Genomic DNA, 115343 nt, shown 5'->3' on the forward strand with positions numbered 1-115343 from the left:
AAGAATTGCTTTGTGTGTTATTGATAGCTCCAAGCACGATTGTTACGTGGTTAGAACGTTTTCTTATTCTGTGTGCACGACCTTGTGGAGCTGGACGAAGTCTTTTCAACATCATTCCACCATCTACTCTGATCTCCTTAACAAATAATCCAGCTTCTTCTAAATTACCTTCACTATTTTTTTGCTCCCAGTTATTGATTGCAGATAATAATAGTTTTTCTAATTTTCTTGAAGCCTCTTTAGAACTAAATCTTAAGATGTTAAGTGCTCTTTCTACCTTCTGACCTCTTACCAAGTCCGCTACTAAGCGCATTTTTCTAGGTGAAGTAGGGCAGTTATTCAATTTTGCGAAAGCAATAGACTTATTAGCCTCTTTTCTCGCATCTGCTGTTTCTCTTTTACGAACTCCCATTGCTTCTTATTTTTTACCTTTATTTTTTGCTCCAGCATGACCTCTAAAAGATCTAGTTGGTGAAAATTCTCCTAATTTGTGACCTACCATGTTTTCTGTTACGTAAACTGGTACAAATTGACGACCGTTATGAACTGCGATAGTTTGTCCAACGAAATCTGGAGTAATCATAGAAGCTCTAGACCAAGTCTTTACTACACTATTTTTACCACTTTCTACGTTTTCCTGAACTTTCTTGTCTAACTTATAATGAACGAAAGGTCCTTTTTTTAATGAACGTGCCATATCTTATTATTTCTTTCTACGTTCTACGATATACTTGTTACTCGGGTTTTTCTTAGAACGAGTTCTATAACCTTTTGCTGGTATTCCATTTCTTGAACGTGGATGTCCACCAGAAGAACGTCCTTCTCCACCACCCATTGGGTGATCAACAGGGTTCATTGCAACAGGTCTTGTTCTAGGTCTTCTTCCTAACCATCTTGTTCTACCAGCTTTTCCTGATACAACTAATTGGTGGTCTGAATTAGAAACAGCTCCAATTGTAGCCGAACAAGTTAACAAGATCAATCTTGTTTCACCAGATGGCATTTTAATTGTAGCATATTTTCCATCTCTTGCCATTAATTGAGCAAATGTACCAGCTGAACGAGCAATTACCGCTCCTTGACCTGGACGTAACTCAATACAAGAGATTACAGTTCCTAAAGGAATTCTGCTTAAAGGCAATGTATTACCAATTTCAGGTTGAGATTCTGGACCAGAAACTAATTTCTGACCAACTTTCAATCCATTTTGAGCAATTACATAAGTTTTCTCTCCATCAGCATAAGCTAATAAAGCGATAAATGCAGTACGATTTGGATCGTATTCGATTGATTTCACAGTAGCCGGAATTCCGTCTTTAGTTCTTTTGAAATCAATAATACGATATCTCTGCTTGTGACCACCACCCGTATAACGCATGGTCATCTTTCCTTGACTATTTCTACCTCCAGAGTTTTTTATCGGCGCTATCAAAGAGCGTTCCGGCTTATCAGTTGTAATGGCGTCATAACCATTCACAACTCTAAATCGCTGACCTGGGGTAATAGGTTTTAATTTTCTTACTGACATTTTTCTATCTTAGATATTGTTGTAAAAATCAATTGTTTCTCCTTCTTGTACTTGAACAATCGCTTTCTTAATTGCATTTGTCTTTCCACTGATCAAACCACTTTTAGTGTATTTTGTAGTTCTATCCGGCCTTACGTTCATCGTGTTAACTGAAACGATAGTTACTCCATAAGCAGCTTCAATAGCTTTCTTAATTTGAACTTTGTTTGCTTTTTTGTCAACAACGAATCCGAAGCGGTTTAAAACTTCACTTTCTTTGGTTACTTTTTCTGTTACTATAGGTCTAATTATGATGCTCATATTCCTATTATTTACTTAAATTTTCTTCAATTAACTCCAAAGAACCTTCTAAAAGCACTAAATTATTAGTGTTTAAAATAGCGTAAGTGCTTAATTCTGAGCTAGTTACGACATTTGAAGCCTTTAAATTGCGTGACGACAAATATACATTTTTATTTGACTCACCCAACACAAATAGAGATTTTTTATTATCTAACCCTAAAGCTTTCAAAACGTTAATGAAATTTTTAGTGTTTGGAGTTTCAAAATTAAAGTCCTCAAGAACGATAATATTTGACTCTTTTGCTTTGATTGAGAAAGCTGATTTTCTCGCCAATCTTTTCAAGCTTTTATTCAATTTAAATGAATAACTTCTTGGTCTTGGTCCAAAAATTGTTCCACCACCCTTAAACAATGGATTTTTGATACTTCCCGCACGAGCAGTACCTGTTCCTTTTTGTTTTTTAATCTTACGTGTACTTCCTGTCACCTCAGCTCTTTCTTTAGCCTTATGAGTCCCTTGTCTTTGATTAGCAAGATATTGCTTTACATCAAGGTATACAGCGTGATTGTTTGGTTCAATTGCGAATACTGAATCAGAAAGTTGAACTTTTCTTCCAGTATCTTTTCCGTTGAAATCTAATACTTTTACTTCCATTACTTCTGAATGATTACATAAGAGTTTTTATGTCCAGGAACACATCCTTTAATAACAAGTAGGTTCTTTTCAGCAACTACTTTTAAAACTCTAAGGTTTTGAACTTTTACATTGTCTCCTCCCATTCTTCCAGCCATACGCATTCCTTTGAATACTCTAGATGGATATGAAGAAGCTCCCACAGAACCTGGCGCTCTTAAACGGTTGTGTTGACCGTGAGTTGCTTGTCCAACACCACCAAATCCGTGACGTTTAACAACCCCTTGAAAACCTTTACCTTTAGACACACCTTGTACATCTACAAATTCTCCTTCAGCAAAAATAGAAACATCAATAAGATCTCCTAATTTTTGTTCAGTTGCAAAATCTTGAAATTCAACGACTTTTTTCTTAGCAACAGTTCCAGCTTTTTTAAAGTGACCTAAAGCCGCTTTAGTGGAATGTTTCTCGTTTTTGTCATCGAAACCAAGTTGCAACGCTTCGTACCCGTCAACACCTTTGGTTCTGACTTGGGTAACAACACACGGCCCAGCTTCGATTACTGTACAAGGAATGTTTTTCCCATTTTCGTCGAAAATACTAGTCATGCCGATTTTTTTACCAATTAACCCAGACATAAATATTAATTATTAATTACTAAAATTCCCTTCAATTTGAAAATAACAGAAATTTCCAAACAGGGAGTGCAAAAGTAGATATTAAAATTGAATATACCAAACAGTTACAAAAATTAAATCGCTCATTATCAAAATCCAAGCTCAAAAGAAACCACCTCGAGCTCTTTTATATTTCGATAAAAATAATTGGAATCAAAATTAACTACAGATTTGTATTACAAAAAAATCTTCTCAATAAAACCCAAAATCAGCGCCACACAGCTCTAAATAAGGCTTTTCTAACAAAACAACATTAAATTATTGTTTTCATTTAATTAAAAAACTAAACACAACAAAATTTAAAACAACAAAAAAAGCGAAACATTTCTGTCTCGCTTTTTTTTTATAAAAATATAATAAAATTATACTTTAATCTCTACTTCAACCCCACTTGGCAATTCAAGTTTCATTAAAGCATCAATAGTTTTAGATGAAGATGAATAAATATCAATCAATCTCTTGTATGACATTACTTCAAATTGTTCTCTCGCTTTTTTGTTAACGTGCGGAGAACGCAATACAGTGAAAAGTTTTTTGTGAGTTGGTAACGGAATTGGACCTGTTACAACTGCTCCAGTAGTTTTTACTGTTTTTACAATCTTTTCAGCAGACTTATCTACCAACATGTGATCGTAAGATTTTAGTTTTATTCTGATTTTTTGACTCATTTTCTTAAGAATTAAGCGTTACCTTTTGCTTTTTTAATTACAGCTTCTGAAATATTAGAAGGTGTTTCTGCATAGTGAGAAAACTCCATTGTTGAAGTAGCTCTACCTGAAGATAATGTTCTTAATGTTGTTACATATCCAAACATTTCTGATAAAGGCACATCAGCTTTAATAGTTTTAGCACCGTTTCTGTCACCCATATCATTAACCTGACCTCTACGACGGTTGATATCACCTACGATATCCCCCATGTTTTCTTCAGGAGTAATAACTTCCATTTTCATGATAGGCTCAAGAATAATTGCTCCAGCAGCTTTTGCTACTTCTCTATAACCCATTCTTGCAGCTAATTCAAAAGAAAGAGCATCAGAATCGACAGGGTGGAAAGATCCGTCTGTCAAAGTTACTTTCAAACTATCCACTTGATAACCAGCCAAAGGACCAGTTTTCATAGCTTCACGGAAACCTTTTTCTACAGATGGAATATATTCTTTAGGAACGTTACCACCTTTTACTGCATTAATAAACTGTAATCCTACAGGAACTTTACCATCAACTTCGTCAGCTGGCTCAAGTGTAAATACGATATCACCGAATTTACCACGACCTCCTGATTGTTTCTTATAAGTCTCTCTGTGCGTAGCAGTTCTTGTAAACGCTTCTTTATATTCAACTTGAGGCTCACCTTGGTTCACTTCAACTTTAAATTCACGTTTCATACGATCTACTAAGATATCTAAGTGAAGCTCACCCATACCTGAGATAATCGTTTGCCCTGAAGCCTCATCTGTTCTAACAGTAAATGTTGGATCTTCCTCAGCTAATTTAGCTAGAGCCATACCCATTTTATCAACGTCAGCTTTAGTTTTAGGTTCAATTGCAATACCAATTACCGGTGCAGGGAATTTCATAGACTCAAGAATAATTGGGTGTTTTTCATCACACAATGTATCTCCAGTTTTGATATCTTTAAATCCAACAGCAGCCCCAATATCTCCAGCCTCAATAAATTCGATTGGATTTTGCTTGTTAGCATGCATTTGGTAGATACGAGAAATTCTTTCTTTATTTCCTGAACGTGTGTTCAAAACATAAGAACCTGCATCTAAACGACCAGAGTAAGCACGGAAGAAAGCTAAACGACCTACGAATGGGTCAGTAGCAATTTTAAATGCTAAAGCAGCGAACGGCTCTTTTACATCTGGCTTACGTAAGATTTTAGTTTGATCTTCTTCTAACAATTCAGCATCATCAGGATGAATTCCTTCGATACCTTCCTTATCCATTGGAGAAGGTAAATATTTACAAACCGCATCTAACATGAATTGAACTCCTTTGTTTTTGAAAGAAGAACCAGCAATCATTGGAATGATAGCCATATCCATAGTAGCAGCTCTTAAAGCATTGTTGATTTCTTCTTCTGTAATAGAGTTTTCATCTTCCATGAATTTCTCTAATAAGTTTTCATCGTAATCAGCAACTGCTTCAATAAGAATAGATCTGTATTCTTTAACCTCTGCAACCATATCAGCAGGAATTTCAACAATATCAAAAGTTGCCCCTTGAGTTGCATCATGCCAAATGATAGCCTGGTTTTTTACTAAATCTACAACACCTTTGAAATCATTTTCTTCACCAATTGGCAAAGTGATCGCAACAGCATTTGATTTTAACATATCACGAACTTGTTGACAAACTGCCAAAAAGTTAGATCCTTGACGGTCCATTTTGTTTACGAATCCCATACGTGGAACTCTGTACTGATCTGCAAGTCTCCAGTTAGTTTCTGATTGAGGCTCAACACCATCAACAGCACTAAACAAGAAAACTAAACCATCAAGTACACGTAAAGAACGGTTTACCTCTACAGTAAAGTCAACGTGTCCAGGAGTATCAATGATATTAAAGTGGTATGGCAATGATTCAGGCAAAAGCTTACCTTGCTCAGTTGGAAAATTCCACTCACAAGTTGTTGCAGCTGAAGTAATTGTAATACCTCTTTCTTGCTCTTGAGCCATCCAGTCCATTGTTGCAGCACCATCGTGTACTTCACCAATTTTGTGTGACTTTCCAGTATAAAAAAGGATACGCTCAGTTGTTGTTGTTTTACCAGCATCAATGTGAGCAGCAATTCCGATATTTCTTGTATATTTTAAATCTCTAGCCATTTCTTACGAATTAAAATCTAAAGTGAGAGAAAGCTTTATTAGCTTCTGCCATCTTGTGAGTATCCATTCTTTTCTTAACCGCAGCACCTTCTTCTTTAGCAGCAGCTAAACATTCTGATGCTAAACGTTGTGCCATAGATTTTTCATTTCTTCTTCTAGAATAAAGTATTAACCACTTCATTGCCATAGAAATTTTTCTGTCTGGTCTAATTTGCATTGGGATTTGAAATGTAGCTCCACCAACTCTACGGCTACGTACTTCTACGTGAGGCATAACGTTTGTTAAAGCATCTTTCCAAATTTCTAATGAAGATTTTTCTGAATCTTGCTTTTTAGACTCAATGATGTCAATAGCATCATAAAATACTTTGAAAGCTGTAGATTTCTTACCATCCCACATTAAGTTGTTTACAAAACGTGTTACCAATTGGTCGTTAAACCTTGGATCTGGTAAAAGTGGTCTTTTCTTTGCCGCTCTTTTTCTCATGTCTTTTTTTTAATAAAAAGTTATAGGTCATCCGTTAAATGTTATGTGTCATCCACTTTAGCTTACGCCTAATTTCAAACCCTTAACTCCTAACCTCCAACTTTAACGTTTTAAATTACTTTTTTGCTTCTTTTGGGCGTTTAGCACCGTACTTAGATCTTCTTTGCGTTCTTCCTGCAACTCCTGACGTGTCAAGCGCTCCACGAACGATATGATATCTAACACCTGGTAAATCTTTTACCCTTCCACCTCGCACTAATACTATCGAGTGCTCTTGTAGATTGTGTCCTTCTCCAGGGATGTAAGCATTCACTTCATTACCATTTGTCAAACGTACACGCGCAACTTTACGCATTGCAGAGTTTGGTTTTTTTGGTGTAGTAGTGTAAACACGCGTACAAACCCCTCTTCTTTGAGGACAAGAATCTAAAGCAACCGATTTACTCTTCTTAGTGATCTGAGTTCTTCCTGTTCTTACTAATTGTTGAATTGTTGGCATAATTAATACTAAAAATTTATTATGTATATTAAATTCCCGCTTTTTACGGGGTTGCAAATGTATAAAATATTTTTCACTATACAAACGTTAATTCATTAATTTTCAATAACATTATTTAAGCTTATGAATTTAGAAACAAACAATAGATATTTGCAATACTTTTAATAAATGAAAAAATTGCTTTCAAAACCCTTTTTACAACTACTCTTTTTTTGCGCAAGCATTTCCTGCTATGCACAAAACTTCCGTTTAATAATAAACGGATCAAACCAAACTCAAACTCAAACAATTGATTCTCTAGACTATACAACAAATCACACAAATATAAAATCGTTATTTAACGAAATAAAAAACACTTCTGAAAAATTATCAAAAAAAGGATACATTAACAATCAAATACTAGAAACCAACAAGACAAACGACAGCACTTATACAACAATAATCAACCTAAATAAGAAAACAAAAAACATTCATATATATATAGGTAGAAATAAACCTCTTTTTGACACTTCAGAAACAAACAAAGACACTTTAATTATTCCATATGAAGAGTTAGAAAACTTTCTAAATCAAAAAATAATTGATGCAGAAAAAAGAGGTTTCGCATTAAGTAAAGCAAAACTTGAAAATATTCAAACAAAGAATTCAACAATTTATGCCGATTTAACTTTTAAATCCGAAAAAAAACGCACCGTAAATTCAATTATTCTTAACCGAGAAAACGGTAATAAAAAAAGCTATTTCCCAAAAGGTCACTTAAAACAGCTCAATAAAAAATACCTTAATAAAACTTTTAACCAAGAAACAGTAAAAGAACTTTACAACGATATTAACAGCTACGAATTCGTCACTCAGACCAAATATCCCCAAATATTATTCACTAGCGATTCCACCAAAATTTATACTTATATCGAAAAAAGAAAAGCAAACACTTTTGACGGATACATTGGATTTTCGAACGATGAAAACAAAAAATTAACTCTAAATGGATACCTTGATATAGCACTATTAAACACTCTTCATGCCGGAGAACAATTTTCACTGTACTGGAAAAGCGACGGAAACCAACAAAAAACCTTCAACACAAAAATAGAAATCCCTTATATTTTTCAATCTTCATTGGGATTAAAAGCACAATTAAACATCTTCAAACAAGATAGCACTTTTCAAAATACTAAAACCTCTATAGATCTAGGCTATTTTATAAATTACAATACAAAAATATACCTTGGCCATCAATCAACAGAATCAAGCGACATTCAAAACACAAACAATTCTACCATTAGTGACTATAAAAACTCCTATTTCACTTCAACTTTTGAATACAAAAAAGGAGACATCGAAAACAATCTTTTCCCAAGGAAAGCTTTTATAAATTTCATAGTGGGATATGGAAAACGAAATACAAATGGCGATCCGGAAACAGTAGCTTCAAGCCCTCAGCTTTATATAAATTCAAATCTTTCTTACAATTTCAAAATAAATAAAAGGAACTATCTCTTCATAAATCCGCAAATTTTTTATTTAAACAGTAAAAATTACATCACAAACGAATTATTTAGATTTGGCGGAATAAACTCAATAAGGGGTTTTTCAGAAAATAGTCTTCAGGCAAATTTCACATCGATGCTTCTTACAGAATACAGATATGTTGTTTCAGATAATTTATACATAAATTCAATTATCGACTATGCGATATATCAAGACTTAACAAGAACTTTAAATCCTAAAAAAATTAACAATTTAACAGGAATTGGAATTGGAGCAACAATACAAACATCAAGCGGTTTATTGCGAATAAATCTCACAAACGGAAGGGAAAACATTAAGGAAATACAATTATTTAACACTATGGTAAGTATATGTTATAATGTTAAATTTTGACCCAACTCAAAAAAACTTTAAACTATCATTAGGAAAGTTAACAAATTATTAAGAGTTTTGCATCACTAATTCAAAATATTTAAAAATGAAACTAAAGTTCAATGGATTCTTAGTACTACTATTAGTGCTAATGGCGCAGTTAAGTTTTGCGCAAGAAAGAACCGTTTCAGGTACAGTTTCCGATAATGCAGGAATGCCTTTGCCAGGCGTGAGCGTATTAGTAAAAGGAACTAAGTCTGGGACACAAACTGATTTTGACGGAAAGTTCTCTATCAAAGCATCAACAAGCCAGGTACTGGTATTTAGCTACATTGGGATGAAAACCCAAGAAATAGCCGCAAGCTCATCAGTAGTGAATGTAAAACTAGGTGATGCAGCACAAGAACTTGAAGGCGTAGTTGTAACAACTGCCTTGGGTGTAAAAAGAGAGAAAAAATCTTTAGGTTATTCTTCTCAATTAGTAACTGCTGAGCAGGTTAACAGCTCACCAACAAACAACTTCCTTAACAATTTATCTGGAAAAGTTGCTGGTTTAGAAATTAAAGCAAACTCTAACTTTGGAGGATCTACAAACATTGTACTGAGAGGTGTTAAAAGTATCACTGGTAACAACCAAGCATTAATTGTAATTGATGGGGTTGCAGTAAGTAATGCTAACTTAAATGACCAAGATTCACAAAACGGAAGACAAGGATTTGACTTTGGTAACGCCGCATCTGATATCGATCCTAACAACATTGAATCTATCAACGTATTGAAAGGTGCAGCTGCGACAGCACTTTATGGTAGCCAGGCTTCAAACGGAGCGATTATGATTACTACTAAAAAAGGGAAAAAGAATTCTGCTCTAGGAGTTTCTGTTAGCTCAACTGTATCTGTTGGTTCAATTGACAAAACTACTATGCCAACTTACCAAACTAAATATGGTGAAGGATATGGAGGAGAAGACAGTAGCTATCCTGCTGACGTTTTTGGTAATCCAAACGGACTTGTAGCTTCTACTGGAGATGATGCTTCTTACGGAAATAAATTTGACCCAAGTATCATGGTATACCAATGGAATGCATTCGTATTAGGAAATCCTAACTACGGAAAAGCCACTCCTTGGGTAGCAGCTAAAAACAATCCTACTTCATTTTTCCAAAAATCAACTACTTACACAAACAACGTAAATTTAAGTGGTGGTGATGAAAAAGGAGCTTACAATTTAGGTTTTACCAACAGTAACAACACTGGTGTATTACCAAACAGTTTACTAAACAAAAACAGTTTAAATGGTAACTTCTCAAGAGATTTATCAGACAAATTAACTTCGACTGCATTTTTTACTTTTACTAATCAAAATACTACAGGTAGAAATAATACAGGATATGGAGACAACTTTATTGGTGGTTTCAGACAATGGTGGGCAGTTAACAACGACATCAAAGAATTAGAACAAGAATACAACAGAACACACCAAAACGTTACTTGGAACATGACTGATCCAACAAATGGTAACTTAGCTCCTGCTTTCTGGAACAACCCATACTTTGACAGATATCAAAACTATGAGCAAGATTCAAGAACAAGATTCTTAGCTGGAACAAGTTTATCATACGACATCAACAAAGACTTTACAGTTTTAGGACGTGCAACTATTGATTACTCTAACGACCAACAAGAACTTAGAAAAGCAGTAGGAAGCCACGCTGAAACTTTTGGAATCAGTGGTGCAAATGATGGATCAGGTTATTCTCTTTACAAAAGAGACTTCATGCAACAAACTTATGACTTCATAGCGACTTACAATTTCCACATCACAGAAGACATTGGAGCAAAAGCTTTAGCAGGATACACTTTCCTAAGATCTGATGCTTACTCAATCCAAGCTTCTACAACTGGAGGATTAGCTAAAGAAGGCTTATACAGCTTAGACAACTCTAACGTATTTTTACCTGCAAAAGAATCTCAAATTACATATGAGAAATCAGGTTTATACGGACAATTATCTTTAGATTATAAAAAATTCCTTTTCGTAGAGGGATCATACAGATTAGATAAGAGTACAGCATTACCGCAAGAAAACAACAACTATAGCTATTACTCAATTGGATCAAGTTTAATCTTCTCTGAATTAGTTCAAGCTGATTGGTTATCTTTAGGAAAAGTTAGAATCAACTACGCTCAAGTAGGTAACGACCCTGCTGCTGGAAGATTAGGTGCTAAAACTAACAACTACGGATTAGAAGGAAATCCATTATTTGGAAACAGTAACACATACTTAGATTTTGCTAACCTAAAACCAGAAATCCAAAAAGCTTGGGAAGCAGGTCTAGAGATGGGAATGTTTAAAAATAGATTAAATTTTGATTTGTCTTTATACAAAACCAACACTGAAAATCAAATTTTCAATGTACCACAATCTACATCAACAGGTGTAAATTATGCTACTGTAAATGCGGGAGAAATTGAAAACAAAGGTATTGAGGTTGCATTATCTGGAAAACCAGTTAAAACTCAAAACTTCACATGGGACATTGGAGTAAACTGGTCAACTAACAAAAACACTGTAGTTTCATTAAACCAAGGAAGAGATAATTTATTACTTGCTACTTTCCAAGGTGGAGCTTCATTAAACGCAACAGTTGGTGAATCATACGGAACATTAAGAGGTACAGATTACACTTATGACGCAAATGGAAACAGAGTAATTGACGCTAATGGTTTCTATGTACTTAATAAAAACCAAGTTGTTGGTAACACTCAAGCAAAATGGATTGGCGGTATCTCAAACAGAGTAACTTACAAAAACCTTTCTTTCAACTTCTTAATTGACATGAAAAAAGGAGGAGATATCTTCTCTTTAGATCAAGCTTACGGAAGAGAAACTGGTATCTATGATTTAGGAGTAAATGATCTTGGAAACTCAGTTAGAAACCCATTAACAAGTGGTAATGATAGCGGAGGAGTAATCTTGCCTGGAGTTCACGCGGACGGAACAGCAAATACTACAAGAATTGACGCTTCAACATCTGGAGGAACTGCTTTCAGTTCTGACACAAACCCAACAAAAGCTTACGTATACGATGGTTCATTTGTTAAACTAAGAGAAGTTGGATTAACTTACAGCTTACCATCAAAAATTTTAGACAAAATGAACATTAAAGGTATGTCATTTAGTGTAATCGGAAACAATCTTTGGATCATTGACAAAAACCTTCCATACGCTGACCCTGAAGCAGGATCATCAGCAGGAAATATTCAAGGGTTCCAATCAGGAGTTATGCCAGCTACTAAAGTATACTCATTTAATGTAAAACTTAACTTCTAAACAAAATGAAAAAGATATTTTTATCAATAGTAACACTAACATTTTTAACTCTGACGAGTTGTGTTAGTGACAACGAGAACTTTAACGATGACATCAAAAAATCATACGATGTATCTGCAGAGTCATTATTATCAGATGCACAAAAAGAACTAACAGATCAATTAACAACTCCAAGTGTTAACAACAATCCGTTACGTTATTATGTACAATATTGGGCCGCTACATTATATACTGCTGAGTCAAGATATAATTTAACAACAAGAACAATTCCTGATACGCACTGGACAAACTTGTATCAAAATGTTTTAGGCAACTTACAAACATCTGAACAGGTTTTATTAAAGCAAACTAAACCTGGTGCTGTAGCAGAAGCTGATTGGCAAAAACAACAGCAAAATAAAGTTGCGATTCTTGAAATCTTAAGAGTTTACACTTACCAAATTTTAGTTGATACTTTTGGAGATGTTCCTTATTCAGAATCATTACAAAATCCAAAAATCATTTTACCTAAATACGATAACGATAGTGAAATTTACCCACTATTAATCGCTCGTCTTGATGCTGCCATTGCTAAATTAGATACATCAGCAAAAAGCTTTGACACAGGTGATTTAATTTATAAAGGTGATGTTGCAAACTGGAAATTATTTGCAAACTCTGTTAAACTTAAATTAGGAACTAACCTTTCTGATATTAACCCAACATTAGCTAAAACTACAGTTGAGTCAGCATATACTGCTGGTTTATTAGTAAAAAACATCAACAATGCATTGTTAAAATATGCTTCTTTTGCACCAAACTACAATCCGGTTTTTGACAACCTTGTAGCTAGCCAAAGAAATGACAACGTTCCTGCTAGTCCTTTAGTAAACAAAATGAACGCAACATCAGATCCAAGAAGAGCTATTTTCTTTACGCCAATGGCAGACGGAACATACAAAGGAGGAGTTCCTGGTGGACGTAATTCACTTCCATACGAAACAACATATTCTCATGTTGGTGATGTTATCAAAAAACCAGATGCTCCTGGAGTTTTATTAGAAGCATTTGAAGTTAACTTTTATTTAGCTGAGGCTGCTGCAAGAGGATATTCTGTAGGTGGTACTCCAGAAAGCTACTACAAAGAAGCAATTACATTATCTTGTGAATATTGGGGAGTATCTTCAACTGACATTGCTACTTATTTAGCTAATCCAGAAGTTGCTTATGCAACTGCTGCTACAACTCCAATCACTGGTGTACCTGGAACTGGAACTGGAACATGGCAAGAAAAAATTGGATACCAAGAATGGATCGCTTTATACAACAGAAGTTTCCAATCATGGACAGCTTTCAGAAGATTAGATTTCCCTGTATTAATCTCTCACCCAAGTTCTATTTCGGCTGCAAACAAACAAGTACCGGTAAGATGGACATATCCTACTGCTGAACAAACTGTAAACGGCACAAACTGGACAGCTGCTTCTGCTGCAATTGGAGGAGATAAATTAACGACAAAAATTTTCTGGGACACAAAACAACCACCACTATAGTCCTAACATAATTTAACATAAAACCATCCTTAATAAGGGTGGTTTTTTTTTGCAAAAGTTATAAAAAAAAGAAAAACAACACTAATTTTCCAAAATTTAACATTCCGTCGAATAGCAATGTTTTTCATTATTATCATATTTAAAGTTAAAAATTACGAATTTACAATTTATACATCTTTTTTAACTATAAAAAAACAATATCTTATAGTAAAATCATAATTTAACTAAAAAAAAAGCTTTTTATATTAGGTAGATTAACAAATTATTAAGATTTTTGTCAAACTAATTCAAAATAATTAAAAATGAAACTAAAGTTCAATGGATTCTTAGTACTTCTTTTGGTACTAGTGGCGCAATTAACTTTTGCGCAAGAAAGAGTTGTTTCAGGAATTGTTTCTGATAATACGGGAATGCCTATACCAGGTGTTAGTGTATTAATTAAGGGAACAAAGACAGGAACACAAACAGATTTTGATGGAAAATACTCTATTAAAGCTTCTCCAAGCCAAATTTTGGTCTTTACTTACATTGGAATGAAAGCAAAAGAAGAGCCAGCAACGTCTACAACTATTAACCCTAAACTATCAGGAGACGCACTAGAACTTGAAGGAGTTGTTGTAGTTGCCTTTGGTACTCAGAAAAAATCTGAGATTACTGGAGCAGTTACAAAAATTGATGCAAAAGCATTAGAAAACACTCAGGCTTCAAATGCAATTCAATCTTTAACTGGTAAAGTTGCCGGTGTACAAATTCAAGCAAACTCAGGACAACCAGGTGATGCACCTCAAGTACGTTTTAGAGGTATTGGATCATTATCATCTTCTAATGCACCTTTATACGTTGTTGATGGTATACCTTACAATGGTGACATCAATGCTATTGCAACACAAGATATTGAGTCTATTTCATTTTTGAAAGATGCATCTTCAAATGCACTATACGGTAGTAGAGGAGCAAACGGTGTAATAATCGTTACTACTAAAAAAGGTAAAAAAGGACAACTAAAAGTAACTTACGAAACAAAAATCGGGGTTAACTCAAGAGCGGTTCCTGAATATGATATGATTACAGATCCAGGAGAATACTACAAAACTGTTTACAATAGAATCAGAAATGGTTTAATATATGATGGTGAAACTCCCGCGGCTGCAGGTACTGTAGCATCTCAAACTTTGATTAGCGGAGCAGAATACTCTTTAGGATATAACAACTATAATGTTGCTGACAATCAAGTAATAAATCCAGCAACAGGACAATTAAATCCAAATGCAAAATTATTATACCATGATGATTGGTCTAAAGCATTATTTAGAGATGCTACAAGAACAGAACATTTCTTAAGCTTATCAAGTAGCACTGACAACCTTAGCTCTTATTTATCTGTTGGGTACCTAAAAGATAATGGCTATACAGTTAATTCAGACTTTAAACGTGCTACAGTTAGAGCAAATGTTGATTACAATGTAAACAGCAAAATAAAAGTTGGAGCCAACTTAAACTATGCGAATTCAGATCAAAATGCTCCAATCTCTCAAGTTGGATCTGGAACTTACAGTAACTTATTTAGCTGGGCTAGAAACATAGCTCCTATCTACACTATCTACCAACGAGATGCAGCTGGTAATTACATACTTAATAAAGATGGAAGCAAATCTTACGACTTTAATCAATCTGGAAATCGCCCTTATGGATCTACTTTAAATCCATATGCGACCACTTTATTGAACACAAATTTAAATCAAGAAAATAAATTTGGAGCTAGAGGATATATATCTATTGATTTCTTAAAAAACTTCAATTTCAGATACAACCTTGGATATGACTTAATGTCTGGATATTATCTAAACGCTACAACTGGAGAAGGTGGTGATGACGGTGGAGAAATAGGTGGTAGAATTGGTACTGCTTCAGAAGATGACTACACGATCACCAACCAACAATTATTATCTTGGAAAAAATCATTCGGAAACCACACTTTGGATATCCTTGTTGGTCATGAATCATCTGATTTTACATCAAAAATGTTAGCAGGACAAAAAAGTAAAGTTATGATACCGGGTTTACCAGTATTAAGTAATGCAGCTAAATATGCCTATGTTGATGGTTATAACGACTTATACAAAGTTGAAGGATATTTCTCAAGAATAAATTATAACTACAAAGATAAATACTTTGTAAATGGTAGTTTCAGAAGAGATGGATCATCAGTATTTGCACCTGAAAACAGATGGGGTAATTTCTACGGTTTTGGAGCAGCATGGTCTGTAATGAAAGAATCTTTCTTCCCTAAATCTAAAGTGATTACAGATCTTAGAATTAAAGGAAGCTATGGAGAACAAGGGAATGATAACATTTTCTACCCATCAAGTGCACAAATTCAGCACCGTAGCTACTTTGGTTCTTCAAGAAACTATTATGCATACGAAAATCAATACGATATTGTACCAGATGCTGAAGGGAACGCAACAGTTCTTCAGGTATTCACTGGAAACAGAGATATCAAATGGGAAGTTTCTAAAAACCTGAACGTTGGATTCGAAATCGAATTATTCAATAGAGTAAATCTTGAAGCAGAATATTTCGAAAGAAAAGTAAGTGATTTAATTTATAACAAACCACTTGCTCCTTCAACAGGAACAAACTTTGTTAGTGAAAATATTGGAGACATGGTTAACAGAGGGGTTGAGATCAACCTTGGTGTGGACATCATTAAAACTGAAGATGTTGATTTTAATATCTGGGCGAACGGAACTCATTACAAAAATGAAGTAACGTCATTACCAAGTCCTTTTACATCTGGAAATTTCCGCTTTCAAGTTGGAGCTCCTGCATATGCATACTACTTAAGAGAATTTGCTGGTGTTGACAAAACTAATGGAGATGCATTATGGTATATGGATCAAAAAGATGCTTCTGGACAAGTTACTAAAACAACAACCAATGTTTATGGAAATGCAACACAATACTTAAGCGATAAAGATGCGAATCCAACTGTATATGGAGGATTTGGAACAGTAGTACGTTACAAAAATTTCACATTACAAGGAAGTTTCGCTTATCAATTTGGAGGATATATGTATGATGGAGTTTACCAAGGAGCAATGTATTCTGGAGGTGACAATATTGGACAGAACTACCATAAAGACTCAGAAAAAGCATGGAGTGTAGACAATCCAAATTCTAATATCCCAAGAATTGACCACATTTCAATTTATCAAACTGCTGCTTCTGATTATTTCTTAATAAAATCAGATTATTTAAGCTTACAAGATGTTTCTTTATCTTACGATTTCAAAAACAGTAAACTTACAGATCTTGGAATTACATCTACTAAATTTAGCCTAATGGGGACAAACTTAGCATTATGGTCAGAAAGAAAAGGTATGGATCCAAGATTAAACAATTTAGGTTCTAGATCAAATAATGGTCAGTCTTTGAATGTATATGGAGTAATGAAAACTATCTCATTTGGTTTAACAGTAAATTTTTAAGAACATGAAAAAATTATTAATATTATCAATGTCTCTGTTGGTACTCACTGGTTGCTCAAAAGATTTTCTTGACACCAAACCAGAATCAACAATAACTGACGAACAACTTGCAACATCTGCCGATGCAAATCAAGCAATTATCGCTGGAGTATATTCAGCCTTAAGATCTTTCGGTCTATCTAACTCAGCTAGTCACGAAGATTACGGTCATAAATCTATTCTTGTTGCGACAGACATGATGTCTAACGATATGTTGATGACTAAGTCAAGTTGGTACGCATCTTTCTATAATTACTTAGGAAGAGTACAAACCAACTCAAGAGCAAAATTAGCCTGGAGTATTTATTACCCACAAATTAAAACTGTAAACACAGTAATTAATATTATCCCAGCTAAGACTGACAATGCAAAACTAAATGCACAACGAGGACAAGCTTTAGCTTTAAGAGGCTATTTTTACTTTATGTTAGCACGTATGTATGGCCCTACTTATGTTGGTAATGAAGCCAAACTATCTGTTCCTCTTTACACTGAAGTAGTTTATGTTGGTAAAGCAAGATCTACTGTTGCTCAAGTTTATACTCAAATTCAAGCTGATTTGGAAGAATCTGTTGAATTACTTGAAGGTTTTCAGCGTAAAAACAAAGATGGATTAGACCAATCTATAGCACAAGCATTTTTAGCTGATGTTTACCTAGAAATGGGGAAATATCCACAAGCTGCTGATTTAGCTCATAAAGCGAGACAAAACTACACTTTACTTAGTAAAGATGATTGGAACAATGGATTCTACGATATGACTACTGGTAATGAAACAATGTGGGGAGCAACAATCACTGAGGCACAGAGTAGTTTCGTAGCAAGTTTCTTCGGTCATTTCGACAATACAAATGGTCAAGGATACGCTGGAGGTCTACAGGTATACAAAAACATAGATAAAAATCTTTACGAAAGTATTTCGGATACTGATTATAGAAAAGCTGCATTTGTATCACCTACTACTGGAAATGCAACTTATCCTTCGTTACCAGCATATGCTAATACAAAATTCAGAGATAAAACTACTACTGCAGGAGATTATATCTATATGAGATCTGCCGCTTTATATTATATTGAAGCTGAAGCTTTAGCAAGATCAGGAAATGAAGGATCTGCAAAACAAGTTTTATATGACATAACAGTTACAAGAGATCCTGCATATGTTTTATCTACAAAAACAGGAGCTGCTTTAATCAATGAAATCATTCTTCAAAAAAGAATTGAATTATGGGGAGAAGGTTATGCTTGGTTTGACATGAAACGTTTACATGTTGGTCTTACCAGAGATTATCCTGGAACAAATCACCCTGCTTTCGGAAAATTAAACATCCCTGCAACAGATAATAGATTTATCTTCCAGGTTCCTCAAGCGGAAGTTGATGCAAATCCACTAATTGTACAAAGCCCACTATAATTAAATAGCGCTTAAATTACATATTAAACCACTCTGTTCATTCAGAGTGGTTTTTTTTTATATAAACATTATACCTATATTTGTCCCATGGAAAAAGAACATCAAATATTTGGAATTAGAGCCATTATAGAAGCAATTCAAGCAGGAAAAGAAGTTGATAAAGTATTTATACAAAAAGAAATTTCTGGAGAATTAATGAAAGACTTAATGAAAGTGATGAAACGCGCTAACATTAATTTCTCTTACGTACCTGTAGAAAAACTAAATAGACTAACTCCAAACAATCACCAGGGAGCCGTTGCGACAATCTCCCCTATTGGTTTTATAGAATTAGAACATTTAGTTGAATCAACTATTGAATCAGGCTCAAAACCATTATTTTTAATATTAGACCAAATCTCTGATGCCAGAAATTTTGGAGCCATAATCAGAACAGCTGAATGTACCGGAGTAAACGGAATCATTGTTCAAAAAGCCGGCTCAGCACCTGTAAATGGTGATACTGTAAAAACATCAGCCGGAGCAGTTTTTAATGTACCTATTTGTAAAGTTGAACATATTAAAGATGCTATATTTTATCTTCAGGGTTCAGGAATAAAAACCGTTGCTGCAACCGAAAAAACAGATCAAAACATTTACGATATAGCTTTAAACGAGCCCGTAGCAATTATCATGGGATCTGAGGACAGAGGAATAAACCCATCTGTACTTAAAATTGTTGATGAAAAAGCAAAATTACCAATGTTTGGAACAATAGGATCTCTAAACGTTTCGGTAGCTTGTGGAGCATTTCTATACGAAGCCGTTCGTCAAAGAAGTTAAAAGTATTGAGAATTAAGACGTCACATAAACAAACAATGAATGTCTTCAAAATTTACTCATAACATATCACTTAAAAAAAATACTCTTATACTTGTAATTTCTCTAATTACAAGTATAAGCTATGCTCAAACAACTACCTACAATCAGTTTTGGAATGAATTTCAATTCAACCACACCATAAATGAAAAATGGTCAACTGAATTAAACCTTGGAGCCGCTTATAGCAGCACCGAATCTTCTTCTAATATTTTTCAACAAAACATTCAGAGATCAGCCAGAATTTGGGGACATTATTATCTTTCTCCACGCTGGAAACTCTCTTCTTTTATAGCATATAATTTTAACAAAGACGTTCCGGAAATAGGACAATTTAAATCTCCCGAAGTTAGATTCGCTCTTCAGGGGATTTATTATTTTCACAAAACCGGCTATACATTAAGTACCAGAATGAGAATGGAACTTAGACATATGCGAAACGAAGAAGGTACTTATGACAATGTTCTGAGATATCGTCAACAAGTAAAATATCTAAAACCAATCAATAGTAAAATTCTTCGTGAAGGTGTAGTTTATGCAATAGCATCAGATGAACTATTCTTTAAATCGGGAACAAAAGTAACAGGCCTCAGCTTCTTTGACCGAAACAGACTTAATATTGGAGCGGGCTATTTATTCACAGATGATATACAAGTAGAACTAACATATGCTAACGAATATCTTCCCAGAGACGAGGGGAATCAAATCGTTAATGCGGCATCATTAACGATTAGTTTCAATAATTTTTTTGAAAATCTAAAGAAAAAGTTATCACACAAACATGAAGAAGTAAATGAAGACTAATATTACTATTCTTCTTTCTTTAAAAAACAACCCAACTGTTTCATGATTGCATCTTTATGCAGTTTAAAAGTATAATCGCGAACAAACTCTGTTCCTTCCATTCTAATCTCCGCTACAGTTGCTTCAAATTTAGAAAACGACTCAATATCTTTATCATCTATTAAATACAAAACCTGCATAATGGAATCATTATGTCTGTATTGCGTATCATAATGTGCAAGTTTATAAACCTTATTATCTGCAAGATGTATCACTAAATCATCTTTGATTTTTTTCCCGACCTTTTTCGGTGGAAATGGTGTTGGCTGTAAAGAAACAAAATAGTGTTCCTTATCAGTAACGATATTAATTTTTAAAGATTTTGATTTTGTGGTATAGAAAACAGCGGGATCAAAATAATAAACCATTGTACCATCCGCCTGCACTCTATTCTTTACATCGCATTGCGCAATTATTTTTGAACTGATTAATACTAAGAAAACCAAAACTGTGAAGCTTATTTTTTTCATAACAGGTCAGATAAATGAGAATATTTATAACAAAAATAATCAATATAAATCAAACCAAATGTCTTCACTAGATTTTATCACCTGATTCTGTTTTGGTTACAATATAATTAATCGAAACATCTGAATTAAAATAAGTAGACAAGTACTCCTCCTCTTCTGGAATTTCGGTATTAACAAAATTCCCATTCTCGTCAAAGTGTTTCATAAAAGCATCATCTTCTGGATTAAAATCAGGCTTTTGCCAATCATAAACAATAGGTTTTGCATATTCAGGCGTTTTATAAAATAAAGACATTGCAAATCCAGTAATAAAACCTGCCAAATGTCCTTCCCAAGAAATCGTTTTATCTACGTCTGGAAAAACGTACCAAATCATTCCCCCATAAAGTAAAGTTACTGCAAACGAAAGTGCAACTAAACGATAATATCGAGTTTGAATTCCTTTGAAAAATATAAAACTTACCAAAACATAAATTAATCCGCTTGCGCCGATATGGAAATTTTCACGTCCGATAATCCAGGTTATTAATCCGGAAAACAAAATGCCATAAACGATAACACTAAAAGATTGTTTGGGATAAAAAAACTGAAGTGCTGCCAACAAAACCAAAAGTGGAATTGAATTATTATATAAATGACTTAAGTTTTCGTGAATAAAAGGACTAAACAAAACACCCTGTAAACCTGCAAAATCACGAGGGTAAATTCCGTTTTGATAAAAATCAAAATCAAACCGAATTTGAACCCAATAAACAATCCACAAAAAAAGGACAAAAAAAACAGGAAGACCTATAACAGCAGTCGTAAACTTAAAGTGGTTGTCGTTCATGATTATTAAATATATAGTATTGCCAATATCAAAAAACTATCCAAATACAATATACTGATAATTTGTCAGCTACAGCCTCCTCATCCTTTGTTATGATTTGTAACCCTTTTATACTATAAAATTAAAATTGAAAATAGTAATTTTACAAAATGGAAGCACCTTTAGCCGAGCGTATTCGCCCACAGCAATTAGAAGATTACATCAGTCAAAGTCATTTGGTTGGTCCAAATGGTTCGTTAACACAACAGATTTCAAAAGGAATTATTCCGTCATTGATCTTTTGGGGACCTCCGGGAACTGGAAAAACAACTTTGGCTCAAATTATTGCGCAGGAATCCAAACGTCCTTTTTATATATTGAGTGCAATTAATTCAGGAGTTAAAGATATACGTGATGTAATTGAAAAAGCGAAACAAAGCGGCGGATTATTTACAGCCAAAAATCCTATTTTATTTATTGATGAGATTCATCGTTTTAGCAAATCACAGCAAGATTCACTTTTGGCAGCTGTAGAAAAAGGCTGGATAACACTTATTGGCGCAACGACCGAAAACCCAAGTTTTGAAGTCATTCCTGCATTATTGTCACGTTGTCAAGTCTACATACTAAATGCCTTTACAAAAGCCGATTTAGAATCTCTATTGCATCGCGCAATGAAAACGGACACTTATCTCGCTTCTAAAAATATTACGCTAAAAGAAACTGAAGCATTACTCCGACTTTCTGGCGGAGATGGCCGAAAATTGCTGAACATTTTTGAACTTGTTATAAATGCTTCCGCTGGTGATGAAATTATCATTACCAATGATCGTGTTTTTGAATTAGTACAGCAAAATACTGTTTTGTATGACAAAAGTGGCGAACAACATTATGATATCGTTTCGGCATTTATTAAATCAATTCGCGGAAGCGATCCTAACGGAGCAGTATATTGGCTTGCCAGAATGATTGAAGGCGGAGAAGATGTGAAATTTATTGCCCGAAGAATGCTAATTCTCTCAAGCGAGGATATTGGAAATGCAAATCCTACCGCTTTTATTATGGCAAACAATACATTTCAAGCTGTGACAACTATTGGATATCCTGAAAGCCGAATTATATTAAGTCAATGTGCTATTTATTTAGCTACTTCGCCAAAAAGTAATGCGTCTTATATGGCGATTGGAAATGCGCAACAACTCGTTAAACAAACTGGTGATTTACCCGTACCAATTCATTTAAGAAATGCCCCAACCAAACTTATGAAAGAATTAGGTTATGGTGATGATTATAAATATTCGCACGATTATGCCAATAATTTTGCCGAACAAGAATTTTTGCCTGACGCCATAAAAAAAACGGTTCTTTACAATCCGGGAAACAATTCTAGAGAGAATAGCAACCGCGAATTTTTAAAGAACCGTTGGAAAGATAAATATGGTTATTAAAACCGTATTTTATATTTAGAATTTAACGACAATTTTTTCTGAAACTAATTTATCATTTTGATAAGATTCAAAATACCATTGTCCGTCTTCTTTCAAAATTAATGAACCTTGTACATTATCTTTTATTGCAATAAACACATTCGATTGTGAAGTTTTAAGCAACTTCATAACTACTTTTGGCGTTTTGTCAATCAACTGATAACCTGATTCAGTTGGTTGTGCATACAATAAATTAGGATCTTTAAGATCTGGCGCAGGAGTAGCAGCAACTACTGCTGTTGCAGTAACCACAGACGCAGCAGCAGGACTTACAGGCACAGCTTTTGTCGTTGGAGCAACTGATTTACCACTATATTTATAGTGTAAACCGTTTATAGATACAAATGCTAAATCTAAACATTCTCTATAAGCAACTTCATAATCTTTCTCTTTACTTTTACCAACTTCTGAAGTGTAAATCACTTTTCCATAACAATCTTTAAATTCAACATAAAGCTTTGTTATTAAAAATCCATTATCTCTTTTTACATCAACATACAAAAGATCACAACGATCTCCATATCCAGCCGGAAGTTCTTCATTAACATAAAAAGCCTGAAAACCAGCTTTACTTAAATTTGATTTTGTCATTGTAGACATTCTATATTGATTTTCAGTTTTAAGAAACTCATATTTTAACGGTACAATAACCGCTTTATAATCATTAACAGATTGCGAAAATCCAATAAACGAGGCTAGAAGTGCAATTAACAAAAATTTTATTTTCATAATTATAAATATTTTTTAAGTTCTAATAAATGGTTAATTTGTTTGATATTTTCAGGAGCTTCAATATTTTTTTCATTAAAGAAGATCGCATCCAGACCGGCATTCAATGCACCATTAACATCTGCATCGAGACAATCTCCAATCATAATACTACTTTCTTTTGAGGCTTGAGCCAAATTGACAGCATAATCAAAGATAATACTATTTGGTTTTTTAACACCTGCTAATTCAGAATTTGTTATTGTATTAAAATAACCTCCAAGTGCAGCATTATTTATCTTTTTATCCTGAACGGCAGCAAAACCATTAGTGATAATATGTAGTTTGTATTTTGGTTTTAGGTAATCCAAAACTTCGATTGCTCCGTCAAAAAGATAATTATTATCAGTTAAAAATTCGATATAATCATTTGCAATCTGATTAATATCTTCATCTGAAATTTCATAATTCAAAGCATCAAACGAAAGCTTTAATCTATTGTAACGCAACTCGACGTGCGTAATTTCATCGTTTTGATATAATTTCCAGCAAGCTTGGTTTATAGGAGCATATTTGGCAATAAAATCCTCGATTTTAATATCGGGAAATCTGTTCTTAAAAATACGATCAAAAGCCATTTCTGAGTTTTTATCAAAATCCCAAAGTGTGTGATCTAAATCGAAAAAAATGTCGGTAATAGTGGTATTCATAACTTATAAAATTCCTTCATCTACAAAACTATAATAATTTGTTTCAGTAATAATCAAATGATCTAAAACTTTAACATCTAAACTCTCTCCTGCAATCTTTATTTTCTTTGTAATTTCTATATCAGCATTACTCGGTTGCAGATTGCCTGATGGATGATTATGACACAAAATCAAGCCTGTAGCTTTTGTTTCAAGCGCATAATGAAAAACCAAACGTGTATCAACAATAGTTCCCGTAATCCCTCCTTTACTTAATTGTACTTTAGAAATTACTTTATTAGAATTATTCAGAAAAAGCACCCAAAATTCTTCGTGTGGTAATTCGCCAATAATGGGTTGCATAATTTCGAAAACTGATTTGCTTGATGTAATTTTCTTTATAAATTCAGCTGCATCTTCAGATCTTCGGCGGCGGCCTAATTCTAAAGCAGCAATAATAGTAATAGCCTTTGCCTCTCCTATTCCTTTAAAATTCATCAATTGAGATAGAGATAATTTTCCTAAAGAATTTAAACTATCTACGCTGGCTAAAATTCTTTTACTTAAATCAACTGCAGATTCGTTACGACTTCCTGATCCAATTAAAATAGCAATTAATTCAGCATCGCTTAAAGCATCAATCCCTTTTAGCATTAGTTTTTCTCGCGGGCGATCGTCTTCTGACCAATCTGAAATTGGAAAATAACCTTCTTTCATAGTAGTCAGTAATTATATAGATTTACGCATACAAACACTATTTTTTAAACCTATATAAGGTTCGTAATTCTCTACAATTTCAAATCCCAATTTTTGATATAAACCAATAGCTTCAATTTGTTTATAAAGCGTTTCTAAAATCATAGTTTTAAAACCCTGCTTCTTCGCCTCTATTTCTAATTCTTTAATAACTTTCTGAGCCAATCCCAAACCTCTTGCTTCAGGCAAAACAAACATTCGTTTTAGCTCAACTGTATTCTCATTATACTTTTTGAAGCAACCACTCGCAACGAGTTTTCCTTCTAAATAAATAAGAACAACATTATCATTAAATTCAATCAAATTATTGCCCCAATAATCCTTCTTTAATTCCGGATAACGTTCCCATAAAAAAGTATCAAATATTTTGATCAGCGTTACAAAATCCGGATTCTCACTTGTTGTCTTTACAACCTCTATTCTTGAATTCATTTTACTATAATCTTAAAAGGCGAATATATCTAAAAAATAAGAAAAATCACTCATAAAAGTAATTCCTATTTTCAAATTAACTAATTTTAGAATCAAATCATCAATCCAATCAACTTAATCACAAAAAGAATGAAATCTGTATCAACTTTGATAATCCTATTTTTACTCTTTTCTTGTAATCAGAAAGAAAAAAGTAATGCTTACGCTAAAAATGAAGTACAACAAACTAATACTTTTGCCGACAAATTATCGAATGCGGCACTCTCAATAATTGATCCTTCTGTGGATTATGATCCTGCTTATTTCTCGATCGAATATCCAAACGGAGATGTTCCTGCAAACAAAGGGGTTTGTACCGATGTTGTAATTCGGTCTTACCGAAAGTTAGGCATTGATTTGCAAAAAGAAGTTCACGAAGACATGATCGCACATTTTGCAGAATATCCCAATTTAGAAAAATGGGGAATGACTAAAACCGATACAAATATCGACCACAGAAGAGTACCAAACTTAGAAATCTTTTTTGAAAGAAACGGAGAAAAACTTGTTATAACAGAAGATCCAAAAGATTATAAAACCGGAGAAATTGTAACGTGGCTAATTAATAATAAATTACCTCATATTGGAATTGTGACGAATAAAAAGTCAAAAGACGGAAAACGAAATCTAATCGTACATAATGTTGGCAACGGACAAGTTCTGCAAGATTGTTTATTTGACTATAAAATAGTTGGGCACTACAGATATTGGAAATAAAAATATTGCAAATCAAATTCGTTTTTATCCGCGTTTTTACGAAGTAAATCTGTTTTATCCGTGTCAAAATTAGATGCTGATTTTACAGATTCGCTAAAGCGAAAACGCTGATAAAAACTGATTTTTCTAATTACTTTCTTAATTAAACGATTAAGTAATTTTATAGATTTCTTCTTAACTTAATGACATTGAGTTTCGGGACCAAATTCCAGCTTGAACAATATCTTTTAAAAAACAAATTCCAAAAAAAATGCCAATTACAAAACTACAATTGGCACATTATCTCATTATCAAATTGACTAATTATCTAATTAATCAACCCTTTTACTTCATCAAAATTTAAACCTCCGTAATTTCCTGAACTCATCAATAATAAAGCTGAATTTTCAAGATTTAAATTGAATAAATATTCTTTAAATTCTGCTGGATTGGTATAAATAATTAAATCTTCACGATTAAAAGAACTTGCAATTTGTTCGTAAGTCACTTCTTCTAATTGCTTAATTTTTACAGCGTCAGGCGAATAAAAAACAACCGCAACATCTGCATATTCCAAAGCACCTTCATATTCTTTAAGAAATTCAGCATTCAAACTACTGTAAGTATGCAATTCTAAACACGCAACCAAAGTTCTGTTTGGATATTGCTCTTTCACCGCTTTTGTCGTTGCAGCAACTTTACTTGGCGAATGTGCAAAATCTTTATAAGCAACTTTTCCTTTTCCTTCAGCAATTTTTTCTAAACGTTTCGATGCACCTTTAAAACTTGCAATTGCTTCGTAAAAATCAGCTTCGTCAACGCCCATGTTTTGGCAAATCCATTTTGCTCCGGCAAGATTATTTAAATTATGCGCACCAAAAACTTCGATTGGCATATCGCCCTCCGGAGTTTCCAATAAAGTTACGCCATCGCTAACTGTATATTTTGGAGTCGAATATGCTAATTTACGAATTGGATTTGTAGCCGCTTCTGCAACACGTTTTACCTCAGAATCGTCTTCGTTATAAACTAAGATTCCTCCATTTGTAATTTTAGCAATAAAAATCTCGAATTGCTCTACATAATTTTCATACGTTGGAAAAACATTAATATGATCCCACGCAATTCCAGAAATTAAAGCAATATTTGGTTGATACAAATGAAACTTTGGACGTCTGTCAATTGGAGAAGATAAGTATTCGTCACCTTCCAAAACCATAAAATCATTTTCCTCAGTAAGATGCACCATAGTATCAAAACCTTCTAATTGTGCTCCAACCATATAATCAACCTCGATATTATGATAATGCATTACGTGCAAAATCATCGAAGTAATTGTAGTTTTTCCGTGAGAACCACCAATTACTACACGCGTTTTATTCTTAGATTGTTCGTATAAAAATTCTGGATACGAATAAATTTTCAAACCTAATTCCTGCGCTTTAAGCAATTCCGGATTATCCGCTTTAGCGTGCATTCCAAGAATTATTGCATCAATATCAGCAGTGATTTTTTCAGGAAACCAACCTAATTCTGCAGGCAAAATTCCTTTTTTCTCTAATCTTGATTTTGATGGTTCAAAAATAGCATCATCGCTTCCTGTAACCTGATATCCTTTGTTATGCAATGCCAATGCCAAGTTGTGCATTGCGCTCCCGCCTATTGCGATGAAATGTGTTCTCATTTAAATTCCAATTTTTTATCCCGAAGCATCCGGACCAAATTCCAATTATTTCATGGAATTCAACCTTGAGATTTGATCTCTATGCTTCAACTTTTCTTTTTAATTCCTGTGCCTTTTTAGGGTCTTTTAATTTATTCAAATATAAATTATATAATTTTTGAAATGTGACTTTTGATTTACCAATTTCATTTGCTTTTATATAATTTTTTTCTGCCGATGTATATCTCTTAAAATATTCGTCAATTCTTCCTCTGGACAAGTAACCATCAACAGGCGAAAATTGCGCCAATTCATTCGAATATCCAATTGCTTTTGATTCGCTTCCTCCCAAAATTCCAGGCAATTGCAAGTATATTTCGATCAAAGCCCATCTCGCCTGAACGTGTTTTGGATTTAAAACAATTGCTTTTTCAAACGCCTGTTTCATGCCATCAACCATCGTAAAAGCTTTTAGTTTATTCACTTCCATCGCTCTCATCGCCAAACAACCGCCATATTTAAAGAAATAATCAGCTTCAGTAGGTTTCAATTCCTTGAGCTTTTTGAAATATTCAGCTCCTTTTACCCAAGATTTTTGATGCGCTTCAATTTCGCCCAAATAATCAAGTGTCTTTATATCCAAAGGTTTTGTTTTTAAAATTCCTTCAAAAATAACTTGCGCTTCGTCATATTTTTTAGCCTGAAACAACTTTTCGCCTTTTTCAAAATTCGATTGTGACCATCCTAAAATGGGCATTAATAAAAAAAGAAATAGTAGTTTTTTCATGTTTCAAAAATAAGGAAATATAAAATGTATCATTTGCTTTTAGAGATAAATTAGTAATTTGTACGAAATTTATTTTATCACGTTACCAACCTTTATTCCAAAATTGCACTCTATATACCAAAACTGACTTATGAAAAATATCTTATTTGTTTTCTTATTATTCACAACAGCCTTATTTGCACAACAAACAGATAAAAAATGGACAAAAGTTACCACTTACGAAAATGATGGCAAAATAAAATCAGCCAGCAAAATTGTGAATCAGATTTACAAAAAAGCTGTATCCAAAAAAGATGAAATTCAAATGATAAAATGTTTCTTTTATCAATCTAAATATCTTCAGGTAGTTGACGAAAATGCGAAAACTAAAATTTTAAATAATCTTAAAAAAGATATTAATAGAGTTTCGATTCCATCGAAAGCGATTTTGAATTTGGTGTATGCAAAATGTCTGGATAATTATTCTAGTTACGACTATGCAGTCGAGGCCGTTGATAGTGCCGTTGCTTTTGTAGATGAAGCTTCTGCAATAATAGATACAACTGCCGCAACAATAGATACTTCCAGAATTGACGGTATAGCAACCCCGAAATCGAATAATACAAACATTGATTTTTCATCTGAAAAGGAAGTCATAGCTCTTTTTGAAAAAACATTAGAAAACGAAGCAATTCTAAAAGCAACGGCTTTAACAAATTACAAAGCTATTTTTGAGTTTTTAACCATCGAAAAACTAAAAACAGAAAATCTATATGATTATCTTCTTAAAGAAAATATTCAGTTTTTTAGTCAAAAAATCGAACGATGGGAAATTGAAAATAGTGAAATTACTCCATATAAAAATGAATTTTTAGGCAATTCAGACCTTTTTATAAAACTAAATTTGAGTTCAATAAAAGACGAAAGTTTTAGAAAAGTACTCTCTTTATATCAAAAGCTGGAAATAAGTAATCCCTCTTTAGAAAATCAATTTAACCGTATTATATTCTGCAGCGAATTTTTGCCCGAACCTGATAATGATTTAACAAAGTATCTAAACGAATTTCAGCAACATTCTAACGATCCAATTCTTACTCAAAAAATTCTACTAAAAAAAGCTGAAATTCTAAAAGATCAAGCTTCAAGAGAATTACATCCCGATTATAATATCGAAGCAGTAAAACTATATGACGAAGTAATAAAAATTAATAGTCAAAGTAATTCTGCTCAATTTGCTTTACAACAAAAGCAATATGTTACCTCAAAATACGTAGAAGTTGAACTTCAAAAACATATTTATAACAATGAAAACACCAGAGCATTTATTAGTTATAATAATATAAATGATTTAAAAATATCTTTCTACAAAATAGATCAAAAAATATTCAAAGGTCTTCTGGATACAGTCGCAAAAGGCAAAAGAGATAGCTTAGCTGAGATAATTACAAAACACCAAATTAAAATCGTATCTAAAGATTATCTTCTACAAAACAAAAATGATTATTTTAGATACTCTACAGAAGTTCTTTTACCACAGTTAGAAACCGGAAATTATTTGGTTTATTTTGAAGGTGAATCTGATGAAAAAGGTAAAAATGGCACTACTTATGAAACTATTACAGTTTCGAATTTGAGTGCTCTGGCATCTCAGGAAAACGACGAAGAAAACTTTCAGGTTCTGGATCGAAAAACAGGAAAACCACTAGAAAACGTAACTATAAAATCATCTAATTATACGCTTAAAACAGATGCAAACGGATTAGCTTCTTATACAGGAGCCAGTAACTACAGTTATAATGAACAAATTGAATTTTCATTAGGAAATGATACTATTTTAGCGAGCAAAAGTTACATTCGATTCACTCAGAAATACACCGAAAAGGAAGATCAAACTTTAAACGGTAAAGCCGAGTTTTATTTAGATCGCGCTATTTATCGTCCTGGACAAACTGTTTATTATAAAGGAATCGCAATTCAAAAACAAAAAAACAAAACGAGCATTGTTGCCAACACTTCTTTTAAAATCATTGTAAAAGATGCCAATTATCAAAACATTAAAGAATTTGAAGTTACTACAAATGAATTTGGTTCGTTTTTTGGCGAATTTGTTTTACCCAAAAATAGCTTAACGGGTAACTACAACATGTTTGTATTAATGCCCGAAGATTATGCAAAAAAAGACATTACTTTAAGCAATAAACCAAATGAAGCCTTTTGGAAAAACGTAAAATTTGAAGGTTATTCCATTAATTTTAAAGTTGAAGAATACAAACGTCCAAAATTCAAGGTAGATTTTGATCCTAAAAAAGAAAGTTATCAGGTTAATCAATCTATTAAAGCAAATGGAATTGCAAAGGCATTTGCCGGAAGCAATATTTCTGATGCAAAAGTGACTTATAAAGTAGATAGATTTGTAAGTTATTTTAGAAATTATTACGGACAGGAACAGAATGAAACTATAGCAACAGGCGAAACGAAAACCGATGCATCTGGAAAATTTGTAATAGAGTTTGTTGCGCAACCTGCTAAAAATGCCGTAAAAGAAAAATTACCGGTTTTTAATTATAGAATAACTGCAGATGTTACTGATATCAATGGTGAAACTCATACATCAGAAACTATTGTAAAAGTAGGTTTTCATGATTTGATTATCAACGCGAGCATTCCAAATCATATCGAAACCAAAGACAAAAATGAAATTACACTTTCGAGCACTAATTTAAATGGAGAATTTCTTGCAGCAAAAGGCGAAATTAAATTGTATTTCGTAAGCCCTTTTGCAAATAAATTCAAAGAGCAAATTTGGTCAAAACCAGACTACGAAACCATTTCTACAGCTGATTTTGAAAGATTATTTCCTTATGAAATACGCGAAAGCAAAACAGAAAAAAAACCTGAAACTTTGTTGTTCTCTAAAAAAATAGACACTCAAAAAGACAAAAAAATAGCTCTTGATTTTATTTCAAATTACAAATCCGGGAACTATAAAATTGTGTTTTCTGCAAAAGACACTTTTAACAATCCAATAGAATCTATTTCGGAATTTGAAATCAAACAAAGCAAAGACAAATTCAATCCAAGTAAATTATTTACTGCAGAACAAATTAATAGTGATCCTAAAAAAGATGGCTTTATCGAAGTCAAACTTTCCTCAGTAATTCCAGAGCTTTACATCACTACAAGCGGAAATTATAACACTCAAACTTATTTTGAAAGTATTTCGCATTTACAAAATAATGAGGTAACAATCAAAATTCCGTTAAAAACGGGATTCGAAAAATCAGTACGTTTAGGCTTTCAAAGCGTTTTTGATAACGAAATTTTTGAGAGTGAAATCGACGTAAAATTAAAAACAGAAGAAGCTAAACTAGAATTAATCGTCGAAAGTTTTAGAAACAAAATCGAACCAGGAAGCACTGAAAAATGGTCATTTAAACTAAAATCACTAAATGCCAAGAATGAAGCCGAAGTATTAGCTTCTATGTATGACAGCTCTTTAGATCAATTTACAAAAAGAGATTGGAATCTTTTAAATATAAATAATTATGGATACAACAGTCCAAATTTCAAATCTGGTATTGGTTTTGAACAAGCGCATTCTATTTTAGAAAACCTGAATACATTAGAATTTACCCACAAATTCTACAAAGAAGAAACACAATTAAACTGGTTTGGATTTGACATAAACAATAGTCGATATGGTGATTCTCTTCTCTACTCTATAGCTGAAATAAAAGACAAAAAAGTAGGTAGTGAAACAATAAAAGGAGATCCGGATGCAGTTTTAGCAGATGACGAATCTGTTGCTTATGGAGTTGCTGCTATTACTCTTCCTGCTCCTAAAGTAGATCAGGTAAGATTTGTAAAACCTGCACATATGACGGCTGCAGATTCTTTAAACGACCCGGAATATTATTTTCAAACTAACAAAGTAAAATTTATTCCTGGAAAAAAAATCATTAGCGGTCTAACTTCGATGGTTGTAGATAAATCTACTTTATATGTAATTGATGGAGAAATATCATCTGAAGATAATTTCAAAAAAATAAATCCTGATGATCTTCTTGATATCGAATTTTTAACGGCTGAAAAAGCAAAAGTACTTTACGGAAGCAAAGGCGCAAATGGCGTAATTATCATCACAACCAAAAAATCTTTAGAAGAACTAACAAAAGTAAAAGCAAGAAAAAATCTTTCTGAAACCGCTTTCTTCTTACCGAATTTAAAAACTGATTCTACAGGAAAAGTAAGCTTCAATTTTACTTCTCCCGAAGCTTTAACTACTTGGAAACTTCGTTTATTGGCACATAATAAAGATGCTGTTTCGGGATATTTAGAGAAAAGTGTGGTAACTCAAAAAGAATTGATGGTTTTACCGAATTTCCCACGTTTCTTTAGAGAGAAAGATACGATTGTAATCTCTGCTAAAATTTCGAATATTACGGATAAAGCAAAAACCGGAATCGCCATTTTACAGTTTTTTGATGCTACAACAATGCAGCCTATTGACGCAAAAATGCTAAACGCAAAAAACGTCAGAAACTTTACTGTTGGCGCATTCGGAAATACTGTGGCAACTTGGACTATTTCGATTCCGGAAGGTTTGCAAGGTGTTCAATATAAAATTTTGGCAAAATCTGGTGATTTCTCAGATGGAGAAGAAAACATACTTCCTGTTCTAACAAACAATATGTTGATTACTGAAAGTATTCCGATTTGGGTTCGCGAGAATTCGACTAAAGAATATACGTTTGAGAATTTAAAAAACAATACTTCTACAACTTTAAAAAATCATCAGCTTACTTTAGAATACACCTCAAATCCGGCTTGGATTGCGATTCAGTCTTTACCTTATTTAATGGAATATGAACACGAATGTGCCGAACAGACTTTTGCTCGTTTTTATGCCAATGCTTTGGCTTCAGAAATCATTTCAAGTAATCCGAAGATTGCAACGGTTTTCGAAAATTGGAGAAAAAACGGAAAACTAAATTCAAAATTAGAAGAAAATGAAGAACTAAAATCAATCATTCTTGCCGAAACACCTTGGTTAAATGACGCTCAAAGCGAAGATGAGAAGAAAAAGAATCTCGCACTTTTATTCGATTTAGAAAAAATGAAAACTTCTCAGGAAACTACTTTCGATAAATTAAAACAGAAACAAAAACCATCGGGAGGGTTTTCATGGTTTGACGGAAGTGACGAAAGCGAATATATTACGAGACATATTTTGGCAGGTTTAGGTCATTTATCAAAATTGGATAAATCTGAAAATAACGCTACTAAAATAAATCAAATTGCCGAAAAAGGAGTTCCTTTTTTAGACAACAAATTTCTGGAATATTATAAAAATCAGTCTAAAAACTTAAAAAAATCAGAAAAACTAATTTGGATTAATCCGTATTCAGATTTGCATTATTTATACACCAGAAGTTTTTATTTAGACAAATATCCACTTTCAGATACTTTAAAAAAAGCGACAAAATTATATCTGGAAACTGCTAAAAAAGATTGGCTAAATTATTCGCTTTACGAAAAAGGATTAGCTGCTTTGACTTTAAATCGTTTTGGAGAAAAAGATATAGCCAAAAAAATCATAGAAAGTCTAAAAGAAACGGCTTCGAATAATGAAGATTGGGGAATGTATTGGATTGCCAACAAAGCGGGTTGGTATTGGTATCAGGCGCCTATTGAAACTCAGGCTTTATTGATTGAGGCTTTCGCCGAAGTAAATAACGACACCAAATCTGTTGATGCGATGAAAGTCTGGTTATTAAAAAACAAACAAACCAAAAACTGGCCAACAACAAAATCTACCACAGAAGCTGTCTATGCTTTATTGATACAAGGCAATGATTGGCTAAGCGTAAAAGATAATACGGTTATTAAAATTGGCGGCGAAAAGATCTTAACCAAAAAATTAGCCGAAAACGAAAAAGAAGCTGAAACAGGTTACATCAAACTGAACTGGAAAACGGATGAAGTTAAAAAAGAAATGGCTTCAATAAGCATTCAGAACAAATCGAAGGTTCCAGGATTTGGAGGTGTTTATTGGCAATACTTTGAAGATTTGGATAAAATCAAAAACAATTCTGGTGCTATTTTATCTGTTTCGAAAGAATTATATTTAAAGAAAAACTCGCTTAAAGGAGATCAATTAGAAAAAATTACAACCAAAAATCCATTGAAAACTGGCGATTTAGTTACCGTAAGATTAGTCATAAAATCGAAAGAAGACATGGAATTTGTTCATCTAAAAGACATGAGAGCTTCTTGTTTTGAACCTGTAAATGTACTTTCAGAATATAAATACAAAGATCGTTTAGGATATTATATGAGCACAAAAGATGCCGCAACACATTTCTTTTTTGATCGCATCGATAAAGGAACTTATGTTATCGAATATGATATTCGAGTAAATAACAACGGTGAATTCTCAAACGGAATTACAACTATTGAAAGTATGTATGCTCCGGAATTCTCCAGTCATACAAAGGGAATTCGAGTGAAAGTTAATTAAAAATTTCCGCCACGAATTCACGAATTTTATTTTCAAAGATTGTCAAAAAATAATTCGTGAATTCGTGGCGGAAAAAACAAAAAACCCGACAGATTAAAAATCTGTCGGGTTTACTTTTTAGAAAAAAATCAGATTATTTTATAATCGTCATTTCGTCAACAATATTTTTAGCTCCAGCGTATTTGTCAATAATCCAAAGTACGTAACGAATATCTACGTTAATTGTTCTTTGCAATTTTGGATCAAAAATAACATCTCCAGCCATAGCTTCGATGTTTCCGTCAAAAGCAATTCCAATTAATTCTCCTTTTCCGTTAAGAACCGGTGAACCTGAATTTCCTCCAGTAATATCATTATCTGTCAAGAAATTTACTGGCATATATCCTGCTTTATCAGCATATTGTCCAAAATCTTTTGCTTTGTTTAATTCCAACAAACGTTTTGGCAAATCAAATTCCTGATCTCCTGCTTTGTATTTTTTAACCATACTTTCCATAGTAGTATAGTTATTAATTTTAGCATCATTACGTGGATCTGCAGGCAAAGCGCGAACTTTTCCGTAAGTCAATCTCAATGTTGAGTTTGCATCAGGATATTGAATTGCATTCAATTTTGATTCTCTTAAACCTTCAACCAGTTTGCGGTAAGCGATTGCAAAACCATCATCAGCTTTTGCCTGATCGTCAGTTTTTGCACGGAATTTTGTCAATAAATCATTAGAAATAATATACAAAGGATCGTGTACAATTGCCAATGGTTTTGGATCAGCCATAAATGCCAATACTTTATCTTTAGAAGTAAAATAACTTATTTCTGTAGCTTTTGCAACGTCAGCAGTAAAGTCTCCTTTATTTTCTGCTTTCATTTTAGCAACTTGTGGAGCTAAACCATATTCAGCAGCTTTAGAAGCATATAAATTCAACTGGGCCGTTAAAACATCTTTTTCAAGAGGCGCATAAAATTCACCGTAAATGCTTTCGATCATTGCATTAATCTTAGGCAACATTTCTGCTTTTTTAGCATCATTCTCATTATAATAAGCAATCAATGCGTTTCCTAAATTTGCAGGTCCCGCTCCATAGCTTGAAGTACGTAAAAGTTGAGATAAATAATTATCATGAGTCGCTTTTACATTCGTTTCTCTGTAATAATCATTAATCGTAGGAATTACATTTTCGTATTTGTCTTTGTTAGCCGGTTTAGTTGCCCATTCATAGAACTTATCTTCTTGCTGACTTTTAGTCTCCGCAGTTCCAGCTTTTGTTAAAGCATCGATCATTCCCTGACGGTTTTTCCAGTAATTTGCTGTCGAAGCATATTTAGACGCATATTGCAAACGAACTGTTGCATCTTTGTCCATATACTTTTTCATTACATCCATTCCGGTTTTAGCACCTTCAACCCAAGCAGGATAAGCAAACTTAACGTTTTGCTCGATTCCACCAGCTGGCATCCAACGATTTGTTCTTCCAGGATATCCTAAGATCATTGCAAAATCATTCTCTTTTACACCTTTAATACTTATTGGTAAATAGTGTTTAGGTTGCAAAGGCACGTTGTCTTTAGAATAAGCTGCCGGATTTCCGTCTTTATCTGCATAAACTCTAAACATAGAGAAATCTCCAGTTTGACGAGGCCACTCCCAGTTATCAGTGTCTCCACCAAATTTACCAACACTTTCCGGTGGCGTTCCTACTAAACGAACGTCTGTGTAATCTTGGTAAACGAAATAATAATATTCATTTCCTTGAAAGAAAGGGCGAACAGAAACTGTGTATTTTCCACCTTCATTATTCTCTTTTTCGATCAAAGCAATTTCTTGCTGAATAACTTTGTTTCTTTCTGTTTCTGTCATTTGATCATTTACTTTTGATAAAATTCTTTTAGAAACATCGTCCATACGAACAAAGAAACGTACATATAAAGATTTTGGTTTCATTTCGGCACTTCTTTCTTTTGCCCAAAAACCATCTTTTAAATAATTTTGTTCAGCAGTCGAAAGTTCAGCAATTGCATTATATCCGCAGTGGTGATTTGTCAAAACCAATCCGTTTTTAGAAACGATTTCAGCAGTACATCCTCCATTAAATTGTACAACAGCATCTTTCAAACTATGATGATTAATACTGTAAATTTCTTCGGCTGTTAATTGCAAACCCATTTTTTCCATATCTCTATGGTTCAATCTCTCGATAAACATCAAGAACCACATTCCTTCGTCTGCTTTTACAGGAAAAGCCATTAGGCACATGGTCAAGAATAAAACTATTTTTTTCATGTTATTTTGTTTAAGTCCTGCGAATATAACTCATTTTCGCAACAAAAAATAACACATATCGCCAAAACCAAAAGATGCGACATGCTTTTTAAGACAATTTTACGAAATTCATAATTTCACAAAGACAAGAATATCTTCCTTCCCTTAGATTCTTCCTTTAGAAAACTCCTAAAATTCAAAACAAAAACAGTTAAAGTTTAATATTTTCTTATTTAAATTGTAAAAATTTACTTTCATTAATTAAATTTTAAAATAAATTATTTCTTACAAATTTAATTATATAAGTTTGTCTTAATTATTTAATCAAAATAAAATGAAAAAATTACTATTAGCTGTTGTACTATTAGTTGCAACAATTGCAAATGCCCAAAAAGGCTCAATTTTATTAGGCGGAAATGTTGGATTTGCATCAGAAAAAATCGGAGACGAGAAACACGAAGGATTTGAATTTTCTCCAAAAGTAGGATATCAGTTTACTGACCATTGGACTGCCGGAGTTGAAGGTTTAATCGCTAACTACAAAGAAACAGGTTCAGCAAGACAAGAAGCATACGCAATTGGAGCTTTTGCACGTTATTCAACACCTCTTTCTGACTTGTTCTCTTTCTATACAGATTTAGGAGTTGGTTATCAAGATAGAACATTAAATAATGCTAAAGGAATGTACGCAACCTTAACACCAGCATTGTTCATCAACATGAAAAAAGGTTTTGGTTTAAATTTCTCTATTGGAGGAGTAAGCTACGATAATCTTTCAGGAAAAGGAACTCCAAGAGAAGAACGTATTGGTTTCAATTTTGGAAAAAATTTCAATGTTGGAATCTCTAAAAATTTCGGACTTTAGCTGTTTGACTAATCATCTGAAATAATTTGTTTTTTTCGTTTAAAAGCAGAAAACCCGACAATTTAAGTTGTCGGGTTTTGATATTTAAAACATATCGTTTTAGTCGTTTAGCATTTTCCAAAGCTTATCTTTTAAGTCTGTCAAACCTTGTTGAGCAACAGAAGAAATAAACATATAAGGAACATCTTTGAAAGCAACATCAAGTTCTGTTTTCAATTCAGCTTTAAGCTCGTCATCCAGCATATCACATTTTGAGATTACCAAAAGACGTTCTTTATCTAACATTTCAGGATTGTATTTAGTTAACTCATTAACCAAAATATCATATTCACCTTTAATGTCTGGCGTATCAACCGGAACTAAAAATAGTAAAGTTGAGTTACGCTCGATATGACGTAAGAAATAATGACCTAAACCTTTACCTTCGGCAGCACCTTCAATAATTCCCGGAATATCTGCAATTACAAAAGATTGATAATCTCTGTAAGCAACAATTCCTAAGTTTGGTTTTAAGGTAGTAAAAGGGTAATCAGCAATTTTTGGTTTTGCAGAAGTTAATACAGATAGCAATGTTGATTTTCCAGCATTAGGAAAACCTACTAATCCAACATCAGCAAGAACTTTTAATTCCAAAATTACGTCCATCTCAACTCCCGGTAAACCTGGTTGTGCGTAACGTGGCGTTTGATTTGTAGAACTTCTAAAGTGCCAGTTTCCTAATCCGCCTTTTCCTCCTTTAGAAAGGATTCTTTTTTCACCATCTTCGGTAATTTCGAATAAAGTCTCTCCGGTTTCTTTGTCTTTTACAACAGTTCCTAAAGGCACTTCGATAAATTTATCTTCTCCGTCAGCACCAGTACTACGGTCTCCTCCTCCATCTCCACCGTGACCAGCTTTAATGTGACGGGCAAATTTCAAATGAAACAGTGTCCAAAGTCCTTTATTTCCAACTAAATACACGTGTCCTCCTCGACCACCATCACCTCCGTCAGGGCCTCCTTTTTCAATAAATTTCTCTCTATGTAAATGTGTAGATCCTTTTCCTCCCTTTCCGGAAGAAACATATATCTTAACATAATCTACAAAATTTCCTTCTGTCATTTTCTTTTTGTTTATGTATAGTTTCAGGTTTAACGTTTCAGGTTTCAAATTGGCGTAACACACTTAACTTGAAACCTGAAACAAAATAAAACTTGAAACAAATTCTCTCTACTCTTTTAGTGCTTTTACTAACACTTTGTCAATCTTTACGCCATCCATATCTAATACTTCAAGCACAAATTTTTGCCAGATTAACTTTTCGCCTTCTTTTGGAATATGCGAAAGCTCTGTCATAATCATTCCGCTTACGGTGTTTACTTCGTAATCATTTGTCAATTCGTCTAACTCAAAATAAGTTAGAAAATCATGCAAGGAATAATGTCCGTCAACCAACCATGAACCATCTTCACGTTCAATCAATTGGAATTCGTCTTTATAAAAATCAGATGCATCTCCAACTAAAGCTTCAAGGATATCATTCAAAGTAATTATACCTTGAAAAACACCATATTCATCTGAAACTAAAGCATAATGTACGCCTGTTTTTTTGAAATTTTCCAACGCTTTATAAGCCGTTGTTTGCTCCATTAAATAAGGAGCATCTATCATTATTGCATTCAAATCGAAATTATCACTTTCGATATTTGCGAATATATTTTTCAGGGTTACGATTCCAACAATGTCATCGTAATTATCTCTGTAAACCGGATAAACGGTGTGTAAATCCTGCAACACTAATTCCTTAATTTTGGCTTTGTCAGCAGTAAACGGTAACATGTCTACTGATTTACGGTGCGTCATTAATGAATTTACTTTTCTGTCACCAATATGAAAAACACGTTCCACGATGTCTTGTTCTATTTCCTGAACTTCTCCGCCTTCGGTTCCTTCTTTAATGATGGCTTTAATTTCTTCTTCGGTTACTTTACCGTCTGCTGTTGGTTTTATCTGCAAAACATTCAACAAAAAATCTGTTGAAGAAGTTAGCAACCAAATAAACGGCGCGGTAATAATCGAAACGATTTTCATTGGTAATGCTACCATTTTTGCAATCGATTCCGGATAATTTAAACCAATACGTTTTGGTAATAATTCACCTAAAACTAAAGAGAAAAATGTCAAAACTACTACAACAATTCCCACTGCAACTGAATGTGCATATGGTTTTAAAACGGCAAATCCGCTTACAAATGTTTCTACGTCTATTGTGATTTTATCACCACTATAAATACCGGTTAAAATTCCGATTAAGGTAATTCCGATTTGTACGGTAGATAAAAACTTGTTTGGTGAATTGGCTAAATCGAGCGCAATCTTCGCACTTTTATTTCCCTTTTTTGCGGCGGTTTCCAATCTGTTTTTTCTTGCCGAAATAAGTGCAATTTCGGACATAGAGAAAACGCCGTTTAATAGTATTAGAAAAAATATTATTAGTATTTCCAATTTGAGGTTTATTCGTTATTTAATGGTTCGTTAATGTAATTTACAGTTCTAGTATTTCATAGCCCAGATGGAAGTGAAAAGCCCGGAGCTAAAAAAACTAATTTTTCTTGCCAGAAAACAGCGACCGGAGGAAGCTCGTTTTAAGGTTAGAAAAATAGTTTTTTTAGCGAGGACTAGTAACGTACAGCTGGATTAGCTTCTACAAATTATCTATAACTGACGTTAAGCGTTGTGTAATTTCTTCGATAGTTCCGATACCGTTTACGGCGTGAAACTTATTTTGTTCTTTATAATATCCGATTAATGGAGCTGTTTTTTCATTGTATTCCTGATATCTCACACGAATTTTTTCTTCGTCCTGATCATCAACTCTTCCACTTGTTTTTCCTCTTTCTAATAAACGTGCTACCAGAATTTCATCGTCTGCTTCTAATGCAATTGTTGCTGTAACGCTTGATCCAATTGTTGGTAAAAACTTATCCAGAGCTTCTGCCTGATCTAATGTTCTTGGATAACCGTCAAATAAAAAACCGTTGGTATCAGGATGTTTGTTTACTTCGTCAATTAACATTGCAGTTGTAACTTCGCAAGGAACCAATTCTCCATTGTCCATAAAAACTCTTGCTTTTTTACCTAAATCTGTGTCATTTTTTAAATTAAAACGAAAAATATCTCCTGTTGAAAGGTGTGTTAATTTGTATTTTTCTTTCAAAAATTCAGCCTGAGTTCCTTTTCCTGCTCCTGGTTTTCCAAATAAAACAATGTTAATCATAATATGAGTGAGTGTTGTTACTTCTGTTGTTTATAAGAAGTTTTAAATGAATATATAGTTGTGTGTGTTTTTAATTATTCGGCCAATTTATAGACCTCAGCAAGATTTCTTCCTAAACCATCGTAGTCTAATCCATAGCCCACAATGAATTTATTTGGAATTCTGATTCCGATATAATCTATTTTAATGTCTTTTTTGTAAGCATCCGGTTTAAAGAACAAAGTCGCAATTTTAAAATGCTTTACGTTTTGTTGTTTAAAAAGGTGCTTTAATTCTTCGATCGTATTTCCGGTATCGATAATGTCTTCGATAAGAACAACACTTCTTCCGGATAAATCCTGATTGATACCAATTAATTCCTTTACAGAATTGGTAGTTTCAGTTCCTTCGTAAGATGACATTTTGATAAATGAAACCTCGCAAGGACTTTTATATTTCTTTAAAAAATCGGCAACAACCATAAATGCGCCGTTCAAAACTCCAATAAAAATTGGGGTATCATCTCCAAAATCATCTTCTACTTGTGCAACTAATTTGGTCAAAGCAAAATCAATTTCTTTAGCCGAAATAAATGGAACAAATTGTTTATCGTGAAGTTGTATCATTATTTTTATGTTTAAAATAATGCGCAAAGATACAGAATTACAACCAAACTGTAAGTATCAAAATATCGTGCGCACATATTTTTTTGAGATTGTTAAATATCATTAAATATTTACATTTTTTTTCCTTGAAATATTCAATATTTCACTAAATTGTTCTCCTTTAAACTTTTAACCCCAAACCATTATGAAAACCGTTTCAAATATATTATCTATATCCTTTTTAGCTGTATTAACAGCTTGCAATGGACAATCAAAAGAAGAGAAAGAAACGATCTCAAAACAGCCTTCGGTAGTTGTAAAAACTGCAATTGGCGATCTTACTTTGCCTGCGCCATACGCGACGGAATCAAAAACAAAAAACAGTAAAGTACTTGGCTGGCCGGAAGGCAAAACACCAAAAGCGCCGGAAGGATTTACAGTGACAAAATTTGCCGATGGTTTTGATAATCCGCGTTGGAGTTATATTGGACCTAATAATGATATTTTTGTTGTGGAAAGCGGAACAAGAACAAGTAAAAATCAAATTATAGTGCTTCGAGATACAGATAAAGACGGAAAATTTGAAACTCGTGAAGTTTTCTTAAAAGGATTAAACAGACCTTTTGGAATGCTAATTCTAAAAGACTTTTTTTATGTTGCCAATACCGATGGTTTATACCGTTATCCTTATAAAAATGCTCCGCTAAAGTTAGAAACCCAAGGAGTCAAAATTGTTGAACTTCCTGCCGGAGGATATAACAATCACTGGACGAGAAACATAATTTCAAATCCTGAAGAAACAAAGATTTATGTAGCTGTTGGTTCCGGAAGTAATGTTGGAGAAAACGGAATGGATAAAGAAGTACGCCGTGCAGCAATTTTAGAAATTAATCCTGATGGAACGGGCGAAAAAATTTATGCTGACGGACTTAGAAATCCAATGGGAATGGACTGGAATCCTGTTAACAAAGAATTATGGACAGCCGTTAATGAGCGTGATGAATTGGGCGACGATTTAGTTCCGGATTATATTACGAGTGTAAAATTGAATGGTTTTTATGGATGGCCATATTCATATTATGGAAGCAATCCAGATCCTAGATTAAAAGGCGAACGCAAAGATTTAGTGGCCAAAGCTATTGTTCCGGATGTTCCCGTTGGTTCTCACACTGCTTCTTTAGGATTGGCTTTTTATACTAAAGATGCTTTTCCGGCAAAGTACAAAAATGGCGCTTTCGTAGGACAACATGGTTCTTGGAATCGTTCTATAATATCAGGTTATAAAGTTCTTTTTGTTCCGTTTGCAAATGGAAAACCTTCTGGAAAACCTGAAGATTTTTTAACTGGTTTTGTAGCCAACGCTGATACGGCCGAAGTTTATGGACGTCCGGTTGCAGTAACCGTTATGAAAGACGGATCGCTTCTTGTAAACGATGATAGCGGAAACACAATTTGGAAGGTTACGGCGAATAAGTAAATTCCAGTTTATAGGAGAAATTTAAAAACGTAATCTTTTTTTACCGCAAAGTTCGCTAAGATTTATTTCTGTTATTTTTATAAAAAAGCAAAGTTCGCAAAGCTTTGTATCGAACCAGCTTTGCGAACTTTGTGTTTGCTAAAGCTAACATAAGAGATAAATCTTAGCGTCCTTTGCGGTAAATTTTTTCGCCTTCTATATTCCTTAAATAATTAAGCACAAAAATCGATCAAAACCCTTTTATGATTCTAAAAAAACATTGCTTTCTTATTCTTGTCGTAATTGTTTTTCAAAACACTTATGCACAAGAACAGAAAAGCAAACCTATAGATTCTCTTCAAACAGAAAAACTAGAAGAAGTTGTTATCAGTTCCCTTCATATTAATGATAGCTTACAGAATGCGCCCGCTTCGATAGGAATTTTATCTAAAAAAGAGCTGACGCAAAATAATGCCACAGATATTAGCACAGTCATTAATACGATTCCCGGAGTATTTATGCAATCTTCGAATATCACGACAACGCGAATTTCGATTCGTGGTATTGGCGCAAGAACTCCATATGGAACCAATAAAATCAGAGCTTTTTATGGAAGTATTCCGCTGACTTCTGGAAATAGCGAAACTGTTATCGATGATATTGACTTAGAAAACATTGGTCAAATCGAAGTTATAAAAGGTCCTCTTTCGAGTATTTATGGCGCAGGTTTGGGCGGTGCGATTTTGATTTCGCCTCAACTTTCAAAAAACAACGGACAAACTGCTGGAATAAGTACCGTTTTTGGTTCGTTTGGATTACTGAAAAATACTTTAAATTACAGTCTGACTGAAAAAAAATCAAGTTTAAATTTAAGTTATCATAAACTAAAAACCGATGGTTGGCGAGAAAATAGCGCCTATGATCGCGAAGGAATAACAATTGCAGGAGAATTATTTAAGAAGCAAAATAGCAAGCTTACTTATTTTTCGAATTATACTTATTTGAAAGCTTATATTCCGAGTTCTATTAGTAAACAAGTTTTTGATTCTAATCCAGAATTGGGCGCTCCAACTTGGGTTGCTTCAAAAGGATTTAAAGAATATAAATCGACTTTGGCAGGATTGGCTTATGATTTTAAAATCAATGATAATCTGAATAACTCAACTTCAATTTTTGTGAATTATAAAGACAGTAATGAGCCTCGCCCTTTTGATATTTTACGTCAATATACTTTTGGAACTGGTGCCAGAACGCAATTTTCGGGAAACTTTAGAATCAATAAAATCGAAAATCAGTTTATTGCCGGAATCGAATATTTTACAGATAATTATAGCGGAAATACTTTTGAGAATCTATACAAAACCAATAATGGTCAAGGAAGTTTACAAGGAAATCAATTGACAGAAACAGATCAGAAGAGACATTTTTATAATATCTTTTCTCAAATAAGAACTTTACTTTCTGAGAAATTTGAGTTTCAAGCGGGATTAAATTACAACGAAACTCATTTTGAACTCACAAACTTTCTTCCTCAAAAAACGGCAACAGAAAAATATAGTTATAACGGAATCCTTTCACCACAATTGTCTTTTCTTTATAAACCAAATCAGCAACAAACATTATATTTCTCCGCAAGCCGAGGATTTTCATTGCCCGCCACTGAAGAAACTCTCACAAGTACAGGCAATATAAATCCGAATATAAAACCTGAAAGTGGTTATAATTTTGAAGTTGGTGGAAAATTCTATTTCTTCAATAAAAATCTTTATACCGAATTTGCCGTTTATCGAATGGAAATTAAAGATTTATTGGTGGCAAAAAGAATTGGCGATGATCAATATGAAGGTATAAATGCCGGAAAAACTTTTCACGAAGGAATTGAAGTTTCGGCAAAACACAATTGGTTCATTAATCGTTTTTTTACTTTGAATTCTTTTATCGGAGCTTCTTTAGGCAAATATGAATTTAAGGATTTTGTCGATAACGGAAATGATTATTCCGGAAATAAACTAACCGGAGTTGCTGCGAATAAAATAAACGCCGGAATAACTTTAAATACCAATTTAGGCATTTATTTTTCTGCTGATTTTCAGTTTGTAGATAAAATTCCAATGAACGATGCCAATTCTGCTTATTCAGATTCTTATAATATCATCAATTTAAAAACAGGTTATCGTTTTGAAATCCTTCCTAATTTAAATACCAATTTAGCTTTTGGCATTAATAATCTTTTCGATGAAAAATATGCTTCGATGATTTTACCCAATGCTGTTGCAGTCGGAAATTCAAGTCCAAGATATTATTATCCGGGACTTCCTGTAAATTATTACGGAACTATTTCGCTAAATTACTTATTTTAGATGTCTACAAAACCTGATAAAATGTCTTCTGAATTACAAACAAAACTCAATTATCTAAAAGCTTATCGAGAAAACCGTCTTATGGTTGCGCAAGATGTTTTAGAAAATCCTTCTTTATTTAAAGAACTGGTTTCGATTTGTTTTTCTCCATTAAACAAAAACAATCATAAAGCGTGTTGGATTTTAGAATTTGTATCTTACGAAGAATTGATTTGGCTACAACCTCATCTTGATTTTTTTTGTTCGAATTTGAAGATTTTAAAAGATGAAAGTTCCATTCGACCAATTGCAAAAGTTGTTCAGCTTCTCGTAAAATCACATTATAAGAAAGACGAAAATAGCATTCAACTTTCCGAAACTAATCTTCAAGATTGTATAGAAGCTTCTTTTGACTGGCTTATAAATGATGTCAAAGTTGCAACAAAAGCTTATTCTATAAGAACTTTATATGTTTTAGGAAATCACTACGATTGGATTCATCCAGAATTGCAAATTATTTTAAATAAAGATTATGCAGATCATTCCGCCGCTTATAAAGCTGTCGCCAAAGAAGTTTTGAAGAAAATCGAAAAATGATTTTTAAAGTTTGCCACGAATTACACAAATTAGCTCGAATTTTTATCTGCAAATTTTCAACATCTCGCTTTGTGATCTTTACTGTTATTTATAACCTCAGCTAAAAACCTTTGCGAACTTTGCGAAAATCTTTGCGCCTTTGCGGTTAAATTTTTAGCCACAGATTTTAAAAAAATTACCCCAAAATTCCACTAATTATATTGTAGTCAAAATTGAAATTGGAAAAAATTCATGAAATTCATCAAATTTATGGCAAAAAAAAGATTAAAAAGTATCTTTGCAAAAACACAACTACAATGAATTATTTTTCTTCTGATTTTAAATTAGGAATATTAGGTGGCGGACAATTAGGAAAAATGCTTTTGTTTGACACTCGAAAATTTGATATACAAACTTATGTTTTAGATCCAAGCGACGAAGCTCCGAGTAAAATTGCCTGCAATAAATTCTTTCAAGGCGATTTGATGGATTATGAAACCGTTTACAATTTTGGAAAACAAGTCGATGTTTTGACTTTCGAAATCGAATTGGTTAATCTTGAAGCTTTGACACAATTAGAAAACGAAGGTTTGAAAATATATCCTTCTCCTAAAACCTTAAAAGGAATTCAGAATAAAGGAATCCAAAAACAATTTTACGCAAATAATAATATCCCGACCGCACCATTTGAAAGATTTGAGAATTTAGACAATCTAAAATCTACTGTCATATCGAGCGGAGTCGAGATGCCTTTCGTTTGGAAATGTACCGAATTTGGTTACGATGGAAACGGTGTAAAAGTAATTCGTCAGGTTTCTGATTTGGATACTTTACCAAATGTTGAATGTATTGCAGAAACAATGATTCCGTTCAAAAACGAATTGGCTGTTATTGTGGTAAGAAATCCGTCAGGCGAAATTAAAACATATCCGGTAGTAGAAATGGAGTTTCACCCAGAAGCAAATCAGGTAGAATATGTAATTTGTCCTGCCAGAATCGATTCGAAAGTTGCCGAAAAAGCCAGAGCAATTGCTTTGAATGTTTCGGAAAAATTTAATCACGTTGGTCTTTTGGCAGTTGAAATGTTCCAAACCAATGATGATGATATTCTGGTAAATGAAGTTGCTCCTCGCCCACACAATTCAGGACATTATTCTATCGAAGCAAGTTATACTTCGCAATTCGAAAATCATTTGCGTGCGATTCTAGATCTTCCGTTAGGAAATACAGATAGTAAAGTTGCCGGAATTATGGTAAATTTAGTTGGCGCCGAAGGTTTTTCCGGAGATGTAGTTTACGAAAACATCGAAACCATTTTAGGTTGGAATGGCGTTACACCACATATTTACGGTAAAAAACAAACAAGACCTTTCAGAAAAATGGGTCACGTTACAATCGTAAATGAAGATATGGCAGAAGCCAGAAAAATTGCAGAAGAAGTTAAGAATACTATTAGAGTAATTAGTGGTCAGTAATAATTTAAATGAAAAAACTATTAAAAAACTTTGGATTAACAATCATAATTTATCTCGTCGTACAATTAATAACTATATCTAAACATGGTATTAATTTAGCCTTAGGATTTCCATTTCGTGTATATGGAAAAGTTGATGCACAATGTTACGTTGAGACATATTCTCATCCAGAATTTTTAATTGTAAATTTTATAATAATTACAATTGTTGTACTTCTTATTTATTTCATAAGTAAATTAGTCAAAAACAGATTAAAAAAATATCCCGTAGACAGGAAAGCGTAATGTATTAAAATCAATTACAATTTTCAGTCCCGGTAAAACTTGAAACCTGAAACAAAACAAACAGTTTTAAACAAACAAAAAAACACATGAGCAAAGTAGCCATTATAATGGGAAGTATCTCTGACATGCCAGTCATGCAAGATGCCATCGACATATTAAAACAATTCAATATTGAAACTGAAGTAGACATTGTTTCGGCACACAGAACACCGGAAAAATTATTCGATTTCAGTAAAAATGCACATACTCGCGGAATTTCGGTAATTATTGCCGGAGCTGGAGGAGCTGCACATTTACCTGGAATGGTTGCTTCGATGTCGCCACTTCCTGTAATTGGAGTTCCTGTAAAATCAAGCAATTCTATTGATGGTTGGGATTCGGTTTTATCGATTCTTCAAATGCCAGGTGGAGTTCCTGTTGCAACTGTTGCCTTAAACGGAGCAAAAAATGCCGGAATTTTAGCTGCACAAATCATCGGAAGTCACGATAAAAAAGTACTTGACACCATTATTTCATACAAAGAAGAATTGAAAGCTGCGGTTAATAAAGCATCTGAAGGTTTGAAAAAATAAATCCTTATATAAAAAAGGCTTCCTAATTATGGAAGCCTTTTTTTATCCTTTTTATTTCTTTGAATTACGCTTCGTCTTCAATTTCTTCCAAGACAGATTCAAACTCGTATTCTGTTATATCTTCCTTATTTATCCAGTTCTCTGACGTAACTAAACTATAATTTATATCGTCTGTTGTTGTTAATTCCCAAACTATATCTTCAGCTTCAGGAAACGGAATATTTTGTGAGATTTGATTTTCGAACAATCTCTTAATTAGATTTCTATCAGATAAACCGTTATTCAATAATTTCAGTACATTTTCAGCCGTCAATTTTTGTGGTTCATTATCATTTGGAGTCATTGAAAAATGAACAATAGAAGCTTTTGCATTTGGGAATTTCCCATTATAAGCTTTAAAAAGCAATTGATTAATATGAAACAAAGTTCCTTGCATATCTATTTCTGGATATTCTTCACAAACTTTATCAATTAACATGTTGTGTGAAATTTGCTCGATTTGTCCGTCGGTTAATCTATCTGGGAACTTATATTTCAATACTATTTCCGCAGCTTCGTTTGGTTCGTAATCCGAAATCGCCATTTCTAATAATTCCGGCAAACTCGCTTTGTCTGCTGTTGCTCCATCAGGATAATTGAATTTTTCTAATAACTGAACAAAATCTTCATCAGACCAATATCCTTCTACTTCGTTAACCGTATCTATTCTCTTTATTGCAATTTGATAATTCATCGTTTTTCTGTTTTACAATTTCTGATTAGTATTTTATAACTCTAATCCTATTTTTTTCAATTTACGTTTTTAAAAATGCCTACAGAAATAAATAACATATCTATAACACAATTTAAGAGGATTTTATGCCGAGAATCGATTTGGTTTAGACGATTACATTTTTATAAATTGCTATCTTTGGAATTCAAAAATTTGACTTCAATTAATAAAAAATATTATATCATAATGAACGTTTTACTTTCAAAATTTATAAATAAACATAATACCGCGCCTTTTTCGCAAATTAAAATCGAAGATTATTTTCCGGCTTTTCAAGAAGGAATTACTTTGGCTAAAGCCGAAATTGATGCTATTGTAAACAATCCAGAAGCGCCAACTTTTGAAAATACCGTTGTTGCAATGGATTTTTCAGGTGATATTTTAGATCGTCTTTCAAGTGTTTTCTTCAATTTGAATTCAGCTGAAACAAGTGACGAAATGCAAAAAATCGCTCAGGAAGTTTCGCCTTTATTGTCTGAATTCGGAAATGACATTACTTTAAACGCTGCTTTATTTGCTAAAATAAAAACGGTTTACGATCAAAAAGAAACATTAAATCTAAATCCGGAACAAACTACACTTTTAGATAAAAAATACAAAAGCTTTTCCAGAAACGGAGCTAATTTACCGGAAGACAAAAAGGAAAAACTACGAGAAATCGACAAAGAATTATCTAAATTAAAATTACAATTTGAAGAGAATATTTTGGCTGAAACCAATGCATTCGAATTGCATTTAACTGATGACAAAGATTTAGCCGGATTACCGGAAGGAACTATTGAAGCAGCAAGATTATTAGCTAAAAATCAGGATAAAGAAGGTTGGATATTTACTTTAGACCATCCAAGTTATATTCCGTTTTTGACTTATGCAGATAATCGTGAATTGCGTAAAAAAATGGCAGTTGCTTTTGGAGCAAGATCGTTTCAGAATAACGAATTCGACAATCAGGAAAATGTTTTAAAAATTGCCAAATTACGTTTCGATAGAGCGAATTTATTAGGTTATAAAACTCATGCGAATTTTGTTTTGGAAGAAAGAATGGCCGAAAGTCCAGAGAAAGTTTTCTCTTTCCTGAATGATTTATTGGCTAAAGCAAAACCTGCAGCTCAAAAAGAATTTGCTGAATTGACGGCTTTCGCCAAAGAACTGGACGGAATCGAACAATTAGAAAAATGGGATGGTTCTTATTATTCTGAAAAATTAAAACAACAGCTTTTTAATTTAGACGATGAAAAACTAAAACCTTATTTTCAGTTAGAAAAAGTATTAAATGGTGCTTTTACAGTTGCCAAAAAATTATACGGATTAACGTTTACTGAAGTTTTTGACATCGATAAATACCATGAAGAAGTTACAACTTATGAAGTAACCGATGCTGATGGTAATTTAGTTTCGATTTTCTATGCGGATTTCTTCCCAAGAAAAGGAAAAAGAAACGGCGCTTGGATGACTTCTTTCAAACATCAATCTATAAAAGATGGCGTAAATGAAAGACCACATATTTCGAACGTTTGTAATTTTACAAAACCAACTGAAACAAAACCTTCATTATTGACTTTTAATGAAGTGACAACTTTATTCCACGAATTTGGTCACGGTTTACATGGAATGTTAGCCAACACAACTTATCCAAGTTTATCAGGAACTTCTGTTTTCTGGGATTTTGTAGAATTACCAAGTCAGATTATGGAAAACTGGTGTTACGAACCGGAAGCTTTGGCTTTGTTTGCAAATCACTATGAAACCGGAGAAATTATTCCGATTGAATATGTACAAAAAATCAAAGAAAGTGCAAGTTTTCAAGAAGGTTTGGCGACTTTACGTCAGTTGAGTTTTGGATTATTAGACATGGCTTGGCACGGACAAGATCCAACCAATATTACAGATTTAAAAACTTTCGAAACAGAACAATTTGCTAATACACAATTATATCCTGATGTAAAAGAAAATGCGATGAGTACTGCTTTTTCACACATTTTTCAAGGTGGATATTCTTCCGGATATTACAGCTATAAATGGGCTGAAGTATTAGACGCTGATGCTTTTGAATATTTCCAGGAAAAAGGAATTTTCAATCATGAAGTAGCAACAAAATTCAAAGACAATGTACTTTCTAAAGGAGGAACAGAACATCCGATGATTTTATACAAACGTTTTAGAGGTCAGGAACCAAAACCTGAAGCTTTATTAAAAAGAGCGGGGCTTCTTTAGACTTCTTAGAATTTTAGATTTCTTAGAATATTAGATAATTAGAACCGAAGTAGAAATGCTTCGGTTTTTTATTGATTTTACTTCGAAATAATTTTAGCTATCTTCGCATTTTTAAATCTTAATCTTACAAATACAAGCCGTGAAAAAATATTTTAAAATCTTCCTTTGCCTTGCAATTCTTGGATTAGTTTCCGTCATTTCTGTGAATTATTACGTGAAATCTTCAACCAAAAAACACATTTATTATTCGCTTAAGAAATTTCCAAAAAATGATGTAGGAATTATTTTTGGCGCAGGAATTAATGGTGATCAACCAAGTAAATATTTAAAGGACCGATTGGACGCCGGAATTCTATTATACAAAGCAAACCGAATCAATAAAATTCTTCTTTCTGGAGATAATGGTCGTGATGAATATGATGAATTAACGGTAATGAAAAATTACTGTTTCAATCATGGAGTTGATACAACTAAGATATTTATTGATTATGCCGGTTTTGATACTTATTCAACAATGTATCGTGCCAAACATATTTTCAAAATAAAAAAAGCAACTTTAATTTCTCAGGAATATCATTTAAACCGAGCAATTTATATTGGACGGAAATTGGGTATAAAATCAGTTGGATATTCTGCTAATTCGGGAGAATATCATGGCTATAAATATGTTACTTTTAGAGAATATGGTTCTATTTTTAAATCCTTTTTTGATGTTTTGAGAAATCGAGAACCTCGCTTTTTAGGAAATCCTATTGATATTAATGGTGTTTCCAATTATTCTAAAGAAGATAAACGATAAAAAAAACCTGCAAAAATATTTTTGCAGGCTTTTTTTTCTTTTCAAATAATTCTAAAGGCAAAAATCTTTATTCTATTCTCTTTATTCTATTCTCTTTATTCTATTTATTTACTCTTTCTCTAAAACTCTTTTTGCTAATTTTCCAACCGTCAATCCTTGAACTACAATTGAAAATAATACGACAATATAAGTAACTTCCAGCAAGAGGTTTTTATATTCTCCTTCAGGCATAGAAAGTACAAGTGCAATTGAAACTCCTCCGCGAATTCCGCCCCAAACCAATACCATTAAAGAACCTTTGTTATAAGCAGATTTTATACCGAAAATCTTAAATATATCGAAGAACTTCCAAGGTAAAACAATAGAAGCAATTCTGGAAAATAGCACGATAAAAATAGCCACAAAACCAGTTAGTAATTGTTTGTTTAAATCTGGTAATAATAGCAACTCAAAACCTATAAATAAGAATAAAATAGCATTTAGTATTTCATCTATAAGTTCCCAAAATTTTTCTAAATAATCTTTTGTTACTTCGCTCATTGCTACTTTTTTTCCGTAATTACCAATAATTAATCCTGCGACTACCATTGCCAACGGACTTGAAACATGCAAACTTTGAGCAATCAGAAATCCTCCCATTACGATAGAAAGCGTTATTAGAACAGAAACTTTATAGTCGTCGATTTTCTTCATAACTCTCGATGCCGTATAACCTAAAACAGCTCCCAATAAAAGCCCGCCGATTCCTTCTTTTGCAAACAACCAGGCGATAGAACCAAAACTCATATCAAATGTAGGATCGGTTGCCATTTTTAAAACAACAGCAAACATTACTACTGCTACTCCATCATTAAACAAAGATTCACCAACAATTTTGGTTTCGATTCTTTTAGGAACTTTTGCTTGTTTTAGAACTCCCAAAACCACGATTGGATCTGTTGGAGAAATTAATGTTCCGAAAACTAAACAAAATATATACGGGATTTTTATTCCTAAAAAAGGTGAAATATAATAAAGCAATACTGAAATAATTAAGGCTGACAATACTACACTAACTGTAGAATAAATCATAATAGGAACTTTTTGTTCTTTAAGATCAGACATATTTACGTGCAGTGCGCCTGCAAACAAAAGAAAATTCAACATTGCTCCCATTAAGATTTCGTTGAAGTCAAATTCTTTTATCAATTCAAAAAAATGCTTTGTAGTTGCCGGAAAATATGAATCTCCTAAAAGACGAATTCCTACTGAAACTAACATTGCAATAATCATTATTCCGATAGTTCCGGGAAGCTTTAAAAATCTTAAATTTAAATAGGCGAAGAAAGAGGCCAATACAATTAGTATTGAAAAGGTGTAGTATAATTCCATAAAAGTGATTTTTACAAAAATAAATTTCCATTATCTAATACAAAATTTCATTTCCTTAATTAACATAACTTTACAATTCTTACAATATCTTTAAAAGCAATAAAAAAAGGAAACCGATAAAATAAAAATCCGAAGTAAATTAATACTTCGGACTTTTTTATGAATTTACTTATTACAATAATCAATGCATGGTTGTATTTAGACTTTATTTATAAAAGACTACGTTATAGTTCTTATATACGTTCCAATACTCTTCCTGGTTGCACGATCCAGTCTCCGCTACTTGTTAATGTGACTGTTACTTCCTGATTTCTAAAATCACTTAATTCAATTTTTGCTGCTTTTTTGGAAATCTTTGTAAGATCAGCCAATTTATCACTTTGAAAAGAACCAGTAGAAATATAGAATGAAAATTTTGGAGTAATTACATGTTGCTCATTTGGATATGGAGACCAGGTAACTCCCAAAAATCCAACTTGAGTCTGAATACCAAAGCTTGCATTACTGTACCACTTTCCACCTTCATTCTTCTCCTGATCAAAAGAATTAGTCATTAAAGTTATACTATTATCAGAAGCTTGATGACCTTGTTCACTATTCAAAGATGGTCCTCGATAAGGAGGTATAGTAGCATATTGAGTTTCCCAAGTTTCTTTTACATTAGCATGTAAAATAATACTAGAATCAATTTGAGCTCCTAAACCTACTTCTTGATTTGATGCACCAGCTCCCAAAGAGTATTGAAGAGGAATATCGAACTTATTTATTGCTCCATAATCTGGAGACACATTTAGATAAGCAGATGAATGTGCATAAACGCCGCTATTAGGAAGTCCTTCTGGTTTCTGTAAAAAAGCCCAGAAATTTTGATTGTTACTACTTTCATTTTTTAAATAAATAGTATAATTAGTTCCTGAATTTGACATGATTTATAAATTTGGTTATTTATCCCTACTCATAAGCTTTTCGGATTCCGCTTTGCATTATTTACGAAATACTTAGAGTTTATTTTTTTTGCTTTTCAGCATTGATAAAATCTAAAAGTTGTTGTGTTTTTAATCTCTCTATTTCCTTAATACGTTTCGCACGTGAGTTATCTAAATTATTGGCTTTCTTACCTGTAGAAACTACTTGTGGTTTGGTAAATAGTAAATAATCTCCAAATAAATGACTTAAAAACAAAGGAGATTTTCCTGGTCTCTTTTTATCAAAGTTTTCAGCTTTATGACAAGAAAAACAATTTGCCAAATTCTTATTAGCAATACTATCTATATCTTTCTGAAAGGTCTGCGTATAAGTTTCCATCGTAATGTTTGCCAAATTAACTGAACCTCTGGCTAACGAATCAGGAAGCGCGCTTGAGAGTTTTTTTGTTACAATTGCTTTCTTTTGATTTTCAGAAGAAACTCCGTCAAAATCTAACCAGATAGAACCATTATAAAAGTAATTTCTAAAAACATCTTTCAAATTAGCTGCTACACATTTATTAATATCCTCGATATTATTAAAATTAGCAGGTTCTTTCTGGCTTGTTTTCATAAATAAACCAGTGTTTAAATCCTTTGGCACACCATATTCATAAAGAATAAAAGCTTTATTTTCAAGAAATGGTTTTTTCGTGATAGTATCCCATCTAATTCCATTTATGCCAGAAGTAGTTCCTTTTTCATAAAACAACATTTCGTTTACAGACGTTACCGAATTGTTTTTCTTATCATAAACAGGCGCCATATCTTTATGTTCGAAAGTTGCCCAGATAAATTCAGGATGATTTTTTACAACTCCAACTACATGCATACCTAATAATGCAACAGTTTTTTGAACATATTTCCCTTTGCTATTTTGAACAGCTGCCTTAGTTGTAAAATAATCTTGTTGTTGCGCTTTGGCAATTGCATCAATATTAATCCAGGAAGCTTTTAATTCTAAAGCACCAACCGGAAATGTCTCTAAATTAGAAACCGGTAATTTCCCGCTGTTGATTAAAGAAGCCATTGAAACAGCCTTGTCTTTTAGCAAATTATTAATATGAATAGAATAATAAACCGTATCTGCGACATTATTATATTTAGAATTAGAATGCAAAATACCGCTAAAACCAGCTTGCTTAATAGAACTCAAAACAAATTTAAGTCCCAATTCTGGCGCAACATTTTCCATTTGCGGGCTAACCAAATCCAGAGAATCTAAAAAGAATGGATTTCCGTTTGGCAATGGTTTTGTTACCCACAAAAACTTTTGCCACGACCATTGGTGAAAATCACAGTTTGTAGTCGTTTCACTATCAAACGGACTTCCGTCACCTTCTGCCGGAGCTGGAGTCTGTTCATGAGGAAACCAACTTTTTTCACAATTACATGGTTCAGATGATGTGCTTGCATACGAAGGAGCTGCACCATCTTTATATTCAGCATTATTTCTATTTAAAAGAAATAACCACAAACCAACTGCTATTACAATAACAAGCAGCAAACTAATAACGACGTATTTTTTTTTCATTTTTTCATAGGTTTAATAATTATTAGGAATCAGGATTCCCTTAACAAAAAAGACCGCCTAAAACAGGCGATCTTTTTAAATCAAAACTCGAATCGAGTCAGGAAGTTTTGTTATCCTGTTGAATTTGTTTTTGGGGAAACTTTATTTCTAAACTAATTCTTCTTTTAAGCTTTTCGCTGCTGTAACTGGTACGTTTTCAATATTATGTTCATAATATGAAAAACCTCCTGTTCCGTTCCATGCATTATCGATTGCTAAATGAGCATCAAATTTTGCTAAAAAAGCACCAATTTTCGGTGGAAGAGCAGAGTGAACATATTCTCCATGAAGACTAACCAATTGTGTAACCTTACCAATTCCAGCTCCATATATTTTTCCTGTTACCTGAACAACAATATGGCTATCAGGACCTGGTATAGCCTGAGTAATTACAACTGTACCTGTCACAGAATGTTGAGATGGTACTACTACTAAACTAAATTTTGCAATTGGAGCACCTGGTGTTCCCACATTTCCGATTGTTCCTTGTGCTAAATAAGCACCTAATAATAAATCTGACATAATTTCTTTGATTTAGGATTCCTACTCATAAGGCTTTTCGGTACCGCCTCGTTTTTTCTAGTGGGTTCTGCTCCACATAATTAATTAGTAATCAAATAGTTCAAGAACACCTTAACACACATTCTTGATCTATTTCTATTTCAAAACTACATCAAACAAGCAGGCGTTTTTCACAAAATGTTACAGAACCAAAATTATTGAGTACAAAACCGATAAAGAATGACATGGGAAAATCTAGTACGTAAAAACACCTGCTTTGGTAAATTCTAAAAAGAATAAATAAAGCATTCAACAATAAACTTTCATTTATTTTTGAAAGTTTAAAAACTTTTGTTTACATTTGATCCATGGAATTCAAAGAAGCAAAAAATAAGTTCGTACAAACTTGGGGAGCATTAGGTTCTCAATGGGGAATTAATAAAACCATGGCGCAAATCCATGCTTTATTAATGGTCTCGAACGAAGCTGTTTCTATGGAAGACATTATGGAGGAATTGCAAATTTCGCGCGGAAATGCCAGCATGAATCTAAGAGCTTTAATGGATTGGGGAATTGTCTATAAAGAATACAAAGCCGGAGAAAGAAGAGAGTTTTTTACTGCCGAAAAAGATTTAGACGAATTAGCTTCTAAAATTGCCAGAGAAAGAAGTAAAAGAGAAATTAAACCTGCTCTTAAAATATTAAAAGAAGTTTCGACTATTGAAGCAAAAGATTCCGCTGAAGAAAAACACTTCGTAGATCAAACAACTAAATTGTATGACTTTGTTTTAAAAGCAGATAATATGTTGGATAAAATGACCGAATTTAATGAAAACTGGTTGGGACGTTTGGTTCTGAAAATTATGAAGTAAAACATCAAACTAAAAAAATTTAATTAAAACTTTCATTTTTTTCTGAAAGTTTAAAATAATCAATAACTATGAAAACAACATTTAAAATTGTAGAAATTATAAATATAATGGCGCTTACATGCCTTCTCGCAGGTCCTTACGGTTTGGCGTTTACCGGAGTATTACAAGTTATAGCAGCAATATTCTTCTTTTTATTATTTCCAAAAAATAAATTGATATACGCTTACTTTGGGTTGGTAATTACTTTCTTTTTGATTTGGGACAGACCGCATTTTAGTTGGTTGTTCTTATTACCAATCTCTTTAATATTTTTCCTGACCTATATTATTTACAATCAAAAAGCAAGATTATGAACTTCTTAAAAGCTGAATGGAAAAACTTAGCACTTTTCAATTATGAAGTTGATGCTAAAATCTTAGAAAAATACATCCCAATTGGTACCGAAATAGATTTATGGAACAACAAATGTTATGTGAGTTTAGTTGGTTTCATGTTCAAAAACACAAAAGTTTTAGGTCTGAAAGTTCCTTTTCATGTAGATTTTGAAGAAGTCAATTTGAGATTCTATGTAAAACGTTTTGAAAACGGAGAATGGAAACGCGGTGTAGTTTTCATCAAAGAAATTGTTCCGAAAACCGCTATTACTTTTATTGCAAATACTTTATATCAGGAACATTATGAAACTCGAAAAATGACTCATAAAATCATTGAAAATGAAAATACAGACACTTTTATTTATCAATGGAAAACCAAAGAAAATTGGAATACAATTCAATTAGAAACTCAAAAAAATCCAATAGAAATTGCAATCGGTTCTGAAGCCGAATTTATAACGGAACATTATTTTGGATATACTAAAATTGATGAAGAAACCACTTTCGAATATGAAGTTCAACATCCGAGATGGGAACAATTTGAAGTTTTGAATTATAATGTTGATATCGACTTTAGGAAAACTTACGGACGAGATTTTGAATTTTTACAAACCAAAAATCCTATTTCTGTTTTCCTGGCAAAAGGATCTAAAATTAGTGTGAGAAACAAACGAAAACTGGAAGCTGTTTTTGCTCTAGAAGAAATTTACGATTAGAACTCCAAGTTATTATTAATCTAAAAAAAAGGAATTATGAAAACGCTCGAAAACCAAACTTTACTTTATGATGAAGATTGTCCGCTTTGTAGTTTGTACACAACAGGATTTGTAAAAAGTGGAATGCTGGATGAAAATGGAAGAAAATCTTATTGTGAATTATCTCAAGAAGAACAAACTTTTGTAGATTTAAAACGCGCACCAAACGAAATTGCTTTGGTAGATAATAAAACTAAAACCGTTATTTATGGAATTGACAGTTTAATAAAAATTATAGGGTTTTCTTTTCCATTAATTGAAAAAATTGCAACCATAAAACCCATTCATTTCATCTTGACAAAATTGTATTCTTTTGTTTCTTACAATCGAAAAGTGATTATTCCCGGAGGAAACATCAAAGAAAACAAACTGCAATGTACTCCGGATTACAATTATAAATATCGTTTCATTTTTATTGGTTTTGCATTAACGCTGACAAGTTTCGCTTTATTTGGATATTCTAATTTGGTTCCCAATTTGCCAAAATCAAATATTATAAGAGAATTCATTTTAGCATTTGGTCAAATTGTATTTCAAAGTTTATTTCTTTTTAAAATGGACAAAAAAACAATCATCAATTATGCCGGAAACTTAATGACTATTTCTTTAATGGGATCTTTAATTTTGACACCAATCTTAATTCTTAATCAATTTATTAATGTTCCCGAAATTCTTATTTTAGGTTGGTTCGGAATAACCGTTTTCATAATGTTTGCAGAGCATTTTAGAAGAGTTAAAATTCTAGAACTTCCCTTTTATTTATGTTTTACCTGGGTACTTTATAGAATCATTGCATTACTATTTATTTTAAATTTATAAAATGAAAAAACTAATCATCGCAGCCGGAACAGGTTTTTTAGGACAGGTTCTAATAAATCATTTCAAAGACAAATTTGAAGAAATTGTAATTCTGACCAGAGGAAAATCTCAAACAATTGACGGAATCAAATATGTAAACTGGAATGCTAAAACTTTTTCGGGTTGGGAAAATGAACTTGAAAACGCAACTGTTTTAATTAATCTCGCAGGAAAATCTGTTGATTGTCGTTATACAAAAGAAAACAAAAAAGCAATTTTATTATCTCGAATCGAAAGCACAAAGATTTTAAACAAAGCTGTTTTAAACTGTACAAATCCGCCTAAACATTGGCTGAATTCATCAACTTCTACTATTTATCGTTTTTCTTTAGACAAACAAATGGATGAAATCGATGGCGAAATCGGAAATGATTTTTCTATAAATGTTGCCTTGTCTTGGGAAAAAGCATTCTTTAAAACCGAAACTCCAAATACTTTGAAAACTGCTTTGAGAACTTCAATAGTTTTGGGTAAAAATGGCGGCGCTTTTATTCCGTTAAAGACTTTATCAAAAATTGGTTTCGGAGGAAAACAAAGAAAAGGAAATCAGTTTATAAGCTGGATTCACGAAGAAGATTTTGCCAATGCAATTGATTTAATCATTCAAAAAGAAATTATCGGTGTTGTTAATATCGTTTCTCCTGAACCAATTCGGAATGTTGACTTTATGAAAAAACTTCGAAAAGCGGTTGGTTTCCCTTTCGGAATTCCGATGAATGCTTTTCTTCTGGAAATTGGATCTTTCTTCATTCGAACAGAAACCGAATTAGTTTTAAAAAGTAGAAACGTGATTCCGAAACGACTTTTAGAAAATGGATTTAAATTTAAGTTTGGAGATATTGATAATGCATTTCAAAATTTATTAAGCAAATAACTTTGTCAAAGTACAATCTCATGATATTGTCATTTCGACGAAGGAGAAATCTTCGCAAGTAACTCCGCTTCAATAAGCCAATCTTTGTAGAGCTTCTTACGAAGATTTCTCCTTCGTCGAAATGACAAGATTTACTAAAACCAAACAAAAATCAATGACAACAATTCACCTTACAACAAAAATAAAAGCGCCGAAACAAATCGTTTTTGACGCATCAAGAAATATAGATATTCATCAGCAATCTGCAAGTCCTTCAAAAGAAAAGGCAATTGCAGGAATTACATCCGGATTAATAAATTTAAACGAAACGGTAACTTGGCGAGGTAAACATTTTGGGGTTTATCTCACTCACAAAAGCCGAATTACGACAATGAATCTCTATGATTATTTTGTAGATGAAATGGAAAAAGGAAAGTTTAAATCTTTCAAACATGAACATTTTTTTGAAGAAGAAAACGGAATTACAATAATGAAAGACAAATTGCATTATGAAACTCCGTTTGGAATATTTGGAGAACTTTTTGATATTTTATTTTTAGAAAAGCATCTTACTAATTTTCTTTTGGAACGAAATAAAGTTTTGAAAGAAGTATCAGTCGCTATTGCAATTTCCTGATTTGAGTTCTCTACTTAATAAACTCAATTGTGAATTTTGGATCCCAATAATAATAACCATATAACTCATGAGAATCGAATCTATCATTAAGAATATAAAGTGCAAAATATACAAAAACATCTTCTGTTCCTTCGTACCTTATTTTATTACCATAGTAGCCTGAATTCTCTTCTTTAAAAACTGGAGGTAGATAATTATTTGAATCTGTATTAGGATGTGCAGCTTTAATTTTGGAATAATACTGTCCAAATGGTGTAAAGATTATATCTCCACCCCCATGCTCAACTTTGTACATTAGCACTTTGGATTCCTCACAATTTTGTTGAATTGTGGTAGCCCTAAAACAAAAATCATCCGCTATTTTTGTTTTTAGACTTAAATCTGCTGTTCCCTGCACCGAAACAATTTCTCTTGGATTATAAACAATCAAATGATTGCTATTGTGATCTACTTTTTGAGCTTTATTAGGATCTGTATTTCGAGGATAATTTTTCTTAATATACTCAGCATTTATTACAAAAAGAACATCGATAGTTTCAGTAATAAATTTTAAATTTTCATTCATGATATATGTATTTTTATATATCAAAACTAGATTAAACATGGAAGTTTCTTAAAAGAAATGGCACAAAAAGCAAGTTTCATGTCATAACACAAAGAAAACAAGTCGTGAAAATTTTGGAGGAAATAAATAAGGTTTTGAAAGAAGTTTCAGAACCCCATCTACTTTAGTTATAATACTCAATCATTATCCTGATCGTCAAAAATTATAACTTCATCTAATGCATCCTGATCGTTTCTTCTATAAAACATTCTATACATTAAAAAGATAGAAAAAATATTAATTGTAAGATGTGCCATATAAATCCAGAAATTCATTGGAATCCAGATACTGTAAATCAATGTGGCAAAAATAGCGATAATAACCAACATGAATTTCTGATAGAATCGAACAAGTGATCCATTTATAAAGGCCAATGCCAGTATCACCAATGCCACTAATCGATTGAAAAGAGCAGCGAAAATAAAGGAAAATGCACATACAAAAATAGACATCAAACGATAAGATCCTATAATTAGTGGCCAGACAAAACCTAGAAAAATCATCCAACAAATAAAGAATACAATGAACTGTGTGTTCGTGAATTTGAATCCAAAAAAAGAAATTTGTTTTTCCATGTGGTTATTTATTTTCAAATATACTTTTAATTATTTTCAGAATAAAAGTTTTTTTGAAAAGTTAAACCGAACTTAAAACTGTTTCAAAAGAAAGAATTAGTGAGAAAATTTACCTATTTTTAGAACATTATATTAATCTTCTTAAAAAATTAAACTCATGACAATTAAGACCAAAATATTATCGATAGTATTCTTTGCCGTTTCTTTTATTGGATTTGCACAAAGTAATTGCAAGGATTTAAAAGGTTGCGAAAGAAAACTATGTGAATTAAATATCAAATTAACGGCAGCCAAAAAAGCTGGTAATCAAAACCAGATTAAAGGTGTTGAAGATGCAATTTCTCAAACCAAAAAGAACTGCACAACAAAAACTGTAAGCAATGATCTTGACAAAAAAGTAAAAGAAAAACAACAAAAAGTTAAGGAAAGAACTGATGATCTAAATAAAGCAATTAAAGATCAGGAAAGCACAGAAAAAATCAACAAGAAAAAGAAGAAATTAGCTGAAGCTAAAGCTGATTTAAATAAAGCTTTGGCAGAACAAAAAACAAAATAATATTTTTTCTCTCGCAGATTCGGCAGATTCGGCAGATTTCAAAATATTAATCTCAATTGCCTCCAGCTTTAGCTGGAGGTGATAAAGAGTTTTCAATATGGCTTTAGCCGAAAGGCAAAGTTTGGCTAAAGCCAATGATATTCTATTACATTTACCTCCAGCTGAAGCTGGAGTCTATTCACAAAAAATTAAATAGCCGATAAATTCTTCTTTTGAAAATAAAATTTCTTGATTTACGGTTTGCGTGAGGGATTGAGGCGGTATCCTTTTATGAAGCGGAGCGGAATAAAAGATATAGCCGAAAGCCCGACCCGGAGGGACACGCCCAAATTATTTAAAAACTTTTATCTCTTTTTATAAAAACACAATCATAAGCCACCAAAAAATTGGAACGCTTTCGACCCAAAATGAAGTATAATATTTAGAACGATTTGGATTTGCAAATGCTATAAAAAGCATCAAAGTGATGACCATTATTAGATTTATAAGTAAATCATGAAGATCAAATGTCAATATACCAACAACCCAAAACGGAACCATAAGTGAAAAACCTAAAATTTTTGTTCGCCTTACGCCAATAGTTTGAGGAACGGTTTGCAAATGCGGATCATCGTTTGCCAAATCAATAATTTCGAAAACTAAAATCAGGACAAAAACCAAAACAAAACGCTGAATACACTTTACAAAAAAATTGGTCGTAAATGAAACTTCGGCATTTATAAGTGGTAAAACCAACGTCGCTCCTACCCAACAAAGCGCTACTATATAAATTTTTACGCCTGCCCAATTTCGGGCATTTTTTTTATTTGGAAAAAATGGAAGTGTATAAAGTGCCGTTATAGCAAAAATTCCAACGGAGACAATTTGAGTAATTCGCTTTAAATGGAAAAAATAATAGGCAACCAAAAACAATGAAATCAGACTTAAAACAGCAATAATTTTCAGCTGAATTCCGATTGGTTTTTGCTGCACGCGAACTAAGGCATCATATTTAACAAAATTATACCCCACAATTGTTCCAAAAAAAACAAATAGTGCCATTGGCTCATCATACTGAATATGAAACACATGAAACGTGATTCGCACAAGAGCATAACACGACAAAGCCACATGAATACTGCTATTCAGATAAAAATCTAAGATGCGTTTTGATACTATCATACCTCAAATCTAATCAATTATTAACAAATCAACTCTTTAGTTGTAAATTTCATAAAAAATGAAGTTAAAAATGCTAATTAAATTATTAATAATACTTAATTTTGCGCGACAAAAAAACAACACTATTACAACTATATGAAAACAGATGCTTTTGCTTTAAGACACATTGGTCCAAGAGAAACAGATCTTCAACACATGTTACAGACCATTGGAGTTGAATCGATCGAACAACTTGTTTATGAAACCCTTCCGGACGACATTCGCTTAAAAGCACCGTTAAACTTAGATCCTGCAATGACAGAATATGAATTCGCAAATCATATTCAGGAATTAGGCAAGAAAAACAAAGTATTCAAATCTTATATTGGTTTGGGTTATCATCCAACTATCGTTCCTGCTCCAATTCAAAGAAATATCTTCGAAAATCCAGGATGGTATACAGCTTATACGCCTTATCAGGCAGAAATTGCTCAAGGTCGTCTTGAAGCAATTTTAAATTTCCAGACTACTGTAATCGAGTTAACAGGAATGGAAATTGCAAACGCTTCTTTACTTGATGAAGGAACTGCTGCTGCCGAAGCTATGGCTTTGTTATTTGACGTTCGTACTCGTGACCAAAAGAAAAACAATACAAATAAGTTCTTCGTTTCTGAAGAAATTTTACCTCAAACTTTATCAATATTACAAACACGTTCAACTCCTATTGGGATTGAATTAGTTGTTGGTAACCACGAAAACTTTGATTTTTCTAATGAGTTCTTCGGAGCCATTTTACAATATCCGGGAAAATATGGTCAGGTAAATGATTATAGTGCTTTTGTTGCTAAAGCAAAAGAAAACGAAATCAAAGTTGCCTTTGCTGCTGATATTTTATCACTTGCTGCTTTAACTTCTCCAGGAGAAATGGGAGCTGCAGTAGTTGTTGGAACTACACAACGTTTTGGTGTACCAATGGGTTATGGTGGTCCTCACGCTGCTTTTTTTGCAACTAAAGATGAATACAAAAGATCTATGCCAGGTCGTATTATTGGAGTTTCTATTGATGTAAATGGAAACCGCGCTTTACGTATGGCTTTAGGAACTCGTGAACAACACATAAAACGTGAAAAAGCAACTTCAAATATTTGTACTGCTCAGGTTTTACTAGCGGTTATGGCTGGAATGTATGCAGTTTACCACGGACCAAAAGGATTACAATATATTGCAAATAAAGTTCACGCATCAGCTGTTACTACTGCTGAAGCTTTAAATAAACTTGGAGTTTTCCAAACAAATACAGCTTACTTCGATACTATTTTGGTTAAAGCAGATGCTCAAAAAGTAAAAGCAATCGCTGAGAAAAACGAAGTAAACTTCTACTATGTTGATGCCGATACGATTTCTATTTCGTTTAACGAAACAACTTCAATTAACGACATCAACCAAATTATTGCGATTTTTGCTGAAGCTTTAGGAAAAGAAACTTTCACTGTTGCTGAATTAGCTACTGCAAGTCAATTACCTTCTTCATTAGAAAGAACATCTCCTTTCTTAACACATGATGTATTTAATAATCATCATTCAGAAAGTCAGATAATGCGCTACATCAAAAAATTAGAGCGTAAAGATTTATCATTGAATCACTCGATGATTTCGTTAGGTTCTTGTACAATGAAATTAAACGCAGCTTCAGAAATGTTGCCTTTATCAATGCCAAACTGGAACAGCATTCACCCATTTGCACCAGTAGAACAAGCTGAAGGTTACATCACAATGCTTAAAAAACTTGAAGAGCAATTAAATGTAATTACAGGATTTGCCGGAACAACATTACAGCCTAACTCTGGAGCTCAGGGAGAATATGCTGGTTTAATGGCGATTCGTGCTTACCACTTATCAAGAAACGAAGGTCACCGTAATGTATGTTTGATTCCTTCATCTGCTCACGGAACAAATCCTGCTTCTGCAGCTATGGCCGGAATGAAAATCATCGTTACAAAAACTACTCCGGAAGGAAATATTGACGTAGAAGATTTAAGAGAAAAAGCGATTGAACATAAAGATGATTTATCTTGTTTAATGGTAACTTATCCTTCGACTCACGGAGTTTTTGAATCTTCGATTATTGAAATTACTAAATTAATCCACGACAATGGCGGATTAGTATATATGGATGGTGCAAACATGAACGCACAAGTTGGATTAACAAATCCTGCTACAATTGGTGCTGACGTTTGCCACTTAAACTTACACAAAACATTTGCTATTCCTCACGGTGGCGGAGGACCTGGAGTTGGACCAATTTGTGTTAACGAAAAATTAGTTCCATTCTTGCCAACAAACCCAATCTTAAAAGTTGGTGGTGAACAAGCTATTACAGCTATTTCATCTGCACCTTACGGATCAGCTTTGGTATGTTTAATCTCTTACGGTTACATCACAATGATGGGTGCTGAAGGTTTAAAAAGTGCTACAGAACATGCTATTTTGAATGCTAACTATATGAAAGCGCGTTTCGAAGGACACTACCCAATTCTTTATACTGGAGAATGCGGAAGAGCTGCTCACGAAATGATTTTAGATTGTCGTTCGTTTAAAGAAAACGGAATTGAAGTTGGTGATATCGCAAAACGTTTAATGGATTACGGTTTCCACGCTCCTACGGTTTCTTTCCCTGTAGCTGGAACTTTAATGATCGAGCCAACTGAATCTGAAGATTTAGCAGAATTAGATCGTTTTTGTGATGCTCTTATTTCAATCAGAAAAGAAATTGAAGCTGCAACAGCCGATGATAAAAACAATGTATTGAAAAATGCACCGCACACATTGGCAATGTTAACAACTGATAATTGGACTTTCCCTTATACTAGAGAAAAAGCGGCTTACCCATTAGATTACATTGCTGAAAATAAATTCTGGCCATCTGTTCGTCGTGTAGATGATGCTTATGGTGATAGAAACTTAGTTTGTAGCTGTGCTCCTATTGAAGCTTACATGGAAAATTAATCTTAGATTATTTTATAAAAACAAACCCGATGACGATTCCGTTATCGGGTTTTATTTTTTTTATAACATTCTTAAAAATTTTCTGGTTTTCTGTAACATCGTGAAATATTTTGATGAAATATTTTTTTTCGTCACCATTAATCTCAAACGTTTGAAATCTCGATAAAACTAAAAATTCGTTAGAAAATTAACAATATATTCAAGAAATAATTATTATTTCATAATTATATGCATGCATAGTATTTTTTATGACAGTTATCATGAATTTATTTATACTTTAGCAATAAATTTACCGGATAATCGAGGAATAATGAAAATAAAAATTATAGGTATAGGAAGTTATATTCCTAATAAAGAAGTAAGCAATACTGACTTTGGCGATCATGTTTTTTTAAATGAAGACGGAACTCCCTTCGGTTACCCTAACGAAGTTGTAATAAAAAAATTTAAAGGTATTACCGGTATCGAAAATCGCCGTTATGCCGAAGACCAACATACCTCATCTGATTTAGCTTATTTTGCAGCTGAAAGAGCGCTTGAAAATGCAAAAATCGATCGTGAGACTTTAGATTATATCATTTTTGCGCACAATTTTGGTGATGTAAAATCAGGAACAAATCAGTCTGATATTTTGCCAAGTTTAGCAACACGCGTTAAAAACAAATTAGACATTAAAAATCCTAAGTGTGTTGCTTACGATATTCTTTTTGGATGTCCAGGCTGGATTGAAGGTGTTTTGCAAGCAAATGCATTCATTAAATCTGGAATGGCAAAACGTGTTTTGGTAATTGGTGCCGAAACTTTATCAAGAGTTGTTGATGATCATGATCGCGATTCTATGATTTATTCTGATGGTGCGGGTGCTTCAATTTTAGAAGCTTCTGAAGATGAAGCTGGTTTATTATCTTATGAAAGTGCCACTTTTGCAAATGATGAAGCTAACTTTTTATTCTTCGGAAAATCATATAATCCTGATTTAGATCCAGACATTAAATACATCAAAATGTATGGTCGCAAAATTTATGAATTTGCTTTAAGCCAAGTTCCTTGTGCGATGAAAAGCTGTTTAGATAAAAGCGGAATTGGAATTGACGAAGTGAAGAAAATCCTGATTCACCAAGCCAACGAAAAAATGGATGAAGCAATTATTGCTCGTTTCTACAAACTTTACGACAAAACTGCACCAGAAAATATTATGCCAATGAGTATTCATGATTTAGGAAACTCAAGCGTGGCAACTGTACCAACTCTTTATGATTTATTGATTCAGGGAAAACTGGAAAATCACGAAATAAACAAAGGCGATGTTGTAATTTTTGCTTCGGTTGGAGCAGGAATGAACGTTAATGCATTTGTATATCGATATTAAGATTAAGTAGCTATTTCCAGCTATTCATTACAAGTCCACGATTTAAAAATTGTGTTTTTATTAAACTTTAAAAAGAGCTTCTTTTAGTCGCTTTTTTAAAATTATAAAAACTACAATTTTTAAATCGTGGGCTTTTCATTTCTATCTGGGCTAAAAAACATAAAAAAAGCAGATAACTTTGTATATTTGCGACCTAATAATAAAATCAAGAACGAGAGATTGTTTCGTTCCTCGCAACGACTATGTACGAAAAAACGTTTCCGAATAAAAGATTCAAACTTACTTTAGAGTTTTTACAAAAACACGTTAAAACATCAGAAACCATTTTTGATTTTGGCGTTCCAAATCCATTCTCCAAAATAATGGAAGAAAACGGTTATACCGTAAAAAACACAAAAGGCGAAGATTTAGACAACGATCAAACTGCTTTGCAAACAGAAGAATATAGCGTTTTTACTGCATTTGAAATTTTCGAACATTTGCTAAATCCTTATACTATTCTAGAAAACGTAAAATGTGACAAATTGTTAATTTCAATTCCGTTACGTTTATGGTTTTCTCCGGCATATCGTTCTAAAACTGATATGTGGGACAGACATTATCATGAATTTGAAGACTGGCAATTAGACTGGCTTTTAGAAAAAACAGGTTGGAAAATAACTGATCGTCTACAATTTACACATCCTGTAAAAAAGTTTGGAATCAGACCATTACTAAGATATTTCACTCCAAGATATTATATCGTGGTAGCCGAAAAAATTCATAATTAATAATTTACAATTCATAATTATTTTATGAAATATTACATCGTCATTCCCGCGCATAACGAGCAAGACCTTATTGGTTTAACATTGCAATCTTTGGTTTCGCAAACTGTTTTGCCATCAAAAGTTGTCGTTGTAAATGACAATTCAACTGATAAAACAGAAGAAATTGTATTGGGATTTGCAAAAGAAAATCCGTTTATCTCTGTTGTAAACAAAACTTCTGATGCAATTCATATGCCTGGAAGTAAAGTAATTCAGGCTTTTCAGAAAGGTTATGAAACACTGGATTCAGATTACGATATTATTGTAAAAATAGATGGTGATTTAATTTTTCCTGCAAATTATTTTGAAACTATAATCAAACATTTTCAATCTGATCCAAAAATTGGAATGGCTGGAGGATTTTGTTATATCGAAAAAAATGGAGATTGGATTTTAGAAAACCTAACCGATAAAGATCATATTCGTGGTGCATTGAAAGCCTACAGAAAAGAAACTTATCAGCAAATTGGAGGTTTAAAACCTGCGATGGGCTGGGATACTGTAGACGAATTACTTTGTAAATATTATGATTGGAAAATAGTTACAGACGAATCTTTACATGTAAAACACCTAAAACCAACAGGTGCAAACTACAACAAAACAGCTCGTTATAAACAAGGCGAAGCTTTTTATACATTAGGATATGGTTTCTGGATTACATCAATTGCCTCTGCAAAGTTGGCGATGATGAAGAAAAAACCACTTCTATTTTTTGATTATATTAAAGGATTTTGGAAAGCTAAAAAAGCAAAAACTCCTTTGTTGGTTACCCCTGAACAGGCTAAATTTATTAGAAATTACCGTTTCCAAAAAATGAAACAAAAGTTAATTTGATTGGTAAAATGACCGAAAAACGGGAACTCATAACCCAAAACTCGTAAGTTCTTTTTACCTTAGCCAATATTTGTAAAACTATGATGCTAATTCGTTATTTATCTCAAATAGGAAGATATTTTTTAATGCTGAAGGAAATTTTCAATAAACAGACTAAATGGCCTGTTATGAAAAAATTGATTTTCAAAGAAATCGACGATCTAATAATCGACTCTCTTGGCATCGTTTGCTTTATCTCCTTTTTCATTGGAGGAGTTGTTGCCATTCAAACTGCACTAAACTTGACTAATCCCTTAATTCCAAAATATTTAATTGGTTTTGCTACACGTCAATCTGTAATCTTAGAGTTTGCGCCTACTTTTATTTCGGTAATTATGGCCGGAAAAATGGGATCTTACATTACTTCGAGTATCGGAACAATGCGTGTTACGGAACAAATTGATGCGCTGGAAGTTATGGGAGTTAATTCATTAAACTATCTTGTTTTTCCAAAAATAGTAGCTTTATTAATGTACCCATTTGTAATTGGAATCAGTATGTTTTTAGGGATATTTGGTGGATGGCTTGCTTGTGCTTACGGAGGATTCTCGACTAGTCAGGATTTTATTCAAGGTGCTCAAATGGAATTTATTCCGTTTCATATTACATATGCCTTCATTAAAACTTTAATTTTCGCAATGTTATTAGCTACAATTCCATCGTTTCACGGATATTACATGAAAGGTGGAGCACTTGAAGTTGGTAAAGCAAGTACAGTATCATTTGTTTGGACATCTGTTTGTATTATTCTTTTTAATTATATATTAACTCAATTATTATTAGGATAATGATCGAAGTAAAAAACATAGAAAAATCATTTGGCGACAGTAAAGTTTTAAAAGGTGTTTCGACGGTTTTTGAAACTGGAAAAACTAACTTGATTATTGGACAAAGTGGATCTGGAAAAACTGTTTTATTAAAAACGTTATTAGGAATTCATACACCGGATTCCGGAACAATTGAGTTTGACGGACGTGTTTATTCCGAATTAGAACCAGACGAAAAACGTGAATTAAGAACTGAAATTGGAATGGTTTTTCAAGGAAGTGCTTTATTTGATTCGATGACTGTTGAAGAAAATGTTGCTTTCCCTTTAAAAATGTTCACAAACGACAATAAAGCTAAAATTCAGGAACGTGTTGATTTTGTTTTAGAACGCGTTAATCTAATTGATGCACATAAAAAATTACCTTCTGAAATTTCCGGAGGTATGCAAAAACGTGTGGCGATTGCCCGCGCAATTGTAAATAATCCTAAGTATTTATTTTGTGATGAACCTAACTCTGGTTTAGATCCAAATACCTCAACTTTGATCGATAATTTGATTAAAGAAATTACCGAAGAATACAATATCACAACTGTAATCAATACTCACGATATGAACTCGGTAATGGAAATTGGTGAGAACATCGTATTCTTAAAAAAAGGAGTAAAAGCTTGGCAAGGAACTAAAGAAGAAATCTTTAGAACTGATAATAAAGACATCGTGAAATTTGTTTACTCTTCGAACTTATTCAAAAAAGTAAGAGAAGCTTATTTGAAAGGCTAAAACCTTTTTTTAATTCAAAATTCCAATTCTGGAAGAACTCAATAAAAAAATTCCAAATTCCAATAACTAATGCAGTTGGAATTTGGAATTTTTCTTTTATTGGAATTTAAATATTGTGTTTAATAATTCTTTGGCAACCCAAATCCTATTACAAGTCCTACTCCCGCGTAACTATACTTAGAAATGCTTCCAAAAAACTTAACACCAATACTAGGAGTTAATGCATTGAATATTAAATTAGATCTCCTCTTAGGATTAAACCATTTAAAGTTTGCTTCGAAAGGAACACCATAAAATCTTTTATATTGATAATAGCGATTATGCTCAAAATCTCTATTGGTGAACTTTAAATTATTAGAATTTACTCCAATAGAAACACTATAAGAATGACTTCTGGTTAACCATCTTCTTCCATACAAAATGGCATATTCATCATTATCTTCTACATTCGAAAAAGCAAAAACACTATCTTGTTTGACATATCCTGTTTCATGTGAATATCGCAAAGTAAAAAGATTTTTCTTATACTGATAATTTAATTCGCCTCCACCGGCAAAACCAAAATTTTGCATAACAGAAAAACCTCCAAAAACCTCCGCATAAATAATGGGACTCTTTTTCTGTATTATTATTACAACATCCTTGGTGGTTTCTTGTGCATAAATTGAATTCGAAAGCACTAAAACAAAAACAATCTTAAGTAGTTTTTTGATCATAATCAATTGAATATCTAGTTATAAAGAGGAAATAATTTTCAAAACACAACACAAATAATATACCAATAAAAAAATCCAAATTCCAATCTTAGTCAAAATTGGAATTTGGATTTTAAATATTGAGATTTCTACCAGATTTTAATTCGAGTTGATCAACTCAACCTCAGCATTTGGATTAAAAAGATATGTTCTTCCTGAACTAATCTCAATGCATTCAAAACGTTTGGTTCTCACCGCTAATTTCTTGAAGATTTTTCCGTTTTTAATTCTGAACACACTGCCGTAAGGAATTTCAAAAACATAGTTCTTATCACTATTTGCATCGTATTGTTTTAACGCTAAAGACAAAGTTGTATCTGTATCGCTACTTGCAGACGGATTCTTAAAATGCCTCGCTAATAACGGCAATAAACCACCCGGGAAAATCTCCGGACGAATAAAAGGAACCATCATTCTTTGAAAAGTAAGTTTCCACTCATTCCCATGCGGTTTTATATTTCGTCCAAACCTTTCAAATGCTACTAAATGTGAAATTTCATGAATTAGCGTAATCAAAAAACGATATTTATTTAAGCTTGCATTTACGGTGATTTCATGTTTACCGCTCGGTCCTCTTCTGTAATCTCCATGACGCGTTTGGCGTTCATTTACAATTTTCAGATGAACCTGATTGGCAACAATCAAATCAAATACAGGCTTTACAGCATGTTCCGGTATATATCTTGCAAGAGTTTCGTTCAAAATAGTTTTGAATTATGAATTATGAGTTATGAATTTTTAATTAAATTTTTCTTTGAGGTAATTATTATGCTTTTGATTATTTTTAATACCTCTGCGCATTGATTGTGCATGGATTCAAACTCTACTACAGAAACATAATTTGTAGCATTTAAAATCTCCAACCAATACATCGATTCATCGCATTCTTTTTGAGAAATTGACAATTTATGGATAAAATCAGCTTTACTTTGCGCGTTAACTGCTTCACGAACATTTGCACCAACTGAAGTAATAGAACGTAAAAATTGCTTACTCATTACAAATTCCTTCTTTTCAGAAACCAACCATTTATAAAAATTAACACCTCTTATTGCTAATTCAAAACTCTTGGTTTTCACCACACTTTCATTCATAACTCATAATTAATAATTTATAATTCTCTACGGATTCGTTGAAGAAACTTCTAAAACTTTTCCGTTAAAATATTTATTTCCGTTAAGAGTAAAATCATAAATATAAGTTGCCATTCCTTCGGCTGAAATTGGAGCTTGGTAACCTGGGAAAGCTTCGTTTAGCATTTCCGTCTGAACTGATCCAAGAGCTAGAACGTTGAATGAGATTCCTTGTTCTTTATATTCTTCGGCAAGTAATTCTGTTAAAGTAATTACGGCGCCTTTACTAGAACTGTAAGCTGCTAATCCTGCAAATTTAAGACTTCCTCTTACGCCGCCAATCGAACTAATCGTTACAACATGACTTCCTTTTTGAAGATATGGCAAGCAAATTCTGGTAAGATTCGCCACTGCAAAAACATTCACTTTATAAATATTTTCAAAATCTGCCTGAGTTGTTTCTGCAAAAGGCTTTAATAACAAAGCTCCTGCATTATGAACAACAGCATCTACTCTTTTCCATGTTGAAGAAAGAAAGTTATTGACTTCATCTAAAGCCGTTTCATCTGCTAAATCAACAGAAAGGCAAGTAACATTTTGATGTTCTAAAAGTGTTTGAGGTATTTTTCTTGAAATTGCCAAAACCTGATGTCCATCATTAGCAAATTTTAGCGCAAGCTCGTAACCAATTCCTCGACTGGTTCCGGTAACAATAATATTTTTCATAAAGCAAAAATAAGCAAATCCAATAAAAGGAACGGTTATTTATTCATCGTTATTTCTTCTGTTGGCGTTATAGCGATTTTAGTCACTGCCGGCAAAAACTCCTGAATAAAAGAAGTCATATGCACAATATCCATTACTTTAAATTCATCTGAAACATGGTGATAATAATCAAAATTCTCAAAATCAAAAGTACTTATTGATTGACACGGTTTTCCGAATTCTTTAAAAAATGAATAATTATCTGATCGGTAAAACAATTTATATTCAGCTTCTTTTGGTAGAAAACCAATCGTCTTTTTACCGGTATATTCGTTTATTTTATCAGCCATATTCGATTTATCAAAACCTGTAATATAAGCCAGATAATCTCGTTTCATTGGCACGCCAATCATTTCAATATTCAATTGTGTGTACAAATTAAAATCTTGCTTTTTCAATTTCTCCACTAAGCTTTTAGATCCAAGTAAACCTTTTTCTTCTCCGGCAAAAAACACAAACAAAATACTGCGTTTATTACTTTTGGTTTTACTAAAATATTTTGCCATTTCAGCAACGGCGGTAACTCCGGATGCATCATCATTCGCACCATTAAAAATTACGTCTGGCTGCTCTTTTAATTCTAAACCAATATGATCATAATGTGCACTCAGAACTACAAATTCCTTTTTTAATTTAGGATCTGTTCCTTCCAGAACACCAACAATATTAAATGCCGGTTTATCAAAATTGGTAAGTGTATCTCGGTAACTTTTAAAATAAGGCTTTACATTATTTTTTTTGAAAAAATCTTCTAAAAACACCGCTGCTTTTTCGATACCTTTTGTTCCGGTATCGCGCCCTTCTAATTCATCTGAAGAAAGATATTTTAGAAAATCCGAAACTTCGGTTTCACTAACTTTATAACTGATTTCGATAGGTTTTGAAGTCGTTTCGGTTACTGCAGATGGATTCGATTTGCAGGCTAAAAAAACAAATGGAAGGAAAAAATAAAGCTTTTTCATAAAGGAAAGATTCTGCTTAAGCTTAGAATTTAAACTTCTAAAGCCGATGGTTTAAAATATTTCTTATATACTTTATATACCTGAATACTTCCTAAAATAACAAAAAACAACGGAATAAAAACAGGCATTATATACTTTGAAAATTGGTTTGTTTTTTGAAAAATGGTCTGTAAAATTACAATCAGACTAAACATTCCCAAAAAAATACCAATCAAAGTTCCTGCAATATAATAATATTTTAACTTTCTTTCAACTGTAATATACTTTCCGTTAAGCAAGTATAAGTTCCAACTTGTCCAGAAAGGCAATTGCAAAAAATTAAAGCAATTTAAAACCACACCAATTACAAATGGCGAATACATTAAATATTTACTTAAGCTATTATTTAAAGTTGCGCCTGAATTAAAATTGAAATAAAACAAATAAGCCAAAACAAACATAAATCCAACGGCAAAAAAGTCAATCACTTTCATTAATTTTTTATTTCTAATAAGTTGTCTTGCAAAAAGCAACGTGAAATAAATAACAAAAGTTTCGACAAAAATGACTCCAAACAAAAAGAAAACCAGATTATGAAGTCCTGATTTTGAGTAAATTTCCAAGCCCACTAAATTCAAATATCCCAACGGAATTGAACCAATGAAACTCACCAGAAATCCTATTGAGATATTTTTTATCTTTTTCATCTTCAAAAATTTATAATCTTATTGTTTTGTGCCAAATGCAATCTGTATTCGCGAATTCCAACTTTATAATTTAAATATGGAACTCCCATTTTATGATTTTCGGCACTTATTTCATACATATAAGTAATGTGTCGCGCCAATTCTTTCCAGGCAAACCAAACGGAATGTTTAGGATCATAAATATGTGTTGGTTCGCTTGCGGCTCCGTTAAGTTCTACGATTTGAAAATTTTCGCCACGTTCCAATTCTTCAAAAGTATTGTACATGATATCAAATCTTCCAAAATAGAATTCCGGAATTTTAGTCGCAACTTCGTTTATCATTGCAGTTAACTTTGGTGTAATCAAATTACTTCCGTCAAGAAATTTTGCTCCACGCGCATGATTTCCAAATGGAACTAAGTTTATCATTTCGCCATTTTGCAAAACTTTATGTAACTCACTTCCGTATTCTTGTTGCAATGCTTCGAGTTGTAATTTGAATCTTGGCGTTTTACAAATTAAATCTTCAATTGTCGAGATTCCGTCGCCGGTAACAATTAAAAATTCTTTCGAAACGATTCCGGTGATTCTTCCTTCTTTCTGATGTGGATGTCGCACATAAAAAATACCAACTTCATTTTTGAACGGAATTAAATCCTGAATCAAAAAATCGAAATTTGCTTTCTTTGCATATTCGGTTAATTCATAAACATTTCTGATTTTCTTTACTCCGGAACCACGCAGACCAATATCAGGTTTGGCTATAAAAGGAAAATAAACGCTGTTGTCAACAATTGTACTTACGATCTTTTTTAAATCTGTACTTTCTCTGATCAAAATAGTTTTCGGATAATGTTCTTTAGGCAGCAAATCATAAATCTGCTTTTTGCTTTCCATTATAAAACCGCCGTTTTTAATCTTTGGATTTGAAGCATTAAAAAAGAAAACTGATCTTGCTTTGATTGCATAATACGCCCAAAGAAAATAAATAGGTACGTACAAAACCTGAAACGGCCAATATTCCCAATTGCTGACTTTATGAAAAAATAGTTTCATCGTTATTTTTTTTAAATACTTATAAAAGAAGTCGAAAAATCTTCAGTTTTGATCAAATCAAAGTACTTCATTGTTCCTTTATTTTGCTTAATTACAACCTGTGTCACGCTTAGTGTTTTCAGAGTATTTTCTCTATTAATAATCAAACCGTTTTCAGAATCATCATTCTGGGTATTTCTATGAAAGTCCAACATATCCAAAGTCGAGATTTCGTTCTTGTCTTTCAGAAAATCAAAAAACCAACGAGAACGACTTTTTCTAATTTCTTCAGAATATAGAGTTACCGATGACCAAATATGATTTTTGGTCACGTCCAACAATGTTTTCCATTTTGTAATTCCGTCCCAAATCAGTTCATACAATTCTTCTTTCTGATATAGAACCAAGGTAAATGGCTCTATATCTTCGAGATTAATTTCATTCCAGAAATCCTTTGGCGAAGCATTCGAAATAATATCTAGAGCAATTAATCCTCGGCTCTTTCTATAAAGAAATAAGGAATCGTGTTTTTTAATTCCTCCATTCAAAAGCACCAAAACAGTTCCGTTTTCATCAACTGCAAACCAGGTTCCGCCAGCTTTTTGATCTTTTGGATACATGATATTTTTACCATTTACACAATAATTCCTTGGCGCAAGAGCTCCGGGACGAATCACTTTTTCATCACGATTGGAAGTTATAATCACAACTTCGTTATTATTTATAAAACTTACTGTACACATTGTTTTCTATATTCTATGGTGGAACGCGCCACACCAAAGTTCTCGTTAACCGAAATATTATTAAGCTGTAAAACAACTACTTTTATCAAAGCCTGATGATGAATGCAATGTTCCAGATTATAGAGTAATTCTCTATAATAATTGCTCTGAATTCTGATTGCAAGTCCATCAATTTCCTGTTCGAGATAGATGATTTTGTTTTCACTTTTCAAGCCCATTTTTATCTCAGTAATAAACTGTTTTGCAAATTCAGTTTCGGTTTGAAGACGAAGATTTCTTTCGCGATTGTCATAATTTAAAATTCCCGATTCGTAACCATTTTCAAGACATTGATACATTTCGAGAATATGCCTAACATGTTCTCCAATTGTTGCGTTGCTTAAAGCTTCGCAAGATTGTGAATAATCCTGATCAGATAATTGATCTAATAGAGAAATTAATTCCTCTAAACTGTGGCGTATTGATTTTAGTAACATGGCTATTTTAGTTTTAGAAGATTAAACAATTTATTTTTATCGAAATAAAGCAATGTTAAACAACACATTAAGGTAAGAATGGCTAACAAAAACAGAAATCCTCCGTCATTTTCTACTACAATTCCTAAGACAAATAAATGAGACAAAATTGCTCCGGTCATTATTCCACTCGCACCAAAGGCTCCAATCCAAGTGGCTTTTGGAATCAGAATTAAAATGGCACAAATTAATTCGGCGATTCCAGACCCAATTCTTCCGTAAGGTTCTATTCCTAAAGTCGAAAAAATATAAATACTTTCTGCTGCTCCGCTAAACTTAAAAAACAAGGTTTGCAATAAGATTCCCGCAGCGACGACTCTTAAAATCCAGGCTAATTTTGCTGTTTTCATGATCGTTATTATTTATATATATTTTTCCAGTTTGTATCTGCTTGCGACTTTAGTTTCGTCTCTTCTTTATTCCAGGTTTTCAAAGTATTATTAAAAAAAGCGTTGTAAAACAGATAAAGTTTACCGTCGATAATCTTGAAAGTTTCAGGATTTATTTCGACTTTTTCGCCGGCACTTCCCATTGCATAAGCGCACCATCCGCCGTATTGAGGTTCATATTTTGACGGATTTTTTAAGAACGCATCTTTATTTTCGCTTGACGAAAATTTATAAATCACACCTTGATAAGAAGCTGAAATTTCTTTTTTTCCTTTGATTGCTTTTCCCTGATTAAAATATCCAACCGGATCATAACCCTGAATTGCAACTTTATTTTCTAAGTTATATTGATTAATTCGTTTCGCATCGTTTTGAGCAAATGAAATACCTGAAACCAAAATCAACACAAATAATACTAGCTTTTTCATCTTATTTTATTTGATATTTGTTAATACTGAAACAAGTAAATCGGTCGAAATGCGCTGCTTAAAATCAGGAGAAATATATTCGAATAAGATATCAGATTCCGGGTTCAAAACAAAAACAGACGGAACTGGTAAGAAATTGGTATTGGCTCCTTTTGAATGTACGTTAATTACTGATTTATAGTTTTCCGGAGCTTCATAAGCAATTCCTACAGCTTTGATAAGTTCTCCTTTTGAATCAGAAAGTAAGGTATATTTTACTTTATCTTTTTCTTCTGTAATTTTTAAATTTTCGGGTGCGTCTGGACTAACGGCAATAATTTGATATCCTGAATCGAGAATTTGTTTTTCGGCTTCAGCCAAAGCTTGCAAATGCATATTGCAATATGGACACCAACCGCCTCGATAAAAAACTAAAACTGTTTTTTTCTTTTTAAGTAAATCAGAAATTTTGACAACTGCATTTTCAGCTGTTTTTAAAGTAATGTCGGGAATTTTCTCTCCTATTAATAAAGGAGCAATATCTGTCGCCGATTTTGGAATCGCGTTTTGTGCGTTAGCAACCGTTGTGAAGGTTACTAAAAAAATAAGGATTAATTTTTTCATAGTTTTTCGTGTTACATCTTTTTGATGATGTAAAATTACTTTGCTATGAAAAAGGAAAATGTCGGCTAATTTACACTTCGCCTAAAATAAATTGTAACTACTAGATGTAATTATGTTTAAACACATCGATATTTAGATTTTGTTTACGTAAAAAGGCATTTCATTTTTATTAATTCACAATAGTTAGTAACGCGTTTACTATGTGATAAAATCTTGATTTTAATGAATATACAGAATGAGTTAATTAATTAAATAAATAAGTTGCTCTAAAAAAGTTTAATCCCTACGGGATATTTTTCTGGTAGATTTTATTATTCTACTACCAATATTTAACTCCTAACGGAGTAACAAAAAAAATATCCCTGAGAAATTATATTGGTAGAAATCAATTTATTCATGTCTACCAATATTTAACTCCCAACGGAGTAACAAAAAAATATCTCGGAGAGATTACATATTGGTAGAAATCCGTTTATTCATGCCAATTTTTGTCCCGTAGGGACTACACTTTATTAAATAGCAACTTGAACTAATTATATTTTGGTAATATCGGGAATGATAATTTCTTTTCTATTATAGGCTAAAAGATTATTCGTTTCCATTTCATTCAACAATTGTGTCGCGGTTTGCCTTGATGTACAAATGATTTGAGCAATATCACTTTGAGTAAGATAATTATCAAGTACAACAGTATTTCCAGTTTGAATACCTTCTTTTTCGGCCCAATCTTTTAGAAACTGATGCAATCTTGTTTTTGCGTCTTTGGAAATTAAATTGGCATAACTATTCTTGATACGCTTCATTTTCAGACCAACAAATTTGGTGTATGAAAGTGCTAAAGTTGGATTTCTAAGTAATAAATCTTCAAAATCCGACATTAGAAAACTGCAAATTGCTACATCGTCGGAAAGGACTTTTGCATATTCTTCGTTTTTAGAATCGGTTTCTAAAGTCAATTCGCCAAACAAATCTCCTTTCTGAATAATATCTTTTATGGTTTCGTTGCCATCGTCATCAATGGCTACAATTTTGATGTTTCCTTTTTTAAGTAAAAAGATTCGGGGTAAATCTGAAGTGGAAAAATAAATAATTTCTCCTTTTGAAGCTTTTTTAAAACCTGTAATAATACACAATTGCTTGATTTGTGAGTAACTCAACGTTCTAAACAATTTATGATCTCGTAAATACCAATATTTTAAATCTTCGTACATAAAAAAGTTTCTTTATGTAAAGATAACCAAATTAAAATCCAAACAAAAAACCCTTTCAAACTCAAATGCTTGAAAGGGTTTTATTTTATATTATTATAAGAAAATTATCCTGCAATAACTGATCTTGAAATTACAATTTTCTGAATCTCTGATGTTCCTTCATAGATTTGAGTAATTTTTGCATCACGCATAAAACGTTCTACGTGGTACTCTTTTACATAACCATTTCCTCCGTGAATCTGCACTGCTTCTACCGCCGTGTCCATCGCCACTTGAGAAGCAAACAATTTTGCCATTGCTCCACTTACATCATAATTTTTATGTTGGTCTTTATCCCAAGCCGCTTTCATACACAAATGACGCGCTGCTTCGATATTAACTGCCATATCAGCAAGTTTAAAAGCAATTGCTTGGTGATTGCAAATTTCAGTTCCGAAAGCTTTACGTTCTTTAGAATATTTTAAAGCTAATTCATAAGCTCCGGAAGCAATTCCTAAAGCTTGAGAAGCAATACCAATACGACCTCCGGCAAGAGTTTTCATCGCAAATTTAAATCCGAAACCATCTTCTCCAATTCTATTTTCTTTAGGAACTTTTACATCACTAAACATTAAAGAGTGTGTATCAGATCCACGAATTCCCATTTTTTGTTCTTTTGGTCCAATAGAAAAACCAGGCATATCTTTGGTCATAATCAAAGCATTGATTCCTTTATGTTTTAATTCAGGATGCGTTTGAGCAATTACTAAATAAACTGATGCTGTGTTTCCGTTTGTAATCCAGTTTTTTGTTCCGTTTACAATATAGTGATCTCCCATATCAACCGCAGTTGTTTTTTGAGAAGTTGCATCACTTCCTGCTTCTGGCTCGCTTAAGCAAAAAGCTCCGTGAATTTCACCTGAAGCCAGACCCGGTAAATATTTTTGTTTTTGTTCTTCAGTTCCAAATTCTTGTAATCCCCAACAAACTAATGAGTTGTTTACAGACATTACTACAGAAGCAGATGCATCGACTTTAGAAATTTCTTCCATTGCAATTACGTATGAAATTGCATCAAGTCCGCTTCCGCCATATTTAGGATCAACCATCATTCCCATGAATCCTAATTGCCCCATTTTTTTAATTTGTTCCGTCGGAAAAATTTGTTTTTCGTCACGTTCAATAACACCTGGCAACAATTCGTTTTGAGCAAAATCTCTAGCGGCTTGTTGAATCATTAAATGTTCTTCGGTCAGATTGAAATCCATAGTCTTTGTAGTTTTATTGTTTTTGAAAACCAAACTTCAGAAAACTTCGTTTATAGAATTGTTCGGTTTTATGTTTTTATTGTTTTTGTTTTTTTAAAAGGCTTCCAAAGATAATTTTTAAAACTCAATTTAACAATGCATGCATATAATTTTAATAGATCAGCAACAATTACGATAACGTTTTCGTAATAATAACGAAATTTAGCGCAACTGACATAAACTTTGCAACGTTTTGTCTAAAATTTAAGAATATAATTGCCTAATAAATTTTATAAAACACAAAAAAATAAGACGATTTTCATCTCAAAAAGATTAAACAAACCTTAAAACGGGTAAAAGCACGTAAAACAAGTCTTACTAAATTGATTATTAATTACATACATTGAAAAAATTTAAAAATCGAAATAAAAAAACATGTCCAATAACAACTTAAAATTAATAAATTAACATTATTTTTGCCCAAAAACAAAATTATCGACAGAATATGAAAAAGATTTTACTATTACTTACACTACTTTTAAGCGCCCAATTTTCGACGGTTTCTGCACAAGCTACACTTGATGTAAATGGCGTTACTGTTCCAAGAAAAATTGAAGTTCAAAATAAAACAATGCAACTTAATGGTGCAGGTGGAAGATCGAAAATGTGGTTGGAAGTTTATGTACAAGCCTTGTATTTATCGCAATTAAGTCAGGATCCAAAATTCATTATTGACAGTGATACTGAAATGGCAATTAGAATTGAAATTACCTCAGCAATGGTTTCTTCAAACAAATTGACAAAAGCAATGAATACTGGTTTTGAGAAATCTGCAGGAAGCAATCTTGAAGAATTACGTCCAAGAATCGAGGATTTCAAAACTTTATTAAGTGATGCTATTAAAGAAAAAGATGTATTTATTTTATGGTACAATCCTTTAGACCAAACTGTGAGCGTAATTAAAAATGATGTTTCAAAAGGAAAAATTCCTGGATTTGATTTCAAAAAAGCATTATTCGGAATCTGGTTATCTGACAAACCAGTTGACGAAACATTAAAGAAACACTTATTGGGACAATAATAATTATCCCAATTTTCTATAAAATTCTTAAGCCGAAAGCATATTGTTTTCGGCTTTCTTTTTTTTGTTTGATAAATTTGAGATAAAATACATTATTCGCATTATTCTATTTTATACTTTTACGCAAACTAAACATATCTCAACAAAATGAAAGATTTATTACAGCAATTTGAAGATAAAGCACCTGAAATTGTTTTTAACTGGAAAGATTCTGAAACAGAAGCCGAAGGATGGACTGTTATTAATTCACTACGTGGAGGAGCCGCAGGTGGAGGAACAAGAATGAGAAAAGGCTTAGATATGAATGAAGTTTTATCATTGGCCAAAACAATGGAAGTTAAATTTTCGGTTTCGGGACCTGCAATTGGAGGCGCTAAATCAGGAATAAACTTTGATCCAAATGACCCGCGCAAAAAAGGAGTTTTGCAACGTTGGTACAAAGCAGTTTCACCATTATTGAAAAGTTATTACGGAACTGGTGGAGATTTAAATGTAGATGAAATTCACGAAGTGATTCCTATGACGGAAGAATGTGGTGTTTGGCATCCGCAAGAAGGAGTTTTCAACGGACATTTTAAACCAACTGAAGCTGACAAAATTAATAGAATTGGACAATTACGTCAAGGTGTTATCAAGGTAATCGAAAACCCAAAATTCTCACCAGATGTTACCAGAAAATATACTGTTGCCGACATGATTACAGGTTACGGTGTTGCCGAAGCTGTTCGTCATTTTTATGCTACTTATGGCGGAGACATTAAAGGTAAAAAAGCAATCGTTCAAGGTTTTGGAAACGTAGGTTCTGCTGCGGCTTTTTACCTTGCAGAAATGGGCGCAAAAGTAATCGGAATTATTGATCGTGACGGCGGATTAATTAAAGAAGAAGGTTTTTCTTTTGAAGAAATCAGAACTTTATTCCTTAATAAAGACGGAAACAAATTAGTTGCCGATAATATGATTCCGTTTGAGGAAATCAATTCTAAAATCTGGACAATTGGTGCTGAAATTTTCACGCCTTGTGCTGCTTCTAGATTGGTACAACAAAGTCAAATTGATAGCTTAATCGCAAACGGATTAGAAGTTATTTCGTGTGGAGCAAATGTTCCTTTTGCTGACAAAGAAATTTTCTTTGGTTCGATCATGGAAGAAGTGGATCATAAAGTAAGTTTGATTCCTGACTTTATTTCAAACTGCGGAATGGCGAGAGTTTTTGCTTATTTCATGGAGAAAAAAGTTCAAATGACTGATGAAGCGATCTTTAATGATACTTCTGAAATTATAAAAAATGCGATTGTAAAAGCTCATGCTTTAAGTTCGTCAAAAACAAATATCAGTGCAACTGCTTTCGAAATTGCATTGAAACAATTAGTGTAATTTAGTTTATACTTTAATTTTAAACGGATCAAATACTTTTATTTGGTCCGTTTTTTTATTTAACCGCAAAGTTCGCAAAGATTTTACGCAAAGTTCACAAAGCTATTTTTAGTTGATCTCGCAAAGGCGCGAAGGCGCAAAGAAAACTTAAAAAAGAAAAACTTTGCGACTCTGCGCCTTTGCGAGAAATAAATTAGCGTGCTTTGCGTAAACCCTTGCGAACTTTGCGGTTAAATTCTCTCTTAGTTTCTAAACAATTTTTACTACTTTTAAACGTTTTTATTTAATACTATTACAAAACTCAGAATCAAAATGACTTCTACGGATTCTTCAGATAAAAAGAAATCTCTATTAATATCTACGGCAATTTATGCTGTATTACTGTTGCTTTTATTTTTCATTCGCTTTTGGCCTCCTTATAATCCGGAAAACAATGTTGCACTTGCAGAAGGCGGCGGCGGTGGTGGTGTAACTGTAAATTTTGGAGACAGTGATTTAGGTTCGGGAGCAAATTATAAAAGTGAAGTTCTGGAAGTAAAAAATGAAGCTAAACAAGCTCCGGCAAAAGCAACTCCAGACGAAGCTATTATTACGCAAGAAAATACAACGGATGATAATGACGTCGTAATTCCGACGAAAGAAAAACCTAAAAAAGCAACTCCGGTTGTTAAACCCGAAGTAAAACCAGTACCCGAAAAACCAAAGGTTTCGAATTCTACAAATGATGCTTTATCGAGCATTTTAAAAGGATCAAACAAAGGCGGTGATGGCGATGATAAAGTTGCAGGAAATAAAGGAAAAGCAAACGGAAGTTTAGGATCTAGCGGTTATTATGGCACTGGAGGTTCCGGTGGCAGAACTGGCGGAGGAAACGGAACAGGAAATGGTATTGGCACCGGAAGCGGTTACGGAGCCGGAAGCGGTGGTGGTTCTGGCGGAGGATCTGGATATTCTTTAAACGGTCGAAAAGCATTATCGAAACCTGCACCAAAATATACTTGTGACGAAGCCGGAAAAGTAGTTGTTGAAGTTACTGTTGATCAAAGCGGAAAAACTATTAGCGCAATTCCAGGAGTAAAAGGAACAACAAACACAGCAAAATGTTTACTGGATCAGGCAAAAATTGCAGCTATGAATACAAGATGGTCTCCTGATAGTAATGCAGCTGCAAAACAAATTGGAAATATAGTCTATAATTTTAGCTTGGATTAAAACACGAATTGCACAGATTTGCACGAATAGAAAAAGGCTTTCTGAAATATTTCAGAAAGCCTTTTTTAATGTTTATTTCTTTTGTTTGTCTGGTTTTGTCATTTCGACCGAAGGGAGAAATCACACGAGAAACTCCGCAAACAAAGTCAATTTTTGTCGAGCTACTCGCAGGGATTTCTCCCTTCGGTCGAAATGACAAACTTTGTGGTCACTTTTCTATGCGGAGTTACTCGTGTGATTTCTCCCTTCGGTCGAAATGACAAGACTGTACTTATTCTATTAAGATTGCTTCGTTCCTCGTTTTCTTTAATCTATTCTCTTTCTTCTATACTCTTTCTTCTTTACTCTTTCCTCTTTCTTCTTCTACGCTCTCTTTTTTTTGCGTGAGGGATAGAAGGAAGCTACCGAAGTAGCGCGGATAGCCCGACAGCATTTAAGAAAAGGCCTAATGATCGCAATGAAACTTAGGCCTTTTCTTAAATGCTGGCACGCCCAGATTATAATTTTACTTTTCGTTAAAACACGAATTGCACTAATTAATACCAATAGAAAAAGGCTTTCTGAAACATTCCAGAAAGCCTTTTTTATTTAGAAATTAATGTAAACAAATAATTTATTTCATTAATTCATATTCTTTAATACCAACAAAATTTTCAGTAAGATTAATTTCAGGCCTACCTAAAACGATTCCCATATTAACGGCACATCTTACAAAATATTCCTTTCCTTGTTCTATGTTTATTTTTACTTCTTCTTTTGTTTCTAATACTCCATAGAAAGTCTGTGTTCCAAATTTCTTTGTTTTATAGGCAAACTTCTCTCCGTTTCTTAATCTTCCAACGATAGAATCATTTACATCTTTAATTTTATATCCTAATAAACCTCCGGCTCCATTGCTTGGTCTGTAAAAATAAACTATTGCATAATCTGCATTTTCAGGAAGTCTTGATTTGTTCTTTAAGCTTCTTTTTTGAGCCAATACAGATAAAGCTTCGGCATCTACATTTCGATATAATTTTGCTTTAATTCTATAACAAGTACTTCCAAAAGTACTCGGTTTTTTAAGTTCTGTAATTTTAATAATATTTGCTCCTGCATTTCTTGCTGCATTTGTAGCATCGGCAATAACTTTATCATAACCACAATCTGTTGTGAATCCTGAGTCTCCAATTTTTAAATCTCCAATAAGATCGGAACTATTTGGTACTTCTTCTTTTTCATCAAGAACAATTATTGGACTACTATTTTCTAGTTTCTGAAAATTTTTATTTACTATTTTCGTCGAAACACTAGTTGAACAACTAACTAACAATGCGGATGTGACAATTAAAAAAACTAATCTCTTCATTTTTAAAATTAAAGCTTTTAATAAATTAAACAATTATTTTATAACACAAACCTACTTCGGACTTGTAGCAATTACAAACTTCAAGTTGTTCTTCACTCCTATTTGCAGTACATCTACTAAATCCTGAACTTGTAAGTTAAACGGAATTCGAACGACAACGGTTTGTTGTTTGTCGGCTCCAATTTTTGACATTAAAGTCGTTTCGAGAGCATCAAATTCAACTGGCTGTTTGTCGATGTAGAATTTTTTATCTTCGGTAACGGATAAACTTATCAGTTGCTTGTTTGTTTTTTCATTTGATTTCGCTTTTGGCAAAGTCATTTTGATAACATTAGGATTTGCAAGCGTTGAAATAATTAAGAAAAACAACAGCAAGAAAAACATAATATCACTCAATGATGAAGTTGCTACTTCGGCATGAAATCTTCTTTTTCTTTTAATAGACATAACTTACGATCTTTGAATTATGTTTACAAATTCTAGTATTTGTTTCTGAATTTTTAAAGCAAAATCATCAATTTTTCCGTTTAATAAATGGTAAGCGCTATAGGCAATAATACCAACGATAAGTCCTGATCCGGAACTAATCATTTTTTCGTATAAACCTCCGGAAATGTTTCCGATACTGATATTTTCTGTAACCGAAATACTGTAGAAAATCTTGATAACTCCAGAAATTGTTCCAATAAAACCAAGTGTTGGCGCAATACCTGCAATTAATCCAAGGTGACCTAAACGACGTTCCATTTCTCCAATTTCGATATCTGCGGCACGATCCATGTTTGATTCAATTTCGGCAATTGGTCTTCCAATAACCAAAACTCCTTCTTTCAATATATTTCCAGCTGCGGTATTACTTCTTTCTACAATTGTTCTTGCCAATTCGATATTACCAGAATTTAGCTTATCGCCAACATCCTGCATTAATCGGCTGTCAATTTTTGAAGCTTTACTGATGTATAAATAACGTTCTATGATTACATAAAAAGTATAGAATAGTAAGATGGCAATTGGAATCAGGAAAAAACCTCCTTTTAAGATAAATCCTAAAACTGAGATTTCGGTATTTGGAGCAATTTTTTCAATAACTACGTTAGAAGCGGCGTTTGCAATGGTATCTGTTTGTACTTGTATAAAACTAAACATACATTAATTCTGGTTTTTAATAATTAATTCTAAAAAATATTTGAAATTTGCAATAAAGATAATTTTCGCTGTAATATAAAACTAAAAAAAACGAAAATTATTTCAATCAACAACACTTTTATCCAAAATAAATGAACTATCAGGAAACTACCAATTGGATGTTTAATCAACTACCAATGTACCAACTACAAGGCGCTTCGGCATACAAAGAAGATTTGACCAATATTAAGTTGTTGGCAGCACATCTTGATAATCCTCAAAATGGGCAAAAATATATTCACGTTGCAGGAACCAATGGCAAAGGATCTACTTCGCATATGTTGGCTTCGGTTTTGCAGGAAGCGGGATATAAAGTTGGATTGTATACTTCGCCACATTTAAAGGATTTTAGAGAAAGAATTAAAATCAACGGCGAAGAAATTTCAGAAGATTTTGTTTGTGAATTTGTCGCAAAACACAAAGATTTTTTTGAAGCGAATGATATGAGTTTCTTCGAAATGTCTGTTGGTTTGGCGTTTGATTATTTTGCTTCGGAAAAAACAGATATCGCGATTATTGAAGTTGGCCTTGGCGGAAGACTTGACGCTACCAATATTATAACGCCATTGGTTTCTGTGATTACAAACATTGATTTAGATCATACTCAGTTTCTTGGAAATACTCCGGCGTTAATCGCAGGTGAAAAAGCCGGAATTATAAAACCGAATGTTCCTGTTGTTATTGGTGAATATACTGCGGAAACTCAACCTGTATTTTTGGCTAAAGCCGAAGAAAACAAAGCACCAATATATTTTGCTGCAGATTTGATTTCCGAAGTTTTCCCTTCAGATTTAATTGGCGATTATCAATTTCACAATAAAAAAACGGTTCAGGAAACTATTACTGTTCTAAATTCTCAAAATGAATTTAAGGTTTCTGACGAAAGTCTAAAAGTTGGTTTATTGAACGTTGTAAAAAATACGGGATTACAAGGAAGATGGCAGCAATTGGGAGAAAATCCGAAAATCGTTTGTGACACCGCGCACAATAAACACGGATTGGCTGTTGTGATGAATCAAATAAAGAATGAAACTTTTGAGAATCTTCATATTGTTCTTGGAGTTGTAAACGATAAAGACTTGGATTCTATCTTGCCTCTTTTTCCTAAAAAAGCACAATACTATTTCTGCAGTCCAAATTCTTCGAGAGGTTTAGGCGTTGAAATCTTGAGGGAAGCTGCCAAAAATCACGATTTATTGGGAGAGAAATATGATTCTGTAGCCGAAGCTTTTGCTGCTGCGAAGGAAAATGCTGCTCAAAATGATTTTATCTACGTTGGCGGAAGTACTTTTGTTGTAGCCGAATTGCCATTAAACTAACGGAATTTTAAATTGTCTGAAAAAGACTAAAAAAACTTCTTTTATAATAAATTCAATTACAACGAGATAGGAAAAACTTTAAAAAAACTTTAAATTTTTAGCATCTTTTGTTTGCAGAACTGAAAAAGTGGCTTATATTTGCACTCGCAATCACAAACGATAGCAACCTAGTAAAATAGGGCGATTAGCTCAGCTGGTTCAGAGCACCTCGTTTACACCGAGGGGGTCGGGGGTTCGAACCCCTCATCGCCCACCAAATTCCAAAAACTCCAAAGTCATTTGATTTTGGAGTTTTTTGCTTTATACATATTTCATGAATTTTATTGTTTACATCTTATTTAGCGAAAGCAAGAATAAATTCTATATTGGATTTACTTCTAATTTAGACGAAAGGCTTATTCGCCATAATCAAAAAAGCAAAGGTTTTACAGGGAATGTAAATGACTGGAAAGTAGTATATACTGAAAACTATGAAGCCAAAGAATGTGCACATAAAAGAGAATTAAAAATTAAATCTTGGAAAAGCAGAATCAAAATTCAAGAATTAATAAAAACTAAAGATTAGCTCAGCTAGTTCAGAGCATTCCGATTTTTCATCGGAAGTGGTCGGGGGTTCGAACCTTCCGATGAAAAATCGGAACAAGCTATCATCGCCCACCAAGAAACTCCTTAAGAAATTAAGGAGTTTTTTTTATGTCTTTTTCTCCGAAACTATACAATGGATAAGATACAAATTAAATTTAGGCAATGATTAGAACTTATATTTTTCTAATAATTCTTCTGCTTTCAAAGTAACCTCATCTACTTTTTCACCACAGAAATTATAAATAATTAGCTTTCCATTTTCTTTGGCAGTAACACAACGAACTTCATGAATTTCTTTTCCAACAATTACTAATCTATGAAATTCTCGAAACATATATTGATCACCATTTTCAATTGATTTCATGATAATTTCAATTACTACTTTTCCATTTTCATCAACTACTTTATCTATTCGCTTTATTCTTTTTTGATTGGTTTTTCTAAAAAAGAAATATTTGTATTTTGACTTAATCTCTGTTTTTAATGTAACATTTTTTTCTTCACAACGATCTTTAGTTATTCGTTTTAAATTTTTTGCTTCAATATTTTGGAACATTAAAAGAATTATTATCAATGATAATATGCTTCTAAATTTTGTTGTCAGTTCTACTTTATAAAATTGGATCATATTCTATTTGTTTAAAAATGAAGTTTTGTATTTTTAATCTAAAGCCATAATCATTTTGGAGATAATCTCGCAAAGTAATTTCTGTATTCAAATTATCATTTATATCAATGCTAATGTGAAAATCAAAAATTTTCAAACCATCAAACCAAGCCGTTGTGACATATGGAAGTTTATCTATAAAATTAATATCATTGTAAAATTTAAGTAATTCATCTTTTATTTCTCCCAACCATATTATATATTCAATTAACAATAATGAAGAATAGAGGTCTGGCTTTTTCTCTGAGAAAATAAAACATGCGTCATCTCCCCATACAGCTTCATTTGGCACATTTTTATTTAAGAGAACTATGTTTTTAATTTTTTCAGAAATTTTAATATCATAATTCCCACCATTAGTTTGAGAAATAATGAAATCTTCAATTATTAATTTTGTAGCATCTTTTTTTATTTTTGAATCACGTAAATCTCTATAAATTTTAGTATTCCAACTATATTCACTGTCTATTTTTGATTGTAATTCTTTTAATTTTACCGTTTGCCCCAGATTACTTGTTTTCAAACTTTCATCGATAATTCTAGAGGCAAATATGTTACTTCCTACTATATTATAAGTCTTAGCCAGAATATATTGTTCTTCAAAGGTTAACTCCTTCAAATCCTTTAGAAAATAAATGATATCATATAGCTTTTCAATGCTTTTTTCAGAACCATTTGATTTTAAAAACTCAGATTCAGCATCAATAAACTCTTGGGTTATATTCTTCATTAATTTTATTTTTTAAAACTAATATAGAGAGAATTTTTCTAAGATCACTTACTCTAAAGTTCTTTTGAAATTCTACAAAAATGATTCGTAAACAAGTTCGTAAATACTACATGGAAACTCCTTAAAAAATTATGGACTTTTTATGTTTATACTTTTCGGATGTTAAAATTTTAGATAAAGGATATTAAAAATCAATACTATATTAAGTCCCATAAATGATGTTAGTGAGCAGAAAATACTATTTTAGTCGAGAATTACTAAAATTAATAATCAAATGAAAAATGTTCTTGTAATAATTATTTTAATTTCTTTTAAGATTACAGCCCAAATTTCAGAAGCTCCCGGATTAGCACTGCCGTTAAATAATCCTAAAAATCATTATCAGGAATTAGTCAATACTTATCTTAATCCAAATAGGAACAGTGAATTTAATCACAATAATTACTCTTTTAATTACACAGATTTTGATTTAAAAAAAGAGAAAATCGTTAAAAAAATTAGCATTGATAACAATAGTGACGGAATCAATGAATATCATTTAAGTTTTAATCCAAAAGGAAAAATTGTACTTTGTGAAGATTTGCTCAGAAATTATACAATGACTTACGAATATTTTGAAAACTTAATAATCGTTACAAAAAAGGCCCGGAATTCAAACTATAAAAATATAGTACAATCTGCGGAAATCGATTCGATATTTTTTGACAAAAACGAGAATATAATAAAGCACTCTTTCACAATGAAAGTGTCTGAAAAATTTGGCAAGAATTATAAAAGAATCGTTGTTGAAAACCAATTTTCAAAAGATAATAAGCTGGAAAAAAAATATTACAGTTCAATTGACCATATAAATATTCCGTTAGAAGAAGTTCGCGAAACAGTATATCAAAATTACAAAGATTCAATAGTTGAAAAAGATTATTATATCTATAAAAATAAATTATCGGCAAGTGACACCATTACATACAAAAATAATTTTGTCTCAAAATCAGTTTATTATCTAAACCAAAATAACAAGATCTTCAGAATTACTAATTTCGGTCAAGATCTTTCCTTAAACACTGAAGTTTTCATAAATTATGATGAGTTTGGTAAAATTACTGAATTCCTAAGCTCTCGAGGTTCAAGTGGATATTTTAAATACAATAGTAAGGGCAATATTACTAGTATTAGACAAACACTTGGAAAAAATGAAGACTTTCAATACGATTGTATTTATGACAATCACGATCGGTTTATATCTGCAGAAACAGATGGAAAAAAAATAAAAGAATTTGAGCGCAACTATACTTATGACAAATATGGTAATTGGGTTACTTTAACGTTTATGAACACTGACGACACAACTACCAGAACAATAATTTATTATTAAAAAGAAACGAAGACTATTTATAAGCACTTCAAAATATAATGTTTTTCTAAATAATTGTATCTCACAATTTAAAACCTGTTTTTTACCAATTGGGAAATTTCTGAGAAATTTTAAATATCTTTGAATTATGAGCACACTAATAAAACCAAATCACATAGGGCGAAAAATAAGCCGTATTCGTGAACTTCGAGATATGAAACAAGAAGCTTTGGCGCAAGCTTTAGGGATGAGTCAACAAACTGTTTCGGCTATTGAAAACAGTGAGACTATTGATGATGAAAGACTTGTTGAAATTGCAAAAGCCTTAGGAGTAAGTCTGGAAGCGCTTAAAAATTTCTCTGACGAAGCCGCAATTAGTTATTTTAATAATTTCTACGATAATAGTCAAGGAACTGTCGGGAATAATAATCATCAATGTACGTTTCATCCGCTTGATAAGTTAGTTGAATCTTACGAAGAAAATAAAAAACTATACGAACGTTTAGTTCAGGCAGAAAAAGATAAAGTTGAGTATCTGGAAAAAATAATAAAAGGAAAGTAACCTTTTAGAAAAGCAAAAACTCCTTAAGAAATTAAGGAGTTTTTTTATGCTTTATACTTTCCGAATAATGATTACAAAATCAAATGCATTTGCAAAGCAATTTACAGATTTACTGTATTATAATTTTTAATCGTATTTTCGTTTTGCTTAAAATATTCCATTTATAAATTAGAAAATATTCGAGCTGCCAAAACTTTATACATCATTTTAGAATACTATAAAACAATGGATATCTATAAAGAAACATTTGAAACCTGGAACAAAATTGCTTCATTATATCAAGACAAGTTTATGGACTTGGACTTATACAATGATACTTACGATTTTCTATGTCGCGAAATTGATAAAGCAAATCCAAAAATTCTGGAAATTGGTTGTGGTCCCGGAAACATTACAAAATATCTATTATCAAAACGTCCAGACTTTGATATTTTCGGGATTGATATTGCACCAAATATGATTGAACTTGCAAGTAAAAGCAATCCAACAGCAAATTTTGCTGTAATGGACAGTAGACAAATTGACGAAATCAAAACAAAATATGACGGAATTGTTTGTGGTTTTTGTCTACCGTATTTATCGCAATCAGACAGTCAAAAACTTATTGGTGATTGTTACAATCTATTGAATGAAAATGGACTTATTTATATGAGTTTTGTCGAAGGCGACCCAAATAAATCAGACTTTCAAGTTGGCAGCAGCGGTGACAGGATTTTCTTTTATTATCATAATTTAGATGAATTAAAAAAACAATTTACTGAAAATAAATTTGAAAAACTTCAAACATTCAAAGTGGAATATAAGAAATCAGAAACCGAAATTGACATTCATACGATATTAACGGCGAAGAAAACTTCTTGAATTAAAGTGTCTTATTCTGTTTTTGGCACTTCTCTCCAAGAATAACTTTTGTGGACTATTTTCCAGATTCCTCCATATTTCAAGATTAAAAAATAATCTGTAAAAATCCGCTTGTTTGGTATTACGATTTCGGCTTTGGCTATTGCGGCATCTTTTTCGATGTCAATTGAAATAATCTTTCCAATTCTATTTACTTTTTCTCCCGTTTTTATATTCGAAATATATTGCTCGCCAGAACGTGTCCACAAAGTATCATTTGCAACGGTATATAAATTAAATTTAGGATTAAAAGCTTTTCTTAGTCTTTCGGGTTGTCCATTTGCAGTGCCTTCAATATAATCCAAAAGAATTTCTGTGACTTGATCTGAATCGCTTTTTAAAATTGTATTCGAAGTTTTCGAATTGGTTTTCAAAATTGACACTACTTCATTGGCAACTTTAGTTCCAGAACTCGGATCTTGTCCGGTTACAAATCTTCCGTCTACGATATAAAAAGCATCTCCGCCTTTTTCAGAATAAACAAAATTCCCCTTATTTTGATTAATTGCATCGTTCATCGCAAACGGAAACGACTTGTAATATTCTGCATTTTTATTCTCAAACTGATCCGGATAACCTGTAATTTTTTTTCCTGCATAAAGCGATTTTCCGTTTTCATCTTTTAAGTAAACAATTCCGGCAGTTCCGTGACAAATTGCCGAAACAACTCCGTTTTTACTATAAATCGTTCTTGCTATTTTTTGAATAACAATATCTTCGGCAACTCCAAACATTGCTGCGCCGCCGCCACTATAAAAAATGGCAACATAATCACTTGAAATAATTTCGGTTGGTTTCATCGTATGTTCCAGTTTGTCCATAAACCAACTGTCATACAAATATTTTTTTTGCAAATTATCAGATGTATTGATATATCCAATAGGAATCGCGCCGCCTTTGGGACTTATAAAATCAACGGCATAACCGGCTTTTATAAATATGTCATAAGGAACGACGATTTCTTCAAAATGATTGGCGGAAGGAATTTTAGTATTTCCATAAAAATCCTGATTTGAAGTCACAAATAAGATTTTATTTTGCGAATGTGCACTTGCTGACCATAAAAATATCCGAACAAGTATTAAAACTATTATTTTATTCATTTGCTGAAAAATTAATTTAAGTTCTTATTCTTTTGCTTTAGCTAATGGAACCTCAACGGTTTTATGCGGAGATCTGGTTGAAATTTTGTCTACTATAAACCAATCTTCATTTATTTTCATGAGATTAAAATAATCTGTAAACAAAAGTTTTGGAGTGCTGATTTCGACTTTGGCAGCAGCAACAATATTTGTAATATCAATAGAAACAATTCGTCCGGACCAATTAGCAACTTTAGGATATGGTGCCGTTTTGTAGCCTTTTATATAATTTGATTTAGACACAATATTCACTTTATTGTCGGCCAAATATTTCAGTTGCCACGAACTATGAAATGACTTTGCAACTTTAACCGAATCACCAGTTCCTTGTCCGTCCAAATATAGATTAAGTGTTTTTTGAATCAAAAGCCAATCATTTGCAGGTTCAGTTGATTGTGCATTTGCATTCAAAAACAAAAGAATTAAAGGAATAAATAAAAACACTTTTCTCATTTTTAAAATTTTTAAGTTATTAATAATGAGTGCAAATATCCCGAAGATGGATTTCGAAAAGGTTTTAATTTATAAAGTAGAACTCTTAATTTATAATATTAAACTGATTTTGAATGTGATTTTTGATATTCGGCAGGAGTAAATCCCGTTGCTTTTTTGAAAGCAGTAAAAAATGTAGATTTTGAACTAAAACCGCTATCATAACCTAAACTTTCGAGTGTAAAATTATTTTCGGTTTCTAATAATTTCTTTGCTTTTTCGATTCTATATTCTTTTATAAGATTTGAAAAAGACTTCCCTAAAATTTCATTTACATATTGAGATAATAAATGCTTGGTTACTTTCAACTCTTTTGAAGCTTCTTCAAGATTAAAATCAGGATTGAGATATAATTCTTTCTCCGTTATTATCGAGAATTTCTGGCTAATTAGATTCAGCATTTCTGCATCTATTTCTTTGTTTTTATATTTCTCTTTTTCCTGAAAAAATACACTTTCGCTGCTATTTCTAAAGATTAAAAGCAAAACAATTAAGTACAAAATAAATGTAAAAGACAAGGCTCCAACAATATAAGAAGTATAAGCGGCGCTGGAATAAGCCAACCATATAAAGGCAACTCCAAGATAAATACTCAGAAACCACACTTCTATTTTTTTCAGACTTTCTTTTTCTTTGAGTTTTTGAAAAATGGGCTGAATGTATTTAAAAGACAAAACAATATAAATAAACCATTGAAAATATATTGCTTTTACAATCCACCAACTCCAAATTTGCTGATGTTCGACATAAGGATATAAAATCCCCAAAATGGTTATTCCGCCTAAATAAGGGATTATATGTTTTGCCCAATTTTGGTTTTTATCTTCTTCATTTGGCTTTAGACTTAAATAAAGAAAAGGACCAATAAGAATACAAGCCGAAAGTCCGATTTGAATAAAAATATTCGATAAATGAGGATTAAAGTAGAAAAATACAGATTTTATAATTCGAATACTTAAAACCAACAGCAACAAGGATAAAAAATAGTTTGCAAAAATTTTCTTTTTGGCATTTATAGCAAAATAAATTGAAAGTATAAAACCATTAAAAGCGCCTAAAGCACTAAGAAAAAAAAGTAATTGGTTTGATTCCATTATTTTTTAGCTGAATTAATATGTGTTTTATTCCATTTTTGGTTAAATCTCAATTCTGCCAATTTTTGGTAAAGATTTTTTAATCCATAAGTTCCAATCATTCCATAGTCACTCATTTTTTTTACTTTGCCATTATTAAACGTTATTTTCAAATATCCAGTTTGGTCATCAGTATGCATTACATAATATTCTTTGTTTAAATTTTCAAAATCACAATAATTTAAAAGTTCTTCTAATTTATCAAATTCTACTTTACTGATTTTTGTCGAAAAAACACCTTCTTCTTTACCATAACCAACACCGTCTTTTTTATTGAAGTTATAATACTGAGCATTAAAAATTGATAAGGAATCCCGATTTAATGTAAGTTTATAAACTGGACAAGAACCAAAACAACCGGAAGTTCTAAATTCAATTTTGGAAATTTTATTCTTTTTTGGATTTTCATTATATTCGATAAAGTCGCCAAATTTAAAGGTCAAAATAGCTTTTGAATCTGCATATTTCTCTTTTTTTTCATCCACTAATTTTTGTTTATGAATAACTAAGAAAGGCTGAGAATTTATATATTCAACTTTTGGGACAATTGGGCTTTCGAATTCTTTATCAATATGAAAAATTTTTGGTTTATTTTTCCCATTATTCATTAATACGATTGGTGAAAAACTACACGATTCTTCCTCTTCAATTTCTGGTCTAAAACTTATACAATCATGATTGTCTCCAATAGCAAGCAAATCAGTGTAACCATCATTATCAAAATCAACTTTTGTATAATTTGTTTTGACATTGAGTTTATTTGCTAAAATCTTATTTAGGCTATCATAGCTATTACTTCTGTTGAAATCCTGAAGATTTTTTAGTTCATATTTCTTGTAATTAGTATCACTTTGTCGAATGAAGTTTTCTATTTCTGATTTAGTTTTTAGCCGATCTATTTCTGATTGAATAATTGGAGTTTTGACAAAAGGAGTTTTGATTACTGGAATTTGAGCAAGTTCAGTTTCTTTTTTACAAGATGCAAAAACTAATACAATTAAAAATAGTTTTATGATTTTCATTTTTAGGTTTTATACTTTATAGTTTTAAAAAATTCACTTTTTAATTCTTTACGATCCATCCTGATTCTCTTTCCTCAAACAAATTGTAAATCTATATTATCAAGAATTCTTTGTCTGACTAAAACCAAACATTGACATTGAAAAGAAAATTAAACCTAAGAGTAGAAATACAAAACAATTCCAACTTTTGTTTTCTAATCTATTAAAATTATTATCTGACAATGTTAAATAATTAGTTGTTTTCGATTTAATACTTTGAATACTAATATTTTCATTAAAAAAGTATTTATCACTTATAGATAACGAATCTACTCTTATTAATTTTTCCCGATAATCTTTTTTATCAATTCCAAGATATATAGAGTCGCCTATATATACATCACTCATTATTTTTTTTACCGAAGTTGCTTCTAAAGCCTTATTGTCTATGCGAAAAACCAACTCAGGATATTTTTTTAATCTGATATTTATATGGCTGTGTTTGCTTTTTACATATTCAATTTTTTCTGATGTTATATCGCCAAAAACAATTATGTCTTTAGATTTTATATCTTCAACGTGCAATGCATTATATGCTCCGTAAAAGAGTAAAGTGCTAATTATTAAAAATATAATAGCTAGTTCTTTCTCTTTTTTTCTTTCTTTTAATTCTTCACATTCTGTATCGTGTTTTTTGCCTTTTGTAACTTCATTTTTTAATTCAAAATAATTTTCAAAATAGTCGCTTGATATTTTTATTCTTTCTCCACTTTTAAAATATAAGGTTATTTCTTCCCATGTGTCAAATTTTCCCTTTAACTGTTTTTCAGTCCAACTTTCAAGTTCATCAAGTTCATAGACTTTTTTTTCACTTCTTAAAAAAGACCACTGAATTAACTTGTTTTTTGTAACCGTAAAATTTTTTATTGAAAATAAATTGAGCAAAATAAACCCGGAAGCTATTAAAGATAAAATAAAGAAAATCAAGCAAAAGTTTTTTGCATTATTGTTCGGTGTATATTTTATGAAGGTATAAATTGCAATTATTAAACAAAATAATAAACCAAGAAAATGGCTTTTCCAATAACCTTTTTTCTTCTTTGAATTCAAATAATTATCTGTCAATTTTTTGTTTGTTTTTTTAGATTCCGAATAACTTATTTATTCAAAGTTATAATACTTTATACCACGAATTAAACTTTCTTTTGGGCTAATATAAGAAATATCTTTATTCTAAATAATTAATTAGTTCAAGTTGAAATGGATATAAAATCAAATTATCTTATAGAACGTTTCTTTAAATTCTGAATAAAACAGACCGTAATTATTATAAATAATCATATTCAGAAAGTCTGGATTATTAAATCAAATAGTGAAGAGATTCCAAAAAAAAGTAATAAATTACATCAATAAAATAACAGCCTGTATTAATTCAAACATCACAAATGGAACAACAAAAACAATGGTCAATCGATGAAATTCAAAAAATATGGCAATTGGCTTCAAAATTACATAACGGACAAAAATATGGTGGTTTTAGTGATGGTGAACAAGTTGAGTATCTAAATCATATTGGAAGTGTTGTCTTTGAGGTTTTAAATGCAATTCAACACACAGAAAATATCAATTCTGATTTAGCAATTAAATGTGCAATACTTCATGATACGATCGAAGACACGGCAATTACATACGAAAAAGTAAAGGCTCTTTTTGGTCACGAAGTTGCAAGTGGCGTTCTTGCGTTAACAAAAAACGATCAAATTGAAGATTCGCTTGAAAAAATGCGAGATAGTCTAAAAAGAATTAAAGAACAGCCAATTGAAATTTGGGCTGTTAAAATGGCGGACAGAATTACAAATCTATACGAACCTCCGTTTTACTGGAAAGATGAAAAAAAGTTATTATACATGGAAGAAGCCGAAATTATCTATGACGAATTAAAAGATGGAAATAAATACTTGGCCGGAAGATTAAAAACAAAAATTAAAGAATACAGTCGTTTCTTGACTACGCCTCAAATTAGTTAACATAAAAGCTTTATAAATACTATAAAAAACTCCTTAATTACTTAAGGAGTTTTTTTTATGTCTGAAACATGGTTTATAAATCTTACCGATTATTTTAAACCTCGCTCTTTTAATATATTTTCTAATTCCTTATCATCATATTTTGGTTTATTAACTAACTTGTAAATTAGAAATAAAGGTATTAAAGTCAGAAAACCCCAAGTGTTTTTTGCAACGCTGTAAACTACAATTCCTACTAGAAATCCAATTAAAAAAGCATTAGTTATAGAAGTTGATTTCCTTTTTTTTGCTTCTTGCAACAATTCCTGATCTGTTAATTCTGATAGTATTTTTTTTTCCATTTATATTATTTGGTTTTTGGTTTTGTAAAATAAGTGGCTTTTCTTCAAGCTAATATAAAAATATTATTTCAACAATTAGTCTTTTCTGGATAGTTTCACTAATCTGACCATTTGATAAATAGCATGATTTTTCAGAGACAATGATCTTGCAATTTCCGGAATACCTTGCATATGTACTTCGCATAAATAACCAAAATCGAGTTCAGAAACTATTTTAGCATGTGCTGAGATTATTTCGCTTATTTCGTTGGTTCTTTTTGGCACTTCTACATATACTAAATAAAAACCTTCTGAGTAATCTAACGGGTTTGCTATATGTTGCAGCAAAGCATTATAATCCTTGTTTTCCATGTTAATTGATAGTTTTAATTTCAAATATTATAATTAAGCCGGTTCCCAAAGTTCTATTTTATTATCATCGGCATCGAGAATATGCACAAATTTTCCGTAGTCATAAGTTGCAATATCATCTAGTATTGTTACGCCGTTTTCTTTAAGTTTGGCTACAAGTCCTTCGATATTCTGAACTTGATAATTAATCATAAATTCTTTTTTGGATGGAGAAAAATATTCGTCTCCTTTTTTGAAAGGACTCCACTGAAGTGAATTTACTTTGTCTGGATTATTAATATCTCGGGATTCAAAAGTCGAACCCCAATCATTTGTTTCCAATCCAAGATTTTTAGAATACCATTCTTTTGTTTCTTTTGGATTCTCTGAAAAAAAGAAAATACCTCCAATTCCAGTAACTTTTGGTGTTGTATCGTTTGGCAAATTTGAATCTTCCATATCAGGTTGTTTTTTAGTTGTCTATTTACAAATTTAAGAACTATTATAATCGATAGGAATTATTAATTAAACTTTTGATTTTATTTAAAAAAACAAAAAAACTCCATCAGCCGCGGCTGATGGAGTTTTTAAAATTCTATTTTCTCTTTTATATTTTACTTTCTAAAACCCTTAAAACATAGATTTATTACCACGGACTAACTTCTGATTCATCATCAATATCGTTACTGAAAAATTTTCCGGTTGGCGCATTATCATCCGTAACAGTATGTTTGATGATAAAAGTTGCTGCACTTTCTACAGTTCCCGGACCTGAATGATGATTAAAATCTGTGGAGGTATAACCCGGATCAATTGCATTTACCTTAAATGGTAAATCTTTTAACTCATACGCCAATCCAATTGTAAAAGCATTCAGCGCCGCTTTTGAAGTCACATAACTTGTTGCTTTAAAATTATAATATTTCCAATTAGGATCACTGTGCAATGTTAGCGATCCAAGTCCTGAAGTTATATTACTAATTCTTGGACTTTCTGATTTTTTAAGTAAATCCAAAAATGCCTGAGTAACACTAATAACGCCAAAAAAGTTCGTGTCAAATACATGTTGAATATCGTTAATAGCTGTTGTTGAAGCGCTCTGAGGAAATTCACCACTTATTCCGGCATTGTTAATCAGAATGTCTAATTTTCCTTTTTCGCTTTCTACAATGTTTTTTGCAGCCAAAATTGTATCCGGATTTGTAACATCAATTTGAATCGCTTTGATATTTTCGAATCCGTTTGCGTTTAGCTCTTTTACAACTGCATTTCCTTTTTCAAGATCGCGCGTTCCTAAATAAACGAATAAACCTTTTTGAGAAAGTTGTTTTACCAATTCTAATCCTATGCTTCTATTTGCTCCTGTAATTAATACTGATTTCATTTTTTTCTTTTTAAATTATTAAAACAAAGGTCATTCGTTTAAAAACAAAATCATTTGCCATTTGGCAAAAAGCGATTTTAACTGATATTTTTTCTGATTCGGCTCAAAGAAGATTGTGTAATTCCTAAATAAGACGCAACATAAGATAACGGAACTCGGTTAATTACATTGGGATATATTTTCAGAAACGTTAAATAGCGCGTGGTTGCATCTTCTGAAACTAAAGGACTTCTTCGTTCTACTTTTTGTCGCAATGCTTTCGAAATAATTTTGTGCACAATTGCATCCCAACCCACAATAGTATCTAAAAGTTCTTTCCAGTCTTTTTTAGAAAAAACGAGTACTTTGCAATCCGTAATTGCCTGCACGTAAGCATTTGAACAAATATCATTTTCGAAACTTTCCAAATCTACCACCAGATTATTTTCGTCAATAAAATATTTGGTGATTTCTTCGCCTTTATTATTGTAGTAACAAACACGTATAACGCCTTCCAGAACAAACCCAACTTGCTGTGCAACTTTGCCTGCTTCTGAAAAATACGAATCTTTAGGAAGTTCTAGTACGCTTGTTTTCTTAGAAATTAACTCAATTTGCTGTTGGTTCAAATTTCCAAATTGTAATACATATTCTATAAATTCTTTCATACATGCAAGTTAAACAAAGTTTTTGTGGCAGGATTTGCCATATGGCAAAAAAACTTAAACCCTGCTGACATACTCTTGTCACACGACCCTTTTACTTTTGAAGTATTAAATAAACAAATTAAAAACAAGAACATGAATTTAGCATCATTAAGAATTATCACTGCCGACATCAAACGTTTGGTTCCGTTTTTAGAAAAAACAACTAATTTGAAAGCGACTTGGTATACAGAGGACTTTGCAGAAATAAAAACGAGTTCATCAACTTTGGCGATAGGAAGTACCAAAACATTAAGCCTATTTGGAGAAGGAATCGCTCAACCTGCCCATAATAAAAGTGTGATTATAGAATTTCGCGTTGACAATGTTGACGATGAATATGAAAGAATTAAGGATTTTATCAAAGATGTTGTTCAGAAACCAACCACAATGCCTTGGGGAAATCGTTCGTTATTATTTCGTGATCCTGATGGTAATTTGATTAACTTTTTCACGCCTGTTAGTGCAGAAGCTATTCAGAGATTCAATTGATTTTAAAAACTAAAAACTCCAAAGTCATCTGATTTTGGAGTTTTTAATGATTTATATTAAGAAAATTAATCGCCTAATAGCTTTTCTGTTTTGCTCAAGAAGTTTTCTGTAGCTTCTTCGATATTCAGGTTCATACGTTCTGCTAATACGGTCAACCACCAAATTGATTCTCCTAGTTTATGCTGCAGTTCTTCCTGCGTATTTCCTTTTGGCCAACGCCCTTGTTGCGACATAACGTGACGTCCAACTAAACCAGCATCAGTTAAGAAAGCCAAAGCATCTTCTTCTACACTCCATTCACTTCCATGATGTGCGCGCTCAAGTTCGTGATAACGTTCTCTTATTTTTAAAGAGCGCTCTTTTAATTGTTCAAAATCTATTGATGCCATAATTAGTTTTTATAAAATGATTCTTTGAACGTTACGGGACTTACGTTTGTTTTTTTCTTGAACAGTTTATTGAAAGATTGCGGATGTTCAAATCCTAATTTATATGCAATCTCTGCTATTGATAAAGTTCCGTTTGTGATATATTCTTTAGCTTTTTCGATTAATTTATCATGAATGAATTGTTGCGTATTTTGCCCAGAAACATTCCGAAGCAAATCGCTCAAATATCTTGGAGAAAGCTTGAGTTCGTCAGCTACAAATTGTACGGTTGGAATTCCGTTTAGGATTGATTTTTCGTCATTGAAATAATCATTCAAAAGTTTTTCTAACTGAGAAAGTACATCATTGTTAATGGCTTTTCTGGTAATAAACTGACGGTTGTAAAACCTATTGCTATAATTAAGCAAAAGTTCGATTTGCGAAATAATCACATCCTGACTAAAATTGTCAATACGTTCGTTGAGTTCATTTTGAATATTAGCAAATACACCCAAAATAGTTTCCTTTTCTTTCTCTGATAAATACAACGCCTCTGAAGCCGAATAAGCAAAAAAGCCATATTTCTTGATATTCGTATTTAAAGAATAAGGACGAAAAAAATCCGGATGGATATTCAGTGACATTCCGCTGTAATCAGCTTCTTCGTCTTGCATTTTTAGAATTTGTCCCGGACTTACAAATGACATTCCTCCTTCTTCAAAATCATAAAAACCATGTCCGTATCTCAATTTTCCGCTGAAATTAGTTTTGAACGATATCTTGTAAAAATTGAGAATTATGCCGTTTTCAAAATCTTTTGGGTCAAAAATAGCTTCACCATAATTCAAGATACTAATAAGCGGATGCATGGGTTTGGGTTGTCCCATTGCTTTATGCAATTCAGAAATTGTTTCGAATATTTTAGGTTGATTTTTCATTATTCAGATATTGAAATCATTAAGATTTGAATTGCTTCATTTACAAATTTACGAAATGTTCTACCGTTGCAATGTTCCAGCTTACAGTACTTTGATCGATCATATCGTGAACAACTGAATCGCGGAGTTCTGTCATTAATTGATGCATCGCATCTGTACCGTTTTCTTTACTATCCCAGAAAAGCATATCGTATATAACGCCTTTTTTGAGTTCAAAAATACTTCTGGATCTAAATCCTTCCTGACGTTTCAGGAATTCGTCGACTTCTTTATTGGCTTCAATAAATTGCTCAATTGTAAATCCGTTAAGTCTAAAAGTAGTGAGTTCTATTGCTTGATTTTTCATTTTTGAGATAAATTAAAAAGTAAACATTGCTTTGATATTTTGTACTTGCGATTCTGCGCCCAATTTTATTCTTTCATCATACAAAGCATTGGCATCATTTCCTGCAACATACCTTAGTTGGTTTTTATTATCTGTTGCAGCTTCGTAAACAATTTGGGCAATATCTTCGACTTTGCTGTAATTTGCAATTTGTTCGGCGCTATATCCTTTACTAACTTCTTCGGTTAATTTTGCGTAAGCATCGTGTTGACCAATTTCCATAGAACGAATAGCAAAATCAGTTTGCATTCCTCCAGGCGCAACAACTTTTACCTGTATTCCAAATTGAGCCAATTCATAAGCCATACTTTCAGAAAAACCATCTACAGCAAATTTTGTTGCGCTATAAATAGAACAAGTAGGAAATCCGATTAAGCCAAATGTTGAGGAAATATTTAGAAAAACACCGCTTTTTTTCGCTCTGAAATGTGATGTAAAAGCTTTTGAAACCAAAACTACGCCTAATAAATTAGTGGTTATCTGACGCTGAATTTGTTCTTCGGTTAAAGATTCTAAAGCTCCAATTAATCCGTAACCGGCATTGTTCATGACAACATCTACGGAATAAGAATCGGTTACTTTTTTAATAGTAGAATTAATTTGTTCAGAATTTGATACGTCAAGCGGAAGTAAAATTATATTTTCGAGATGGTTTAGTTCTGTTTCTTTTTCAGGATTGCGCATCGTTGCAATTACTTGCCAGCCTTTACTTTGAAATAATTTTGCGGTTGTTTTTCCTAATCCTGATGAAGCTCCGGTAATGAAGATTGTCTTTTGCATTTTTTTATTGTTTTAATATTACAATGCAAAAGTCCGATGAAATCTAAAGTTGAATGTAGCCACTTTGGTTCTTGTGTTAGCCAAAATGACGAATGCTGATTTTTTTTAATCTAACACATAGAAACATAGATTTTGGACGCATAAAAAAGGCGTTTCACTTATTTAAAACACACAGAGTTGGTATGTATTATAAACTAGTTTCTTTTTAACCACCTTTTTATAAATAAAGTCTATGTTTCTATGTGTGAAATAAAAAATATGAATTACAATTTAAACTCTTAACGAACCGCGAAATCCTCTGGCAGCATAATAAGAATCTGCTCCGTTGTGATATACAAAAACAGTATCGTAACGAAAATCTGAAAAAATGGCGCCGCCCAATTTCCTGATATTTGCCGGAGTTTGAATCCAACTTGAAGTTTTGGCATCGAATTTACCCAATTGCTGAAGTTCGCGATATTGTTCTTCGGTCAGGATTTCGATTCCCATTTCTTCTGCTAAATTAATAGCACTATTTGCGGGTTTATTTTCTTTTCTTTTTTCTAAAGCTTCATGATCATAACAAATGCTTCGGCGCCCTTTTGGACTTTCTGCTGAACAATCATAGAAAATATATTCTCCTGTTTTCACATCAAAACCTACAACATCGGGTTCTCCTTCTGTTCTTTCCATTTCGTCAAGTGACCAAAGTTTATCTGAATTTGCTTTTAGTTTTGCTTCAACTTTTGACCATTCAAGACCTTTATGGCGTTGCATATTTTTTTCGAAACGAGTTTCTAAGACACTCAATAATTGTTCTTGCTGTTCTGCTGATAATTTATTTTGTTGACTCATGTTGTTCTGTTTTATGGAATCTTAAATCTGATCTTAATTTCAAACTCTAATCTTTCAAACCTTTTCCGTTCAGAATGTTTGCGATACTATTTTCTACTCTCGATTCTCTGGTTTTGGATTGTTTCGGTTGAGAAAAATATAATAAATAACCTCTTTGTCTTCCTGGAGTTAAGTCATAAAAAGCTTGTCTTAAATCGAGCATTTCGTCCAATTTCTTTTGAAACTCTTCTGCAACTTCAAAGTCAGTTGTCTTTTTAAGCGCTACTTTTAAGCCTGCTTTTTCGATTTCGATTGCCTGATAAATGTAGGTTTTCAAAATAGCTTTCTGTTCTATTATTTCGTTAAGATTCGTAAATCTAATTTGGCGTCCAGCTTGTACATTTTCACTTTGATGTACCAAAATATCGTTGGTGTCATTTAATAAAGCGCCTTTGAAAAACAAGAACGCGCAATATTCTTTGAAGGCATGAATCAAAACAACATTGTTTTTACCTAAAGTATAACAAGGACTTCCCCATTTTAATTCTTCATTCAGTTGACAATCAAGTGCAATTTCACGTAATTGTTCTTGTTCTTTTTGCCATTTTTCGGCTTTATCAAAATAAAAATCAACTTCAGGATTCATAGTATTTTATACTTTAAGTTCTTACTATGTATTAAAATTCATACGTTATGCTAAATTATAAAATCTTACGAAAGAGAAACTTAAATTTATGAGATTTTTAGAATAGTAGATTTTTGATACAATTAATATCCGAACTTAATATCCCTTTCTTTTAAATATTCTAAGTTGACTATTTCACTTTTAATACCATCTTCAGAAATTGTCATTTTTAATATATCTTCTAATGGTGATTTACTCACAAAAATTTCATTTTCGACTTTCTTTATTCTTTGATATCGTCCATAAAAATTGATTTCCTCAACATTTAAGTTCGTCGTATTTATAGCAAAAATTCTGTCCGTATGTTTGTCCATATACATGACGATTAAAAACTCTGAAAAAAATTTGATAAAACTGCAACCAAGCGAACTCATTCCCATAGTATTAATTATAGGTCGCCAATTCACAATAATTCCTGATTCTAATTTTATTCTTACCAAGTCTTTCCCCACATCATTACATTGCCACCAAGCAATCTTATTTTCGCTAGTCGCGGTCATGTAACTTGAGACACTATTTTCGGTACCAAAATTATCAATCCAGGTAATTTCGTCTTCCTTTATTTCCGTATTGATATTATCCAAAAATAATTCGTCTTCGATTTTAAGTAACGTTTTATCAATTACTACTTCTACTACTTTCGGTTTACGACTTTCATCTTCTACATGAACTTCTAATGGCAATCTTTCCAGAGTTCCTTCAAATCGTTCTTCATTTTTATCTATCTCATTCTCCTCTACCGAAAATTCATATTTTGCAACCACAACATTTTCTTCATTTGGGTTTCTATTATTTCTTTTTATATAAAGAATAACAATTACTATAATAAAAAGTATTGCGATAGTAAAGAATAGATCCATTGTCTTTTTATCTTAATTTATATTTCCTTCGTTAATCGATCCATTTCTTTTAGTAAAGTTGGCATTCTAAATTCGCCCGCCATTTTTTCTACTTTCGCGAAAGCATCTTCCAGTTCTATACCAATTGCAGTAACATATAACGGCTTTTTACTTTCACCTCTAAACCAGCTTTTTTTGTCTTTTTCGATTGAAGCAAAATTTGTTTTCGCCACACCAATAATCACAACTTCTTTATTTAGTTTTTCATATAAATGTCCGCCTAAACCGTATTTTTTTTCATCGTCCAGATAAACAAAACCATCAACTATAATGGCTTCAATATTTTTCAGATCGAATTTATTTAGAACACTCAGAATACAAGGTAATTCTCGTCGATAGAATTCTCCCGGAATATAATCTTCGACGTTATCGATTATTTCTGTGTGAATTTTGAAGTTTTCACTTTGATTCCATTCTGTAAATTCAAGGCAAACTGTTTTTGCTTTTCCGTCGTAGTAATAAGTATCGAATGCTAATATCATAATTTTGGCATAATAGTATCGCCTACACTAAGTGTGTACGATAGTTTTGGATAAGAAAAATTCATAACGCTATTTTCTTGTCCTCTTAATTTAAAAAATTCTTTTTGTTGATCTTCATCTGCTAAAGTCAATAATTCTCCATTCGAAAAATAAGGTAAATTATCCTTAAATTGTATAAAAGTTTTTGATTTTCGAAAAGTAATCTCAAGCCATTTATTATCTGATTCTGATCGTTTAGGATTTGGAAGTGATTCTAAAATAATCTTATGATGAAACTTTGCATTAGCTTCTAAAGAAAAAATAACAACTGAATTATGTGTTAATGAAATTTCAAATTCTTCATTGGTGATTCTGTCTTTGAGTTTTAGTTTTCGGATGTTTTTTTCGATTAGTTTCTCAGGATTTTCATAACAACTAAAAAGTCCGATATAAGAATCTGCTTCTAAATCCAAACATTGATCTGAATGATATTTCATTGTCGTATAATTACAATCGTATCTTTCTATCAACGCATTATTGAATTCTAATTGTGGCAAATCATCCGTTGTATCATTTATAGTTTCTACTATTTTATGATGAATCTCAGAAAAATTTTGCGCCGGTATATTGTACATTGTCGTCGTTCTCACAATTGGAACACCTTTGTCACTTACATCAACCAAATGATTTCCTATTCTTCCTTTGGCAACATCTTCAAATTCTGCAGAAAGTAATAATTCATCGAATAAGTTCTTTTCTAAAGGCAGTGTAATTTTATAAAAATCTGACTTATTCATAGTTTCTTTTATGGCGTTTCAACTTAATATATTGGTTTTTCATAATCGCCCGAATTCATACTAAAGTGAATTTTTCCATATTCTACTTTCTTTTCAGTACTATTTTCTTCGTAATATGAATTTCTCAAATCGACCATCATTTCCGGAGTCATTTGTTCTAATTTAACCAACTCATTATTTTCTTTAATATACGTTTGACCTTTGATATATACAGCTTCCAGATTTGAACATCGGGCAACATAACCCATTCTAATCGGGATTTGATCGACATTTAAAACCGATGGTTTAATCTCATGCGTGTATAATCTATTGGTAGAAAGCGGAATTAAAAAAGCCGAATTTGGATATAAAGTAACCGTAAATTCTTTGTCTAAAGTATCATCATTTACGGTACTTTTTAACTTGAAATGAAGTCTCGTAAATCCGCTGCCTTTTTTATAACACCAATCGTATCGATCTTCTTTTGATGGTTTTAGTTTGTCAAAATTAGATTGATCATAAAAAGTACAAAAAGCAATAAGACCATCTTTTGGCATATCCTTCGTTTTATCAGAATGTGCTTTTATTTTAGATTTTACCTCTTTTGCATTTTCTTCCGTTTTCATTTTATTCTCATAAATCTGAACCAAAACGTGATTGAGTTTTGTTTCTTCTTCAAAAGTATATTTCACGGCATCGTTTAATGCATTTATTATAGTATGATCTGCATTACGAAAATTATCTGTTGGTCCGGTAAAATTACTGGAGCATCTCAAAAGGCGAAAATTTAATCTTTCGTCTTCGGTTTCTTCTTTTGAAACTTCAGTCAAATAAATTCCTGTTCTTAAAGCGGTAGATTCTTTATTCGATTCTGTTAAATGCTGAAAAATATGTTCTGATTTGATTGTATCAAAATAATCATCTTCATCAAACATCTTTCTAAAATAAACTCCGGCATTGCTCACCAAAATTGGAACTTTACCCAATTCTATTAGATGAATATTTTTTTCGTTTCTATTTTCATAATTTGTAGAAACTTCTTTAATTATATATAAAGTATTATCATCATTTTGAAGTTGATCGATATCTCCGCATACATAAATCTTTTTATCGTCAAGCGAAGTTGTAATTTCAGAAAGATTGTTTACCACAATTCCGCAAAAATTATCGATTAGATATTGAAGTTCCGAAGTTATTTCTACATTTTCTTTTAAAACAATTAAAATATTTTTGTCTTTAGAAATTCTGTTTTCAAGATGAAATGATGTCATTTTTATTGGATTATTTTGATAAGCTTTAGGTCTTTTTACTTTTTTATAATGGCTAATATAGAACTAATTTTATTACATGTTTTTCCATAATAGGATTTCTTTCGGGCTTATTATTTCATATTTTAATTTAAGTTCTATCCAAATATTTTCAATATATAGTATCGAATCAAGATCTTCAGAACAAAAAATACTATGTAAAGAAAGATTGTAATTCCTGTTTTTTGTAAAGTATGATTTAAAATCTCCTTTTAGTTTTATGTAAATAAGTAGTAAATCCCAAATATCATCATCATTCACAAATTTTCTTCGGAGTATATTACTTTTAATTTCCTCAAAAGATAAATCTTCTTTAATTTTTTCTTCATAATCATCGAAACAATCTGAATATTCTCCACAAACAAAATCACCACTTCCGCTAGTTTTATATTCTTTCGTTTCTTTATTATAAACTATCGGTCCAGCTCCAACTAATCTTCCTCTTTCATCATCTTCGTAAAAATCTCTATGTTTATACGTTATAAATATATACTTAGAACTGTCTATCAATTTATTAATAACATAATCATTCCCTATCGAATCATTTATCATTTCCTGAACTAAGTCTCTATTTATCTCCATAAATCTATTTTATTTATCTCTTGAATTATTATAAAACTTTAAAAACAATATTTATTCTTCAACCAAAGAAATCTCAAAAACAGTTTTTCCACCTTCATTTTTATGTGCAATATAACCGCCGTGAGCTTCGATAATATTTTTAGAAAGCGTTAATCCAATTCCCGCGCCTTCATTTCTGGTGGTAAAAAACGGAAGGAATATTTTGTTTTCGATTTCTTTTTCAATGCCATTTCCGTTATCAATAATTCTAATGAAAATGCGGTTTTCTTTGGCTTCCGCCGAAATTAAAATCTGTTTCTCTTCAATATTTTTCAAGGCATAAATACAATTGGTCAAAAGATTAATCAAAACTTGCTCGATTTGTTGTGAATCAACATTTATCCAGCGCTTAAAAGAAATCGCATTCAAAACCTCAATCTTATTTTCCTTAAATAAGGGATTCATGATTTGTACACAATTGTCTATCAAATATTGTAATTCTATTTTTTCTTTTTTGGGTGAAGGAAGCATCGCCAACTTTCGATAACCTTCGACAAATTTTTGAAGATGATCGCTTCGTCTCAACATCGTTTCTACACTGGTTTTGACATCTTCTAAATCTTCAGCCGATAACGAATCTTGTTCTACCAAATCCTGCAAATTCTGACATATAGAACGAATTGGCGTTATGGAATTTAAAAGTTCATGCGAAATGACTTTCATCAAATTTACCCAGGCATCTTTTTCTTTTTTCTCTACAACATTCTGAATCGAATCGAGCAAAACGATAAAATAATCTTTCTCGAATATCTCAGTTCTGGAAGCTTGCAAAACAAACGTTTGCATATTTTGTTCGTTTATCCGAATTTCTACAGAAGTTTTTACTTCCTGAAAACCGTCTTCTTCAATAATCTCGCATAACGAAGGCAATTGATTTTTGAGATATTTCCATTTTGAAACTTTAGGAACATTAAAATGAGAAGAAAAATAGTCGTTCAGCAAAAAAATATCCCAATCATTATCCTGCTTTTGCAAAATGATAATTCCCGTTTCGATATTATTTAAAATTGAACGATAAATAATATCTTTTGAAACCTGTTCGTTTTGCTTATTTTTTAAAGTATCATATAAAAGGAATAAATCATTATAACTTTTATTGAATTTGTGCTTTGTAAAATCCGAAGTAAAATCATTTTGCAAGATCGAAGCAATGGTTTTATCATAAAGCAAAACAAAATTTCGAACATAAAAATACATTTCTCTACCTAATAGAAAAACGATAAAAAGACCAAATACGGCAGTAAAAAGCAAACCTTCTTTAAAAAAGTAAATGGAGATTTCTATTCCTGCAACAATAAGAATTAATCGTAAAAAAAGAAGTTTATAAGTCTGAAATGATTTAAACATATTAACTGATATTGATGTTATATTTCTCCAGACGACGATACAAAGAACCTCTTGACAACCCAAGTTCTTCGGCAGTTTTACTGATATTATTATTGTTTTTTACTAATGCTTTTTCGACCGCAGCTTTCTCAACTGAAGAAAGTTGAATGTCATCCGGATTTTCTTCATAAGTTGTAATGGTTTCTAAATCTAAATCAGAAACTGTGATTTTATTATTTTCACAAAGAATAACGGCGCGTTCTATTTTGTTTTCCATTTCTCGAATGTTTCCATTCCAGGCATGTTTTTCGATTTGTTCTAATACTTTTTTATCAAAAGTAATTTCCTCTCTTCCGTATTTTTCAATCATTTTATCCAGAAGATATTCGGCTAACGGAATTTTATCTTCGTTACGTTCGCGCAACGGAGGCAATATAATTTCCATCGTATTGATTCGATAATACAAATCTTCTCTAAAACTTTTATCAGCAACTTCAAGTTTCAGGTTTAAATTTGTTGCCGTAATAATTCGAACATTTAAAGATCTTGGTTTGGTTTCACCTAATCTTGTTACGGTTTTCGTTTGAATAACCTGCAAAAGTTTAGATTGCAAATGCAGCGGAACATTCCCGATTTCATCTAAAAAAACAGTTCCGTTTTGAGCCATTTCAAATCGTCCGGGCGTATCGACTTTAGCATCCGTAAAAGCGCCTTTGGCATAACCGAACAATTCACTTTCGAAAATATTCGAATTTAAAGATCCTAAATCAACAGCAATAAAAGGATTATTTTTTCTTTCGGATTGACTGAAAATATGATGTGCTAAAACAAATTTTCCGGTTCCGTTTTCTCCAAGAATTAAAACATTTGCGTCGGTTCTTGCTACTTTATCGGCCAGAGAATAAGCCTTTTTTATAATCTCAGAAGTTCCAATAAAAAAGTTGTCTTCGAGTGCAACATTTTTAATCTTCTTTTGATCTTTTCGGGATTTATCAACGGCTTGTTTTACAGATTCAAGCAGTTTTTTATTTTCCCAAGGTTTTAGAATATAATCAAAAGCCCCATTTTTTAAACCTTCAACCGCAGTTTCAACTTTTCCAAAAGCAGTCATTAAAATCACAACCGTTTTTGGCGAAAGCGTTTTTATTTCTTTTAATAAATACAAACCTTCTCTTCCGTCTTCAAAACCTATTCGATAATTCATGTCGAGCAAAACGACATCAATTGTTTTTTTAGACAATAATTCGACAATATTTTTGGGATTATTTAGCGTATAAATGTCTTCAAAATACTTTTTCAAGAACACTTTTGACGCAAAAAGTATGTCTTCCTGATCATCGATAATTAATATTGACGCATTTGTCTTTTTCATTTTTGTTCGGTTTTGGACGAAAGCTGTCCAATAATGGACAGTTTAGATTTCTATTAAAAAATAAAAATTTAAAAATAAGGCAGTTACAATCTTTAAATTTTTGGCACGAAAATCACATTAAGACTAACAAATCAGCAAATATGTGAAACATTATTGTTGGTAAAAGTAACAAAAATAGACATTTATCGATTATATTGTCAATTATCTTAATCGGATGCGTTTCTGTTACTTCAACAATAAAATTATTGAGAAGAAAAATAACAATCTATAAAATAACAATCATGATCACAATCAAAAAACTATCAAAAATTTTCAGAACAGAAGAAGTAGAAACAAATGCATTAAGCGAAATTTCATTAACAATTAATCAAGGCGATTTTATCTCAATTATGGGGCCATCCGGAAGTGGAAAATCGACTTTGTTAAATATCATAGGATTATTAGACAGCGCTTCTGGCGGAAGTTATGAATTACTTGGTCAGGAAATGATTGGTATTAAAGAGAAATTAAAATCGAAAGCAAGAAAAGAAAATATTGGATTCATTTTCCAAAATTTCAACTTGATTGATGAACTTTCTGTTTTTGATAATATCGAATTACCGCTGATTTACAATAATGTTCCATCGTCTGAAAGAAAGAAAAAAGTAGAAGATATTGCGACTATATTGGGTATTTCGCATCGTTTGAAACATTATCCACAACAACTTTCTGGAGGACAGCAACAACGTGTAGCCGTTGCGAGAGCTTTGATCAATGATCCCAAAATTATTCTTGCCGATGAACCTACGGGAAATCTGGACAGCAGAAATGGAAATGAAGTAATGGAATTATTGACGGATCTTCATGCTAGCGGCGCCACAA

General features: G+C 32.3%; 115 protein-coding genes and 1 tRNA gene (2 of these 116 cut by a window edge). 43 read left to right on the top strand and 73 right to left on the bottom strand.

Annotation, left to right across the window (positions count from 1 at the left end):
- From rplV to rpsL, 10 genes are all read right to left on the bottom strand, one after another.
- Positions 1–412, bottom strand: partial view of a 50S ribosomal protein L22 gene (rplV, locus tag WN975_RS16070; protein WP_007803631.1) — the 5' portion only. Its footprint begins 2 nt before the window's first position; only the first 412 of its 414 coding nucleotides appear in the window; the start codon lies at positions 410–412; its stop codon straddles the left edge of the window (only 1 of its three bases is visible, at position 1).
- Between the two features lie 6 nt (positions 413–418).
- Positions 419–697, bottom strand: coding sequence for a 30S ribosomal protein S19 (gene rpsS / locus WN975_RS16075; RefSeq protein WP_012022488.1), 279 nt, complete (start codon positions 695–697; stop codon positions 419–421).
- Between the two features lie 6 nt (positions 698–703).
- On the bottom strand, positions 704–1528 hold the full coding sequence (gene rplB / locus WN975_RS16080; protein ID WP_007803623.1) for a 50S ribosomal protein L2: 825 nt from the start codon (positions 1526–1528) through the stop codon (positions 704–706).
- Positions 1529–1537: 9 nt separating this feature from the next.
- Complete coding sequence (rplW, locus tag WN975_RS16085) at positions 1538–1828, bottom strand: 50S ribosomal protein L23 (protein ID WP_007803621.1); 291 nt, start codon at positions 1826–1828, stop codon at positions 1538–1540.
- Between the two features lie 7 nt (positions 1829–1835).
- Positions 1836–2465, bottom strand: coding sequence for a 50S ribosomal protein L4 (gene rplD / locus WN975_RS16090; protein ID WP_041516263.1), 630 nt, complete (start codon positions 2463–2465; stop codon positions 1836–1838).
- Positions 2465–3082 (bottom strand): 50S ribosomal protein L3, encoded by a 618-nt coding sequence (rplC, locus tag WN975_RS16095; RefSeq protein ID WP_007803612.1) that lies wholly within the window; start codon positions 3080–3082, stop codon positions 2465–2467. The genes rplD and rplC overlap by 1 nt, the downstream gene beginning before the upstream one ends.
- Positions 3083–3483: 401 nt before the next feature.
- Positions 3484–3789 (bottom strand): 30S ribosomal protein S10, encoded by a 306-nt coding sequence (rpsJ, locus tag WN975_RS16100; protein WP_007803605.1) that lies wholly within the window; start codon positions 3787–3789, stop codon positions 3484–3486.
- A gap of 11 nt (positions 3790–3800) precedes the next feature.
- Positions 3801–5957, bottom strand: coding sequence for an elongation factor G (fusA, locus tag WN975_RS16105; RefSeq protein WP_056245966.1), 2157 nt, complete (start codon positions 5955–5957; stop codon positions 3801–3803).
- Between the two features lie 10 nt (positions 5958–5967).
- On the bottom strand, positions 5968–6444 hold the full coding sequence (gene rpsG, locus WN975_RS16110; protein ID WP_007803600.1) for a 30S ribosomal protein S7: 477 nt from the start codon (positions 6442–6444) through the stop codon (positions 5968–5970).
- A 115-nt stretch (positions 6445–6559) separates the two neighbouring features.
- A complete protein-coding gene (gene rpsL, locus WN975_RS16115; protein ID WP_007136570.1) occupies positions 6560–6943 on the bottom strand; it encodes a 30S ribosomal protein S12 in 384 nt (127 codons plus the stop codon).
- A gap of 168 nt (positions 6944–7111) precedes the next feature.
- Here rpsL and WN975_RS16120 point away from each other — a divergent pair, with 168 nt between their 5' ends.
- From WN975_RS16120 to WN975_RS16150, 7 genes are all read left to right on the top strand, one after another.
- Positions 7112–8827 carry a hypothetical protein gene (locus tag WN975_RS16120; protein ID WP_337967403.1) on the top strand — a complete coding sequence of 572 codons (1716 nt, stop codon included), beginning with the start codon at positions 7112–7114 and terminating at the stop codon, positions 8825–8827.
- Positions 8828–8912: 85 nt separating this feature from the next.
- Positions 8913–12140: a SusC/RagA family TonB-linked outer membrane protein gene (locus tag WN975_RS16125; RefSeq protein WP_337967404.1), complete on the top strand. Its 3228-nt coding sequence runs from the start codon at positions 8913–8915 to the stop codon at positions 12138–12140.
- A 5-nt stretch (positions 12141–12145) separates the two neighbouring features.
- Entirely contained in the window at positions 12146–13672 is a 1527-nt protein-coding gene (locus WN975_RS16130) for a SusD/RagB family nutrient-binding outer membrane lipoprotein (RefSeq protein ID WP_337967405.1), read from the top strand.
- A gap of 302 nt (positions 13673–13974) precedes the next feature.
- Entirely contained in the window at positions 13975–17163 is a 3189-nt protein-coding gene (locus WN975_RS16135) for a SusC/RagA family TonB-linked outer membrane protein (protein WP_337967406.1), read from the top strand.
- Positions 17164–17167: 4 nt separating this feature from the next.
- Positions 17168–18616, top strand: a complete 1449-nt coding sequence (locus WN975_RS16140) for a RagB/SusD family nutrient uptake outer membrane protein (RefSeq protein ID WP_337967407.1) — start codon at positions 17168–17170, stop codon at positions 18614–18616.
- 87 nt (positions 18617–18703) lie between these two features.
- Entirely contained in the window at positions 18704–19438 is a 735-nt protein-coding gene (gene rlmB / locus WN975_RS16145; protein ID WP_230716447.1) for a 23S rRNA (guanosine(2251)-2'-O)-methyltransferase RlmB, read from the top strand.
- A 39-nt stretch (positions 19439–19477) separates the two neighbouring features.
- On the top strand, positions 19478–20278 hold the full coding sequence (locus WN975_RS16150) for a DUF2490 domain-containing protein (RefSeq protein WP_337967408.1): 801 nt from the start codon (positions 19478–19480) through the stop codon (positions 20276–20278).
- Positions 20279–20283: 5 nt separating this feature from the next.
- Here the strand turns inward: WN975_RS16150 and WN975_RS16155 are convergent, their stop codons facing one another.
- Both WN975_RS16155 and WN975_RS16160 read right to left on the bottom strand, forming a co-directional pair.
- Positions 20284–20787, bottom strand: a complete 504-nt coding sequence (locus WN975_RS16155; protein WP_337967409.1) for a hypothetical protein — start codon at positions 20785–20787, stop codon at positions 20284–20286.
- Positions 20788–20854: 67 nt separating this feature from the next.
- Complete coding sequence (locus tag WN975_RS16160; protein WP_337967410.1) at positions 20855–21616, bottom strand: rhomboid family intramembrane serine protease; 762 nt, start codon at positions 21614–21616, stop codon at positions 20855–20857.
- Positions 21617–21765: 149 nt separating this feature from the next.
- Here WN975_RS16160 and WN975_RS16165 point away from each other — a divergent pair, with 149 nt between their 5' ends.
- Positions 21766–23043 carry a replication-associated recombination protein A gene (locus WN975_RS16165; RefSeq protein ID WP_099709547.1) on the top strand — a complete coding sequence of 426 codons (1278 nt, stop codon included), beginning with the start codon at positions 21766–21768 and terminating at the stop codon, positions 23041–23043.
- A 15-nt stretch (positions 23044–23058) separates the two neighbouring features.
- Here WN975_RS16165 and WN975_RS16170 read toward each other — a convergent pair whose 3' ends face one another.
- From WN975_RS16170 to WN975_RS16185, 4 genes are read right to left on the bottom strand one after another with little or no spacing between them, the layout of a single operon-like run.
- The gene (locus tag WN975_RS16170; protein WP_337967411.1) at positions 23059–23811 is read right to left on the bottom strand and encodes a hypothetical protein; all 753 of its coding nucleotides are present in this window, start codon (positions 23809–23811) and stop codon (positions 23059–23061) included.
- 2 nt (positions 23812–23813) lie between these two features.
- Positions 23814–24500: a YjjG family noncanonical pyrimidine nucleotidase gene (locus WN975_RS16175; protein WP_337967412.1), complete on the bottom strand. Its 687-nt coding sequence runs from the start codon at positions 24498–24500 to the stop codon at positions 23814–23816.
- A gap of 3 nt (positions 24501–24503) precedes the next feature.
- On the bottom strand, positions 24504–25196 hold the full coding sequence (gene radC / locus WN975_RS16180; RefSeq protein WP_337967413.1) for a DNA repair protein RadC: 693 nt from the start codon (positions 25194–25196) through the stop codon (positions 24504–24506).
- Between the two features lie 12 nt (positions 25197–25208).
- Entirely contained in the window at positions 25209–25667 is a 459-nt protein-coding gene (locus tag WN975_RS16185; protein WP_337967414.1) for a GNAT family N-acetyltransferase, read from the bottom strand.
- A 129-nt stretch (positions 25668–25796) separates the two neighbouring features.
- On the opposite strand from WN975_RS16185, the gene WN975_RS16190 reads away from it, so the two are divergent.
- Entirely contained in the window at positions 25797–26423 is a 627-nt protein-coding gene (locus WN975_RS16190; RefSeq protein ID WP_337967415.1) for a DUF1287 domain-containing protein, read from the top strand.
- 307 nt (positions 26424–26730) lie between these two features.
- Here the strand turns inward: WN975_RS16190 and WN975_RS16195 are convergent, their stop codons facing one another.
- Both WN975_RS16195 and WN975_RS16200 read right to left on the bottom strand, forming a co-directional pair.
- Positions 26731–28086 carry a Mur ligase family protein gene (locus tag WN975_RS16195; protein ID WP_337967416.1) on the bottom strand — a complete coding sequence of 452 codons (1356 nt, stop codon included), beginning with the start codon at positions 28084–28086 and terminating at the stop codon, positions 26731–26733.
- Between the two features lie 79 nt (positions 28087–28165).
- On the bottom strand, positions 28166–28852 hold the full coding sequence (locus WN975_RS16200; protein WP_337967417.1) for a hypothetical protein: 687 nt from the start codon (positions 28850–28852) through the stop codon (positions 28166–28168).
- 130 nt (positions 28853–28982) lie between these two features.
- Here WN975_RS16200 and WN975_RS16205 point away from each other — a divergent pair, with 130 nt between their 5' ends.
- Complete coding sequence (locus tag WN975_RS16205) at positions 28983–35351, top strand: alpha-2-macroglobulin family protein (protein WP_337967418.1); 6369 nt, start codon at positions 28983–28985, stop codon at positions 35349–35351.
- A 133-nt stretch (positions 35352–35484) separates the two neighbouring features.
- Here WN975_RS16205 and WN975_RS16210 read toward each other — a convergent pair whose 3' ends face one another.
- A complete protein-coding gene (locus WN975_RS16210; RefSeq protein ID WP_337967419.1) occupies positions 35485–37629 on the bottom strand; it encodes a S46 family peptidase in 2145 nt (714 codons plus the stop codon).
- A gap of 313 nt (positions 37630–37942) precedes the next feature.
- On the opposite strand from WN975_RS16210, the gene WN975_RS16215 reads away from it, so the two are divergent.
- Complete coding sequence (locus WN975_RS16215; protein ID WP_337967420.1) at positions 37943–38473, top strand: outer membrane beta-barrel protein; 531 nt, start codon at positions 37943–37945, stop codon at positions 38471–38473.
- Positions 38474–38572: 99 nt separating this feature from the next.
- Here WN975_RS16215 and obgE read toward each other — a convergent pair whose 3' ends face one another.
- The 4 genes from obgE to hpt all read right to left on the bottom strand — a co-directional run bounded on the left by obgE (position 38573) and on the right by hpt (position 42334).
- Entirely contained in the window at positions 38573–39574 is a 1002-nt protein-coding gene (obgE, locus tag WN975_RS16220) for a GTPase ObgE (RefSeq protein ID WP_099709558.1), read from the bottom strand.
- Positions 39575–39682: 108 nt separating this feature from the next.
- On the bottom strand, positions 39683–40957 hold the full coding sequence (locus WN975_RS16225) for a hemolysin family protein (protein WP_099709559.1): 1275 nt from the start codon (positions 40955–40957) through the stop codon (positions 39683–39685).
- A gap of 199 nt (positions 40958–41156) precedes the next feature.
- Entirely contained in the window at positions 41157–41729 is a 573-nt protein-coding gene (locus WN975_RS16230; protein WP_099709560.1) for an adenylate kinase, read from the bottom strand.
- Positions 41730–41803: 74 nt separating this feature from the next.
- On the bottom strand, positions 41804–42334 hold the full coding sequence (gene hpt / locus WN975_RS16235; protein WP_337967421.1) for a hypoxanthine phosphoribosyltransferase: 531 nt from the start codon (positions 42332–42334) through the stop codon (positions 41804–41806).
- 184 nt (positions 42335–42518) lie between these two features.
- Between hpt and WN975_RS16240 the strand changes: the two genes are divergently transcribed.
- The 5 genes from WN975_RS16240 (at position 42519) to purE (ending at position 49015) form a co-directional block, all read left to right on the top strand.
- Complete coding sequence (locus tag WN975_RS16240; RefSeq protein ID WP_337967422.1) at positions 42519–43790, top strand: sorbosone dehydrogenase family protein; 1272 nt, start codon at positions 42519–42521, stop codon at positions 43788–43790.
- A gap of 242 nt (positions 43791–44032) precedes the next feature.
- Entirely contained in the window at positions 44033–46129 is a 2097-nt protein-coding gene (locus tag WN975_RS16245; RefSeq protein ID WP_337967423.1) for a TonB-dependent receptor, read from the top strand.
- Positions 46130–46705, top strand: a complete 576-nt coding sequence (locus WN975_RS16250; RefSeq protein ID WP_337967424.1) for a hypothetical protein — start codon at positions 46130–46132, stop codon at positions 46703–46705. It abuts the gene before it with no gap.
- A 296-nt stretch (positions 46706–47001) separates the two neighbouring features.
- Entirely contained in the window at positions 47002–48159 is a 1158-nt protein-coding gene (locus WN975_RS16255) for a 5-(carboxyamino)imidazole ribonucleotide synthase (protein WP_337967425.1), read from the top strand.
- Positions 48160–48529: 370 nt separating this feature from the next.
- On the top strand, positions 48530–49015 hold the full coding sequence (purE, locus tag WN975_RS16260) for a 5-(carboxyamino)imidazole ribonucleotide mutase (protein WP_337967426.1): 486 nt from the start codon (positions 48530–48532) through the stop codon (positions 49013–49015).
- A 64-nt stretch (positions 49016–49079) separates the two neighbouring features.
- On the opposite strand, the gene WN975_RS16265 is transcribed toward purE, so the two are convergent.
- Positions 49080–49748, bottom strand: a complete 669-nt coding sequence (locus WN975_RS16265; RefSeq protein WP_337967427.1) for a hypothetical protein — start codon at positions 49746–49748, stop codon at positions 49080–49082.
- 225 nt (positions 49749–49973) lie between these two features.
- On the opposite strand from WN975_RS16265, the gene WN975_RS16270 reads away from it, so the two are divergent.
- Together WN975_RS16270 and WN975_RS16275 are read left to right on the top strand one after the other, a co-directional pair.
- Positions 49974–52001 (top strand): M3 family metallopeptidase, encoded by a 2028-nt coding sequence (locus WN975_RS16270; RefSeq protein WP_337967428.1) that lies wholly within the window; start codon positions 49974–49976, stop codon positions 51999–52001.
- Positions 52002–52140: 139 nt separating this feature from the next.
- Positions 52141–52800: an ElyC/SanA/YdcF family protein gene (locus WN975_RS16275; RefSeq protein ID WP_337967429.1), complete on the top strand. Its 660-nt coding sequence runs from the start codon at positions 52141–52143 to the stop codon at positions 52798–52800.
- A 108-nt stretch (positions 52801–52908) separates the two neighbouring features.
- Here WN975_RS16275 and WN975_RS16280 read toward each other — a convergent pair whose 3' ends face one another.
- The 4 genes from WN975_RS16280 to WN975_RS16295 form a co-directional block, all read right to left on the bottom strand.
- Positions 52909–54171: a sodium:proton antiporter gene (locus tag WN975_RS16280; protein WP_337967430.1), complete on the bottom strand. Its 1263-nt coding sequence runs from the start codon at positions 54169–54171 to the stop codon at positions 52909–52911.
- A 233-nt stretch (positions 54172–54404) separates the two neighbouring features.
- On the bottom strand, positions 54405–55097 hold the full coding sequence (locus WN975_RS16285) for a hypothetical protein (protein ID WP_337967431.1): 693 nt from the start codon (positions 55095–55097) through the stop codon (positions 54405–54407).
- A 79-nt stretch (positions 55098–55176) separates the two neighbouring features.
- The gene (locus tag WN975_RS16290) at positions 55177–56670 is read right to left on the bottom strand and encodes a hypothetical protein (protein ID WP_337967432.1); all 1494 of its coding nucleotides are present in this window, start codon (positions 56668–56670) and stop codon (positions 55177–55179) included.
- Between the two features lie 147 nt (positions 56671–56817).
- Complete coding sequence (locus tag WN975_RS16295) at positions 56818–57231, bottom strand: DUF1842 domain-containing protein (protein ID WP_337967433.1); 414 nt, start codon at positions 57229–57231, stop codon at positions 56818–56820.
- A gap of 347 nt (positions 57232–57578) precedes the next feature.
- On the opposite strand from WN975_RS16295, the gene WN975_RS16300 reads away from it, so the two are divergent.
- From WN975_RS16300 to WN975_RS16325, 6 genes are all read left to right on the top strand, one after another.
- Positions 57579–58082 carry a MarR family transcriptional regulator gene (locus tag WN975_RS16300; protein ID WP_099709576.1) on the top strand — a complete coding sequence of 168 codons (504 nt, stop codon included), beginning with the start codon at positions 57579–57581 and terminating at the stop codon, positions 58080–58082.
- A gap of 68 nt (positions 58083–58150) precedes the next feature.
- Positions 58151–58435, top strand: coding sequence for a hypothetical protein (locus WN975_RS16305; protein ID WP_337967434.1), 285 nt, complete (start codon positions 58151–58153; stop codon positions 58433–58435).
- On the top strand, positions 58432–59172 hold the full coding sequence (locus WN975_RS16310) for a DUF2071 domain-containing protein (protein WP_337967435.1): 741 nt from the start codon (positions 58432–58434) through the stop codon (positions 59170–59172). The genes WN975_RS16305 and WN975_RS16310 overlap by 4 nt, the downstream gene beginning before the upstream one ends.
- A 36-nt stretch (positions 59173–59208) precedes the next feature.
- Positions 59209–60030 carry a hypothetical protein gene (locus tag WN975_RS16315; RefSeq protein ID WP_337967436.1) on the top strand — a complete coding sequence of 274 codons (822 nt, stop codon included), beginning with the start codon at positions 59209–59211 and terminating at the stop codon, positions 60028–60030.
- A 1-nt stretch (position 60031) separates the two neighbouring features.
- A complete protein-coding gene (locus tag WN975_RS16320; RefSeq protein ID WP_337967437.1) occupies positions 60032–60943 on the top strand; it encodes a TIGR01777 family oxidoreductase in 912 nt (303 codons plus the stop codon).
- A 154-nt stretch (positions 60944–61097) separates the two neighbouring features.
- Positions 61098–61559 (top strand): SRPBCC family protein, encoded by a 462-nt coding sequence (locus WN975_RS16325; protein ID WP_337967438.1) that lies wholly within the window; start codon positions 61098–61100, stop codon positions 61557–61559.
- 10 nt (positions 61560–61569) lie between these two features.
- Here the strand turns inward: WN975_RS16325 and WN975_RS16330 are convergent, their stop codons facing one another.
- Positions 61570–62124, bottom strand: coding sequence for an AidA/PixA family protein (locus tag WN975_RS16330; RefSeq protein WP_337967439.1), 555 nt, complete (start codon positions 62122–62124; stop codon positions 61570–61572).
- A gap of 176 nt (positions 62125–62300) precedes the next feature.
- The gene (locus WN975_RS16335; RefSeq protein WP_337967440.1) at positions 62301–62738 is read right to left on the bottom strand and encodes a hypothetical protein; all 438 of its coding nucleotides are present in this window, start codon (positions 62736–62738) and stop codon (positions 62301–62303) included.
- 157 nt (positions 62739–62895) lie between these two features.
- On the opposite strand from WN975_RS16335, the gene WN975_RS16340 reads away from it, so the two are divergent.
- Entirely contained in the window at positions 62896–63294 is a 399-nt protein-coding gene (locus WN975_RS16340) for a DUF1090 family protein (protein ID WP_337967441.1), read from the top strand.
- A gap of 354 nt (positions 63295–63648) precedes the next feature.
- Here the strand turns inward: WN975_RS16340 and WN975_RS16345 are convergent, their stop codons facing one another.
- Positions 63649–64455 (bottom strand): hypothetical protein, encoded by an 807-nt coding sequence (locus WN975_RS16345; protein ID WP_337967442.1) that lies wholly within the window; start codon positions 64453–64455, stop codon positions 63649–63651.
- 135 nt (positions 64456–64590) lie between these two features.
- On the opposite strand from WN975_RS16345, the gene gcvP reads away from it, so the two are divergent.
- The 6 genes from gcvP to WN975_RS16375 all read left to right on the top strand — a co-directional run bounded on the left by gcvP (position 64591) and on the right by WN975_RS16375 (position 72040).
- Positions 64591–67440: an aminomethyl-transferring glycine dehydrogenase gene (gene gcvP / locus WN975_RS16350; protein WP_337967443.1), complete on the top strand. Its 2850-nt coding sequence runs from the start codon at positions 64591–64593 to the stop codon at positions 67438–67440.
- A 310-nt stretch (positions 67441–67750) separates the two neighbouring features.
- The gene (locus tag WN975_RS16355; RefSeq protein ID WP_337969000.1) at positions 67751–68809 is read left to right on the top strand and encodes a ketoacyl-ACP synthase III; all 1059 of its coding nucleotides are present in this window, start codon (positions 67751–67753) and stop codon (positions 68807–68809) included.
- 242 nt (positions 68810–69051) lie between these two features.
- Positions 69052–69579, top strand: a complete 528-nt coding sequence (locus WN975_RS16360) for a methyltransferase (RefSeq protein ID WP_337967444.1) — start codon at positions 69052–69054, stop codon at positions 69577–69579.
- 24 nt (positions 69580–69603) lie between these two features.
- Positions 69604–70452 carry a glycosyltransferase family A protein gene (locus WN975_RS16365; protein WP_337967445.1) on the top strand — a complete coding sequence of 283 codons (849 nt, stop codon included), beginning with the start codon at positions 69604–69606 and terminating at the stop codon, positions 70450–70452.
- Between the two features lie 80 nt (positions 70453–70532).
- A complete protein-coding gene (locus tag WN975_RS16370) occupies positions 70533–71279 on the top strand; it encodes an ABC transporter permease (protein ID WP_089351987.1) in 747 nt (248 codons plus the stop codon).
- On the top strand, positions 71279–72040 hold the full coding sequence (locus WN975_RS16375; RefSeq protein ID WP_337967446.1) for an ATP-binding cassette domain-containing protein: 762 nt from the start codon (positions 71279–71281) through the stop codon (positions 72038–72040). The genes WN975_RS16370 and WN975_RS16375 overlap by 1 nt, the downstream gene beginning before the upstream one ends.
- Positions 72041–72159: 119 nt before the next feature.
- On the opposite strand, the gene WN975_RS16380 is transcribed toward WN975_RS16375, so the two are convergent.
- The 14 genes from WN975_RS16380 to WN975_RS16445 all read right to left on the bottom strand — a co-directional run bounded on the left by WN975_RS16380 (position 72160) and on the right by WN975_RS16445 (position 82433).
- The gene (locus WN975_RS16380) at positions 72160–72756 is read right to left on the bottom strand and encodes a hypothetical protein (protein ID WP_337967447.1); all 597 of its coding nucleotides are present in this window, start codon (positions 72754–72756) and stop codon (positions 72160–72162) included.
- A gap of 138 nt (positions 72757–72894) precedes the next feature.
- Positions 72895–73497, bottom strand: a complete 603-nt coding sequence (locus WN975_RS16385) for a SprT-like domain-containing protein (RefSeq protein ID WP_099709594.1) — start codon at positions 73495–73497, stop codon at positions 72895–72897.
- Between the two features lie 26 nt (positions 73498–73523).
- Complete coding sequence (locus tag WN975_RS16390) at positions 73524–73889, bottom strand: four helix bundle protein (protein WP_337967448.1); 366 nt, start codon at positions 73887–73889, stop codon at positions 73524–73526.
- Positions 73890–73916: 27 nt separating this feature from the next.
- Positions 73917–74594 carry an SDR family NAD(P)-dependent oxidoreductase gene (locus WN975_RS16395; protein WP_337967449.1) on the bottom strand — a complete coding sequence of 226 codons (678 nt, stop codon included), beginning with the start codon at positions 74592–74594 and terminating at the stop codon, positions 73917–73919.
- Between the two features lie 35 nt (positions 74595–74629).
- On the bottom strand, positions 74630–75595 hold the full coding sequence (locus tag WN975_RS16400; protein ID WP_337967450.1) for a M20/M25/M40 family metallo-hydrolase: 966 nt from the start codon (positions 75593–75595) through the stop codon (positions 74630–74632).
- 29 nt (positions 75596–75624) lie between these two features.
- On the bottom strand, positions 75625–76281 hold the full coding sequence (locus WN975_RS16405) for a hypothetical protein (protein WP_337967451.1): 657 nt from the start codon (positions 76279–76281) through the stop codon (positions 75625–75627).
- A gap of 2 nt (positions 76282–76283) precedes the next feature.
- Positions 76284–77318, bottom strand: a complete 1035-nt coding sequence (locus WN975_RS16410; RefSeq protein WP_337967452.1) for a D-alanine--D-alanine ligase — start codon at positions 77316–77318, stop codon at positions 76284–76286.
- Positions 77319–77329: 11 nt separating this feature from the next.
- On the bottom strand, positions 77330–78040 hold the full coding sequence (locus WN975_RS16415) for an NRDE family protein (protein ID WP_337967453.1): 711 nt from the start codon (positions 78038–78040) through the stop codon (positions 77330–77332).
- Positions 78028–78516, bottom strand: a complete 489-nt coding sequence (locus WN975_RS16420; RefSeq protein ID WP_337967454.1) for a DinB family protein — start codon at positions 78514–78516, stop codon at positions 78028–78030. Before WN975_RS16420 ends, WN975_RS16415 begins: the two co-directional genes overlap by 13 nt.
- A 2-nt stretch (positions 78517–78518) precedes the next feature.
- A complete protein-coding gene (locus WN975_RS16425; protein ID WP_337967455.1) occupies positions 78519–78905 on the bottom strand; it encodes a DoxX family protein in 387 nt (128 codons plus the stop codon).
- 8 nt (positions 78906–78913) lie between these two features.
- Complete coding sequence (locus WN975_RS16430) at positions 78914–79372, bottom strand: YHS domain-containing (seleno)protein (protein WP_337967456.1); 459 nt, start codon at positions 79370–79372, stop codon at positions 78914–78916.
- A 6-nt stretch (positions 79373–79378) separates the two neighbouring features.
- The gene (locus WN975_RS16435; RefSeq protein ID WP_337967457.1) at positions 79379–79975 is read right to left on the bottom strand and encodes a peroxiredoxin-like family protein; all 597 of its coding nucleotides are present in this window, start codon (positions 79973–79975) and stop codon (positions 79379–79381) included.
- Positions 79976–80508: 533 nt separating this feature from the next.
- On the bottom strand, positions 80509–81186 hold the full coding sequence (locus tag WN975_RS16440) for a Crp/Fnr family transcriptional regulator (protein WP_337967458.1): 678 nt from the start codon (positions 81184–81186) through the stop codon (positions 80509–80511).
- A gap of 104 nt (positions 81187–81290) precedes the next feature.
- Entirely contained in the window at positions 81291–82433 is a 1143-nt protein-coding gene (locus tag WN975_RS16445; RefSeq protein ID WP_337967459.1) for an acyl-CoA dehydrogenase, read from the bottom strand.
- Between the two features lie 484 nt (positions 82434–82917).
- Between WN975_RS16445 and WN975_RS16450 the strand changes: the two genes are divergently transcribed.
- The 3 genes from WN975_RS16450 (at position 82918) to WN975_RS16460 (ending at position 86079) form a co-directional block, all read left to right on the top strand.
- Positions 82918–83493 carry a chalcone isomerase family protein gene (locus WN975_RS16450; RefSeq protein WP_337967460.1) on the top strand — a complete coding sequence of 192 codons (576 nt, stop codon included), beginning with the start codon at positions 82918–82920 and terminating at the stop codon, positions 83491–83493.
- Between the two features lie 147 nt (positions 83494–83640).
- Positions 83641–84867 carry a Glu/Leu/Phe/Val dehydrogenase dimerization domain-containing protein gene (locus WN975_RS16455; RefSeq protein WP_337967461.1) on the top strand — a complete coding sequence of 409 codons (1227 nt, stop codon included), beginning with the start codon at positions 83641–83643 and terminating at the stop codon, positions 84865–84867.
- Positions 84868–85179: 312 nt separating this feature from the next.
- Positions 85180–86079: an energy transducer TonB gene (locus WN975_RS16460; protein ID WP_337967462.1), complete on the top strand. Its 900-nt coding sequence runs from the start codon at positions 85180–85182 to the stop codon at positions 86077–86079.
- 613 nt (positions 86080–86692) lie between these two features.
- On the opposite strand, the gene WN975_RS16465 is transcribed toward WN975_RS16460, so the two are convergent.
- From WN975_RS16465 to WN975_RS16475, 3 genes are read right to left on the bottom strand one after another with little or no spacing between them, the layout of a single operon-like run.
- Positions 86693–87427 carry a hypothetical protein gene (locus WN975_RS16465; protein WP_337967463.1) on the bottom strand — a complete coding sequence of 245 codons (735 nt, stop codon included), beginning with the start codon at positions 87425–87427 and terminating at the stop codon, positions 86693–86695.
- Positions 87428–87478: 51 nt separating this feature from the next.
- Positions 87479–87874 carry a biopolymer transporter ExbD gene (locus WN975_RS16470; protein ID WP_140507103.1) on the bottom strand — a complete coding sequence of 132 codons (396 nt, stop codon included), beginning with the start codon at positions 87872–87874 and terminating at the stop codon, positions 87479–87481.
- Between the two features lie 3 nt (positions 87875–87877).
- Entirely contained in the window at positions 87878–88573 is a 696-nt protein-coding gene (locus WN975_RS16475) for a MotA/TolQ/ExbB proton channel family protein (protein ID WP_099709612.1), read from the bottom strand.
- 131 nt (positions 88574–88704) lie between these two features.
- Here WN975_RS16475 and WN975_RS16480 point away from each other — a divergent pair, with 131 nt between their 5' ends.
- The 3 genes from WN975_RS16480 (at position 88705) to WN975_RS16490 (ending at position 90496) form a co-directional block, all read left to right on the top strand.
- A complete protein-coding gene (locus tag WN975_RS16480) occupies positions 88705–89931 on the top strand; it encodes a folylpolyglutamate synthase/dihydrofolate synthase family protein (protein WP_337967464.1) in 1227 nt (408 codons plus the stop codon).
- A 178-nt stretch (positions 89932–90109) separates the two neighbouring features.
- A tRNA-Val gene (locus WN975_RS16485) sits at positions 90110–90187 on the top strand.
- A 57-nt stretch (positions 90188–90244) separates the two neighbouring features.
- The gene (locus WN975_RS16490; protein WP_337967465.1) at positions 90245–90496 is read left to right on the top strand and encodes a GIY-YIG nuclease family protein; all 252 of its coding nucleotides are present in this window, start codon (positions 90245–90247) and stop codon (positions 90494–90496) included.
- Between the two features lie 186 nt (positions 90497–90682).
- Here the strand turns inward: WN975_RS16490 and WN975_RS16495 are convergent, their stop codons facing one another.
- A complete protein-coding gene (locus WN975_RS16495) occupies positions 90683–91144 on the bottom strand; it encodes a hypothetical protein (RefSeq protein ID WP_337967466.1) in 462 nt (153 codons plus the stop codon).
- Positions 91128–91913 (bottom strand): hypothetical protein, encoded by a 786-nt coding sequence (locus WN975_RS16500; protein ID WP_337967467.1) that lies wholly within the window; start codon positions 91911–91913, stop codon positions 91128–91130. Before WN975_RS16500 ends, WN975_RS16495 begins: the two co-directional genes overlap by 17 nt.
- Positions 91914–92187: 274 nt before the next feature.
- Between WN975_RS16500 and WN975_RS16505 the strand changes: the two genes are divergently transcribed.
- From WN975_RS16505 to WN975_RS16515, 3 genes are all read left to right on the top strand, one after another.
- On the top strand, positions 92188–93285 hold the full coding sequence (locus tag WN975_RS16505; RefSeq protein ID WP_337967468.1) for a hypothetical protein: 1098 nt from the start codon (positions 92188–92190) through the stop codon (positions 93283–93285).
- A gap of 127 nt (positions 93286–93412) precedes the next feature.
- Entirely contained in the window at positions 93413–93826 is a 414-nt protein-coding gene (locus WN975_RS16510) for a helix-turn-helix transcriptional regulator (protein WP_337967469.1), read from the top strand.
- A gap of 225 nt (positions 93827–94051) precedes the next feature.
- Positions 94052–94687, top strand: a complete 636-nt coding sequence (locus WN975_RS16515; protein ID WP_337967470.1) for a class I SAM-dependent methyltransferase — start codon at positions 94052–94054, stop codon at positions 94685–94687.
- A gap of 11 nt (positions 94688–94698) precedes the next feature.
- On the opposite strand, the gene WN975_RS16520 is transcribed toward WN975_RS16515, so the two are convergent.
- The 5 genes from WN975_RS16520 to WN975_RS16540 all read right to left on the bottom strand — a co-directional run bounded on the left by WN975_RS16520 (position 94699) and on the right by WN975_RS16540 (position 99619).
- Positions 94699–95829, bottom strand: coding sequence for a nuclear transport factor 2 family protein (locus WN975_RS16520; protein WP_337967471.1), 1131 nt, complete (start codon positions 95827–95829; stop codon positions 94699–94701).
- A 24-nt stretch (positions 95830–95853) separates the two neighbouring features.
- Positions 95854–96321, bottom strand: coding sequence for a nuclear transport factor 2 family protein (locus WN975_RS16525; RefSeq protein WP_337967472.1), 468 nt, complete (start codon positions 96319–96321; stop codon positions 95854–95856).
- A gap of 98 nt (positions 96322–96419) precedes the next feature.
- Complete coding sequence (locus tag WN975_RS16530; protein ID WP_337967473.1) at positions 96420–97454, bottom strand: helix-turn-helix domain-containing protein; 1035 nt, start codon at positions 97452–97454, stop codon at positions 96420–96422.
- The gene (locus WN975_RS16535) at positions 97454–98515 is read right to left on the bottom strand and encodes a DUF6438 domain-containing protein (RefSeq protein WP_337967474.1); all 1062 of its coding nucleotides are present in this window, start codon (positions 98513–98515) and stop codon (positions 97454–97456) included. Before WN975_RS16535 ends, WN975_RS16530 begins: the two co-directional genes overlap by 1 nt.
- A gap of 99 nt (positions 98516–98614) precedes the next feature.
- The gene (locus tag WN975_RS16540) at positions 98615–99619 is read right to left on the bottom strand and encodes a hypothetical protein (protein WP_337967475.1); all 1005 of its coding nucleotides are present in this window, start codon (positions 99617–99619) and stop codon (positions 98615–98617) included.
- A 320-nt stretch (positions 99620–99939) separates the two neighbouring features.
- Here WN975_RS16540 and WN975_RS16545 point away from each other — a divergent pair, with 320 nt between their 5' ends.
- On the top strand, positions 99940–100521 hold the full coding sequence (locus tag WN975_RS16545) for an HD domain-containing protein (RefSeq protein ID WP_337967476.1): 582 nt from the start codon (positions 99940–99942) through the stop codon (positions 100519–100521).
- Between the two features lie 89 nt (positions 100522–100610).
- On the opposite strand, the gene WN975_RS16550 is transcribed toward WN975_RS16545, so the two are convergent.
- From WN975_RS16550 to WN975_RS16570, 5 genes are all read right to left on the bottom strand, one after another.
- A complete protein-coding gene (locus WN975_RS16550; protein WP_337967477.1) occupies positions 100611–100862 on the bottom strand; it encodes an FUSC family protein in 252 nt (83 codons plus the stop codon).
- Between the two features lie 75 nt (positions 100863–100937).
- Entirely contained in the window at positions 100938–101213 is a 276-nt protein-coding gene (locus WN975_RS16555) for a hypothetical protein (protein ID WP_337967478.1), read from the bottom strand.
- Positions 101214–101246: 33 nt separating this feature from the next.
- Entirely contained in the window at positions 101247–101651 is a 405-nt protein-coding gene (locus tag WN975_RS16560) for a VOC family protein (protein ID WP_337967479.1), read from the bottom strand.
- Between the two features lie 187 nt (positions 101652–101838).
- On the bottom strand, positions 101839–102576 hold the full coding sequence (locus WN975_RS16565; protein WP_337967480.1) for an SDR family NAD(P)-dependent oxidoreductase: 738 nt from the start codon (positions 102574–102576) through the stop codon (positions 101839–101841).
- Between the two features lie 77 nt (positions 102577–102653).
- Positions 102654–103223 carry a Crp/Fnr family transcriptional regulator gene (locus tag WN975_RS16570; RefSeq protein ID WP_337967481.1) on the bottom strand — a complete coding sequence of 190 codons (570 nt, stop codon included), beginning with the start codon at positions 103221–103223 and terminating at the stop codon, positions 102654–102656.
- A 132-nt stretch (positions 103224–103355) separates the two neighbouring features.
- Between WN975_RS16570 and WN975_RS16575 the strand changes: the two genes are divergently transcribed.
- On the top strand, positions 103356–103751 hold the full coding sequence (locus WN975_RS16575) for a VOC family protein (RefSeq protein ID WP_337967482.1): 396 nt from the start codon (positions 103356–103358) through the stop codon (positions 103749–103751).
- 65 nt (positions 103752–103816) lie between these two features.
- Here the strand turns inward: WN975_RS16575 and WN975_RS16580 are convergent, their stop codons facing one another.
- The 13 genes from WN975_RS16580 to WN975_RS16640 all read right to left on the bottom strand — a co-directional run bounded on the left by WN975_RS16580 (position 103817) and on the right by WN975_RS16640 (position 114482).
- The gene (locus WN975_RS16580; protein ID WP_337967483.1) at positions 103817–104140 is read right to left on the bottom strand and encodes a MazG-like protein; all 324 of its coding nucleotides are present in this window, start codon (positions 104138–104140) and stop codon (positions 103817–103819) included.
- A 2-nt stretch (positions 104141–104142) separates the two neighbouring features.
- Complete coding sequence (locus tag WN975_RS16585) at positions 104143–105057, bottom strand: AraC family transcriptional regulator (RefSeq protein ID WP_337967484.1); 915 nt, start codon at positions 105055–105057, stop codon at positions 104143–104145.
- A gap of 40 nt (positions 105058–105097) precedes the next feature.
- Positions 105098–105403, bottom strand: a complete 306-nt coding sequence (locus tag WN975_RS16590; protein ID WP_337967485.1) for a hypothetical protein — start codon at positions 105401–105403, stop codon at positions 105098–105100.
- Positions 105404–105415: 12 nt separating this feature from the next.
- Entirely contained in the window at positions 105416–106222 is an 807-nt protein-coding gene (locus WN975_RS16595) for an SDR family oxidoreductase (RefSeq protein ID WP_337967486.1), read from the bottom strand.
- 270 nt (positions 106223–106492) lie between these two features.
- The gene (locus WN975_RS16600; RefSeq protein WP_337967487.1) at positions 106493–107056 is read right to left on the bottom strand and encodes a DUF4256 domain-containing protein; all 564 of its coding nucleotides are present in this window, start codon (positions 107054–107056) and stop codon (positions 106493–106495) included.
- Between the two features lie 46 nt (positions 107057–107102).
- Positions 107103–107681: a DUF1801 domain-containing protein gene (locus WN975_RS16605; RefSeq protein ID WP_337967488.1), complete on the bottom strand. Its 579-nt coding sequence runs from the start codon at positions 107679–107681 to the stop codon at positions 107103–107105.
- 122 nt (positions 107682–107803) lie between these two features.
- Positions 107804–108580, bottom strand: coding sequence for a hypothetical protein (locus tag WN975_RS16610; protein WP_337967489.1), 777 nt, complete (start codon positions 108578–108580; stop codon positions 107804–107806).
- Positions 108581–108597: 17 nt separating this feature from the next.
- Positions 108598–109101, bottom strand: a complete 504-nt coding sequence (locus WN975_RS16615) for an endonuclease V (RefSeq protein WP_337967490.1) — start codon at positions 109099–109101, stop codon at positions 108598–108600.
- Entirely contained in the window at positions 109098–109877 is a 780-nt protein-coding gene (locus WN975_RS16620) for an alpha-ketoglutarate-dependent dioxygenase AlkB (protein ID WP_337967491.1), read from the bottom strand. The genes WN975_RS16615 and WN975_RS16620 overlap by 4 nt, the downstream gene beginning before the upstream one ends.
- 23 nt (positions 109878–109900) lie before the next feature.
- Positions 109901–111127 (bottom strand): hypothetical protein, encoded by a 1227-nt coding sequence (locus tag WN975_RS16625; protein WP_337967492.1) that lies wholly within the window; start codon positions 111125–111127, stop codon positions 109901–109903.
- A gap of 72 nt (positions 111128–111199) precedes the next feature.
- Entirely contained in the window at positions 111200–111745 is a 546-nt protein-coding gene (locus WN975_RS16630; protein ID WP_337967493.1) for a hypothetical protein, read from the bottom strand.
- A 51-nt stretch (positions 111746–111796) separates the two neighbouring features.
- Positions 111797–113131, bottom strand: a complete 1335-nt coding sequence (locus WN975_RS16635) for an ATP-binding protein (protein WP_337967494.1) — start codon at positions 113129–113131, stop codon at positions 111797–111799.
- Position 113132: 1 nt separating this feature from the next.
- Positions 113133–114482, bottom strand: coding sequence for a sigma-54 dependent transcriptional regulator (locus WN975_RS16640; protein WP_337967495.1), 1350 nt, complete (start codon positions 114480–114482; stop codon positions 113133–113135).
- 281 nt (positions 114483–114763) lie between these two features.
- Between WN975_RS16640 and WN975_RS16645 the strand changes: the two genes are divergently transcribed.
- Positions 114764–115343: the 5' portion of an ABC transporter ATP-binding protein gene (locus WN975_RS16645; protein ID WP_337967496.1), read on the top strand. It continues 134 nt past the right edge of the window; only the first 580 of its 714 coding nucleotides appear in the window; its start codon is at positions 114764–114766; its stop codon lies beyond the right edge, outside the window.

The sequence above is a fragment of the uncultured Flavobacterium sp. genome (genome assembly GCF_951805225.1).
Lineage (GTDB): Bacteria > Bacteroidota > Bacteroidia > Flavobacteriales > Flavobacteriaceae > Flavobacterium.

Coding starts and splice junctions, on each gene's coding strand:
- WN975_RS16550 (WP_337967477.1), bottom strand. CDS start 100,862: ATGGAAAAAAAAATACTATCAGAATTAACAGATCAGGAATTGTTGCAA.
- rplB (WP_007803623.1), bottom strand. CDS start 1,528: ATGTCAGTAAGAAAATTAAAACCTATTACCCCAGGTCAGCGATTTAGA.
- WN975_RS16515 (WP_337967470.1), top strand. CDS start 94,052: ATGGATATCTATAAAGAAACATTTGAAACCTGGAACAAAATTGCTTCA.
- WN975_RS16410 (WP_337967452.1), bottom strand. CDS start 77,318: ATGAAACTATTTTTTCATAAAGTCAGCAATTGGGAATATTGGCCGTTT.
- WN975_RS16205 (WP_337967418.1), top strand. CDS start 28,983: ATGAAAAATATCTTATTTGTTTTCTTATTATTCACAACAGCCTTATTT.
- WN975_RS16305 (WP_337967434.1), top strand. CDS start 58,151: ATGAAAACAACATTTAAAATTGTAGAAATTATAAATATAATGGCGCTT.
- WN975_RS16130 (WP_337967405.1), top strand. CDS start 12,146: ATGAAAAAGATATTTTTATCAATAGTAACACTAACATTTTTAACTCTG.
- WN975_RS16510 (WP_337967469.1), top strand. CDS start 93,413: ATGAGCACACTAATAAAACCAAATCACATAGGGCGAAAAATAAGCCGT.
- WN975_RS16425 (WP_337967455.1), bottom strand. CDS start 78,905: ATGAAAACAGCAAAATTAGCCTGGATTTTAAGAGTCGTCGCTGCGGGA.
- WN975_RS16295 (WP_337967433.1), bottom strand. CDS start 57,231: ATGTCAGATTTATTATTAGGTGCTTATTTAGCACAAGGAACAATCGGA.
- WN975_RS16495 (WP_337967466.1), bottom strand. CDS start 91,144: ATGATCCAATTTTATAAAGTAGAACTGACAACAAAATTTAGAAGCATA.
- WN975_RS16355 (WP_337969000.1), top strand. CDS start 67,751: ATGAAAATAAAAATTATAGGTATAGGAAGTTATATTCCTAATAAAGAA.
- WN975_RS16435 (WP_337967457.1), bottom strand. CDS start 79,975: ATGAAAAAATTAATCCTTATTTTTTTAGTAACCTTCACAACGGTTGCT.
- WN975_RS16150 (WP_337967408.1), top strand. CDS start 19,478: ATGTCTTCAAAATTTACTCATAACATATCACTTAAAAAAAATACTCTT.
- WN975_RS16455 (WP_337967461.1), top strand. CDS start 83,641: ATGAAAGATTTATTACAGCAATTTGAAGATAAAGCACCTGAAATTGTT.
- WN975_RS16580 (WP_337967483.1), bottom strand. CDS start 104,140: ATGGCATCAATAGATTTTGAACAATTAAAAGAGCGCTCTTTAAAAATA.
- rpsJ (WP_007803605.1), bottom strand. CDS start 3,789: ATGAGTCAAAAAATCAGAATAAAACTAAAATCTTACGATCACATGTTG.
- WN975_RS16610 (WP_337967489.1), bottom strand. CDS start 108,580: ATGGATCTATTCTTTACTATCGCAATACTTTTTATTATAGTAATTGTT.
- WN975_RS16365 (WP_337967445.1), top strand. CDS start 69,604: ATGAAATATTACATCGTCATTCCCGCGCATAACGAGCAAGACCTTATT.
- purE (WP_337967426.1), top strand. CDS start 48,530: ATGAGCAAAGTAGCCATTATAATGGGAAGTATCTCTGACATGCCAGTC.
- WN975_RS16505 (WP_337967468.1), top strand. CDS start 92,188: ATGAAAAATGTTCTTGTAATAATTATTTTAATTTCTTTTAAGATTACA.
- WN975_RS16395 (WP_337967449.1), bottom strand. CDS start 74,594: ATGAAAAATATTATTGTTACCGGAACCAGTCGAGGAATTGGTTACGAG.
- WN975_RS16240 (WP_337967422.1), top strand. CDS start 42,519: ATGAAAACCGTTTCAAATATATTATCTATATCCTTTTTAGCTGTATTA.
- WN975_RS16300 (WP_099709576.1), top strand. CDS start 57,579: ATGGAATTCAAAGAAGCAAAAAATAAGTTCGTACAAACTTGGGGAGCA.
- WN975_RS16290 (WP_337967432.1), bottom strand. CDS start 56,670: ATGAAAAAAAAATACGTCGTTATTAGTTTGCTGCTTGTTATTGTAATA.
- WN975_RS16380 (WP_337967447.1), bottom strand. CDS start 72,756: ATGATCAAAAAACTACTTAAGATTGTTTTTGTTTTAGTGCTTTCGAAT.
- WN975_RS16565 (WP_337967480.1), bottom strand. CDS start 102,576: ATGAAATCAGTATTAATTACAGGAGCAAATAGAAGCATAGGATTAGAA.
- WN975_RS16475 (WP_099709612.1), bottom strand. CDS start 88,573: ATGTTTAGTTTTATACAAGTACAAACAGATACCATTGCAAACGCCGCT.
- WN975_RS16430 (WP_337967456.1), bottom strand. CDS start 79,372: ATGAAAAAGCTAGTATTATTTGTGTTGATTTTGGTTTCAGGTATTTCA.
- WN975_RS16230 (WP_099709560.1), bottom strand. CDS start 41,729: ATGATTAACATTGTTTTATTTGGAAAACCAGGAGCAGGAAAAGGAACT.
- WN975_RS16195 (WP_337967416.1), bottom strand. CDS start 28,086: ATGAGAACACATTTCATCGCAATAGGCGGGAGCGCAATGCACAACTTG.
- WN975_RS16530 (WP_337967473.1), bottom strand. CDS start 97,454: ATGGAATCAAACCAATTACTTTTTTTTCTTAGTGCTTTAGGCGCTTTT.
- WN975_RS16640 (WP_337967495.1), bottom strand. CDS start 114,482: ATGAAAAAGACAAATGCGTCAATATTAATTATCGATGATCAGGAAGAC.
- WN975_RS16215 (WP_337967420.1), top strand. CDS start 37,943: ATGAAAAAATTACTATTAGCTGTTGTACTATTAGTTGCAACAATTGCA.
- WN975_RS16545 (WP_337967476.1), top strand. CDS start 99,940: ATGGAACAACAAAAACAATGGTCAATCGATGAAATTCAAAAAATATGG.
- radC (WP_337967413.1), bottom strand. CDS start 25,196: ATGAAAGAAGGTTATTTTCCAATTTCAGATTGGTCAGAAGACGATCGC.
- WN975_RS16415 (WP_337967453.1), bottom strand. CDS start 78,040: ATGTGTACAGTAAGTTTTATAAATAATAACGAAGTTGTGATTATAACT.
- WN975_RS16325 (WP_337967438.1), top strand. CDS start 61,098: ATGACAACAATTCACCTTACAACAAAAATAAAAGCGCCGAAACAAATC.
- WN975_RS16500 (WP_337967467.1), bottom strand. CDS start 91,913: ATGAAGAATATAACCCAAGAGTTTATTGATGCTGAATCTGAGTTTTTA.
- WN975_RS16570 (WP_337967481.1), bottom strand. CDS start 103,223: ATGAAAGAATTTATAGAATATGTATTACAATTTGGAAATTTGAACCAA.
- WN975_RS16445 (WP_337967459.1), bottom strand. CDS start 82,433: ATGGATTTCAATCTGACCGAAGAACATTTAATGATTCAACAAGCCGCT.
- rplC (WP_007803612.1), bottom strand. CDS start 3,082: ATGTCTGGGTTAATTGGTAAAAAAATCGGCATGACTAGTATTTTCGAC.
- WN975_RS16390 (WP_337967448.1), bottom strand. CDS start 73,889: ATGAATGAAAGTGTGGTGAAAACCAAGAGTTTTGAATTAGCAATAAGA.
- WN975_RS16320 (WP_337967437.1), top strand. CDS start 60,032: ATGAAAAAACTAATCATCGCAGCCGGAACAGGTTTTTTAGGACAGGTT.
- WN975_RS16525 (WP_337967472.1), bottom strand. CDS start 96,321: ATGAGAAAAGTGTTTTTATTTATTCCTTTAATTCTTTTGTTTTTGAAT.
- WN975_RS16575 (WP_337967482.1), top strand. CDS start 103,356: ATGAATTTAGCATCATTAAGAATTATCACTGCCGACATCAAACGTTTG.
- WN975_RS16460 (WP_337967462.1), top strand. CDS start 85,180: ATGACTTCTACGGATTCTTCAGATAAAAAGAAATCTCTATTAATATCT.
- WN975_RS16470 (WP_140507103.1), bottom strand. CDS start 87,874: ATGTCTATTAAAAGAAAAAGAAGATTTCATGCCGAAGTAGCAACTTCA.
- WN975_RS16345 (WP_337967442.1), bottom strand. CDS start 64,455: ATGATAGTATCAAAACGCATCTTAGATTTTTATCTGAATAGCAGTATT.
- WN975_RS16160 (WP_337967410.1), bottom strand. CDS start 21,616: ATGAACGACAACCACTTTAAGTTTACGACTGCTGTTATAGGTCTTCCT.
- WN975_RS16165 (WP_099709547.1), top strand. CDS start 21,766: ATGGAAGCACCTTTAGCCGAGCGTATTCGCCCACAGCAATTAGAAGAT.
- WN975_RS16440 (WP_337967458.1), bottom strand. CDS start 81,186: ATGTACGAAGATTTAAAATATTGGTATTTACGAGATCATAAATTGTTT.
- WN975_RS16370 (WP_089351987.1), top strand. CDS start 70,533: ATGATGCTAATTCGTTATTTATCTCAAATAGGAAGATATTTTTTAATG.
- WN975_RS16480 (WP_337967464.1), top strand. CDS start 88,705: ATGAACTATCAGGAAACTACCAATTGGATGTTTAATCAACTACCAATG.
- WN975_RS16595 (WP_337967486.1), bottom strand. CDS start 106,222: ATGCAAAAGACAATCTTCATTACCGGAGCTTCATCAGGATTAGGAAAA.
- rpsG (WP_007803600.1), bottom strand. CDS start 6,444: ATGAGAAAAAGAGCGGCAAAGAAAAGACCACTTTTACCAGATCCAAGG.
- rpsL (WP_007136570.1), bottom strand. CDS start 6,943: ATGCCAACAATTCAACAATTAGTAAGAACAGGAAGAACTCAGATCACT.
- WN975_RS16310 (WP_337967435.1), top strand. CDS start 58,432: ATGAACTTCTTAAAAGCTGAATGGAAAAACTTAGCACTTTTCAATTAT.
- WN975_RS16330 (WP_337967439.1), bottom strand. CDS start 62,124: ATGAATGAAAATTTAAAATTTATTACTGAAACTATCGATGTTCTTTTT.
- WN975_RS16170 (WP_337967411.1), bottom strand. CDS start 23,811: ATGAAAATAAAATTTTTGTTAATTGCACTTCTAGCCTCGTTTATTGGA.
- WN975_RS16600 (WP_337967487.1), bottom strand. CDS start 107,056: ATGAGTCAACAAAATAAATTATCAGCAGAACAGCAAGAACAATTATTG.
- WN975_RS16120 (WP_337967403.1), top strand. CDS start 7,112: ATGAAAAAATTGCTTTCAAAACCCTTTTTACAACTACTCTTTTTTTGC.
- WN975_RS16375 (WP_337967446.1), top strand. CDS start 71,279: ATGATCGAAGTAAAAAACATAGAAAAATCATTTGGCGACAGTAAAGTT.
- WN975_RS16255 (WP_337967425.1), top strand. CDS start 47,002: ATGAATTATTTTTCTTCTGATTTTAAATTAGGAATATTAGGTGGCGGA.
- WN975_RS16245 (WP_337967423.1), top strand. CDS start 44,033: ATGATTCTAAAAAAACATTGCTTTCTTATTCTTGTCGTAATTGTTTTT.
- WN975_RS16210 (WP_337967419.1), bottom strand. CDS start 37,629: ATGAAAAAAATAGTTTTATTCTTGACCATGTGCCTAATGGCTTTTCCT.
- WN975_RS16605 (WP_337967488.1), bottom strand. CDS start 107,681: ATGAATCCTGAAGTTGATTTTTATTTTGATAAAGCCGAAAAATGGCAA.
- WN975_RS16560 (WP_337967479.1), bottom strand. CDS start 101,651: ATGGAAGATTCAAATTTGCCAAACGATACAACACCAAAAGTTACTGGA.
- WN975_RS16335 (WP_337967440.1), bottom strand. CDS start 62,738: ATGGAAAAACAAATTTCTTTTTTTGGATTCAAATTCACGAACACACAG.
- rplW (WP_007803621.1), bottom strand. CDS start 1,828: ATGAGCATCATAATTAGACCTATAGTAACAGAAAAAGTAACCAAAGAA.
- gcvP (WP_337967443.1), top strand. CDS start 64,591: ATGAAAACAGATGCTTTTGCTTTAAGACACATTGGTCCAAGAGAAACA.
- WN975_RS16265 (WP_337967427.1), bottom strand. CDS start 49,748: ATGAATTATCAAATTGCAATAAAGAGAATAGATACGGTTAACGAAGTA.
- WN975_RS16140 (WP_337967407.1), top strand. CDS start 17,168: ATGAAAAAATTATTAATATTATCAATGTCTCTGTTGGTACTCACTGGT.
- WN975_RS16135 (WP_337967406.1), top strand. CDS start 13,975: ATGAAACTAAAGTTCAATGGATTCTTAGTACTTCTTTTGGTACTAGTG.
- WN975_RS16125 (WP_337967404.1), top strand. CDS start 8,913: ATGAAACTAAAGTTCAATGGATTCTTAGTACTACTATTAGTGCTAATG.
- WN975_RS16285 (WP_337967431.1), bottom strand. CDS start 55,097: ATGTCAAATTCAGGAACTAATTATACTATTTATTTAAAAAATGAAAGT.
- WN975_RS16520 (WP_337967471.1), bottom strand. CDS start 95,829: ATGAATAAAATAATAGTTTTAATACTTGTTCGGATATTTTTATGGTCA.
- WN975_RS16590 (WP_337967485.1), bottom strand. CDS start 105,403: ATGAAAAATCAAGCAATAGAACTCACTACTTTTAGACTTAACGGATTT.
- WN975_RS16155 (WP_337967409.1), bottom strand. CDS start 20,787: ATGAAAAAAATAAGCTTCACAGTTTTGGTTTTCTTAGTATTAATCAGT.
- WN975_RS16250 (WP_337967424.1), top strand. CDS start 46,130: ATGTCTACAAAACCTGATAAAATGTCTTCTGAATTACAAACAAAACTC.
- hpt (WP_337967421.1), bottom strand. CDS start 42,334: ATGATACAACTTCACGATAAACAATTTGTTCCATTTATTTCGGCTAAA.
- rlmB (WP_230716447.1), top strand. CDS start 18,704: ATGGAAAAAGAACATCAAATATTTGGAATTAGAGCCATTATAGAAGCA.
- rpsS (WP_012022488.1), bottom strand. CDS start 697: ATGGCACGTTCATTAAAAAAAGGACCTTTCGTTCATTATAAGTTAGAC.
- WN975_RS16555 (WP_337967478.1), bottom strand. CDS start 101,213: ATGGAAAACAAGGATTATAATGCTTTGCTGCAACATATAGCAAACCCG.
- fusA (WP_056245966.1), bottom strand. CDS start 5,957: ATGGCTAGAGATTTAAAATATACAAGAAATATCGGAATTGCTGCTCAC.
- WN975_RS16490 (WP_337967465.1), top strand. CDS start 90,245: ATGAATTTTATTGTTTACATCTTATTTAGCGAAAGCAAGAATAAATTC.
- WN975_RS16200 (WP_337967417.1), bottom strand. CDS start 28,852: ATGAAAAAACTACTATTTCTTTTTTTATTAATGCCCATTTTAGGATGG.
- WN975_RS16280 (WP_337967430.1), bottom strand. CDS start 54,171: ATGGAATTATACTACACCTTTTCAATACTAATTGTATTGGCCTCTTTC.
- WN975_RS16420 (WP_337967454.1), bottom strand. CDS start 78,516: ATGTTACTAAAATCAATACGCCACAGTTTAGAGGAATTAATTTCTCTA.
- WN975_RS16625 (WP_337967492.1), bottom strand. CDS start 111,127: ATGACATCATTTCATCTTGAAAACAGAATTTCTAAAGACAAAAATATT.
- WN975_RS16315 (WP_337967436.1), top strand. CDS start 59,209: ATGAAAACGCTCGAAAACCAAACTTTACTTTATGATGAAGATTGTCCG.
- WN975_RS16450 (WP_337967460.1), top strand. CDS start 82,918: ATGAAAAAGATTTTACTATTACTTACACTACTTTTAAGCGCCCAATTT.
- WN975_RS16400 (WP_337967450.1), bottom strand. CDS start 75,595: ATGAAAAAGCTTTATTTTTTCCTTCCATTTGTTTTTTTAGCCTGCAAA.
- WN975_RS16360 (WP_337967444.1), top strand. CDS start 69,052: ATGTACGAAAAAACGTTTCCGAATAAAAGATTCAAACTTACTTTAGAG.
- obgE (WP_099709558.1), bottom strand. CDS start 39,574: ATGACAGAAGGAAATTTTGTAGATTATGTTAAGATATATGTTTCTTCC.
- WN975_RS16175 (WP_337967412.1), bottom strand. CDS start 24,500: ATGAATACCACTATTACCGACATTTTTTTCGATTTAGATCACACACTT.
- WN975_RS16620 (WP_337967491.1), bottom strand. CDS start 109,877: ATGAATAAGTCAGATTTTTATAAAATTACACTGCCTTTAGAAAAGAAC.
- WN975_RS16585 (WP_337967484.1), bottom strand. CDS start 105,057: ATGAAAAATCAACCTAAAATATTCGAAACAATTTCTGAATTGCATAAA.
- WN975_RS16635 (WP_337967494.1), bottom strand. CDS start 113,131: ATGTTTAAATCATTTCAGACTTATAAACTTCTTTTTTTACGATTAATT.
- WN975_RS16190 (WP_337967415.1), top strand. CDS start 25,797: ATGAAATCTGTATCAACTTTGATAATCCTATTTTTACTCTTTTCTTGT.
- WN975_RS16340 (WP_337967441.1), top strand. CDS start 62,896: ATGACAATTAAGACCAAAATATTATCGATAGTATTCTTTGCCGTTTCT.
- rplD (WP_041516263.1), bottom strand. CDS start 2,465: ATGGAAGTAAAAGTATTAGATTTCAACGGAAAAGATACTGGAAGAAAA.
- WN975_RS16615 (WP_337967490.1), bottom strand. CDS start 109,101: ATGATATTAGCATTCGATACTTATTACTACGACGGAAAAGCAAAAACA.
- WN975_RS16535 (WP_337967474.1), bottom strand. CDS start 98,515: ATGAAAATCATAAAACTATTTTTAATTGTATTAGTTTTTGCATCTTGT.
- WN975_RS16405 (WP_337967451.1), bottom strand. CDS start 76,281: ATGAAAAAGATAAAAAATATCTCAATAGGATTTCTGGTGAGTTTCATT.
- WN975_RS16630 (WP_337967493.1), bottom strand. CDS start 111,745: ATGGAGATAAATAGAGACTTAGTTCAGGAAATGATAAATGATTCGATA.
- WN975_RS16185 (WP_337967414.1), bottom strand. CDS start 25,667: ATGAATTCAAGAATAGAGGTTGTAAAGACAACAAGTGAGAATCCGGAT.
- WN975_RS16465 (WP_337967463.1), bottom strand. CDS start 87,427: ATGAAGAGATTAGTTTTTTTAATTGTCACATCCGCATTGTTAGTTAGT.
- WN975_RS16270 (WP_337967428.1), top strand. CDS start 49,974: ATGAACGTTTTACTTTCAAAATTTATAAATAAACATAATACCGCGCCT.